Below are 111,208 nucleotides of genomic sequence, written 5' to 3'. Positions count from 1 at the left end.
GTCACGCCGCCAGCGTAGACATGACCACCCCGGGATAGTGCTGTGACCGCGCAGGTTCGCGGGGTTGCGGTCAGGCTGCGGCCTTGAGAGGGCGTCCGCCCCAGCGGATGCCTTTCTCGCTTCGGATCCGGGCGCGTTCCTTGCGCTCGGCGGCCAGGACGTCGCGGTGACGGGCGTTGGCGTTGCGCCACCGCAGGTAGGCGTGCAGGGCTCGCGTCTGCACGGTGTGGTTGGGGTGGTTGGAGTTGGCGATGGTGAACTGCCTCAGCGGCCCGAAGTGCGCCTCGATCGGATTGGCCCACGAGGCGTAGGTCGGGGTGAAGCACAACTCGACCTTGTTCTTCGCCGCCCAGCGGCGGATGTCGGCGCCCTTGTGGGCGGACAAGTTGTCCAGGATCACGTAGACCGGAGCGCCGTCGGGACGGGCGGCGCGGATCGACTTCAGCGCGGCCAGCGTGTTCCCGGCGCCCTTCTTGCGCCGGTTGACGCCCCACAGGCGGTCGTCGCCGACCGAGTAGCAGCCGTGGAAGTAGCGCACCCCGTGGGTGCGGTGGTAGGTGGCCGGCAGCCGGTCGGGATGCTTCTGCTCGGCCCAGCCCGAGCCGTGGGTGGGGCGGATGCCGAGGGGGCCGAACTCGTCGAAGGCGAAAACCCTGTCCGGGAAGCGGTCCAGCACCTCCTCGATCCGGTCCAGCTTCGCCTCGCGGGCTGGGTCGGGGGATTCCTTCCAGGTCTTGGTGCGCTGGAAGGTGACACCGCGACGGGCCAGCAGGCTGCGTAAGGTTTCGCGGCCGATGCGAATGATCCGGCCGTGGACTTTGCGCAGGTAGGCGACGAGCTTGCGCAGAGACCAGCGGGTGAAGGGCTGGCCCAGCTTGGTGGGGCGGGTGGTGGCCGTCGCCACGACGAAGTCCTCGTCGTCAGGGCTGAGTCTGCGGGGACGGCCTCCCGCCCACTTAGGGTCCAGGCAGACCAGGCCGATCTCGTTGAACCGGTGGATCACATCGCGGACGGTGTCCTCGTCGGCCTGCACCAGCTGGGCGATCACCGGAACACGGTTCCCGCCGGCCGACGCCAGCAGCATCATCGCGCGCCGGTAGCGCACCGAGTTGGTGCTGCCCCGACGCACGATCTGCTGCAGTTTCTGCCCCTCCTGGTCGGCCAGTCTGCGCACACGGACAGGCTCGGCCACCGCACCTCCAGCGGTCGGATCGGACGTCACCGCACATCCAACCGCCACGACCTCCGACCCGGTGAACCTATGTGGCCAGAGCACTAGCCATGGGTGAGCGAGGTCGGCCCTGTGCCGTTGCGGATGTGGTGCCCGTCGCTCACACAGAGCTGCGGCGTGAGGCGACAGCGAGAACCTGGCCCCGGCCCGCGCCCCACCTTTACCTCACCCGGCCACCGTCGTTGAAGCTGTGCTCGGCTGAGATGTAAAGGGGCCTGCGCGGGCGATGAGCAGGGCGACGTCGTCGTGGTTGTCAGGGCGCCGGAGCCCGTCAAGGAGTCGGTCGCAGGTTTCCTCCAAGGCGCAGTCGGGCGCGTCGAGGAGACGGAGGAGGCTGTCGAGGCGTCTGTCGATGGAGTGGTGGCGGGTCTCGACCAGTCCGTCGGTGCAGAGAACCAGCTGGTCGCCGCGGCCGAAGACCACAGTGGTCGTTTCGAACGGGACACCGCCGACTCCGAGTGGGACGCCGCTGGGCAGGTCGAGGAGTCGAGGGTGCTCGCCGCAGCGGACGAGGACGGGCGGCAGGTGCCCGGCGTTGGCGATGCGGCACACGCCGCGGTGGGGATCGTAGACGGCGTACACGCAGGTGGCGATGTACCGCTCCAGCCTGGAGGTGATCGAGTCGAGCTGTTCGAGGATTCGTGCGGGGTCGAGGTTGAGGTCGGCGAAGGCGGCTGTGGCGGTGCGCAGGCGTCCCATGGCGGCGGCGGCATCTATACCGCTGCCCATGACGTCACCCACGACGAGCGCCGTCCGGTCGCCGCCGAGCGGAAGCACGTCGTACCAGTCGCCGCCGATCTCGTAGGCCGCCTGCGCAGGCCGGTACCGGCAGGCGACCTGCAGGCCGGGCAGGTCGGGCGGGGCGGTCGGGAGCAGGCTGCGTTGCAGGGTCTCGGCCGCGTTGCGCACGCTCTGGTGCGCGCGGGCGTTGTCGATGCATACCGCGGCGCGGGAGGCCAGCTCGGCGGCGATGGCGAGGTCGTCCTCGTCGAAGGGCCGCGGATCCCGGGCGCGGGTCAGCCCCACGAAGCCGAGGACAGTGCCTCGGGCGGTGAGGGGGACGGCCATGTAGGAGTGCACCCCGGCACGGGCGAGCAGCAGGGCCGCGTGCTCGTCGCGGGCGATGCGTGACAGGTCGTTCCCGTCGGCGTGGGGGATCAGGATGGGCCGGCCGGTGCGCACGCACCGGGTGGCCAGACGGTCGGCGTCGTAGGCGGCGACCCGGCCGGGCGGATCGGCGGCCTTCACCGCTTCGGTGGGGTAGGCGGCTTTCACCGCGAGGGCGCGGAAGAGCGCGGGGCCGCGGTCGGAGGCGGGACGATGTTCGTCGAGGACGGAGTCGAGCACGTCGACGGCGACCACGTCGGCGAACTCGGGAACGGTGACCTCCGCCAGCTCCCGGGCCGTCTCGTCGACCTCCAGGGTGGTGCCGATGCGGGCGGAGCCGTCGGCGATCAGTGCCAGGCGCCGCCGCGTCTGGCTGGCCTGCATGGCCGACCGGTAACGGTCAGTGACGTCCAGCACCAGTTCGGCCACTCCCAGAACCTGCCCCCGGGTGTCCTCCAACCGGTACACCGAGATCGACCAGGCATGCGGGTGCTCCGGATCAGCCGCGATGCGACCCAGGACAGTGGACTGGTCCACCAGGGAGATCCCGGTCTCCAGGACGTGCCGCATCGCGGCCTCGGGCACCTCGAATCTCGCGTCCCTCATGATCTCGCGGTAGTGACGGCCGAGGTGGTCTTGTGCGGGAATGCCGTGGATGCGCTCGAGAGCGGGGTTGACGGCCACGTACCGAAGCGCGGTGTCGAAAATCGCGATCCCGATGGGGGACTGGGAGATCAGCCGCGTGGAGAATGCGACATCGCGCTCCACCTGGCGCAATCGGAGCGAGTCGGTACCGAGCCCGAGGGCGAAGAAGTCACCGTGGTCGTCCAGCAGCCGCATGTTGCGCAACTCCACCAGCCGCGTGCCGCCATCCTTGCACCGGACAGGAAACGTGCCGCCCCAGCTCTGGCCGGTCTCCATGACCTCGGCGAACTTGTTGATCACCCACTCCCATTGCTCTTCGCGAACGAGCAGCTGTGCGACGTACTGCCCGAGCGCCTCCTCGGCGGAGTAGCCGTACAGCTCTTCGGCCTGTGGACTCCACAGAACGATGCGCCCCTCGGCGTCCAGCAGCACCGCCGCGACACCGAGGAGGTCCATCAGCCCGCTCGGCTGTGAAGGCTCGCCTGCCGGCCGGCGGATATCCGCCCAGCCGTCGTCCGCGGAAGACCATCCGGCTTTGCTCATCGCTGGGCACCCCTTCCGCCGGCCGACGCCACACATAGTCGTCCGCCGGCCTGGGAGCCGCGCCTGTCTGCATCTGCAGGCGCGCTTCGACTTCCATGGTCCCCCTGGACCACCGGACAAACAGACCTGGTCCATCGCACTGTCGCGGGCCACTACCGAGGCCGCCCAGGCCCGGCTTCTGGCGGCCGTGATCGCCGCTCGCGCTGGCAGCCGCCCCGCTGGCCGTCGATCTGTCCTTTGGCCGGTTCCAGCGGCGCGGCATGCACGTGGTCAAGGTGATCGCCCCCACGCTGCGGTACGAAGCCGTGTGCACCCGCCGGTCAGCCGTGGTCACCATATGGCGCTCGGCGCGGCCGAGGGCGACGTGGTGCTCATCATCGACGAGCTGTGGCACCAGAGTGCGCCGGTGCGGCACAAGGAGATCGAGCTGCTGCTCGGCGCCGGGAAGGTCTTCGAGGCCTTCCGCACCGGCCAGCTTGAGGCCGATGGCGAGGTCGCCGTTCTGCACACTCCCGAGGGCCAGCAGCTCACCGAGGCCCTGGTCAACCTGCGCCGCGCCATCGGTGGCGGGGCCTCCGCCCAGCAGGTCACCCAGGAGGAGGCCGCCGTGCAGAGAGCCGACCTGTGGCGTCGGCACCATCCGTACGATGTCAAGCGCGAGGACGCCGAGTACCAGCTTTACCACCTTGTGGCAGAGCTTGTACGCGCCCGCCGGGCAGAGCCCGGCCCCACAGCTGCCCCTCGGAGCGCTCATCTCGTACTCGCAGCTCTACGACCCGGCGTTCCCCCAGCGGTGGCGTACGCGGGTTCTGGCTCACCGACCAGGAGCTTCAGGCGCTGGTCGCCGCCGAACACCGGCAGTACAGCGTCCCCCGGCTCCCGGTGGACCGGCTTGCCCGGCACGTCGCCGCGCGTTGGGGCCTCGCCGATGCGGGCGCCCGGGAGTCCCCGTACAGGGCATCCACCTCGAACCATGACGTCAGGTTGTGCAGCAGCGCCTGGGCGTAGGCCGGCACCCCGTCGGCCGCGACCGCCCGCCAGTCCGGTGACTCGGCCACGGTGAACGGTTCGTAGGACCTGTTCGCGCGGGGCAGCCGGGAGACGGGAGAGCGGCCTGGAGCCCGGTTTCGATGATGTGAGTACAGTCGCCCAAAGGCCTTTCATCGGGATTCGTCAGACCCTCGCATCATCAGCGGGCTACTGTACGCACACGCCGCATTGCTCACGGTCAGATGAGGAGGAATTCTGTGTCATCGCCCTGCGACCCCCAGCACGCTCCCGCCGGCGATGTGGGAGCAGCGCTCATGATGGTCGACTCCCGACTCAAGGCCATCTACGACGACAAGGTCCAGACCGATGCCGAACAACAAGCGCTGACCGAGCAGTTCGCTGCGTCCTTGGGCCCCGGCGGAATCGATGACATGCTGGACGGCGCGTGCACGCTCATCTACATGTTCATGCAGTGGCTGCGGATGGCCTACGAGGACCACGACAAGGACGTCATCGAGTGCGTGGTGCCCAACCTCGTGGCCACGTTGCGCATGATGCCCAAGAGCGTCCGTCCCGAAGCCATCCCCACCATGGCCGGCCTAGTCGTCGCTGCAGGCACCGACCTGAGCCCCAGTCTGTGGCGCAAGCAGTACGGATACTGGACCAAGGACGAGATGAACCCCCTGGAAGCCACCGCCTTCCTGCTCGCGGAACACATCAACCGACTCACCGACGACCGCGACTTCGCCACCCGCCTGATCACCGAAGCCCTGTCCAAGGTGGACGAAGCCTGACGCGCAGCTTCCCCAGGCGATCACGCCCGCGCTGACGCCGCGCCGATGACGGCGGCCATGGACAGAATCAGCCCGGCTCGTTGTGACAGCAGCGTCGGCCTATCACCGACGTTGCTGGAGGCGGTCAACGGATCAGCGTCCACCCGGTCGGCCCGGGCTTGTCACCTTGACCTCAACCTGACTTGAGTTTCTACGGTGCCCTCACCAACGATCTTTGAACAGGGGGCACCACACATGACGACCCAGCACATCTCCGATGCCGAGCTCGCCGCACAGCCTGCCGCGTACTGGACCGGAGTGGCCTACGAGGCCCTCATCGCGTTCACCCGAGCCCAGCAGGCCGGGCTCGGCTTCACTCAGCCCCAGTTCTGGCTGTTGCGCAACCTGTCGAAGAACGACATCTCGCCTGACGGCCACGGCATGACCATTGCCGAACTCCAGCAGGCCATGAGTACCTACCTCAGGCCCGAGGACGACCTGGCGGCCGAGGCGGAGGTCCTACTGGGGCGCGGCTGGCTCACCCGCGACGGCGAGGGACGGCTGTGGATCACCGCGGCCGGCGATGAAGCCCGTGCCAGTCTCAAGCAACACGCCCCGGCAATCCGCGACCGCATCCACCAGGGGATCGCCGACGCCGACTACATCACTGCCTTGAAGGTGCTGCGGCAGATGATCCGGAACACCGGCAGCCCCCTGGCCTAGTGTCCAGGAACGGATCGGGGAGTCGGGCGCGAAGTTCCTCCCGACCGCGCTCTCGTGAGTCTTGAGCGATACCGCGCAGGGTCCGGTCGAACCGACCGAGAACGTCATCGATCCGCAGCTGCCCGACGCGCAGTGAAAGCCAATCCTGTGGCCCGAAGTGGTCGGTTCGGCGCCGTTCCTCCTGCGCTTCGACGAGTGGCTCGGGTGGCAGCAGCCCTTCTTCCCGGAAAACCTCTTCGCGCTACGCACCCAAGTCGACGGCGTCGCGCGCGGCCTGTGGCTCGATGACGACCGCAAGAAGTTCCTCCAGTTCCACGAGGCGGTCCCCGCTACACAACCGATCGAGCGAGGACTGGGAGCCGGAGTTCAGCGCCGCCGACTGGCGACCGTGGAACGAGGCCCTGAGCATGGTGAACCTCGTCGCTGACAAGGACATCGCGGAAACCGCCCATGCCCTCGACGAGCTTGCCGAAGATCCGCTACAACGCTTCTCCGGTCGGCCTGGTCCAGACGACCCGATCTGGACCGCTCTGGATCTTCAAAGCGATGGATAGGCAAGCATCCAGCGCCGGTATACGGAACGGCGTCGGCCCTCTTCGGCGTTCGAGTCCGCGTCTGCCGGGAAGCAGTAGGCGGTTAGTGCCAAGGTCTTGTGGTCAGGGGAGAACGAGCTGCTGAACTGTGTGGGCTGCCCCGCCTTCGCGGCCGCAAGGCAGGCGGCAGGGAGAGGCAACGAGACGCTGGCCAGGGTTCGGCGGGAAGCAGGTGCCCAGAAAATGAGGTGTGAGTCCTGTAGGACGGCGGCGACTCGGCCATCGTCCGCGACTGGCTGGATCGGGCTGCGCCGGGTGCTGATGGTCTTGTCGACGATGATGCTGCCGAGCGTCGGACGGGGCTGCCCGGGAGCGACGGGGGCACTGGGAAGCGGGCTGGTCGTGCGGTAGTCCAAAAGCAGGGCGTGGCTGAACGTGCCGTAGAGGATTCGGCCGTGACCGATCAGGGCGTCGCCCGTGCTGGGGAAGTAGACCTGCCGTTCCATGTGCAACGTGGACGCGTTCCAGATGCTGGCGCAGGTGTCGAATGCGGCGATGAGTTCGGTACCGACAAATGCCAAGTCACGGGCGCCCGAACACTCGTAGGTGCCATCCAGCCACTGCGGGGCGCGACTGCCGCGCAAGCTGTAGACGCCGATGCCGTCGGTTTGTGCGGCGACGAGGTTGCCGGTGGGATCGATGGCGAGCTGATCCGGTGCTATCCCGGCGCCGAGGGGAGAATCGGTCTGGATGCGGCGGCGGATGACGGGGGAGGACGAGTGAGTCGTATCCACAACGGCGAGTTCGCTGCGCGCACTGACGGCAGCGAGCCACCGTCCGGTGGAGTCGAGGGCAAGCTTCACGACTCGCCCGGTCAGGCCGGTGATCCGCCGTGGACCGGCGTGCGCCGACGTGACATAGACGCCACCGGAATCAGTGCCGTAAACCACGATGCCGTTGCCCGCTGCGACCGCGGTGACCGTCTGCCCTGCCACGGCTTCGGGCAATGGGTGCAGACGGGGAACGACCACCTGCTTCGGCGCTCCTTGAAGGTCGGGTTGGCCAACGGAAGCTCCCGGCCACGGACGCACGACGATCAGCGAGATGACAACCCCCGCCGTCACAGCCACGGCCAGTGTGGCGGCGACGGCACGCTTGCTCAGCACTCGCCCGGGGATCCGCTCGGCAGCACCGGCGCCGGGTGTGGCGCGGGCGGAGCGTTGTCGCCAGTTCATGATGTCCCACCCGGCTGGCTCCCCGGCATGCCGCCACCGCCTCCGCCTTTGTGCCAGCCCCCTCCATGGGGATCCAGCACCCAGACGGTCATGCCCGGTGGCCGGGTCACTGTGGTGAAGGGCTTTCCGTCGCCGTCCTCCACGACGACGGTGTGTTTGTGACCGTCCTCGACGAGATCCACGGCCAGTTTCCACTCGGCGGCACCGTGCGTGATCTCGGCCGTTACCAGGAAGGTCTCCAACCCCCCGGCGGCAACCGTGAAGTTCGGCCGACGGCTCTCACCAGCTTCGTTGTAGATGCCGTACGGCTGCGGCTTGTCGAGGTCGATGTTCACCGAATACACCTTGGCTTCCCCCTGCGTGGGGCACTCGGTCTCAACTACGTCGGAAACGGGGTTACGGGAGATCACCTCGGCCCTCATGCCGGTGATCAAAGCTGTCTTGGAACCACTGTTGGTCACCGTCAGCTGCAGTCTCGTCCGTTCCGCGTCCGCTCCTCCGCGGTCCCGCGCCCATTTCCAGAAGCCCGCACAGCCGTTGTCCGGTCTGGTTCCGTCGAACCTCTTGGCGGGAACGAGCTGGACGAGATCTTGTTCGACATCGAGGCGTAGGGGATCTGCCTCCACAGCGACGGAGACTGGCGACCCCTCAGACCACAAGTGGAGCGCTCCCGTGAGCACAGCGGTTGTGCCCGCAGCGCACAGCGTGGTCACGACGGTGGACGCGGCCAGCCCCGGAACCGTGCGCAGCCACCGTCCAAAGCGTCTGCTGACCGTTGCCGGAGTGGCTTCGTCCTCATCGGGTGAAGCCCCCGAGGGCTCATCGGCAGTGGTCTCGTCCCGATCCGATGACGGCGACCCGTCGTCCCCTGCGGATGCTGCCCCATCGGGGTCGGATCTCGTGGCATCGCCCGGGGACCCTGTGCCGCCGTCGTCGTGTTCCGGCCTTGCATCCGGACGGCCATCGCCACCTTGTCCCGCAGCAGCCGGTAATCCCGCCGTCACCTCGTCCACCCCCGAGCTGTCCTTGCAAGCCAGACACATCCAGCGCCAAGCTCCTACCCTTGCTCGCACAACTCATATCAGGAGGACCGACGTGACGCAGGCGAAGTCCTCGCACACTCCGGACGACGGCCAGAGCCCGGGCAGTCAGGACGCCGGGCACGACGGGGAGAGCCCACGACAGCCATCTGCGCACGGCCCTGAGGAACAGCACTTAGCCGAGACGTCCCGCCGACGGTTCCTGCTGCGGCTGACCGGTGCCACTGCCCTCGCCACAGGGCTCGGCTTTGCGGGCTGGAGAATCCTGGACGGCGACTCTCCCTCAGGAGGACCGGCCCCGCACTCCAACCCGCAGGCAACGGCCACCCCTCGGAAGCCCACTACGCAGCCTGCCGAACAGCGATGGACCTTCCCCGCGGGAAATGTCGTGCGTTCGCAACCGACCGTGGCGGGCGACATGGTCTACATCGGCAGCGACGACGGGAACGTGTACGAGGTCGATCGCACCACCGGAAAGCAGCGGTGGAAATTCGCCACCGCCGGAGAGGTGTACACGTCCCCAGCTGTGGCGGGCGGAATGGTCTACGCCGGCAGCTATGACCACAACCTCTACGCGGTGGACGCCAATTCAGGCCGACGTCGCTGGAAATTCACCACGGAAAGTGTTGTGACCGCGTCGCCGGTCGTAGTGGGCGGCGTTGTGTATATCGGCAGCTGGGACCACAATCTCTATGCCGTCGATGCCGCCACCGGCACGCAGCGCTGGAAATTCACGACAGGCAGCGACGTGCGCTCCTCGCCGGCCGTGGCGGGCGGACTCGTCTACGTCGGCAGCTACGACCACAACCTCTACGCCGTCGATGCCGCCACCGGCACACAGCGCTGGAAATTCACCACAGGCCGTGACGTATACGAGCCCACCGTGGCGCACGGAGTCGTCTACGTCGGCAGCTTGGACTACAACCTGTATGCGGTGGACGCCACTTCAGGTGAACAGCGATGGAGACGCACCGTCGCTGGACCTGTTTTTGGGGCGCCGACCGTAACCGACGGCGTGGTCTGCATCGGCAGCGAAGACGGAAACCTGTACGCGTTCGACGCGGCTACGGGAGAACTCCGCTGGAAGTCCGCCATCGGCGGTGCGGTGTTCTGGAAGCCGGCCGTGGCCGACGGCGTGGTCTACGTCGGCGGCGATGACGGGAACCTGCACGCGGTGGATGCCGCCACCGGCAGACATCGCTGGAAACTCGCCCTGGGCAACAGGGTGTCTTCGTCACCGAGCGTCGCCGACGGCGTGGTCTACCTTGGCGCCGAGGACTACAAACTGCACGCCGTTTCCGTGGGCAGCGGACCTTCCCCGGCACTGGGCGTCACGAGCCGCACGAGTACCCCCGCAAGATGCCCTTCGGCTGGCACTGCCGCCCGGCCACGCTCCTGTGGGCTGAAGTAGGTTCGGGGACTGGCTCGGTAGCTCAAGGCCCCGTTTCCAGTCCCCAGTGCCGGTTCACGGTGGTGGCGGGCACGCTCGTGGGGAGTCCGGCGAGGAGCACCGCCAGCCGGCCGACGTTGGGGTTGTCCTCGCCCGCAGCGCGATGGCTGCGAGGTCGTCGGGCCGCACCCCGGCCAGGGCACCGCCGAACCGGCCGAAGGGGGCGCGGCTGGCCGCGTACAGGTAGGCGTCGCTCATGACGCGCCGCCCCCGGTGAGCGGGATCGGTGTGAACATGGGCGGCTCCTCGTCGGGCGTCAGCGCGGTCGGGCCGTAGACCCAGTCGGTGAAGGAGTAGTCGTACGTGTCCCGGGCCCGCATGATCGCATTGCGCCGGAGCCGCTCGGCGCCGTCGAGGTGCCACAGCTCGCCCCAGGCGCGCGCCGTCGTCAGGATGCGGCGGCAGTGCTCCACACGGACCGCCTCGTACGCCACGAGCACGGCGTCCCAGTCGGGCCGGCGGCCCTCGGGGGCGGCCTCGGCGGCCAGGCGGGCGTAGTGCTCGGCGAGGACCCAGCCGTCCTCGATCGCCATGATCGCGCCCTGCGCCATGTACTGGAGCGGCGGGTGTGCGGCGTCGCCGAGCAGGGCGATGCGGCCGTGCACCCATGTCTCGACGGGGTCGCGGTCGAGCATCTGCCACCAGCGGTCGCGCCACATCAGCGGAATGCCCTTGCGCACGGTGTCGCAGGTGGCGTCGAAGGCCGCGTCGAGTTCGTCGGGCGTGCCCCAGTCCTCCTGCCCCGCGAGGGCCTTGGGCGATTCGAAGACGGCGACCTGGTTGAACATCTCGCCGCCGCGCAGCGCGTACTGGACGAAGTGGCAGCGCGGGCCGACGTACACGGTGACGTCGCGTTCCGCGATGCCGTTGTCCCTGACCTGCTCGATCGGGACGGCGGCGCGATAGGCGACGAAGTCGGAGCTGACGATCTCGTCGCCGATCAGCTTGCGGCGGGCCACGGAGTGCAACCCGTCGGCCGCGATCACCAGCGGCGCCTCCTGGGTGGTGCCGTCCTCCAGCCGGACCAGGGCACCGTCGTCCGTCTGCGCGTAGTCGATGACCGTCTGATCGGTCAGCAGTTCGACCCCGGCGCGTCGGCAGGCCCGCAGGAAGATGCCGTGCAGGTCGCTGCGGTGAATGACCATGTACGGGAAGCCGTAGCGCCGTTCGAGGTCGCGCAGGTCCAGGCGGGTCAGCTCCCGGGCGTCGAGGGCGTCCCGCATCACCATGTTCTCCGGGACGACTCCGAGGCTCCTGGCTTCGTCGAGCAGTCCGTACTGGGCGAGGATACGAGTGCAGTTGGGGGCGATCTGCAGGCCCGCTCCCACCTCGCCGAACTCCTTGGCCCGTTCGAGGACACGGACGCGCGCTCCCTGACGGGCCAGGGCGAAGGCGGTGCTGAGGCCGCCGATACCGCCGCCGACCACGAGGACGTCGGGCCGCCCGGCAGGGCTGGATTCAGGATTCATGATCTGTTCCTTCGGTCGCGGGGCGGGCCCTGGTCAGAGCCACGCGTCCAGCGCGGGAAGGGGCGCGCCGTCGGCGGTGAGCGGGCCGGTGTCCCGTCCGGTGAGGTAGGCGGCGATGTCGTGGAGCTCGCCCGTGATCGGGACGGCTTCGCCGTCGCCAGGCAGGTCCCAGGCGGCTCCGACGGCGGTGGCCCGCAGGGTCAATGCCGGGCCGGGCGCCGCAGCGCGCTTGGTGACGACGTCGTCGCAGAGGGCGGTGAGGAAGTCGGCCGGCAGGTCGGCGAAGGTGACGCCGGCCGCCAGGTCGACGGCGTGCACGCACACCTCTCGGGAGCGGAGCCAGGGCACCTCGGTGGCCGGTACGGTCCGGCCCTGCGCGGTGACGACGGGCGTGCGCCACTGCTCTTCGCCGAGCACAGCCATGCCGTTCTCCAGGGCGTCCGCAGTGCGGCGCAGCCATGTGTTCAGATCGGCGGCGGGCAGGACCCGGCCCCGCTCGATCCCGGCGGCTCGGTCCTCGGGGGAGGTGTACATCGGGGTGGCCTCGCCCGTGGCGGCCCAGTGCACCAGACGGGACAACGCCTCGGCGTTGGCGGCGACGTGTGCCGTCACGTGCGCCCTGCTCCAGCCGGGCAGGAGGCTCGGCGCGGCGAAGGCGTCGTCGTCGAGACCGTCGACGGCCCGGATCATCATCTCGGTGCCGATCCGGGCCCAGCGGCCGGCGGCGTCGAAGGTTCGGGACATCAGACGGTCCCCTCCTTCACGACCCGGTTCTCCAGACGGCCGATGCCGTCGATCTCGGCGACGACGGTCTCGCCGCCGAGGAGGTAGCGCTCGGGCCTGCGGGCGTGGCCGACACCGCCGGGGGTGCCGGTGGCGATGATGTCACCGGGGTTGAGGCGGACGACGGTGGAGACGTACTCGACCAGGGCAACCGGGTCGAAGAGCAGGTCGCCGGTGGAGTCGGCCTGCATCACCTCGCCGTCGACGAGCAGGCGCACGTCCAGCGACGGGCGGACCCCGCCCGGCAGCTCGTCGGGCGTGACGACGTACGGGCCGACGGGAGTGGTGGAGTCCCACATCTTGCCCTGGAGCCACTCACGGGTGCGGAACTGCCAGTCCCGGCACGTGATGTCGTTCAGTACGGTGAAACCGGCGATCGCCCGCTCGGCATCCTCGCCACGGGCCCGGCGTACCGGGGCGCCGATGACGACGGCGAGTTCGACCTCCCAGTCGAACGCGTCGGTCTCGTCCGGTCGGACGATGTCGTCGCCGGGGCCGATGAGGGAGTCGGCGAACTTCGCGAAGAGGGTGGGGTGTTGCGGCAGGTCCCGGCCCATCTCCTGGATGTGGTTGCGGTAGTTGAGGCCGACGCACACCACCTTGGAGGGAGTGGGGACGGCAGGGGCGAAGTCGGCGCCCTCGACCGGGTAGATGGTCCCGGTCGTCGGGGTCGCCGTCGCGGCGCGCTCGGCCCAGCCGGGCTCGGCGAGGAGGGCGCCCACGTCCGGGGCGCCGAGGTCGACCAGGACGTCGCCGTCGAGCCGTACGGCCCTCGTTGTCCCGTCGGTGCGAATGGTCGCGAGCTTCATCGGGTGGTTCCTTCCACGTGCGTACGGTCGAGCCGGAGGGCCTCGAAGATCGGGGAGTCGCTGAACCGGAAGAGGTCCAGGGCGCCGGATTCGGAGTCGGTGGAGCCGGCCTCGGACCGGAGGGAGAGCGGCTGCCAGGACGGGACGACGAACAGGTCACCGCGCGTGACCGACCAGCTGGTCCCGCCCACCGTGACGGTGCCGGAGCCGTCGAAGACCTGGTAGACAGAGGAGCCCGTCTCGCGTATTGGGGCGGTCTCGGTGCCGCGAGCGATCCGGTGCATCTCGGCGCGGATGGTGGGCAGCACGTCGCCGCCGGTCATCGGGTCGGTGAAGCGAACGGCGGCGTGCCCGGGCTCCACGGTGCCCCCGTACCCCTCCGCCTCCAGGGCGAGTTGGTCGGTCAGGGCGCGGTCGGTGTGCTCCCAGCGGTAGGCGAGCAGCGGCGAGCCGGGGCCGGTGAAGCCGGCGGACACCGGGCGGAGACCGGGGTGACCCCAGAGCCGCTCGGAGCGCGAACGGTCCGGGGTGATCCGCTCGGCGTCGCTGATCGCGTCCCGGCCGTACTCGAAGAACTGGGTCTCGGTGGCGTACTGGAAGGGGATGTCGAGGCCGTCGATCCAGGCCATCGGCTCGGTGGTGGCGTTGTGGTGCGCGTGCATGTTCCAGCCGGCCTGCGGGAGGAAGTCGCCGCGCCGCATGGCCACCGGGTCACGCCCGACGACCGTCCAGACGCCCTCGCCCTCGACGACGAAGCGGAAGGCGTGCTGGGTGTGCCGGTGCTCGGGGGCGTCCTCGCCGGGCATGAGGTACTGGACGGCCGCCCACAGGGTCGGGGTGGCGAAGGGCCTCCCGCCCAGGGAGGGATTGGCCAGGGCGATGGCCCGCCGCTCGCCGCCGCGTCCGACGGGGACCAGGTCGCCGGCCTGTGCGGCCAGCGCCCGCAGTCGCTCCCAGCGCCACAGGTGCGGCACGGCGCGCGAGCGTGGATGGGCGGGCATGAGGTCGCCGATCTCGGTCCACAGCGGGACGAGCAACTCCTGCTCGAATCCCCGGTACAGCTCCTCGAGCTCTGGCGTGACGACGGGTTGCCCCTCCGCGGAGGCGGCCTGGAGGCGGACCGGAGAGCCCGCGGCGTTGTCGGGTGGGAGAGAGGACTGGTGCATGGGGCCAGCGTGCGGCGCGCTCACTGGAAGAACATGTAGATTCTGGAGAACAGAATCTGGAGCTCGGATCGTGGACAAGCCGCTCAAGACGCCGCCGCCCTACCCCATCACCAGCGTGGACCATGCGCTGCGGGCGGCGACCATCCTGCAGATGGAAGGCGGCGCGACCGTGTCGCAGCTGGCCGAGCGGCTCGGTGTCGCCAGGTCGACCGCCCACCGCGTCCTGGCGATGCTGGTCTACCGGGACTTCGCCGTGCAAGGCGAAGACCGCGTCTACCGGGCGGGGCCTGTGCTCGAACTCGCCGTGCACTCCCAGTCCCTCGTGTCGCGGCTGCGCGCGGCGGCCCTTCCCCATCTGCACCGGGCCGTCGATGTTCTGGACGAGACCACGAACCTGATCGTGCGCACCGGGGACACGGCACGCTTCATCGCCAGCGTGGAGTGCCGGCAGGCGCTGCGGGTCGGGTCCAGGGAGGGCATGGTGTTCCCGGCGCACCGTACGACGGCGGGGCTGCTCCTGCTCGCGGACCTTTCCGACGAGGAGCTGGAGCAGGTATACGCCGCCGAGCGCTACCGGGACCGGCCGGCCGATCGGCCGGATCTCGTCCGGCTGCGCACCGAACTGAGGCGGCTGCGCCGCAACGGGTTCGCCGTGAACAGGGAGCGGTCCGAGCGCGGTCTCGTCGCCGTCGGCGTGCCGGTGCGGGGCGGGGATGGCGCTGCGCTGGCAGGTCTGTCGGTGTCGATGCCCAGCGTGCGCTACAACCCGCACCGGCTCCAGTCCCTGGTGGCAGCGCTCGAGGTCACGGCGCACGCGGTGGAGAGGGACCTGGCCCCGGAGCGGCACTGAGCCACTGTGCCCGGGCGTGGACGCCGATCCCGGGGCGCCACGACTCGCATGGCATAGCACTCGCATCATTGACGTGACGTAAAGCGAGTGTCATTCGCCACGGAATCGCGCTCGAACCGCCTCGCGCTTCCCCTCCCCACCGCGTACGCGGCGCCGAGCCCCGGCCGCCGCGGCTCCCACACCGCCACGCGTGCCGGCATCGCCGAGGCCGTGTCGCCGACCGTCCACCAGGGCGGCCCCCGACGGCCATCGTCGACCGCCTCACTTTCAACGGCACCATCGTCGAAACCGGCACCGATTCCTACCGCCTTGCCAGCACCCGGGCACGAGCTGAGGAGCACGCCAAGGCCGGTTGATCTCTGCCCACCGCCTGCTCCGACAACCAGCCGTCCCGCTGTCGGGGCACGATGATTGTGATCGTGATCGGGATCGGGCGGCTCAACGGAAGGCAGCGGCATTCTCCGAGGCCCATTGCTGAAACGTCCTGGCCGGCGCACCGGTGATCTGGGAAACCGTGTCACGCACCATGAGCAGCTCGTCGTTCACGTCGCCACCCGTCAGGTCGAGCACCGCGTCAGCGGCTTCGTCGCCCAGGAAGATGGCCATCTGACGATGGGCTTCCTGCCGGCCGATCTCGGCGAACGGCACTTTCCGCCCTAGTACTGCCGCGATGGCCCCGACCTGCTGCCGGGCCGTGACCCTCTCCGGACCAGTCAGCGCATACGTCCGCTCTTGGTGGCCGGACTCGGTCAGTGCCCCCCGAGCCACCGATGCGATGTCCGCAGGGTGGATCGTGGGGAGACCGATGTCCGCATAGGGCACACGGACCGTTTCGTGCTCCCGGATCGTTCCCGCCCACCACAGGGCATTCGAGGCGAACTGTGTCGGCCGCAGGATCGTCCACCTCATGCCGCTGTCCTTGAGCAGCTGCTCGACAGTTAGGTTCTCTCCGGCGGGGCCCAGGTGCGGATGGGTCTGGACGGTAATGGACGAGACCAGCACTACGTGTTCCACGCCTGCCCGCTGGGCCGCCTCGATGATCTCGGCGTCCGAACCTATGCGTGACACGAGAAACAGCGATCGGACCCCCTCCAATGCGGACTTCAGCGAGGCTGTGTCAGCGAAGTCACCCGCAACGGCTTCGACCCCTTTGGGGAACGCGGCTCGTTCAATGTCACGGGTGAGCCCCCTCAACGGTCCGGCGCCGAACGCCCGGAGCTCTTGCAAGAGGGCACTTCCTATATTTCCGGTGGCTCCGGTCACGAGGATCATGAGGTCTTCTCCCGTCATGAGGCGGTGATCAACATGCCGTGACGTTAAGACCTCAACCAAACTCCAGGTCAAGAAGGGGCGCCAGGTGTCGCGAGCTGGGCACGTTCATCCGCGTGCTTCGCAGGACACACGGCCGACAACGAACACATGTGTTCGCGACGGCAGTGCCGTCATTACGCCCCGCGCAAGCGTGCTGGGTGGCCTCAGTGAATGCCCTCATCCCCACGGTGGACATGGCGGGCCTGCCCCAGATCGACGCCACCCTGACTCGAGGCGGGAACGCTGGTGGAGGTCTTGACGCTCTGCGCGTCGATCACGCAGGCCGACAGAGCGGCGTTGCGGCCCTCCCGCTGCCGCACCAACTCCCGCAGCAGGCCGTTGAGCTGGGCGAAGATGCCTTCCTTCTGCCACCTGGCGAAGTACCCGCAGACGGTTTCCCAGGGCGGGAAGTCGTGCGGGAGGTAGCGCCACTGGCATCCGGTGCGGTCGACGTACAGGATCGCGTTCATGATCTCGCGCAGGTCGTGTTCCGGTGGCCGGCCGATGCCCAGGGCATGCCGGCGCCGCTCGGCCCGTCAGGCTGTGAGGACCGGCTTGAGCAACTCCCAGGGAGCATCGGACAGATCACTCGGATACGCATGACGATCGGTCATGACCTCGGCGTACTGCCAGAAGGTGTGTGCGCCCAGGTGCACGTTCTGCCCCGCGGAAGCACGGGCCGGAGTCCGGCGTCCTGGGATGAGACAGGCGGAAGCCAACTCCCGCCCCAGGGGCCGTGAACTCTATCATTCGGCTGGATGGGCTAGGAGGGTGTCTCACGTGACAAGTTTCGCGAGCTTCTTGTAGCAGGTCAGGGCGGCGGCCATGGCCAGGCCTCGGCTCTGCCAGTCGTTGCGGACCACGTACGGGATCTTGAGACCACGAGCAGCCCATGGCAGGCTCATACCGCATGATCGATGAATTCGCGAAAGACAACCTGCACGGGAGACTGCGGCGGGACCGCAAGGCGCTGCTCTGGAAACTCGACGGCTTGTCCGAATACGACGCCCGCCGACCTTTGACAGTATCCGGGACCAACCTCCTCGGCCTGGTCAAACACGTGGCCACCGTCGAGGCCAGGTACTTCGGCGAGGTCTTCGACCGCCCTTCCCCGGAACCGCTGCCCCGGTGGCAGGACTACAACGGCAGCGATCTGTGGGCGACCGAGGACGAGACCCGCGATCAGATCATGGGGTTCTACTGGCGCACGTGGGAACACTCGGACGCGACGATCAACGAGCTTCCCCTCGACGCCCCCGGCCACGTGCCGTGGTGGCCGGAGCCTTATCCCAACACGAACCTGTTCGCCATCATGGTCCATGTCCTCGGCGAGTCCATCCGGCATGCCGGGCACGCCGATATCCTGCGCGAGGGCCTCGACGGCCGGACCGGGGTGCGCGCCGAACACGAGAAGCAGATCGACGAGGAAGCCCGTGCAGCCTACTGCGCGAAGATCGAGCAGGCCGCCAGGTCGGCCGCACCAATCAAGGCCTAGAGGTTGTCTCACGTGACTTGATGTTCGTGCGGCATGATGCCGGTCGTGGGTGCTGATCTATCGAAGCGTCTGGTTCCTGATGAACTCCGGGAGCTGGCCGCCCCGTTGCTGCCGTCGTTCGCTGCTCGTCCGCAAGGTGGTGGGACCGCTCCGTGTGACGAGCGGGCCGTGGTCACGGCAGTGGTGTACGCGCTGACCAGCGGCTGTGCCTGGCGGCATCTGCCGCCGACGTTCGGCATGTCGCCCGCCACCGCGCATCGCCGCTTCACGGTATGGACCGAGGCCGGCCTGTGGCGTCGGCTGCACCGGGCGGTGCTGGACGAACTCGGGGCCCGGGGCGAGGTGGACTGGACCTCGGCGATCGTCGACGCGGCCTCCGTTCGCGCCAAAAGGGGGGATCGCTGACCGGGCCGAACCCGGTCGATCGCGGCAAGAAGGGCAGCAAGCTGCACGTGCTGTCCGATGCCCGGGGCATTCCGCTCGCCGTCGCCGTGTCCGGCGCGAACATGCACGACAGCCTCGCCCTCAAGCCGTTCATCCGCGGCATACCCGCCGTCCGGTCCCGCCGGGGACCACGGCGGCGCCGACCCGTCAAACTCCGCACGGACAAGGCGTACTTCTCCGCCGAACACCTGGCCTGGCTGCGCGAGCGCGGGCTCGTCGCGCGCATCGCGCGGCCCGGCATCGAGTCCGGCGAACGCCTCGGTCGGCACCGCTGGAAGATCGAACGGTCGATCGCCTGGCTCTTCGGCTACCGCCGCCTCACCGTCCGATACGAACGAAAGGGCTCGCACTTCTTCGCCTTCCTCGGCCTGGCCGCCGCCCTGACCCGCTACAAGAAGCTCGCGAAACTTGCCACGTGAGACAACCTCGAAGCCAGATTATTCGTCTCGTCCACCACTCACGGCGGGAGGTTGATCCGTCGCTGGTGCGCCTGTGACGCCTCTACGCATGCACTATCCCTCTGGCATATTCGCATTTCACTCATCCGGCTTATATTCAGTAATTCGCCTGCAGCCTTACCGTTGCCAGGTCACACTCCCAACCTCGAAGGAAGAGGACAATGGCAGGCACCCCGGACGCGGTCACCCCTGAATGCCGAGGCGGGAAGGTCGTCATCAGCTACGAAGGGGACCCCCAGACCGAGAAGGACTGGTACGGTCTCTACAATCAGCAGCCCGTCGCCTCCAATTGGAGGACCGGACTGGTCGGATACAAGCCGGGGAACGACCAGTCCGGCGAGTGGCAGTGGGCGAACAAGAGCACCAGTTACGCCACCGGCCAGGTCAGCGGAGAGAACCTTCGCACTGTCTACTGGACCCACAACGGCAACGGATACGAGCCCGTCAGCGACACCCAAGGTACGAGCCTGTACTGCAAGTTGTAGCTGCCTCGGCGATGGGGGCCTTAACTAGCGGCAAGAACGCGCCCCGATGGGAAAATGTACTATCAGGGCGCGTTCTTTCCACCGGCCTGGTAGTACAGCAGTTGCCGTCACTGACACGGCTCCAGCACTAGCTAGGTGTATTACGAGCAGGGCGGCTGCCAGACAACCGGCGAGTGTGAGAACAGCATCATGGGGAATTCCGGCAGTGTCATGGAAAGTTGCCTGGGTGGCTGCATGGGCGTGGCTGTCGTGCTCGGCCTCTTCGGCTTTTCATGAAATCGGTAGCCGACGACCTGGATGACGAGTCATCACCAGGGCCCTCGCCGCGACCTGCCATGACAGTGACCACGAGGGGCGCTTCACCGGACTTGCCAAAGGTAGAGGAGGACGAGGCGGGGGCAGCCGTCAGTGGTCGCCCGTTTCCTTGGCCAGCTGGGTGTGGCGATGGCTGGAGTTGCGGCGGTTGGAGGTCGAGCCCGGTCTCGGCGATGAGGCCCTCGATAAGGCGGGGGCGGTACTGCATCCGTTTCAGCCGCGTCTTCGCCAACGCGGTGAGCTGGTCCAGGCTGTGTCTGGTGAGGTTGGCCAGCGATCTCTTCATGTGCCACCACACGCCCTCGACGGGGTTGAGCTCGGGGGCGTACGGCGGCAACTGGTAGACGGTCAGCCATAATCGGGCGGCGCTGAGCTCGTGCATGGTGCGACTGACGTGCGTGTTCAAGTTGTCCCACACCAGAACGATGGGGCCGCCGAGCTGCTGGTGCGCGGCATCCAGCAGGCGGGCGTAGTCGGTCTCGGTGAAGGCCTTGCGACGGTCCTTGGCGGGACCATGGTCGAGGTGGATGCGGTAGATCAGCCGTGATCTGCGTCCTGCTTTGGTGCAGATCAGCGCCGCCATCGAGACACGTTTGGCGCCTGTGGCGGTGACCCGCACCAACGGGGTGTGGCCCCGGCTGCCCCAGGCATCCAACACCGTTTCCAGAAGGCGGAGTTGTCCCGCGTCGAGCTTGCAGCGAGCACCGCCGGGGCCCTTGGAGGCCAGAGCCTGGCGACCGCCCGAAGCCAACGCCCGCCGCCATCGGCATAACTCATTCCTCCGGCATAGCGCAGCCCACGGCAACCGTCACGACCCGACGTAACCCGCACCGTTAAAGATCTCTAGCTGTTGCGGGACAGGAGGCTGTTGACGCCTGAGCGGGTCTTCACTTCGTCGTAGCAAGTTACTGGAAGATCGCGGTGCGCCCAGACGTTGCCTCCAGATATGAAGATCGGCGAAGCCTCCAGAGTCAGCGGCGTGAGTGCGAGATCGTTGCGGCACTACGAGGATGAGGGCTTGATCGTCCCTGGTCGTTGCAGCAATGGATTCCGCGACTACTGCCAGTCCACTATCGACCGGGTGCTCGTCATCCGCTCGCTGCTGGAGTCCGGGCTGCCCGTGCGGCTGATCAGGGAGGTTCTGCCCCACCTCACTGACGGCCCCGATGCCAGCACGGATGCGGTGTGCGCGGAGTTCCTGCACGAGGTGCAGAGCCATCGCGATCGGCTCGCTGCACGCATCGCCGTTCTCAGCGATCAGCAGGCGGCACTCGACGCCTACCTGAGAGAGGCCCGCCGCTCTGGTCTATAGCCGCCACTTGACCTTGACGTAAGTGTCAGACTCCTACGTTCGGCGCATGGAGATCAACGAGCAGCAGCACACCGCTGAGCAGACGGTACGAGCACTGGTCCAGAGGTCGCACCGGGGACCGAAGGATCTGACCCTCACGACCGATCACCGCCACCCCACCCCAGGGCCCGGCGAGTACCTGATCCGCGTCGGCGCCGCCGGGGTCAACTTCGCGGACGTCATGCAAACCCATGGCACCTACGGAGGAGGCCCGCAGGCGCCCTACGTGGCGGGCTTCGAAGCCGCCGGCGCGATCGTGGGTGTCGGCGCGGGGGTCGAACGCCCACTGCCAGTCGGCATGCACGTCGTCGGAGCCGGCCCGGGCGCCTTCGCGCAGTACATGACGATGCCGGCCGCGGGTGTACTTCCCGTGCCTTCCGGCTGGAGCGACGCCGAAGCCCTCGGCCTGGTGCTGAACTGGACAACCGCATTGGCGGCACTGAAGCCGTTGGGCGAGATCAAGACGGGCGACGTAGTGCTCGTTCATGCCGCGGCCGGAGGCGTGGGGCAGGCCGCCGTCCGACTCGCCCGCCACTACGGTGCGCGCGTGATCGCCACGGCGACATCAGCCAAGCACGACACCGTCAAAGCGCTCGGCGCTGACGAGGTCCTGGACAGCCGACGCCCCGATCTGGCCACGGAGATCACCCGCCTGACGGGCGGTGTCGACCTGGTGCTGGAATCGGTGGGACAGGCCACGTTCGAGGTCAGTCTCTCGGTCACCAAACCCTTCACCGGACGCATCGTCGTGTTCGGCGCCGCTTCCGGCGATGCCAGCCTCAGCACGCACGACCTGGTCTTCACCCATCAGGTCCAAGTCAAGGGCCTGCACATCGGTGCGCTGGCGGCCGCGGCCCCGTCCATCTATCGATCATTGCTCGTCGAGATCGAGGCACTCATCGCCCAGGGCGTGTACCCGCCCGGCACCCCCCAGGTTCACCCCCTGGCCGAGGGGCCAGCGGTGCTGCAGCAACTCGAAGCAGGCCATACCCGAGGCAAGCACGCACTCGATCCCTGGCGATAGGAATGCCTGTGACGCACCGCAATGCCCTACTGTCCCCCGAGGGTCGGCTGATGGCGTTTGTGAGTGAAAGCCGGGCCCGCGCCTCGGACCTTCTTGGCTCAGCCCAGCGCGTCCATCAGGGCGGTGACATAGGCATCCAGCCGCTCCTCCACAGCTCGCGTCGTCATCTCTGCCCTCCCTGCATCCCGCCACGCCTGCGCCACCAACTGCACTTCTTCTGAGCACGCCAGTCCGTCCCGCACCCGCCAGTACAGCCGCTCGCTCGCAACCGCGGCAAGCACCCCGCCGGCCTCCTCATACGCCTCGGCGAACCGCTGACCCCACGCCGGGCCGTGCAGCAGCGCGAGATTGGTGGAGCAGTGCGCCACATCGAGATCCGCCGGACCCCAGGAGGTAGCCGCCCAGTCGACGACGCCGGTGATCCGCGCACCCGCTGACCTGGAGGGCAGCACGTCGAACAGCACGTTGCCGGGTTGGAAGTCCCGGTGCAGGAACCGCCCTTCATAGGGCGGCGCGGGCCCCCGGATCACGTCGATCGCCGCGGCCCACGCCGCCGCGTCGGCACCCTTCGGAACCACGACGGTGTCGGCGGTCGTCAACGCCACATACTCCCGGGGCCGCTCGGCGGGTCGCAACGCGTGGATCGCCACAAGTTGACGGGCCAGCAGAGGAACGCGCGTCTCCAATCCCTCATCGTCGAGGACCGTCCGGCCCGCCAGATGCGTCATCAGGAGCGACGGATACTCGCAATGTGCGGCGGTCGGATCAACCGCGACCAGTCCAGGAGCCGGCACGCCGGTCACCGCCAGCAGGGTCAGGGCGCCAGCCTCCCTGCTCAGCGAGTCCTCGGCGCGCTCCACGTAGAACGGGTCGACGAAGGTCCGCAGCACCAGGTCACGGGTGCCTCCGTCCCGCGTGCCGATGGTCAGCCTCCGCATTTCGGCAGTGATGCCGCCGTGCAGCGCCTCGGTTCTGACGATCCGTTCGCCGACCTCCAGATGCCGGCTCACCCAAGCCAGTGTCAACGGTCGGACGGCCGCCGCCTCATCGTGGTTGGTCACCGTGCCACCTCATCATCCGGAGGCAGCACGCGCAAAAGATTTCAGCGGCATGACCAGCACCTTTCCCTGGACCATCCCGATGCTGGCTGGTCAAGCACTGAGGTGCTGTCAAAACTCGTGAACATCACCCATCCAGGGAATTAGGTGCCTCCCAAACCCATGAACATTCGCTGTCAGGACACCACGGGAGATTCCTACAGCGGCCGGTCAAGCGTTTCGAACGTCTCCAGCGGCACCGGCCCGAGCGGAGCGAGCCGAGCGACAACGCCCTCCACCGCTGTGTCAGGCACGTGGCCGCTCTGACGCAGAAAATAATCCAGGCGGATCCCGTCGCTGCTCTTCATCACGTGGTCCGCGAGCTTCCGTTCGTTAACCACCTTGAACTCAACGACTGCTTTGGGGAGTTCTCTGTTGCGGCCCCGTCGCCTGGGCCGCTCGACCACTGCCAGGTCAACCTTCCGCGTAGTGCGCTCGCCACCACTCCCTTCGGTCTACATGCCCGTCCACTCTCGGCCGACGTCCAGCCGTGTCCCCGCAAGTAGGCGGTGCAGCTGGTAGGCCACCCGGTCCCGGACTGGGTTCTCTACCTGGGAGGTGAGCGCCAGATATGCCAGCTCCCCGTCCTCGAACGACTGACCCGCACTTTGTAAGCAGGAGTCGAGGAGATCCGTCGTGAGCCTCGTCGGCGATTGGACCGTGCCGTCCACACCAGACTGTCGGCCGCGATTGCCGGCGGTCTTCGCGTTGGTCATGGTTGGGAACTTACCCGCCTGGTACGACAATCCGGTCCAGGGAAGAACCCCGCCGCCCACAGGCCAGGAGACCTGTTGTGACATCGAGCTGGTCAGCGAACGCTCGAAGCATCTGAAGTGGGAAGCTCCGGCCATGTATGGGTCCTCGGTGCCGCCAGCCTGTGTGCAATCGCGACCGAATCGGTGGTTGGGCGTACGAGTTCATCTCTCCGTGGCTTCAGGAATCTGTGAACCTGCGCGCTTCCCGTAACCCGGACGGAACTGGCAGCCGGGCCCGGCCGGAAGGTGGTCCGGACCGGCCGTCGGCGTGGCCTGATCATTCAGACCGGAAACCGGCTGTTACGGGTTTGCGGCCAGGCCGTAGAAACGGACTGCCATTTTGCGTTGACCGTTTTCGGATCCAAGGAGCCCACCATGACCCGTTTGCGCACCGCCACCATGGCCCTCGCCGGCGCTGCCGCGATGTTCGCCCTCACCACCGCGCCCGCCCAGGCGGCCCCCGGTGACGTGACGACCACCTGCGCGAGCACGGCCACGCCGGCAGGCTACGTCGACGTCAGCTGGGGTTACAGCCCCAGCTGCGGCACCCAGAACTTCGACCCGAACATCAAGCAGATCAAGCAGCTCACCGGCTTGCCCGTAGGTTCCGTCGTCCAGGCCTGCGGGTCCACGTACTACCCCGCCGGCTGGGTCCAGACCAGTTCGTACTACACGAGCTCCTGCGTCGCCTTCCCGAACTCGGGCTTCAACAACAACGCCTGGACCCTCAAGCGCGTCTCCTGATCGCACCTTCCGATCGCAGCTCCGCCCCGCGACCGAATCGAGCGGGGCGGGCTCACCCAGCCGGATCACCCAGTTCAGTCAGGAAACCGCCGGATCGGGAGAGCCCGCGGTCAGGCGCTGATAGCGCGAGCGCAAGGCTTGCGGGGTGTCTGGAGCACCGCCGATGAAGGTGTGCAAAGCCGGATCCGACAGCACCGCGGCCATCACCTCGGCGTGCTCGTCATGAAGCGGTAGCAGGTCCAGCCGCCTGGTGCTGATGGCCTCAATCACGATGTTCACGCCGCGATCGCCTTGGGCCGTTTGATGAGTCGGCCGTTTTCGAAGCAGGCGGCGCGGACGAGGGCAACGAGGTGGGGCGCGTTCACCACCCGCCATCGGGCCTGAGCGGACTCAACGAGCTCGAAGGCCGTGGCCGGGCAGCGGTCCGGGAGCAGACCTCGCAGGTGACCTGGCAGCACCTGGCGATCACCGGGCTTTCACCTTCGGGCAGGCCGGGTTCTCGCAGTACAAGCGGCGCACGGACAGGTCGATTCGGAGTGGTCGGCCGCCGAGCGTGACATCGGCGAGGTGCCGCACATAGCGGCTGTGGCACCACTCAGTCAGTTGGCCGGATCCCGTACACACCGCTGGAACGTCGGGACCGTGTGCGGGCACGGACCGCCACGACAGCATCGGAAACGTCAACCGAGACAATCAGCACATTGGCCGACTTCGGTAACAGCGTGGCCAGTTCAAGAGAACACAGTCAGAGGTTGCCCGCCAGTAGACCAGCCGACCGCCGTCCCGGGATGATCTACGGCTACGAAAATCTTGCCAGAGCCACGTTCACGTGTACGCCGACACATCGGCAGAAGCGTTCCGTCCACATCACATACGCCTTCATCAACGAGGCCTGTAGGACTTTGGCGAGCGTGGGGGCGAGGGCGAGCAGGGCTCGTCGGCCCGCGCTCAGGCGCCGCCATCGGGTACCGAGAGCGCCGCGGTGCTCCCTCAGACGGGCCGTCAGGAAGCGGAGGACGGAGCTGGACACGTCGACGCCGGACGGGTGGACAAGCACGTGAAGCCTCTGGTGGATTGCCTTCAGGGGCAGATCACCGTCATGGTGAACGGCGAAGCGTGCGCAGCGGCGTGCTGCACCGCCTCATTGGCCTCGTCCAGCGGGAACGAGGTGACGCGCCAGTGGTCCAGTGGCAGCAGCCCGGCCCGGACCAGGGCCGCAAGCCGTCCGGGCGCGTCCCTGGGATACATGTACTGGCCGCGCACGGTGATGCTGTTGCGCATCAGATGCGAGTAGGGCAGCGCCAGGTCGCCCTGCACTCCGCCCATCATCGCGATGCTGCCGCCAGGGCGGACGGCCAGCACCGCGGCACGCACCGGGGCGGTGTCGCTGATCGGCGGCAGCATGTCCAGGACGCGGTCGATCGGCCCGGGTGCCGCAGCCCGCATCGCCGCGGTGTCGTCCTCCTCGCGTCCGGTGAGGACGACAGGTCGCACGCGCGGGCCGAACCGCTCCACCAAGTCGTCCAGCACCGACTTGTTCCGGCCGGGTGCGACCACGCAGCCGGCGCCCATGGCCATGGCCACCGACACCCCGGCGCTGCCGAAGTTGCCGGTGGCGCCGCTTATCAGCACCGTCTCGCCGGGTTGGAGGCCGGCGGCGCGCAGCCCGCCGTAGGGCACGGCCAAGGTGTTGACGGCGGCCCAGGAGGCGGGATCTCCGCCGGGGTGCACGGTTTCATCGCCACCGAGCCGGGTCACGTTCTCCAGCGGAGCAAGCATCCGCTCGGCGAACCCGCCGTGGCGGAAGCGGCTCTGGATGCGCCGGGCACCGTCGCCGGGGGCGATCAGGCCCTGCAGCATGATGTCGGGCGCAACGGCAGCGTCGCGGGAGCGGACCGTGGGATCACAGAGCACCCAGTCGCCGGGAGCCACGCGGGTGGCGTCCGGGCCGACGGCCCGGACCCGGCCGACGGGGCCGGGGCCGGGCGCGATCGGCAGCAGCGACGGGTAGTCGCGGACCCCTTCCAGCACTTCCTTGGTGTAGGGCAGCACGGGAGAGGCAACCACGTCCACGACGATCTCGCCGGTACCCGGCACCCGGCACCCGGCACCCGGCACCCGGCACCCGGCACCCGGCTCGGGGAGGTCCGCGATCCGCAACGGCTCGCCTTGAGGTGCAGCACAGCAGCCTTCATCACCCAACTCCCTTGCTATATGTCAGCGTTCACAGAGCCCTAACCCACCCCCGGTGGCGCTCATACGCCACAGCAGTTGCGTCCCGGTGGCCGGCCCTGCGCTACTTCGCCCTCAACGGCACCGACCATCGCAGCCACGCCGAGCGGAACGCGGCCATCGCCGCCTACGTCCGCCGGCGCAATGCCCGCGCTGAACCGAAGACGAACTTTGCCCCCGACTCACCGATCCGATCATGGACTGACTGCCCGGCCAAGGCCGCCTGACGAGCCAATCGCAGCTGATCGCTTCCCTGTTGTGGCAGTCAGTCCGATCAAGTAGGGTCACCCAACGTGAACACCGGACCGGCGCTACGCCACGCACGGATTGGCCACCCGGTGGAGGGCTGATCGCACGGTGGGTGCAAAGAATGCACCCCCTCAGTTCGGCACGCGGACCTCCCGGCACTCGCGCACCGCGAGTCCGTTTTCCGCGTCGAACAACAACGAGGTCAGCCGAATGACAGCCACGTTCAACCACACCATCATCGCTGCCAAGGACCGCAACGAGTCGGCTCGGTTCTTCCGGGAGTTGTTGGAACTCTCAGAAGCGCCGTCCTGGGGCCCGTTCACCAACATCCAGCTCACCGACGGCGTGCTACTGCAGTTCGCTGAGCCGCCGGTGGAGATCCAGATGCAGCACTACGCGTTCTTGCTCGACGACGAGCTCTTCGATCGCGCGTATCGGCGGCTGTGTGATCGCGACATCGAGCACTGGGCCGACCCGCAGATGCGCCGCCCAGGCGAGATCAACAACGAGCACGGCGGTCGAGGCGTGTACTTCAAAGACCCCGCCGGTCACGCGATTGAGCTGATCACCCGCCCGTATCTGTAGCCGAGGCAGGACCTGGTCGGGTGCCCGAAACAGCACGCCCGACCAGGCGGTCAACTGGCCGAACTCCACCTTTTCCCCAGGGCGTCGCCACCATCCAGGATGAAGTGGTCTCAGTCTGCTGACGAGGAGGCAGCACGTCGATTACCCGGGCCAAGCGGGTCGAGTCATTAGCGCCGCGTGCCCCAGGTCATCCACGCGAACGTCTCCCGGGTCTCGGAGCGGGCGAAGCAGTCGGCCACCGAGGTCGGCCACCGAGGCCAACAGCCCCCCGAACGCGATCCCGTGGGCTTCGTGGTCTGCCGTGGCCGTAGCGGCCGGCTGGTTCTGATGTTGCGTGGAGCGGAGTTGGGGATCAGCGGCAGGAGGGTGATCCCCACAAGAAAGGGATATACCCACAGCGAATCGCCCATGTGGTCACGACGTGGCGCGGCGTGCCGCGCCCGACAGGAAGACAGTGCCGAGCATCACGACCACGCTCACGATCAGGAACGACGGTGACATGCCCGCCGGAGTGCCGTCGTCGGCCCGGATCGCGCCCATGAAGTCGACTGGAGCGATGCCGTTGACCGTGCCGTACCAGAGAGGCGGATAGGCGAACTGAAAGAGTCGGTGTGTCCGGCTGAGCGTGCCGAGGACGAGCGCGAAGGAGGGGATGAAGAGTGCCCCGAGGAACCAGTGGACCAGTCCTTGGGTATCGGAGCCGGTGATCATGCGAATCGCTGGTCCAATGCCGGCTACAACTGTGAGCAGAATGCCTGCTCCCCACTCCGCCGCCATGCGGCTGCGCGCCGAGGGATAAGCACCCAGGATGGCTTCGACCCCGCACTCATGGCGCTGGGTGCCCAGCCGGGACCAGATGAGTACCGGCCAGATCCAGGCCAGCGGGAGCAGGAATCGCGTGACACCGGTCGCGGGTGTGACCAGCTGGGCGACGAGTGTCAGGACGAGGATCCCGGCCCACCACCAGGCGGGGGTGCCCTGGATGAGGATGCGGACCTCTCCGACCAGCAAACGCAGCGCGGGATTGCCGTACCTCACGGAGGCGCTCGGCAGACTCGTGAACCCGGCTGAGCGCTCCTCCACGCGGTCGTCCCGGATGATCATCGAGGGGGTCCCAACTCCATCCGGCAGGGTGCGTGCATCCGTACCCGGCTTCGCCAGGACGCCGCCACGAGCCGGGTCGAACCGCGGGAACCAGAGTGCAGGCAGCGACGCGAGCGCCACCGCGATCATGATCAGCGCGTACCGGCTGAGCAGAAACGCAGGGCTGGGGTCGAAGCCATGCCACTCGAAGGTTTTCAATGGCTTGTCGATCAGCGTCAGCCCCAAGCTGAACTCGCCGGCCTTGTCAGGGTCGATGCCCTGCGCCTGCATGCTCGCGCTCAGCGACTGGACGACCCGGTGCACTCCGATGCCGCCGAGCGGTGCGTTGGGAGATTGGCCGCCGATCGCGATGAACGCCCAGATGAAGAACCACAGTACGTTGCCGAGCCCGGCTCTCAGCAACGGAATCGCCTCGAAGAGAAGCGCCGCAGCCGCGGTGAACGCCATCAGCGGCAAGGAGATAGTCACGAAAGGACTCACCAACTGCACGGGGTTGACCGTCATGGTCTCCCCGCGCGCCAACTGCATGACCACCGCGGTGACCACGAGGACTCCCAGCATGGAAGCCAACACCAGGACACTGCTGAGGAACTTGGCGAGCAGGTAGGCCCACGTTCGCAGTGGCGTCGCGGCCAGGAGCCGGCCCACACCGGTGGCCTCGTCGCGCGAGATCGCGTTGCGCACGACGTAGAACCCGCCCAGTGAGAGCCAGACCGTTCCGGCCAGCGCGACGACCATGCCGATGTACGCGCTGTTGTAGGTGCCCCGGTAAGCACCCAACTGCATGACGACCCAGCCGGATTCCTTGGCAGGTGTGGCGAGATATCCCAGCCCGACCGCGGCGATCAGGATGACGGCGTACGCCGGTCGGCGCACCCGGTCCCAGAAGTCCCCGATGGCGAGCCTGATGAGTGTCTCGAGCATCACTGCCATCCCGTGGGGCCGGCGGGAGCAGCCAGTGGTGCTGACGGGTTCACCACGGGCTGGTTCACGATGGCCAGATAGGCATCCTCGAGATCGGGCTCGACCCGCTCAGCGGTGGCGTACGGCGGTACATGCGTCAGGAGTCGTACGCGGACCCCACTTGAGGTTCGGATCATGCGGCTGACGATCTGGCGCTGCTGGATGACCGAGACGTCCGCGGGATCGACGAGGACCTCCCAGACCCGTCCCTCTACCGCCGCCAGAAGATCCTCGGGCGATCCCCTGCGCAGCAGTCGTCCACCCGCGACTACCACGATGTCTGAGGCCACGGACTCGACGTCGGAGACGATGTGTGTGGAGAGCATGACGACTCGGTCCGCGGCGAGATCGCTCAACAGGTTCCGGAAACGAACCCGTTCCTCGGGGTCGAGGCCGGCGGTCGGCTCGTCCACGATGATGACCTTCGGATCGGCGAGCAGCGCCTGGGCGATACCCACCCGACGCATCATGCCGCCGGAGTACTTGCCGAGGGGTCGTTTGACCGCCTCCGTGAGGTTGACCAGTTCCAGCAGTTCGTCGATGCGAGCACGGGCCGAGCGCGCTGAGAGGCCCTTGGCAGCGGCCAGGTACGAGAGAAACTCCCGCGAGGTGAGGTTGGGGTACACCCCGAAGTCCTGCGGGAGATAGCCGAGAGTGCGGCGCAGCACGTCGGGCTTGGCCACCACGTCGGCGCCATCGAACAGGACCTGACCGCTGGTCGGCCGGGTCACGGTCGAGGCGATGCGCATGAGCGACGACTTGCCGGCTCCGTTCGGGCCGAGCAGGCCGAGCATTCCGGTCTCCAGCCTCATGGTCATGCCGTCCACGGCTCGCTTGCCGCCCCGGTAAACCTTGGTGATGTCGATCAGTTCCAGCATGATGTGTCCCCCTACGCCCCGAAGTCCCGGACGCCGGTCAGCGCCGCCGGGGCGTTCGCCCGGCTTCCCGTCAGCTTCGTGGCGCGGCCGTTGCGCAGGACCTTCACCGACTTCGGCACCGCGACCCGGAAGCGCACATCGCAGTTGGCGAACCGCTCGCAACCGGCCTGCAGGTCCAGCGTGCCGTCCGAGAGCTTCCAACTGGAGTGCGGCTTCGCCCCAGGCCGGACATCGAACCACCGGGTGACTTCGACGTCCTCGCGGTCGCTCGCGACAAGGTCCGTGGGAATGCCGTGGGACCGGACGTTGAGCGTCTTCCCGTCGAACGAGAAGGTCTTCTTGTCGGGTGCCGCATCGTCGGCGTCGGCGCAGCCCGTGACAACAGCCAACGAGGTCACAGCAACGGCAGCCAGGACACTCCTTGACAAACTGCGAGAGAACACACGTACCTCCGGATAGCTCAGTAGACGTCTTCAACATGGCCCCCGTGCCCTGCGGGGCACCCGCCACGACAACCGCGCGGAACGCCAACCCGCAACGGCGGGAACCTCACGAGGCGTGGGCGCGCAGGGACCGGTCCAGCAGGCAGAGGACGGCGAGCGGTGCCATCGCCAGCATCGGGAGCACAGTCGTGCCGAGGGGGCTCATGCCCGCCCCGGGACTGCCGAGCAACTGCCCGACCAGCAGGGACAGCACCATGTTGTTGCCGCTGTGCGCCAGGCTCGCCACCCACACGCTCCCGCTGCGCCGGTAGAGCCACCACAGCAGCACCTCCTGGACCAGGAAGGACGCCGTCCACGCGGCGAGGCCGACGGCTCGGTCGCGGAACTCGATGTAGCCGATGAACGCCAGCGGAAAGTGCCAGAGCGCCCAGATCAGCCCGGTCGCCAGCACCGACGGCACGGTCCGGCCCCCGAACAGCCGGGGCCGCAGATAGCTGGTCCAGCCGAACTCCTCGCCGCAGTACAGAGGGGTGAGCACCGGCACGACCAGCATCAGCGCCGCGATCGCCGCCCAGCCCGGCAGCCCCGACAGCACCTCGCCCAGCGGCGCGAGGTCCGGCTCCCACAGGCCGAGCGCCGCCGCCAGGGCGACCGAGGCCGCGGCGATGCCCAGCGGGCCGAGCCAGGCGATGATCCAGTACGGCCACGCCTCCCGCAGCCGGAGCCTCAGCCCCGCGTCCGCGAACCCTTCCTTCGTGACCCAGCGGCGCACGACGACCGCCACGATCCCCGGACCGAGGGCGTACGGGAGCTGCAGCAGCGGATTCATCGCCGACAGCCCGAGCCCCCGTCGGGCGAACAGCAGCCACAGCCACGTCAGACCGAACGACAGGGCCAGGAACACGACAACGCCCTTGTTCCCGGCGGCCCTTGCCCCGCCCTTCTCCATGCCCCGTGCCCCGGGCACCCCCCCGACCTCTGCCCCGACCCCTTCGAGGCCCGCTCCCTGTGCCATGCGCACGCTCCCCACTTCTCCGGACGACGACACGGAGAAAGCTCCCACCCCCGGCCCGGCCCTCGCATCGCCGCCCGGAGCCAACTCCTGCTCCCCCGGAAGAGGCCCCCCACCTGGCTCTTTCGGGGGACGCGGCGGGCACCGGCCGGGCAGTATGGTCCAGCCATGCGCACCGCGTTGATCCGGAGCCCGCGGCCGTGGCTCCACGCCGTCGCCGGCGCCCTGCTGAGCCTCCCGCCCGCGCTGGCCGCCGCGTTGGCGGCGCCGCCCGGCCGACCGCTGCCGCTGCGGGTCGCCGCGAGCGCGGTGGCGCTGCTCGCCGCCCTCGCCGCCATGGGCTTCCCGCGCGCCGCCCGCACCGGTTCCGTACGCCTGGCGAACACCCTCCTCGGTACCGAACTGCCCGCGCCCGCCCCCGGGACGAGCCGCGACCACCGGCTGCGGACGACGGCGTGGCTGGTGCCGCACATAGTGGTGGGCGTCGCGGTGACCACGGTGACATTCCTCCTGCTGCTGTCCGCCGCGGTGTTCCCCGGGGTGTGGCTGGCCGGCGGCGGTCATGTGTCGACGTTCGGCACGACCGTGCCGGTGGGGGCCGGATGGCGGGGCGCGTGGACCCCGCTGGTGTCTGTCGTGACACTCGCCGCCGCGGCGTACGTCGCCCTGGGCGGCGCAGCCGTGCTACGCCCGCTCGCCCCGGTCCTCCTCGACCACCGGCCCGCCGAACGGCTCGCCGCCGCCGAGGAGGAGCTGAACCGGCTCGCCGGACAGCAGCGGCTGGCACGCGAGTTGCACGACTCGATCGGGCACACCCTGACCGCCTCCACCATCCAGGCCGCCGTCGCGGGCGAGCTGCTGGACCGTGACCCGGAGGCGGCGCGGCGCGCCCTCACCAGCATCGAGGAGACCACGCGCGCCGCGCTGGACGACCTCGACCACGTCCTCGGCCTCCTGCGCGCCGGAGACACGCCCACCGCGCCCCCGCGCACCCTCGCCGACCTCGGCCCGCTCACCGACCGGGTCCGGCAGGCCGGTGCCGGGCTGCGTGTCGAGACTCACGGCGACCTCACCACGGTCCCGGCGACCGTGTCCCGCGAGGCGTACCGGATCGTCCAGGAGGGGCTGACCAACGCGCTGCGCCACGGCGACCCGTCGTCGATCACCCTGCAGGTGACGGCCGGGGAGGACTGGCTGGACGTGGAGCTGCTCAACCTGCCCTCCGGGGTACGCGCGTCGCGCCGCCGGCGGGCCGGTCAGGGCCTCGACGGCATCCGCGAGCGCGTGCGCACCCTGCGCGGCGAGACCTCCGCGGGCCCGTCGTACGACGCCGAGGACGGCCGCGAACGCTGGCGGCTCACCGCCCGGCTCCCGCTACGCTCGGCAGCATGACCGCCCCCGCCGAGCGCCCCGTGACCGTACTCGTCGTCGACGACGAGGAGTTGACCCGGACCGGGCTGCGCACACTGCTCTCCGCCCAGCCCGACATCGAGGTGATCGGTGAGGCCGACGACGGCTCCCAGGTGCTGCCGCTCGTCGAGCGGCTGCGGCCGGACGTCGTGCTGATGGATGTCCGGATGCCCACCGTCGACGGCATCGAGGCGACGCGGCGGCTGCGGGCGGAACTGGCCGACCCACCAAAGGTCTTGGTGATCACCACGTTCGAGAACGACGAGCACGTGTACGACGCGCTGCGCGCCGGCGCGGGCGGCTTCCTCCGCAAACGGGCGCCCGTCCGGCAGATCGCCCAAGCTGTCCGGCTGGTCGCGGAGGGCGACTCGGTACTCTTCCCCGACGCCGTACGCCGCCTGGCCACGGCCCGGCCCGTGCGCCCGGAGGCCGCCGCGCGTACCGCCGCGCTCACTCAGCGAGAGACCGAGATCCTCCGGCTGATGGCGCGTGGCCTGTCCAACCAGGCGATCTCGGCGGAGCTCGTGGTCAGCCAGGAGACCGTGAAGACCCACGTCGGTAACATCCTCGCCAAACTCGGCGCGGACAACCGCACCCAGGCCGTCATCACCGCGTTCCAGGCGGGCCTCGCCGACCCGGGGGCGGCGTAGACCGTGGGAGTCGGGCGTCGAGCCCGAGATGCCCGCCGTCTCCGTTACCCCCGGCGGATGACGTTCTACCTGGAGCGTGCGACGAACCTCGGCGGCACCACCGCCGTCCGCCCGCGCACCGTGGAAGCCTCCTTCGAGGCCGACGCGGCGCCGGTGCGGTACCCACAGCGGTCGCTCGCCACGGTGTGGACGGCGCCGCAGTACATCACGGCCGAGACGGCGCACCTGGAGGAAGAGGAGCGACAGCGGCGCGTCCGAGAGCCCGTCTGGCCGCGCTGCGACGGGAGAAGGGGAAGAAGCGCGAGAAGATCCGCGCCAGGAACCGGGTCACCCGGGCCAAAGCGCTCGCCGAGGCCACCGCCTCCAGTGCCGGCCTGACCCTCGACGACGCAACGTCACCTTGACGAGCCGAAGTCACAGCCCTCACATGGGCGGTGTCGAGGACCACGCGGGTGACGTCGATGAGGCCGACGTCATCAGCGTGGCCGGTAGTAGGCGTCGATGGGGGTGCGTGCCTCGTCGAACAGGGCCGGGCCGTCCTGCGCCACCGTCGGCCAGTCTCCCGATTGCGGGTTGATTTCGACGAGTTGTTCGGTGGAGAGTGCGTAGACGACCCGGCCAATGCCGGAGCGGACAATTCCGCCGCTGCACATGCCGCACGGCTGGCAACTGGTGTACAGGGTGGTGCGGACGGCCGTGGCCGGGGCGAGTTCGCGGGCCGCCCAGCGGGCCAGCTTCAGTTCCGGGTGGGCGCTGATGTCGTTGTCACGGCGCACCGTGTTGTGGGCCTCGGCGAGGATCGCGCCGTCCGGGCCGACCAGCAGGGAACCGTACGGCGCGTCGCCCTGGGCGACGGCTGCTGCCGCGATGCCGATCGCGCGGCGCAGGAGCATCTCGTCGGCGGTGGTGATCATGATGTCGTCCTCCAGTGGGTGGCCACCTCGGTGAGCGCCTGCCAGGCCGTGTGATGCCGGCGGATCTCTTTCGGATCTCCGTGGTAGGGGTCGAGTACAACGGTGTCGGCGCCGAGCAGACGGAGCTGGTCGAGGTCGTCGAGGATCTGCTCGATGGTGCCGACGCCGGCGATCCGCTCGGGGTCGTCGACCGGAGTTTCGGTCAGCCGCAAGGCGATGCGGGGTGCGAACGCCGGCAGCGAATGGTCCGTCAGGACCGTGCGCATCCGCGCCAGGGACAGCCGCAGCGGGTGCCAGGCGTCCCCGAACTTGGCGGCACGTCGGAGCGCCGCCGCACTGTGGCCGCCGACCCAGACGGGGATCGGGGCGGCGCCGTGCTCGGTCTCTGTGCGCCACGCGTCCCGCAGGGCGGCCAGGTACTCGTCGGTCAGCCGGCCGCGGGCGGTGAATGGCACGCCGAGTGCGTCGAACTCCTGGCGGGCCCAGCCGACGCCCACTCCGAGCACGAATCTGCCGCCGCTGAGCTGGTTGAGGTTGGTGGCCATCCTCGCCACCAACAGCGGGTGCCGGTACGGGAGGATGAGCACGGTCGTGCCCAGCCGCACTCCGGTGGTGACGCCGGCCAGCCAGGACAACGTGGTGAACGGCTCGTAGAACGGCTCCGGGTACCGCTCGGCCACATCCGGGGTGACGGCCACATGATCCGACACCATGAGGAGGTCGTAGCCGAGCCCCTCCGTGATCCGCGCCCAGTCGCGCAGCACGCCGGGATCGGTACCAGGCCCGAAGTTCGGGACGTTCACGCCAAGTTGCATGATCCGAGGCTATCTCGGCGATCATGGCGTGCGGAACCGATCCTTCCCGGTGATAGCAGCATTCTTCCGTGGTTCTACCGGTAGAGTCGCGATATGGCCGTGAATCTTGATGAAATCGACTGGGCAATCATCGGGCAGCTGCAGCGGGAGGCCCGCATCTCCCTCAGCGAGCTGGGACGGCGCGTGAAACTCAGCTCCTCGGCCACCACGGAACGGGTCCGGAATCTGGAGTCGCTGGGCGTCATCACCGGCTACCACGCCGTTGTTGACCTGGCCAAGGTCGGTTATCCCGTGCTCGCCCTCGTCCGGCTGAAGTACCCGGGCAACCACCACCAACCGCTGCGCCGGCTGCTCGCCGAGCGACAGGAGATCCTGGAGTGCCTGCGCACCACCGGCGACGACTGCTACACCTTGAAGGTGGCCGCGACTTCCATGGAACACCTGGAGACGCTCATGGACGAGCTGGCCGGTTTCGGCAGCACGACCACCAGCGTCGTCTACAGCCAAACGCTGCCCTGTCGCGGACCCAGCCGCCCCTGACAACAGCCGACCCGCTGCCGCCTTACGGCTCCCCGCCCCACCCGAGCGCGGCGGGATGGATGGTGGCGGGAAGCTATAGGGCGTTTGAACGGTGGGCTGTTGCATGCGGCGTCGCGGCACGGGTTGCGCTGCATTCGCCGGTACTTGTGCGTCGCGCACGAGGCGGCAGACGAGGTTGTCAGTGCCGACGTGGAAAGTGGTCGGCGAAGAGACCGAACGCCAGGGTGACTGCGGTAGCCGTGCCGAGCGCCGGATTCCGGTGGGCGGTGTAGCCCACGACGGCAACCAGGGTGAAGACGAACGCGGTGTGGAGATCGATGCCTTCCAAGGAGCCCCTTCCAACTTGGAGGGCGGCCACGGCCACGAACCGTCAGCTGAGGATCGCGGTCACCCCAGCAAGCGCTCCTTGTGTTCAGCTCGGCGGGCTGGCTGAGAGTCGGCTGAGCCCTGCTGTTCGGGCGTTGGCAAGGAGGGACATTGCGTCGCGCCCTGGATGCCGAGGACGTCGTACAGGTGTTGGCCATGGGCCCATTTCTTCAGCTCCGGGCCGTGGCGCAGGCGGGCCGTCCCGTTGAACTTCTGCGTGTCCTGATCCGACCGGGTTCAGGTACTGCTTGCACTGCGGGATTAGGAGGCGGGCGGCCTTCGTCGTCTCGGGCGGTGACGTCAACGCCAACGTCGCCGGCACCGCCGGCCTGGCGGGACTGCGAAATCCGTCACGGGTCAGGAGATCGCCGCACGCCTGCTCGAAGCCTGTGGCGCCGTGTGGCTTGACCGTGAGGTGTTCCGGGCGGACACGGGCGGGTGGTGCGTCACCCTGGCTACGCCGACCAGCGTGCTGCCCCACGCCCGTACTGGGCGCGGGGAACGCCGCCGAGCTCAGTGAGCAGTCGGTCCTTGTTTCCCGGGGCAAAACCGGCGCGGGGGACCCATCCGCTGGCGGCTCCGGTATGGATCAGTTCCTGGGTGTATGACCAGAGGCCGGCGGAGGTCCTTGATCACGGACTTGCGGGCGAGTACGTCTTCCTCCGTAACGCCTGCAGGCGGTCCATGGCCTTGGCGAATCGCGCCTCGGGGGTGGTTCGTGCCTCGAACTCGTCCCACAGGGCCCGGAAGTGATCACGCTGGTCCTGGGGCAGGAGTGCGATCTGGCGGCGCAGTCTGTGGGCCAGGACTGGGCAGAGGAGGAGACCGTAGAACAGGAGCGATTCATTGATGACCTCCGGTCCTTTGCTCGAGAGACTGGTTTTGCGGAGATACCGCGGTGGGGTTTCCCCTGCTACGGCCGAGGAGGGACAGCGCCAATGGTGCGGCGGTCGTGGCGATGACCGCGGTGGCGCAGAACGCTCGCACGAAGTCCGGGGCTGCCGGGTGCTCTCCGTGCAGCAGGACGAGCAGTGCCAGGCCGACAGAGCCGCCGACGTACTGCGCTGTCGTCACCAGGGCGCTCCCGGTTCCGTTGCTTTCCTCGGGGAGATCGCGGGTGCCCGTGATGAACATGCCGGTGAACGCCATCCCCTGCCCGAGGCCGCTGAGTAGCAGTCCTGGCAGGATGGCCGGCGCGTATCCGCCCCCGGTGCCGACGGCCAGGGCGAGTATCAGAAGTCCGGCCGCGCCGGTGAGGAAGGCTGTGGACAGAAGCCAGCGCAGCGACCGACTGCTGGCCAGTCGGCCGGCCACGGTGTTTCCCACGACGATGGCCCCGGCCAGCGGCAGGAAGGCCATGCCTGCGGCGAGGGCGCTGTAGGCCCGTACATCCTGGAGGTACAACGTGACGAGGTAGAACTCGGCTCCGAAGCTCGCCATGTACAACGCCGCTACCAGACCAGCTACTTGAAGGGTCCGCACGTGCAACAAGGCATGCGGAACCAGCGGCCGGCTCCGCCTCTGGTTGAGCGCAAGCAGTCCTCCGGCCACACCCGCCACCACCACGGCGACAGTGACAACCGACACGGCCGGATGCGCGCGGGAGAGCTCGGTGAAGGCCAGGACGATCGCGACGACTGTGACGCAGGCTGAGAAGGTGGCCGCGGTGGCAAGGGAAGTCCGCTTTCCGGCGGTGCTGAGTCGGACCGCGTTTCCGGCAGCGAGCAGGCAGACCGCAACGATGGGGAGGTTGACCCAGAAGATCCACTGCCAGGAGGCCACTGCGAGGATGCCGCCACCGGCCACGACGCCGAGGGCGAGGCCGACCGCCCCCGTGGTGCCCCACACACTCACGGCCCGGTCTCGTTCAGGGCCGGCCGGGTAAGCGGAGCTCAGCAGTCCCAGCGTCGCCGGCACCAGCAGGGCGGCCGCGACGCCTTGCCCGACGCGCGCTGCGATCAGGGGCGCCGCGGCGCCCGAGAGCGCGGCGCCGACCGAGGAGGCCGCAAAGAGCAGTTGGGCGGTGAGGAACACGCGGCCGGCGCCGACGACGTCGGTCAGCTGACCGCCCAGCAGCAGGAAGCCGGCGAAGAAGATCGCGTACGCACTGACGATCCACTGCAGCGCGACCGCAGAAAAGTGCAGACTTCTCCCGATATCGGGGAGGGCGACATAGATGATGGAGAAGTCGAGTGCCACCAGCAGCTGCGCCCCTGCCAACGCGATCAGTAGACGGGCACCCGGGGTCGGCGCGGGAGAAGCGGGCAAAGTCGGTCAGCCTCCACAGATCATGGGTCACCCCAAAGCGGTAGGCGCGTTCATGCGTTCCCGAACACGTCCCAGAACCGCTCGGTGTCCAGGTGCGTCGCCACCAGGGCGTTGGGATTTCTTCCCCGTGACACCGTAGAGGTCGATCACGGTCGCGCCGCAGGTGAATTCGCCGCGCAGTTCGATCGAGACGGGTGCCTCGGCACAGTCTACGAGGCGGGTCCAGCATGCGAACCGTGTGCTTGTTGTCGCTCAGCGTGGGCGCGAAGTCGAAATGTTCGGCTTCTTCATCTGATCGAACAGCCGTCGGACGATGAGCCCGGGGTTCAGCGTCGTTCCCTTCCTTCTGCACGGGTGGCGGTTTCGAGAAGCACTATGTTGGCGCTGGTGATCCTGGATGAATGAGTCCAAGGGATGCTGTCGCGATCAGTGATCGAAGGCGATCAGGGATCGCTTAATACTCCAGCAGCGGTTCGCTATCTGGCCTGGTCAGAGGCGTCGTCCGGAGTGTAGTCGGCTGATGGTGCGCCAGGGGCGGTCTTGCCGGACCGCCCCTCCGACGAGTGGACTCGTCGCCGGTAGTGGCAGTTGCGGGCGACGTCTTGGCGCCTGCGCCGCCACTGCGACCAGCTGTGGCTGTCTGGGCCGCCGTGACCGCGAGAAGGGCATGGGCGAGCATGGCCAGGGTGATGTGCCGCATCCGGCCGACGTAGCGGCGGACTTCGTACTGGTCCAGGCCACATTCGTACTTCGCGGCCGGGAAGCATTCCTCGATCGCCCACCGCCTCCCAGCGACGACCCGCACCAGCTGGTCGACATCCGTGTGCACCGGGGCATAGCCGAGGTAGTAGGCGATCTCGTCGGGTCTGCTGATGCTGCGGCGGGCCAGCGCCCAGCGTTGATGTGTGGGTCTGTCGCCGTCGGAGTCCTCGATCGCGGGGATCTGGACGGCTCCCCAGTGGTAGACGCGCGGGCCCTTGGCGCCGTCGCCGCACGAGCGTTTCTCCCACGCCTCGTCCGGTGCCTGCGCGAACAGGTGGTCGATGCGGCGGAAGCGCGGCACCTGCTGGGACTTCGGGGCGGCCAGGAGACAGCCGATGGCGGTCTCTTCCAGCAGGCGGCGAAAGCGCCATTCCTGGCGTAGGCGGAATCGGCGGTCACCCAGGCGATCGGTAACGGTGAGGCGAATGCGCGCAGCACATCACTGTGGCCAGCTCTCCCTTGGTGGCGAAGGTCCGCGCATCGGGGTCTTCGCGGCGCGGCAGCGCCGGCGGTCGTTTGTCCAGGACTTGGGCAGATACAGCTCACGGTCCACCAGGGCCCGGCCGCGGACGGTGGCGTAGGCGGCGAAGACGCCGATCTGGCAGTTTTCGGTGCGGCCGGGGATCCGTATTTCAATTAGTGCTCGGTGGACGGGAGTTGGCGAAACACTGAGGGCATGGCTCTGCGTACGGTCGACCGGATGTCCGTGGCGGCTCTCAAAGCCAAGTTCGATCAGCTCCTGCCGATCGCGCTGGTGGCCGCCGCTTCCGGCGCCAGCGCGGCCACCGTCACACGAGGGATCGCCGAGCTGTCCGGCCGTCCCCTGCCGACCGGGCGGATCAGGGCCCCCGGGGCCGGCCGCGAACAGCTGACGGTCACCCACCCGGGCCTGTGGCCCGCGCTGGAGGCCCTGATCGAGCCACACATCCGGGGAGGTCCGGTCTCACCACTGCGCTGGACCACGCTCTCGCTGAGGACCCTGGCCTCGGCGTTGACCGCACAGGGCCACCCGGTCAGCGCGGCGACCGTCGGACGTCTGCTGCACGCCCTGGGATACAGCCTGCAAGGCACCGCGAAGACCTCGGAAGGCACGAGCCATCCGATCGTGACGCCCGATTCGCCCACCTCTCGGCAATCGTGACAGGCCCGGTCGCACCTGGCGGCCGGGCAGGAACCCGATCCGGGTGGGCGGGCAGAACCCGCCCGTGACCATGGCCCGCTCGCTACACCCCCACCGGTCGACGTTTCCGCAGCTCAGGCAGCAAAGGGCCTGTTTCAAAAGCGCGCTTCGAGTGAGCGATCAGTCGGCAGCGAGGATGTCGGAGAGACTCACAGCGGGGCAGCCGAGTATCGCTGTCAGCGCGCGCCGCTGGCGCTCGGTCAAAGAGGCAACGAAGATCGCTGCGTCAGCGTTGGCCTGCTCGCAGGCCTCAGCTACCTCTCGGACCTTTCCGTAGCTCAGCAGAGTCCGCGAGGAATAGGGCAGGCCCATCTTTTGGGCCCCGCCGTCCGAGACGCCCCGTCGCTGCACGATCTGCCCGACGACCTGAGCGCCGCGCGCTGCCAGCTCTGTGGCTGCCGACGCCATGAGCGTTACGAAGTCCTTCTCTTTCGCGGAGAAGTAGCCAACCACCACCACATCAGCCCCCAGGACCGTGAGCCGCGAAGCCTGGCGCCGGGCCGGCCGCGCACGGTGAACCAGGCGCCGATCGCGCCTTCGAGGCTGATGCATGCCTCACAGGCTAGATGCCCGGCGAGCTGCAGCGACACGCGTTTTCTCGCTGGCCGAGGTTAGCGATCAAGATCAGAGCCACTCGTTAATGACGGCGATGGCGACGCTGGCCTCGTAGCGGACGGCCAGCTCGTCGTATCTCGTGGCCACCGCTCGATGGCGCTTGAGGCGGTTGATCCCGCACTCGACTGCCTGGCGCTCGCGGTAGTCGGCCTTGTCGAATTGCGGCGGGAGGCCGCCGCGGGCGCCCAATGCCCTGTCGGCCCCTACCCGGTCCGGTCGGCAGCGTGGCCTGCCGACGCTCACGCGCGGGACTCGGATGCCTTCGAGCACCGGCCGGAACGGGGGACTGTCGTGCCGCTGGCCAGCGGTGACCAGGAAGGAAAGCGGCTTCTGTCCGTGGTCGGCCGCCAGGTGCACCTTCGTCGTCAGCCCGCCGCGCGAGCGCCCGAGCCCGCGGTCGGCAGGCCTTTCGCGCTCAGCTGGCGCTTGGACCAGACCGGAGGCCGCCCTGGCTTGTTGCCCATGGGCAACAGAGGCTCCAGCCTGGTCCATTGCTCGTTCGTCAGATCCGCACGCCCCACGAGTGGATCGTGGCAGACCTTGATCAACTTATGAAACAGGCCCTTACTTTATGACACTCCCCCCGCCAGTGAGAAGGCATCGCCGTAGGTGTTTACCGGATGCGGTGGGTCTTCCAGAAGGAGGTCAGGTCCTTGTCGGTCATGGACTGGGCGGATTTCTTGAAGTCGGCGGTGGTGGAGATGCCGTACCAGTGGTCGCGGGCGTAGCGCTTGAGGAGGCGTGCCATGGTGGCGGTGCCGAGGGTGCGTTCCAGGTCTGCCAGGGCGCAGGGGCCAGCGGTGTAGATGAGGTGGTATGCGCCGGGGTGCTTCGCCCAGTAGGCCATTGAACTGGTGAGCGCGGCGTTCTGGTCGGGCCAGTTGTCGTGGCCCCAGCAGTCGCGGGTGTCCCAGCCGTAGAAGCGGGCGTTGGCGTACTGGGCGAAGCTCTCGTCCAGCCAGGGCGCACGGTATTGGTCATCGCCGACGATGCCGTACCACCACTGGTGGGCCACTTCATGGACGACGGGGCCGCCCTCCTCGGTGGTCCCGAGCAGGACCAGGCCGGGGTATTCCATGCCGCCGCCGAACCGCCGGGTCATCACCAGGTCGAGCTCGCCGTAGGGGTAGCGGCCGTACTCCTTGCTGAACCGGTCGACGGCGGCGGCGCCGTCCCGGCGGGTGATCCGCACGCCGGGGGCGGGCGTGTCGGGTGCCCAGTACGATCTGACCCGCACGCCGCCGGGCGTGGTCTGGGCCGCGGTGCGGAACGGGCCTGCCGCCCACGCGAAGTCCCGTACCCGGTGCGCGACGCTGTGCGTCAGGGTGCGCCCCGGCGTGCCGGGGCTGGTGCGGGTGCGGCCGGTCGCCGGGACCTTGAGGGCCGACGGATGGTCGAGCGTGACTCGGAAGTCGCCGACCAGGGTGTAGAAGCTCTCACCGGTCGACACGTACGGATCGAGGTGCCATCCCGTCGCGTCGTGCACGGCGAGCACGGGCAGCGCGTTGCCGAGGAAACGGAACGCGCCCTCGCGGCCGAAGCGGTTGTTGCGCCCGGGCACGGTGAGGGACACGTCGAAGGAGACGGCCGTGCGCCGGCCGCGCTCGAGTGGCGCGGGCAGGGTGATGCGCAGCGCGGTGCAGTTCACGCTGAGCCGGCCCGCCGTGCCGCCCCGCACCCGGGACACGGTGACGGGGGAGGGGCTGCCGGGAGTGCCGCAGGCGTCCATGCCGTTGCCCCACAGACGCAGGTACACCTCGCGCAGGGGCCGGTCGGAGGCGTTGCGGAACGATACGCGCTGCCGGCCCTTCCAGTGGGTGCCGTCGGCATCGGCGCGCAGGGTCACGTCGTAGCGCAGGTGATCGGGTGTCGCGGCCTGGGCGCTCTTTGCTGCGGCCGTGGGTCCGGGGACGGCGTCGGCGACGCCGACGCCGGACCCGACGAGCAGCGCGAGCAGGACAGCGAGCAGACGGCGGGGGGTTGTTGGTGGCCACGCGGGCAGAGACGGCATGGCAGCCGATCATGTCACAGTGCTTCCGGCATACGCCCCCGTGTGCGGAAAGCGAGCGGGCCGGTTCCGTTTGCCGCGGCCGAGCACGACGACGTGCACGGCAGCTGGGCGATCGGGCCGGGGGCGGGTCTGGGACGGCGTCGTGGGCGTCGTGCGCAGTCGCGCGGCCAAGGACGCGGAAGTTCTCGCGCTCCGGTACGAGAACGCGGTGCTGCGCCGTCAGATCGCCCGGGTCCGCTGTCAGCCGGCCGACCGGATCTGGCTTGCCGCGCTCTCCCGGCTGATCCCGCGCGACCGCTGGCGGCAGATCTTCGCGGTCACCTGATTTTGATCGACGCCATCCACGTGAGGATCCGTGACGGCGCCGTCGCCAACCGGCCCGTCTATGTGGCCCTGGCCGTCACCGCCGAGGGCCGGCGCGAGATCCTCGGCTTGTGAGCCGGGGACGGCGGCGAGGGCGCCAAGCACTGGCTGTACATCCTCACCGAGATCAAGAACCGCGGGGTGAGCGACGTCCTCATGCTCGTCTGCGACGGCCTGAAGGGCTTGCCCGACGGGGTCGAGGCTGTCTGGCCCAAGACGATCGTGCAGACCTGCGTGGTTCACCTGCTGCGGAACTCCTTCCGCTATGCCGCCCGTCAGGACTGGGACAAGATCGCCAAGTTCCTCAAATCCGTCTACACGGAGGTCAGGTGACAGGTAGTCAGCCGATCTCCCGAAGCCACCACGAAGGAAGGCTCATGACGACGTGCAGTCCTCGCTGAACAGCGGTACCTGCGCCACGGCGACGTCCGTGCGGACGTCGTGCGGCTCGGCTCGGTGCCGCCACCGTCCGGCACTGTCTGGGTGGCGTCGACGTCCATTTCCATCACGACCCGGGCTGCACCAGGTGGGCATCTGGCCCCGCCCGGCCGGCAGTGACGCTGGTGCTCACACGGGAGTCGTGGGGGCGTGATCAGCGAGCAGTCCGCTGCGGGGATTGTCGAATACGGCCTTGCGCGGGCCGAACACCCCGTCGGCAGCCCGTCACAGTCCCGGCCCGCTTGCTGAACACGGGCCGCTCCACGGGGATCCCCGACCTGGTCGGCAGACTCTCTTCCGGCGCCCCGAAGCATCACAGTCCCCCAGGGGGACAAGACGTCGGCCATTAAGAAAGGATCTTGCACAGCGGGTTCTCCTTCCCCTTCCGCTTGCGCGTTGCTGACCTGGTTTGCGTGCCTTGGGTGCGGTACGGCAGTCAAGCGAAGCGGTCCCGAGGGAGGCAAGCGTGTGCGACGGGCACGCGCGAGGCGTCGGTTCCCACCCCATGCCCTCCGTACGCGCCCCCCGTGAACCGCGCACACGGGTGCGGCGTCGGCCGGAACGGTGGAGTCCGCAGCGAGTAGGCGTGCCCACCCACCGAGGGCCGGCCGGTCCGCAGGCAGTCGGTGCACCCCAACCGGCATCGGGAGCACCGTCGCGCGTGACTCGCTCGCCGTGTCCGGGCGGGACGGGGATCGCCTTCGAGCGGGTTGGGAGAGCCCTCGGTAGCGTCCTCAAGGCTCCGGGCTACCGAATTTCACAGGCTCACAATCTCGCTCCTTGTGCATGTGACTGCCCGCTTCGTTCCTCTCGACGGCGCTGCGCGAGCCTGGTGTTCTTGGGGCGCGGCCGAAAACCGCTGACCTGATCGCTCATGCAGCGGAACAGGTCAACGCGCCCATCTCGCCCCTGCACCGGTACGCCAGTTCGACGGCACTGCCACCGACGGACTCACCACCGTGCTGCTGCACGCCGGCGCAGGCTCGGTGCACCTGGCATCCCATCGGACGGCGCTCATGGAGGTGCCGTTCGATTCCACACGAATTGCGGAGCATGATGAGTAACCTGATCGAATTTCCCGCCGACATCGCTCAGCACGCGGACCCCTATGGGTTCATGGGCGATCTGAGGGAACTGGCGCCCGTGGTACCCGTGCTGTGGCGCGGTACCCTCCAGACCTGGCTGGTAACGCGTTACGACGACTGCTGTGAAGCCCTCGCCAACCCCGTACTCAGCCACGAGACGCGCTTCGTGCAGACCGAACTGTCGGCACACTTCGGCAGCGATGTTGCCCCGTTTCTCAAACTGGAGAGCAACGATCCGCCGGAACACACACGTCTACGTCGGGCTGTCTCCAAGTTCTTCGCGGCCCGCTGCACCAAGGGCCTAGCACCGGCCGTCGAGCGGATCGTCACCGACCGGATCGACAGCATCGATGAGGATGAGGTCGACCTGATCGGCATCCTGGAGAAGCCACCGTTGTTCGTGCTCGGTGATCTGTTCGGCGTGCCCGTGGAGGACCGCGGAGAGCTGTACGGACTGACAGCGTCCTTCTTCCAGCCCTTCGACGATCCCGAATCAGGACATGCTGCGGCCGGCGCGGCCCGCCGGATGGCCGACTACCTGTCGGAGTTGGCCGATCGCTACCGGCGGGAACCGGCTGACAACCTGTTCAGCACCATGGTGAACGACACCGACGTCATGGCTCGGTTGTCCTCGGGCGAACTCGCCGAAATCTGTACGGAGCTGATAACGGCGGGAATCCATGGCGCGATTTCCATGATCGGGAACGGCGTGCTGGCACTGCTGCGCAATCCTGACCAGATGGCGGTGTTGCGCCGTCGCCCCGAACTGCTTCCGTCCGCGATAGACGAGCTCATCCGCTACGACGGCTCCCTGTTGGAGAAGTACAAGTTCACCAAGGAAGCCGTCGACATCGCCGGCACCAGCATACCGGCCGGACGGGTCGTACTACTGTGCCTCGGAAGCGCCAACCGCGATCCAAGGAAATTCGATCACCCTGACCGGCTGGATGTCGAACGAGGCGAGGTCAGCCATCTTGGATTCGGGTACGGAATCCACCACTGTCTGGGTTACCGGATGGGCAAACTCATCGGTGAAGTCGTATTCCGCACTCTGCTCGACCGCTACTCGGAAATCACACTGCAGGAGTCTTCGCGGCAGCTTCGCCACAGCAGGACCACGCTGCGCCGCCTTGCGGAACTGCCGGTGAGGCTGCAGCGTCGATAATCCGCGGTCGGCGACGAACAGAAAAGCCCCTGGATGAAAGCGTCTTATCGGAGGACGGGGGAGGATCATGGGCCGCAGTGGACTCATGAGTGGTCGACGCAAGGAGATCGACACTGCGGCCACTCTGGTCAGAGACCGCCCGACCTGGCTGTTCTACGGCCAATTCGCGGTTTGGGGATATTTCGGGTACGGATTCGGTCCGGCAGTGCCGATGATCCGCGACGAATTTCACCTCAATCGAGCCGTCGCCGGGTTGCATGGAAGCGCCATGGCAATCGGCACACTCGCCAGCGGTGCCGCGTTGCCATACCTGGTCCGGCGCCTCGGACGGGGGCGTACATTGTGGCTGGCATTCGCCGGCATCGCCGTTTCCGTCATCGTGCTGAGTCTGGCACCCAATCTCGTCGGCACGTTGTCAGGTGCGGCGTTGGCGGCTTTGTCGGGCTCGACCCTGAGCGGGTGTGTCATCGCCTTCCTCGCCGACCACCACGGCAAGGCCGGCCCGGCAGCGATCAGCGAGGCGATGGCGGCGAACGTCGGCATGGGACTGCTCGCGCCGCTCATGCTCGCCGCCGTCGGATGGCGGGCGGGCCTTGGCGTCACCGCCGCACTGGTGGTCGTGGTCGCCGTGCTGGCGAAGGCCGGGGGAGGGGCACGCACCCCTGCGACGCCTGTGACGTCTCAGGGCGCGCGCACTCACGGGAGGCTGCCCAAGCAGTACTGGTTGGCCTGGTCGGTGATCGTCCTGTGCATCAGCACCGAAGTGTGCTTGTCGCTGTGGATGTCCGATGAGTTGCGCGTGCAGACCGGTATGTCGGCAAGCTCTGCGGCAGCCGCTGCGTCAGCGTTGTTCGGCGGGATTCTCGTGGGCCGAGTGATCGGTGGTCGGATGGCCGGCCGGTACGGCCGCAGGCGACTCCTGCTCGCCGTCATGGCCGTAGCCGCTGTGGGCTTCGTGGTTTTCTGGGCCCCGAGCGTTTCCTGGTTGGCGGTGAGCGGGCTGGGAATGACCGGCCTCGGTATCGCACTCCAGTACCCGCTGGCCGTAGACCTGGCGGTTGAGGCTTCGGCCGGCCGTCCCGACCTCGCCGCCGCCCGGACGCAATACGCCTTTGGGCTCTCTTTCGGTATCGCGCCCCTGGCCCTCGGCGCAATCGCCGAAAGAATCGGCATGCATCACGCCTTCCTCCTGGTACCGACGCTCTTGGCGGCGGCAGCGAGCGGCGTAGTGCTACTGGGAACTACGGGCAGGACCACAGCGCTTGGGGCGCAGGGGCATACACGTGAGGCTGACACCGCCGCTTCGGCTTCCCCTCCTTCGTCTCGGCGGCCTTCCGTCATCAGGAAGGCCGCAGGACCTGACGTGGAATCTGATGAAGCCCACTGACAGCGGATCCCGGCAGAAACGCATGAGGCAGCGCAGCGGAGGCGGTCATGAGGGGCCATCGATCACGGCTGGCGCCGCCCACTCCGGCCTCTTCACCCGCCCGCCTCCTCCTCGCCACCGCCACCCGCGCCACCGCCACCCGCGCCGGCTCACATCGGCTGCGGCCCCACCGCAGCCGCCGGCCTCGGCCTCGCCGGACCGCGGGTGACTGCACGTACCGCCGCCGACCGCTCCCGGCGGCCCGTCGCACGGCCTGCACCGTGCCGGCCGCACGGCCCCGACCACCGGCCCGGCCCAGTGTGCACACCGGGCTTCCGGACCCCGGCCGCACCCTTGCGGGTTGTCACGACCGGCAGTCGGACCGACGCCGCGGCCACGTGCGTGGCTCGCACCCACCAACCGCACAACGCCGGTGTACCACGCGCTGTCGGCACGCGCGCGTAATCCGCGCAGGAGTGGCGACCTGATGGCACGCCATCACCACGGCTGACACCCAGCGCTCCTTCTACCGGCGCGGCACTACTGGACCCGCTCACTGCGACCTGTGCCGGCGACCGTACACCAGACTCCGACAGGGCATGACCATGACATTGCGTGAACGAATCCATCTGATCTGGGACTGGAACGGGACGCTGCTCCAGGATCAGCAAGCCAGGCTTGAGGCATGCAACGAATCCCTCGCCGCCGCAGGCCTGCCCGCCATCGACATGGACACCTACCGGCGAACCTACCGCGTTCCCGTACCCGACTTCTACGCCATCCTGATGGGGCGTCGGCTTACCGCAGTGGAATGGCAACTCCTCGACGGCGTGTACCAGGAGAGCTACGCCCGCCATCTGCCGCACTACCGCCGCCTGATGCCCGGCGCACGTCGGGCCCTGCTCAACTGGCAAACCGCAGGCGGCACCCAGAGCCTGCTGAGCCTGCACACCCACGACCTCCTCCTCGCCGAGATCACCGCTCTCGGCGTCGGCAGCTTCTTCCGTTCAGCCGAAGGCCGCCTCGGCCCCACCGGCGGAACCAAGGCATGCGCCATGCGACGGCACCTCCAGCGCCTCGGCGTCGAACCGGCGAACGTCATCGCGATCGGCGACACCCTCGACGACGCGCAAGCCGCTCAATCCTGCGGACTTGCCGGTGTCATCCTGTTCACCGGAGGCTCACAGCATTCCGAGAACCTGAAAGCCGCAGGCGTTCCGCTGGCCGGCACACTGCCCGAGGCTGTCAGCATGGCCCTGGAACTCCGAGCCACCAACAGCGCGAGCGAGCCGCACACCGCGACCTAAGCGTTCGATGAGGTGTCCGCAGCCGGCGCGTGAGTCTGTCAAATGAACTCCGAGACAACCCCACTCAAGTTGACGACGCTGTCGATTGCCTCTCTCGGCTGTCTCTGAGCGCGTCCCATGCCGTCGGCACATCGGCGGGGTCGAGCTCGCTCCAGAATCGGTGAGCCACGATCTTCCCGACGAGTTCGGCTGCCCGCGCCCGCAGCCGGGCGACCTTGGCGGCGTCGTCTGGTGCGGCCAAGCCCTGGGACGAGCGGCGGGGCGAGCGCCACAGGGCGTTTTCCAGGGACCCCCGGGTGTTCCTTGGTTCGACTGGCCCTGGAGGACCGCCGAAGAAGTTCTTCAGGGCGTCGTGGACCTCATCCAGTTCCGTCTGGGTATCGATGAGATCTTGGGGGTATTTGTACGAGATCACCCCTCGAACAGTTGTGCATGGTTGCCGTAGATCAACAGTACGTCCGCCCTCTTGGGTCATCCTTCGTGACCTCTCCTGCTGTCGACCGTCACGGCCACCACATCGATGCAGGCGGCAACCGTGCCTATTGGCAACCCTGCCCCGACGGGGAGCCCTTATGCATCCGTTCGGCTCTGCCCCTTCTCCGCTGGTCGTGTCCTGGTGCGGATGTGGATGTTTTGTGGATCATGTAGAGATGCAAGATCCTTTTGATGTTGCGGAGTCCTTACCTGGACGGAAGATCGGGGCGGCGCCGCCTGGTGACCGGATGTCAGATGAGGAGCGTCGACTCGGCCAGGAGTGCGGCGACCTGGGGGTGGCGCTGATGGGGCCGCAACTGCTCGCGAAGCGTGTGGAGATGGCGGGTGGCGCGGGCAGAGTGGAGGGTGGGGTAGGCGGTGAGGAATGTCCCCCAGTGGGGGAGGGCTTGATCGAGGTGACCGAGACGGAGGTGGGTTTCGGCGAGGTACGCCCGGGTCAGGACTGTGGCGCGATGTTCGGCTGGTGTGCGCAGACGCAGGGAAGTGGCGAGGGCGCGGATGGCGCCTGCGGGGTCGCCGAGGGCTGTGAGGGTCCGGGCGCGCTGGTAGTGCAGGGCACCGGGCGGGTAGGCGGTGAAGGGGCCGGGTGCCGCGTCGGCCCGGGAGAATAAGGATTCTGCCCGAGCCAGGGCGGCCAGGGCGGCATAGCGGTCGTAGTGGGCTTGTACTACCGCGAGATGGGCTTGGGCGTAGGCCTGGACGGCGGGCGCGGCGCGGCGGGCATGGGCAGCGGCCTGCTCGGCAAGGTTGAGAACTGCCGTGCTGTGGTGGCCGAGGTCGTAGGCGTGGGTGGCCATGGCACGCAGGATGATGGCGAATGTTGCGGAATCGCCGGCATCGGCGGCCAGCTGGGCCGCGACCTGGTGGTAGTGCTGCGCGGTGCGGTCGTGCCCGCTGTCGGCGCACATCGTGGCGAGCAGCAGGGTCAGCTGAGCGGCGGCGGACAGCAGATCTCGGTGCAAGGGTTCGCGTACGCGCGTATACAGCAGAGGGATCACGTGGTGAGCCAGCCAGGCGGCCAGCGCAGAGCGCACAGGCTGCCCGCCGTATTTCTCGGCCGCGCTGTGGAACAGGTCGGTCATACCGCGTATGCGCTCGGCTTCGGACGGTCCGAGAGACGGCGTCGCGGGGCTGGCTTCCGGCTGGCGCGGAGGGCGACGAGTGGGCGTGATCTGGTCTGGGAGGGTCAAGGCGGCCAGACTGAAGACGCGGGCGTCGAACGGCATCGGATGGGTGGGGTCGAGTTCGGCACGGGTGAGCCGGGTGAGTTTGTAGACCGGTTCGGCCTGCCAGGAGAGGGCCACAACACCAACGGGGGCGTCGGTGAGACCGGCCTCCTGTGCCGTGATGGGCCTGCCCAACTGGCGGGAGAGACATTCCAGCAGCAGCGCCGGGGCGGGTGGTCTGGGCCGCATGCCCTCCAGCCAGCGCCGCACCGTGGTGTGGTCGTATGACACCGCTAGGCCCTGCTCGCCGGCGACCGCGCGCAGCGCGCGGGCGAGCTGGGTGGGACTCCAGTCGGCTGACCGCAAGAGCGTCTGCAGACGGGTGTTAGGTGTTCGCGGCATATGCCTCACCCCCATGGCGGCAACACCACTGGACCACCACCACACTGGCAGCCATCGCCCCCGCGCGTCTGCCGCGCCGGATCCCTGGGCGCGGTGGTGCTCTAAGGGGGGATACCCCTGGCGCACATGTTGCTAACAGCTCTCGCTTGTTGTGATCTTGCTGCATGCTGTCCGCGTGTCAAGCGAGTTGGTCGAGCGGATGGTGCCGGACGGGTTGTGGGAGCTGATTCAGCGGGTGGTGCCGCTGGCTCCGGTTCGACCGCAGGGTGGCGGTCGCAGACGGGACGGCGACCGGCAGTCCCGGCGGCAATCGTGTTCGTCGCCACGTCAGGCGGTACGTGGAATCAACTTCCGCCGGGCTTTGGCCCGTCGGGCGTGACGCCTCTGACCGGACCGAATCCGACCGACCGTGCCAAAAGCGGATCGAAATCCGCCTCATCGTCGATCGCCGTGGCCTGCCCACGCAGCCCGGCGGGCAGCTGCTGCATGCCGTTGGCGAACGTCGTGTTACGCCCCTGTGACACCGAACGAACCGTTCCAAGATTGCGGCGTGACAGGCTCTGCTTGCGAACAGAGCGGCAGGCTGCCGTGTGGCCCTCACGGCCCCGGGGGAAGGCGGACCGGCTCTGGCGTTGATGGACCGGACCACCTGTCGACGTCCCTGGGGGGAATCACTCATGACCACGCGTACCCGTACCACCGCTGCCGCGATCGCCGTGGCCGCAGCCGTGACCGGCACCGCCCTGCTGGGCACCTCCGGTGCCGCCTCGGCCGCGACCAGCGCCTCGCACGGCACCCTGACCATCAGCAACGGCACCAAGTACGTACTCATCAACGGCCACAAGGTCAACTTCGGGGTACCCGTCCGGGACCTCGCCTGGTCCCCGAGCGGCACCAAGGCCGCCTTCGTCGACGGCTCCGGCAACCTGGACATCGCCAACCCCGACGGCAGCGGCCGTGTCGTCGTCGCCAAGAACCCCGGCGACCAGAACTGGTCCCACCCCACGTGGCAGGTGACCGCGAAGGACACGCAGACCGGCATTCCCGCCAAGGACAACCTCATCTTCGCGGCGCGCGCCAACGGCGTGTCCCGGCTGAAGTACGTCTCCGCCAAGGCCGTCCACGGCACGCCCAAGCTGCTGCCCCTGTCGGCCGAGATCGACTCGCCGGCGCTGCCGCAGACCGGCAACGTCTGGCCGAACGCCGCGGGCCACTACGGCACCTCGGTCTACGCCAACACCACCACCGGCGACGTCTACATCCGTGACGACTACCTCCGCCAGCAGGGCGGCAAGCTGACCAAGGGTTCCCAGCCGGCGCTGTCGCCCAACGAGGACGAGATCGTCTTCGTCCGCTCGGTCGCCGGCCACGACCACCTCTTCGTCGAGAACTTCGACAACGGCACCCACATCAAGGACCTCACCCCGCAGGCCACCACCGACTACACCGAGCCGGCCTGGTCCCCCGACGGCAAGACCCTCGCGGCGCGCACCCCCGCCGGTACGGTGACCCTGCCCTCCAACGGCACGGGCCACCCGACGAAGGTCACGACGACGGTGGGCCTGGCGGCGTACCGGCCCTGACGCCGGCCGGCAGGGTGGGCCGAGCGAGTCCGCGCAGCGCGGTGCACGTCACCGCGGCGTGCGGGCAAGCTCGGCCCGCAGTTCTTCCAGGTGCGCGTCGGCCGTGTCGTGCGGCAGGAACTCGATGACGTCGAGGAACCGGAACAGCACCTGGCTGCTGGTGATGGCGTACTCGTACTCCGCGAACCCCACCACCGCGCCCATGGAGCCCCGGGCGGCACCCCGCACCACATGCGAGGTCAGCTCGTCCGGCCGTTCCGCCGAGAGTCCGCGCCGGGCGTTGGGCCGGGCCAGGTACGGGCACACCATCGAGGCGTACAGCATGCACGCGCGGTGCCCGGGGCCCTCCAGAGTCGGCGCGAGATTGCGATACGGTCGCCCGGCCGCCAGGGCCTCTCCGATCGCCGCGCTCTCCGCGGCCCCCACCACACGCCACACCGGTCCTTGCGGCATGCCCTGGTTGCACACCGAACACAACCGCTTTGCCGCGCACTGGGCGCTGCGCTCGTAATCGGTCAGCGCGAACTGCGGCCCATCCTCCTCCCACGGAGTGATCGCCGGCACCGGATACCCCCGTACGTCCCTTGGCCGCGCCGCAACCCCGGCCGGCATGGGAACACTCTCAAATCGCACACCCCATCCCTATCAGTCACCGCCCGGCAACACCACCACGGGTGCCGCAGTGAGCGGCAGGCCGGGTGGTGGGTTCCCCCTCGCTGTCGAACCTCTTCACGGTGACGGCGACTTGGCTGCCCGGGGGCGGGGGCGGGGGCAGCTCGGTCACCCGGGAGCGGTGGGGCGCCGTGCTGTACGACAGCCGGTACACACCGTCCGTGGAAGAACGAGCCGGACGGTGCGTTGTCCCAGCACCGGCCGGTGCGGCCGAGTGACAGCCGGACGCGACCCCCGCGCCGGCTGAGCCATCGCGGACCGGTGCGCCGGACCTGGTACGCCGAAGCAGTGAACCGCTGCCGCGCTCGCCGGTCCCACGGGCCGGCGGAGGTATCGATGAGTCGCAGTCAGCGACGAGGCGCTGACCGTCCCGGCCGGCGCGGGCAAGGAGTCCCACCGTCGCCTACGAGCCCGAGCCCGGCCTGGAGACCAAGGACTTCGAGCTGTCACCCGGTGGGCTCAGCCCCTCGCAGCGGCGCAAGGCGATCTGCTCGATGGAGCAGTACCTCGCCGACCGGCGCGACCACATGCTCGGATACCAGGTCACCCAGGACATGAACGGCTATCCCACGGACCTGTGCCGGTTCATGGAAAACCACGTCAACAACATCGGCGACCCGTTCCAGAGCGGCGGCTACAAGCCCAACTCCAAGGTCGCGGAACGAGCTGTGCTCGACTACTACGCGGCGCTGTGGAACGCCAAGTGGCCGCACAACTCCCAGGACCCGGAGTCCTACTGGGGCTACATGCTCTCGACGGGCTCCACCGAGGGCAACACTCAAGGCACCCGCGGACAAGGCGAACATGTTCCGGCCGGTGGCGTTCTACTCCGAGGACACCCACTACTCGGAAAGACAGTAGTCGCTGCCATTCATAAGATTTTCTGGTCTTTCGGGTCGGACTGTGCTTGGCCTTCCGTATAGTCCCGGAGTGCGTTGGACGGGCACCGGGGGGCATGCGATGGCATTACGTCAAAAGTGGCCGGGAACGGCCGCGTTGAAATGCAGACATCGGACCGTCACCTGCCTCGGCATACTGATGGGCTGCCTCGCGTGCCTCGCCGCGTGTGGCGGTGGGGGCGGTGTGTCGGCGGCACCGCAGGACACCGGCTCGCCGACGGCGCCACCGGCGAGCGTCATCACCAGCGACACGGCGGCGGCCACCGGGACATCGACGGTCGAGCGGACGACGGCACCGGAGCCGACCGTCACTCACACGGACACCGGCGCCGCCCCTACGCACGTGTCGTCGTCGGGCGTACCGCGTGGCCGGTGGACCGGCACCGCGCATGTCAGCGTGGACTTCGCCGATCCCGGCTGTGCAGCCGATGCACGGTCGTACGACCTTCCGGCGACGCTGATCATCGATGATCCCGTCGGCACCGAGCGCAATGCCTTTCACCTCTCGTGGGCCAGCGACAGCCAGACCGCCGAAGGGGCCTTCGGCGTGACCTCCGCGCTCAGCGGAACCGACACCACCGACGGTCGTGGGGTGGAGATCGAGTACTGGTCGCTGTCGGACGACGGCCACGGCAGCTTCTCCGGGCGGCTCACCGATTCCGCCGCTGCCCAGGGCGCCTCGCTCAACCTGCTCTTCGTGCCCAAGCCGCTGTTCCAGTGCAGCGGTTACACGAACTTTCCCTATGGGATGGCGGTGGGTACGACCTTACGGGGGACCGTGACCGACAGCTCGGCGTCCCTGGTCCTCAACGGTAACTCCCCCGACGGGACCAGGAGCTTCCGTGTCGAATGGTCCTAGCGGAGTGCCGCTCCTGTATGTCTGGGCCGACACGATCGCCGCGGCAGCCGCCCCGGACGAGATCGACTTCGCCGGCCACACCGCCCGGGTGTACGCGCGGGGCGGCCGTGGGCGCCGCACGCTGCTTCGTCAGGCCCCGCCGGTCCCGGCAGGCACCGGGGGAGAACTGGCCGCCGCGGTGCTGCCTGCGCTCTGGGAAGCGCTGGCGGCCTCGTACACGCTACTGAAGGCGTTTTTGGGCTCGTCCGTACTGGCGAACGCCATCTCCGGGTCCGCGCTGCTGCTCGCCCTGCGGGACCGCCCTGACGACGGCACACGCGCGGCCACCGATCCCGGCGGGGAGCCCGACGGCGTTGCCGGCCCGCAACCCGATCACGTTTCCGCGCCCACCCCGGCGCCGGATCGCGTCTCCGGTCCGGCCGGGCCGACCCTGGCGACGGCTGAGATGGACGAGGCTCGCTCCCTCGCCGTTCTGGCCGGTGCCGTGGCGGAGGTCTCGCGTTGTCTGCAGGCCCGCGGTGTGCAGGGACCGCAGGCCGACCGTACGGCCGCCGAAGCCGTCGCCGCCCTGCACACCGGCCGTGACGAGGGAGCCATCACCTTCCTCGCGCTGCTGGCGGGCACACAGTCACCCGACGCCGACGCCGACGCCGACGCCGACGCCGACGCCGACGCCGACGCCGACGCCGACGCCGACGCCGACGCCGACGCCGACGCCGACGCCGACGGCTCGGCAACTGTGCCCCGTGCCTGGAACGCTCTGCGCCGCATGGCCGCCCGGCTGGCACGGTCCCCAGGGCGGTCCGCATGAGACGTCGCGCCGAAGAAGGTGCGGCACCCCCGACGCCGCCGCCCCCATGGCTGTGGCTGCTGCTGGGCAACTACTGCTGGCAGCTGCCCTCCGCAGTGTCCTGGTGGCGCGCGCAGATACGGGACCTGTGGACGGCCCACGGAAACTACAGCGCGGAGATCGTCGCGAGCCCGGGCTTCGCGGCACTGCGGGTGACGACGGTCAGCCAGGTCATGCCCTCGCTCGTGCTCGTCGCCGGTCTGGTCACCGTGGTGATCCCGCACGTCCGGGGCTGGTACACGGAGTGGCGTTACCGCCTCACCGATCCGGCCGTCCTCGACGGCCGCGCGGTGGGCGGCACCGAGCAGGGACTGCCCGCTCTGCTGCATTTCGCGCAGGCCTACGCGCCGGGAACCACCGTCAAGGTCGCGATGTGGGCGAAGAGCCCGCCTGCCCGGGTCTACGCGGCCGGCTGGCGCCGGCGGCGAATCGCCGTCTCGCTGGGGTTCCTCGCGCTGTGGCGGCGCAGCCCAGAGCGGGCCCGTGCGCTGCTGGTCCACGAGGTGGGTCACCTCGACTGCGGCGAGCACCTCATCGCCGGCCTGGGCAGCCCGTTCACCCGGGCGATCCAGGTCTGGCCGCTGGTGTTCCTGGTGTCCGGGATCGCTCCGCTGGTCTGGCTGGGGGTACGGCATGAGCCGACCGCGTCCCTCATGTGGTCCCAGGCCGTCGTCGTCCTCTCGAAGGCGACGGTCGTACTGGTGCCCGTACTGGCGCTGTGGTGCGCGGAGTTGGCGGCCGACCGGCGCGCGGTCGCCGTGAGTGGGCAACGTGCCGTGGCGGAGGCCTTGGAGGAACTGCGTTCAGGCGGACGCACGCGGGGATTCGTCGACGTCGCCCATCCGCCCATGAGACTGCGTCGATGGTGCGTCGGGCGGGCCGACAAGCCTGTGGTGTCCGTACTTCTGACCGTGGCCGGGCCCTTCGCCCTGTTGGCGTACGCCCTCGTGGCGACCTGCCTCGCCGCCGGGGCTCTGGTCCTGTTGGGGCACCCGCCGTCCGCCGCGGTCGCGAGCAGTGTGGAGCTGGCGCACCGGAACCTGCTCACCGCGCCCCTTTGGTCGGGCATCGTCGCCGTGATTCTGGTGTGGCCGGCCCTGGCGGGCCTGTGGCTCCGGCTGTGGCGCGGCCCGGCCGGGACCGCCCTCGCGCACGAGACCGCCCTCGCACCCGAGGCCGGTCCGGGCGCCTCGGCCACGCCCCGGGTGTACGGCATGCGCCCCTGGCCGGTGCGGGCGACCAGCCTGGTGCTGCCCGCCCTTGTCCTGGCCTTTGCCCTGCTGCCCCCCCCCAGCGGCGCCATCGACCGCGATCCGGTCCTCCGGCCGTCCACCAACACCGCATACGGCACTTTGAGTCCATGACATGCCCCGGGCGTTCCAGGCCGGGACGGGGAGATCCGCTGCGCCTACGAGCGCTGCCATTGGGTGACCCTCGTACGTCGCCGTCGTCGCGCGGTGTGCCGCCGCTGAGGCGCGGCAGGCTGCCCGGACCGATCGACGACGCGCTGGGCGAACTCGGCCTGGAACGCCGGGTGGTGGGCACCGTCGGCACCTTCCCCGCCTTGCTGTTCGTGCTGCGCGGTCCACGGGGACCATGCCCCGTCCGGAAAGTCGTCACGCCGACGGGCCGCCACGGCGAGTGCGAGCCGGGTCCCGCCACAGCCGCCGACCCCGGTGAGGGTCGGCAGCCTGCCCCGGCCGAGCTACGTCTGCACCTCGGCTGTCTCGTGTCTGCGGGCCGGGATCCGCGCCGGTGTCACGGCGGAGCGCTTCCCGTAGCTGCTCGTAGGCTGCTGGCGCGTTACGGCGGCACCCGGCGTCGGCCAGGAGCCGCATCAGCGCCAGTGGCCGGGCTTATGCAGAAGGTCCGCGGCGATCGGGACCCGCGGCACGTCGATCGCCTCGGCCTTACCAGTAGCGCGACAACATCGCCCGGGCTTCGTGTGGAGGCCAGTGGACGCCGCACGGCGGGCAGCACCTGGTGCAGGTTGTTGGAGGCGGCCGTCCGGTCGAGGGCCGGCCACAGCGGGTCGAAGAGATGTTCCCGGCGCAGCCGGTGGCCCGGCGTCAGGCACAGCAGCTTCAGCAGGCTTCTGGCCTTGCGTAGCCGTGTCAACGACGGACGACGATGATGCGGTCGTGATCCGCGCTCGCGATTGCGTCGGACGCGGACCGCCCTCGATGCCGCTCGCTGTCGGCAGTGCGGCGCTCACCTGCCGGGCGCCCCCGTGCGCAGGCCGTCCATGACGAGGTCGAGGAGCCGGGTGGCGCGTGGCTGCCAGTCGTCGCGCGGGTCGAGCTGCCAGAGGCCTGCGATGGCGAGGAAGAAGTCGTCCGCGGTGACTCCGGGGCGGATGGTGCCGGCTTCCTCGTTGGCGCGGAGCAGGAGTTCCGCGGCGGAGGTCATGGGCGTGTGGGACGGCTTTGCCGGGCCGCCCGGTGCGCTGGTGGCCTGCCGGATCGCGTCGGCAAGGCCCATCTTGGTCATGGCGAACTCGGAGAGCCGGTCCATCCAGGCACGCAGGGCCCGTTCGGGGGACTGGGTCTGGAGCAGGTGGGCCGCGCTGTCGGCGACCTGCAGCATCTCGTGGCGGTAGATCTCGAGGACGAGTGATTCGCGGTTGGGGAAGTTGCGGTAGAACGTGCCCTGCCCGACACCGGCCTTCTTGGCGATCGAGCTCAGCGGGGCGTCCGCGCAGCGTGACAGCTCGGCGAGTGCCACTTCCAGGATGCGCTCGCGGTTGTGCTGCGCGTCCGAGCGCCGGGGGGAGTCCTTCTGCTGCGGCACTCGTCCTCCTCGAGGGTTCGTGACTGAACCCCGCCCTTGCTAACCGGACAGCTGTCCGTTACGTTTTCAGGTAGCGGACAGCTGTCCGGTTACGTCCACCATAGCTGTGGACGCTGCCCTGCGGCAGTCGTCAGCCGATACCTTTCGGCCCCAGCATCCCCCAGCATTCCGCACCTTCGCTTCGCCCCCGCGGCACAGGCCCGCACAAGGCAGTTTCCCCGCCGCCCGGTACTCCGGCCGCGGGGCCCCTCCCGTCTGTCCTGGAAATGCGAAAGAAGCAGCTCATGGCCTCAACGACGTCGACGTCCAGTGTCATCACCTTGAAGATCAATGGCGAGGAGTACACACTGCCCGTCGATCACCGCACCACCCTGCTCGACGCACTGCGCGAGCGGCTCGATCTGACCGGCACCAAAAAGGGCTGTGACCAGGGACAATGCGGTGCCTGTACCGTCCTGCTGGACGGGCGCCGGGCCGTCGCCTGCCTGCAGCTGGCCGTGGCGGCCGAGGGCCGCGAGATCACCACCATCGAAGGAGTGGCCGACGGGGAGCGGTTGCACCCCGTGCAGCAGGCCTTCCTCGATCTGGACGGTTTCCAGTGCGGCTACTGCACGCCGGGACAGATCTGTTCGGCGATCGGGCTGATCGAGGAACACGCGGCGGGCTGGCCGAGCGCCGTCACCGGCGACATCCGCCCCGAAGTGGGACCGCCACCCCTGACTGCCGAGGAGATCCGGGAACGGATGAGCGGCAATCTGTGCCGCTGCGGCGCGTACGTCTCGATCGTCGAGGCGGTGGCCCGCGCGGCCGAAGTCCGAACGAACGAGGGCCGCATGAGCGCGCAAGCAGGTGCGAAGGAGACTGTGGCATGAGGGAGTTCGGCTATCAGCGGGCGACCGACGTCGCCGGCGCCGTCGTGCTGCACGGTGCCGATCCGGACACGCGCTTCCTCGGCGGCGGCACCAACCTCGTCGACCTGATGAAGACCGGCGTCGAGCGGCCCACCCGGCTCATCGACGTCCGCGAACTCCCGCTGGACGAGATCGAGTCGACGCCGCAGGGCGGCCTGCGCATCGGAGCGACCGTCACCAACGGCGACCTGGCCGCCCACCCCGAGGTCCGGCGCCGCTACCCCGCGCTGGCGCAGGCGGTGCTGGCCGGCGCGTCCGGGCAACTGCGCAACATGGCCACGGTCGGCGGGAACCTGCTGCAGCGCACACGCTGCGGCTACTTCACCGACGTCACCAAGCCGTGCAACAAGCGTGTCCCCGGCAGCGGTTGCCCCGCGATCGAGGGCGAGCACCACAACCACGCGATCCTGGGCACGTCCGACCACTGCGTCGCCGTACACCCCTCGGACATGGCCGTGGCCCTCACCGCCTTCGACGCCGTCGTTCACTTCGAAACGGCGGACGGGACGGGGGAGTTGCCGCTCGCCGATCTCTACCTGCCCGTCGGCGACACCCCGAACCGCGAGACCGCCCTGCCGCCGGGGGCGCTGATCACCGGTATCACGCTGCCGCCCGCGCCCGTTGCCGCCAACTCGCGCTACCGCAAGGTGCGCGAGCGCGCCTCGTACGCCTTCGCCATAGGCTCTCTCGCTGCCGCGCTCGACGTCCGTGACGGCGTCGTCCGCGACGCGCGCCTCGCCCTCGGCGCGGTCGCCTCCCGTCCGTGGCGGGCCATGGCCGCCGAACGTGTCCTGACCGGTGCGCCGGCCACCCCCGAGACCTACGCCGCCGCGGCGGACGCCGAACTGACGGCGGCACGCCCGCTGCCGCACAACGCATACAAGGTGGACCTCATGCGCAACCTTGTGGTGGCCGTCCTGTCCGAACTCGCCGAGGAGGCCGCCCGATGACCACCGTCACCACCGGAACACCCGCACAGGCGCCCTCCGTCGGCACCGCACACACCCGCGTGGAGGGCCGGGACAAGGTCACCGGAGCGGCGCGCTACGCGGGAGAAGTGCCGTTCGCGGGACTCGCGTACGGCTGGTTGGTGCTGTCCACGGTGGCCCGCGGCCGCATCCGTGCCCTCGACACCGACCCTGTCCTCGCCATGCCGGGCGTGCTGGCTGTGTTGGACCACCGCAAGGCCCCACGCGTCGACACCGACTACACCGGCCTGCTGGGCACGCGGCCGGACCCGACCTGCGCGGTCTTCCAGCACGACCGGGTGCCGCACCTGGGCTGGCCGGTGGCGCTGGTCGTGGCCGAGACCTCCGAGCAGGCCCGGGAGGCCGCTGAGGCGCTCGTGGTCCACTACGAGCAGGAGCCCCACGACGTCGACTTCACGGGCGAGCACCCGGATGCCTACCCGGTGGACGGGCACATGCCCGGTGTGACCGAGAAGGGCGACCTCGATGCCGAACTGGCCGCCGCGGCCGTCGTCGTGGACGCCGAGTACACCACGCCAGAAGAGCACCACAACCCGATGGAACCGCATGCGGCGACCGCCCGCTGGGACGACGGCCGCCTCGAGGTGATCGACTCCAACCAGGGCGCCACCTGGGTCGTCGGCGAACTCGCCAACCTCTTCTCGCTCGACCCGGCCTCGGTGCGCGTACGCTCCGAACACGTCGGCGGCGGCTTCGGCAGCAAGGGCGTCCGCGCCCACCAGGTGGCCGCCGTGATGGCCGCGACCGTCCTGCAACGGCCCGTGCGGGTCGTCCTGACCCGCCGACAGATGTTCTCGCTGGCCGGCTACCGCAGCCCCACCACGCAGCGCGTCAGGCTCGGCGCCGACGCCGACGGACGGCTGCGCGCACTCGAGCACCGTGCGTTCAGCCTCACGTCCACCGTGCACGAGTTCGTCGAACCGAGCGCCGGGGTGGCCCGGGTGATGTACGACGCCGACGCCCACCACACCGCCAACCGCGTCGTACGACGCGACGTACCGACCCCGACGTGGATGCGCGCCCCGGGTGAGGCACCGGGGTCCTTCGCGCTGGAAGCGGCGCTCGACGAACTCGCCGAGAAGTGCGGGATCGACCCGATCGAGCTGCGCCTGCGCAACGAACCCGACAAGGGCCCGGTGTCCGGCCTGCCGTTCACCGGCCGCCATCTGGCCGCCTGCTTCCGGGAGGGTGCCCACAGGTTCGGCTGGGCGGACCGGGACCCGCGCCCCGGGCTGCGCCGGGACGGTCGCTGGCTGCTCGGGACCGGCACGGCGGCGGCCTCCTTCCCCGCGGGCGCCGCACCGTCCACCGCGACCGCGACCGCGCACCCGGACGGCACTTTCACCGTCCGGATCTCCGCGGCCGACATCGGCACCGGGGCCCGTACCGCACTCACCCTGGTCGCCGCGGACGCACTTCAAGTGCCCGTGGAGTACGTGCGCGTGCGCATCGGGGACAGCGACTTCGGCCCGGCGATGATCGCCGGCGGCTCCATGGGCACCCGGTCCTGGTCCTGGGCCGTCAGGGCCGCGGCCGGCGAACTCCGCGACAGGCTGACCCTCGGTACCGACATCCCGCCGGAGGGCATCACGGTACGGTCCGACACCACCGCGGCCATCGGCGCCCTCGCCCCTGCCGAACGCCACTCCTTCGGCGCCCAGTTCGCCGAGGTGGCCGTCGACGTCACCACCGGCGAGGTCCGCGTCCGGCGCATGCTCGGCATCTTCGCGGCGGGCCAGATCGTCAATCCGCTCACCGCACGCAACCAGCTCCAGGGCGGCATGATCTGGGGCATTTCCATGGCCCTGCACGAGGAGGCCGTCCGCGACCGCGCCTCGGGTGGCCACGTCGGCGCCGACCTCGCGGGCTACCACGTGGCGACGCACGCCGACGTACCCCGCATCGAGGCCGACTGGATCGAGGACACAGACCCCGACGACCCGGTCGGCATCAAGGGAATCGGCGAGATCGGCATCGTCGGTGCCGCAGCCGCCATCGCCAACGCGGTCTGGCACGCGACCGGCGTACGCCACCGCAGCCTGCCCATCCGACCGGACCGCGTCCTGTCGGCCCCCGCGGAGGCGCCGGATGCTTGACCTGTCCGAGGAGCTGAACCACTGGATCGAGGAGGGCCGGGAGTTCGCCGTCGCCACCGTGGTGGCCGTCGACGGCAGCGCGCCGCGCGGTCCCGGCGCCGCCGTCGCCGTCGACAGCGCGGGCACCGTCATCGGCTCGGTCTCCGGTGGCTGCGTGGAGGGCGCGGTGTACGACCTGTGCCTGCAGGCGCTCGAAACTCGGCAGAGTGTCCTCGAGCGGTTCGGCTACAGCGACGAGGACGCCTTCGCCGTGGGACTGACCTGCGGCGGGACGATCGACGTGCTGATTACACCGGTGGGTTTGCAAGCGCGCGCCCGCGCGGTCCTCGGGCCGGCTCTGTCGGCCGCTGCCCGGGGCGAACCGGCAGCCCTCGCCCGGGTCGCCCGCGGCCCGGCCGAACTCCTCGGCCGCGCTCTGCTGGTCCGGCCCGACGGCACGTACGAGGGCGGCCTCGGCTTCCACCCGGACCTGGACCGGACGGCGGCGGCCGAGGCCCGGGCCCTGCTGGAGGCGGGGCGCACCGGCACGGTGGACCTCTCGGCGGACGGCACGCACTGCCCCGGTGGTCTCACCCTGCTGATCGAGTCGAACGTGGCGCCCCCTCGCATGATCGTCTTCGGCGCGGTCGACTTCGCGTCGGCGCTGGCGCTGGCCGGCAAGTTCCTCGGCTACCACGTGACCGTCTGCGATGCCCGCCCGGTCTTCGCCACGCGGGCCCGCTACCCCGACGCCGACGAGGTCGTGGTCGACTGGCCGCATCGCTACCTGCGGGGCACCGAGACCGACGCCCGTACCGTCCTGTGCGTGCTCACCCACGACGCGAAGTTCGACGTACCTCTGCTGAAGGCGGCCCTCCGCATGCCGGTGGCGTTCGTCGGCGCGATGGGCTCGCGCCGCACCCACGAGGACCGCAATCGGCGTCTGCGGTCGGAGGGCGTGACCGAACGGGAACTGGCCCGGCTGCGCTCGCCGATCGGCCTGGACCTCGGCGCCCGAACGCCCGAGGAGACCGCCCTGTCGATCGTGGCGGAGATCGTCGCGACCAGACGCGGCGGGACGGGCGTCCCCCTGACCGGCTCGAGGACGCCGATCCACCACGACAGCGGCGAACACGAAGGGCCGGCAGCTGCCTGAAGGAGCAGGACATTCAGCAACCGATGCGTCACTGCTCGTAGACAGCTACGGACGGCCCGGCTTGATGCCCTGCGGCAGCAGCGGTTCAAACCGGGCCCGCTTACTGTGGCAGGCGGCGGTCCCGATCCCGCCGCCGATGCTTCACCCCCTTTGAGGTCCGGCGGCGCAGACGCCTGCAATACCCAGACGTGTACAGGCGGGACGCGTGATGCCTCGGGCAGCAGTCCGGCTGGCCTTCCTTCGGGGAGGTTCAGGGCGCAGGCTGTGATGTGTGCCAGTGCCCCGCCGGGAACTTGATCCGTCCGGGTGCGGCCCTGGTGAGAGGAGCACACGTGGCGGCGTCGACGCCAGCGGCAGGCGGTCGGGACCCGGGCACTCAGGAGGCCGGATACGAGCCGGATCCGCACCGGTGGCGGGCCCTGTGGGTCACCCTGGTGGCCGGCTTCATGAGCCTGCTCGACGTGACGATCGTCGCGGTCGCCCTGCCCACCGTCCAGCGCGATCTACACGCTTCCCCCACACAGGTGCAGTGGGTGGTCTCCGGATACGCCCTCACCTTCGCCCTCGCCCTTGTCACCGCCGGCCGCCTCGGCGACGCCATGGACCGTCGCCGTATCTTCCTGTTGGCTCTCAGCCTCTTCGTGATCTTCAGCGCGGCCTGCGGCGCGGCCCCCGACATCACGCTGCTGGTGGTGGCCCGCCTGGCCCAGGGCCTGGCGGCAGGCTTCATGGCGCCCCAGAACTCCGCGCTCATCCAGCAGCTGTTCCGTGGTGCCGAGCGTGGCCGCGCCTTCGGCTTCTTCGGCGCCACCGTCGGCATCTCCTCCGCCGTCGGCCCCCTCACCGGCGGCGCCATCATCGCCCTCGCCTCCGGAGCCCAGGGCTGGCGCTGGATCTTCTACGTCAACGTCCCCATCGGCATCCTCGCCGTCCTCCTCGGCCGCCGCCTGCTGCCCCACACCCGGCGGTCCGGGCGGGGACACATGGACCTGTCCGGCGTCCTGCTCCTCGGGTTCGGCGTGCTCGCGCTCATGTACCCGTTGGTCCAGGCGGCCTCCGGCGGCCTCGGCCACCTGTGGTGGCTGTTCCTCGTCGGCGGCGCAGTCCTCGCCGTCTTCACCCAGTGGCAGCGGCACCTCGCCGCTCGCGGCGTCCAGCCGCTGCTCGACCCGCGTCTGTTCACCACCGTTCGCGGATATGCCGTCGGAGTCGGCGTCGGCACGCTGTACTTCATCGGCTTCAGCGGCCTCTGGCTGGTCTTCGCCCTCTTCTACCAGCACGGTCTCGGCTTCTCCCCGCTCCGCTCCGGCCTCGCCGTGACCCCTTTCGCCCTCGGCTCGGCGGGCGCAGCCGTGGTTTCCGGCCGGCTGGTGGACAGGCTCGGCCGCCTGCTCACCGTGTGCGGCCTCACGGGCGTGATCGTCGGTTTGGGTGTCACCGCGCTGCTGCTCTGCTTCGCGCCCCTCCACGTCGTTCCCTGGGCCGCCGCCCCGGTCCTGTTCCTCGGTGGCATCGGTGGAGGCTTTGTGGTGTCGCCCAACATCACCATGACCCTGCGTGACGTGCCCGTACGCATGGCGGGCGCGGCGGGTGGCGCCCTGCAGACCGGCCAGCGGCTCGGCGCCGCGGTGGGTACCGCCGCCCTCCCCGGCCTCTTCTACCTGGTGCTCGGTAAGGGCGACGACTACCGCGGCGCAGTCGTCACTGCGCTGGGCGCCGCCCTCGTCGGCATGGCGGCGTCCCTGGCCCTCGCGACGTTCGACTGGAGGCGCGACCGGCGGATACGCCGACCGCACCGGAAGTGTCCGGACGAGGTCGCCAACCAGCCGGTGCACGCCCGGCAGACCTGACCCATCCTCCCGCGCCCGATCACCGTCGGCGGGTCCGGCGTGCCAGACCCTCCGGCGGACGGGCGCCGGTGCTGCCGTTTCGCCCCTACAGCGGCGCTACGGACGGCGGTGAGACCAGCCCACCACCGGTACCTGACCTCCGGCTGCTCTTGAGGAGACCGTCTCAAGCATTTGGCCCCCGCGTGGCCCGCCGCCCCGGGACCGGCGGGCCAGCGCCTCAAGGCGCCGACACGGGGTGAACGGAACCTACGCTGCCGCCGGCCAAAACGGAAGACCCTTTTCTCATTGACCCTCAACCTGCACAGACGCACCCTGAATCCCACGCACCAAAGGGAGCACAGGATGAGCCGAGCCACCGACACACACCGCATCGTCGAGTACTGGACGGACAAGGGCACCCACGTGATCTTTCCAGTCGAAAGGAACGAAGAAGTCGACCGCATGAGCGACACGCAGCTGATCTCGAAGTACGGGAACCCCGAAGACGGGGCAGCCGCGCGCATCGTCCGGTAGGCCACTCCAACGCCGGCCACAAGGGCACACGAGTGGCCTGCTGTTCTGGCGCGCACATGCCGAACTCGGCTTGTGTGCCGACATTTCTTCGTCCAGTCAGCCTCGATCTCCGAGTGCATGGTGGTCCAGCCCCGTAGTCGCCACATGGTGGCCACCTCCGAACAGGCTGTCGCGGCGACCGGGTGCACCACGCCACCACGGACATCGACTACCTGGTGCCGCACCAGACGAACGTCCGGATCACCGACTTCGTCGCCCGCCGGCTCGGCCTCATCGACAGCAGCCAACTGCACAACGTCGAATCCGTCGGCACCACCGGCGCCGCCGCCATCCCGCTCCTGCTCGCGCAGGACGCCGCCGCGGGGTACCCGAAACGCGGCCAGTGCCCGGTGCTGCCGCATTCGGTGCTGGACTGACCTGTGGCGCCGCGCCGACAGGCTGGACATCAGGCCTGTGTCGGTGGCTGTGCTACTGCCGCAGAGCCCAAGTTCGGCTTGATGTGGTCGAGTTAAGCCATGCCGACTCTTGTCGACCCTCCGCAGCTGCATAAGATCACGTCAGTCATCTTTCCGCGGTAGGAGGCCGAACGTTCGTGAGGGATCAGCGTGTTGTGGTCGTGACCGGGGGAGGAACCGGCATCGGCGCGGCAACTGCTCGGCTGTTGCGAGGGGCTGGGCACGAAGTTGTAGTCTCCGGGCGGCGACCGGATCCGCTGCACCGCATCGCCGCGGAGACCGGCGCCCTGGCCTGCCCTGCTGACACCACGGACCCGGAAGCGGTCCATCGCCTCGTTGAAACAACGGTTGCGCGATTCGGTCGGCTCGATGGTTTGGTCGTCAACGCGGGAGTGGGGCGCAGCGGGGGCGTCGGGGAACTGAGCGACGAGGACTGGGAGTTGGTAATGAGTACCAATCTCACCGGACCCTTCCTGGTGATGCGAGCGGCATTGCCGCATCTGCTCCAGGTCCGAGGATCCGTCGTCGCGGTCGCTTCGGTCTCTGCCCTGCGCAACGGGGTGGGTAATGCCGCTTACGCCACGTCCAAGGCGGCGCTGCTTCAGCTGTGCCGGTCGCTGGCCGTGGACTATGGGCCGCGTGGCCTGCGGGCCAACACGGTGTGCCCCAGCTGGGTGCGCACAGAGATGGCGGACCGCCGTATGGCCCGATTCGCTGAGGACGCCGGGTTGGTCTCCGAAGGCGTCGAGGCTGCATACGATGAGGCCACCCGGCTGCTGCCAGCACGTCGCCCCGGTGACCCGCGCGAGGTTGCCGAAGCCATCGCCTGGTTGCTGTCGCCGGCAGCGTCCTTCGTCAATGGTGCTGCTCTGACAGTGGACGGCGGCGTGACCGCGCTGGATCCCGGGACCATTCCTTTTGAATTCAGCGTCACCCCGCGTGACGCGGCCAGTTGATCTTGATGCCGGAATGCGAGTCGGCACCTGGACCGACGCAGGTGCTGGTCCGAGTCAGGGCGACCAGTGTCAACCCGGTGGAATTGTTCGTCCGCTCCGGCGCCCTCCCGTTGCTGGGCGAGCCGCCTTTCGTCCTGGGCCGGGACGTCTCCGGGGTGGCAGAGCAGGTCGATCCGGGTGTGCACCGGTTCAAGTCCGGCGTCGAGGTCTATGGGATGGCGTACTTCCCGGCCGCGGCCGGGGCGAACGCCGAGTACCTGGTTACCCCCGCGCGGTAGTTGGCTCGCAAGCCCGCAGGGATCAGCCACGAGGAGGCCGCGGCGCTGCCGCTGATCGGTCTGACCACCTGGCACGCTACGGCCGCGATCGTGGACGGCCTCGGCCTGGTCCTGGCCGTCGTGGTGACCGCGGCGAGCGTGCAGGACCGCGACGCCGCGGTCCCACTGCTCGAGCGGCTGCGTGCTGGCTGATGCGCGCGCGCCGTCTGGTGCGTGACTACGAGACGCTGCCCGCCATGCATGAGGCCAGGCGCCTTCAGCCGGCCGGCGCCGCGAGCGGGGTGAACACCCCCAACCTCATCTGGAGCGCCCACCCTCGTTCCACCTGGCGTTTCGCCTTCGACCGCAGCCCCTCGACTCTCGCCGGGACCGCCTGAAGACCCAGGACCACGGGCAGCTGCTGGCACCGCATGCCCTCCCGGCCCGCTTCCGACTCCAGCACGCACACGATCCGCTGACAGTCGGGAGGCAGGGCCGACGCTGTCGTACCTTCGGTCCGTCGTGGCACCAGCGATTCCGCCACCGCGCCTGCCACCGGCTCCGCGAACGCGGAAGGCGGCTCGGCCAGCACCTCGGCCACTGTCACCCGGGCATCGGCCGGCCGCGCCAGCCTGCTCTCCGCCTCGACGAGCGCCGCCCGCACCCGCTCGGCCTCCTCCCGCAACCACGCAATCTCTTCCCGGACCTTCTTCTCCCGGGACTCCAGCAGACCGAGCACCGACGGCACCAGCCACCTCCACGAGCGAGACGAACGGACGAACCGCGCCCATCTCTCCCTCCATCAACCGGAGTTCATGCCCACCCAACCCGAACCAAACGATCACGTTCGGAAGGCTCACGCCTCGGTCGCAGGACCCCGGTACCCCGAGCTCCTGTCCAAGGACTCAGTCCGGCCATCAACTAAACAAATCCTTGACTACTCAAGCTGCACGGTGTGAGCCTGGCCGACTTCACGATGCTGCTGCGTCTGGAGCAGGCGCCCGGCGGCCGGATGCGCCGGGTGGACCTGGCCGAGGCGCTGGGTCTGACCGCCTCCGGGGTGACCCGGGGGCTGGCGCCGCTGGAGCGCATCGGGCTGGTGACGCGCGAGACGGACGCCCGTGACGGCCGGGTGGCCTACGCGGCACTGACCGACACCGGCCGCGCACGCCTGACGGACATGCTCACCACGGCCGTGCAGATCGCCGTCGAGATCTTCGCCGCGCCCCCGTGGAACAAGGAGGACATCGGCCAGCTGTCCGCGCTGCTGACCCGCCTCGGCGGCACCGGCCTGCCCGGCCACACCCCCGCCCCATAACCCCCGGCACGCCTCCCGACGGATGCCTCATCCGCACCTTGGAGCACCCACATGAATCCAACCCCCGCCCCCGCACCGCCCCTCGCCCCAGCCGCCACCACGGCCCACGCCCCGACAGCCATCCGCACGGAGAGCCTGCGCAAGGTCTATCCGCGTGCGCAGGGCGGCCTTGTCGCCGTAGACGGCCTGGACCTGACGGTCCACCAGGGTGAGTTCTTCGGCCTGCTCGGCACCAACGGCGCCGGCAAGTCCACCACCATCGGCATGCTCACCACCCTGGTCGCGCCCAGCGCCGGAAAGGCATGGGTCGCCGGGCGCGAGGTGAGTACCGATCCGGTCGGCGTCAAGTCCCGCATCGGTGTGGTCTCCCAGGCCAACACCCTGGACCGCGCGCTCACCGTCGCGGACAACCTGGCCTTCCGTGGCCGCTACTTCGGCATGCCCGCCCCAGCCGCCCGCCGTCGCGCGCTCGAACTGCTGGAGCAGTTCGGCCTCGCCGACAAGGCCGGCGCCAAAGCCCACCAGCTCTCCGGCGGCCAGGCCCGCCGCGTCATGATCGGCCGGGCCCTGATGCACCTGCCGGAGGTGCTCTTCCTCGACGAACCCACCGCGGGCGTCGACCCCCAGGCACGCGACGACCTCTGGCGGATCATCACAAGCCTGCACGAGACCGGCCAGACCGTGGTGCTCACCACCCACTACCTCGACGAGGCCGAGGTCCTGTGCCAGCGCCTGGCCGTCATCGACCACGGGCACCTGCTCGCCTGCGACACCCCCGAGGCGATCAAGGCGTCCAGCGGAGCGCAGACGGTCATCACTGTCCACTACGACGCCGATGCCACCCCGGCCACCGACGCCCTCCACAGCATCCCCGGCGGCCCCCACGACGTGACCGTCGACGGCCCGACCGTACGGGTCCGCACCACACATCCCGACGGCGTCCTGGGCCACCTGCTGCGAATCGGCGGCGCGGTCGGCCTCACCGTCCGCGATGCCACCACCACACCCCCAGCCTGCAGACCGCCTTCCTCACCCTGACCGGACGCGATTACACGCCATGAGCACCGCGAACCCCAGCGCCACCACCCCCCGCCCGCTGACGTCCCGCCGGGCCGCCTGGCACGCCTACCTCGCGCTGACCGGTCGCGACCTCCACGTCCTGGGCCGCAACCTGCCCGCACTGCTCATCCAGGTCGGCCTCCAGCCGCTGCTGTTCACCTTCGCCTTCGCCTACGTCATGCCCAGCATCGGCAGCGGACTGGGCGGTGCGACCTCGTTCTCCACGATCCTGCTGCCCGGCCTGATCGCCAGCACCCTCACGCTGCAGAGCATCATGTCCGTCACCGGGCCGCTGGCCGCCGAACTCGGCCCCGGCCGCGAGATCACCGACCGCGCCCTGGCGCCCCTGCCCGTCTGGGCCCTGGGCCTGCAGAAGATCACCTCGTCCGCGATCTTCGGCCTCGTCTCGACCCTCGTTGTCGTCCCGATCGTCTGGCTCGTCCACGCCCCCGGCAACGCGCCCCGAGCCCACATCGACAACTGGCCCCTGCTGCTGACCACACTGGTACTCAGCGCGCTGCTCGCCTCCACACTCGGGCTGCTGCTCGGAACCGCGGTCGACGCTTCCGCCTTCGGGGCGCTGCTCGGCCTGCTCCTGGCCGCCACCATGCTGGGCTGCGTCTACTACCCGTGGACCGCTCTGCGCCCGATCCGCTGGGTCCAGGTCCTGACCCTCGCCAACCCGCTCGTCTACATGAGCGAGGGCCTACGCGCCAACCTCACGCCCTCCACCGGCCACATGCCCACCTGGGCCTACCTCACCGCCCTCACCGTCGGCACCGCCGCTCTGGGTTACCTCGCCCTGCGCCGCTTCACTCGACGGGTGCAGACCTGACAACGCACCTGCTGCAGTAGATACGGGATTTACTGCAGCAGGGTCTCCGCCGTGATCAACGAGACCTGCGGCGGAGTGCTCCGACCGCCGGGGCGAGGTGTACGCATTTACTGCGGCAGCGCGCGGGAGGGCGGGGCGGGCATGGCGATCGAACCAGCGACCGAACTCGGGAGCGGGGGCGCGCTCCGGCTGCCGCGCGCCCGGGTCGTGCCCCTGTCCGCCGCTCCGGCGTCGTACACCGCGGCGGTCGAGCGATACCTCACCGGTGCGAGCATCGCGAAGTCCGCCGCGCGGATCTACCGGATCTCGCTGACGACATGGGGATGGATACTCGGCGGCGAACCCGCGCCGACCTGCCCGGCCCGCCGCAGCGCGATGCCGCCCGTCTTCCCCGTCGCCGCGACCGACGAGCCGACGTTGCCGGAGGTGCTGGCCGAACTGGCGGCGACGCGAGCGGACGAGATGGACGCCGACACCAGTCCGGCGTCGTCGGCCGCTTCGTAGCGGTGATCTCAGTCATGGTTTCTCCTTGCCCAAGGGCTGTCCCGTAACTGATCTTTGGCATGAGGGTGGTTGGCCAGGACTGGATCCTGGGGACCACCGGTGGGCTCCGCCGCCAGGTACGGCAGAGTCCCCCTGGTATGGTGCGCCGATGTCAGAGATCAAGAAGTTCCAAGTCACCTTTGACTGCGCAGAACCTGAGCGCCTCGCTCGTTTCTGGTGCGAGGTGTTGGGGTACGTCGTGCCGCCGCCTCCGGAGGGGTTTGCCACTTGGGACGATTTCAAGCGCTCGCAGCCACCTGAGCAGCGGGATTCATGGTTCGCCTGCATAGATCCCTCAGGTGTGGGCCCGCGACTGTACTTCCAGCGCGTCCCCGAAGGGAAGGCCGCCAAGAACCGGCTGCATCTTGATGTGCGGGTCGGCACCGGGCTCGTGGGTGAAGAGCGCCTCGCCGCACTTGAGGCCGAATGCGCACGATTGGTCCCGCTCGGCGCGGTACACGTGCGAACGCTGTATGACGGCAATGATTCGTGCATCCCGATGCTGGACATCGAGGGTAACGAGTTCTGTATCGACTGAGCATTCTCCGATTCGGAGAGACGGGGAGCCGCCTCCCTCGGACCTCTCTGGTCTCGTATGGGGCGGGACTTATCCCGTGAGGGCGAGGTTGGAGGTGTTGTGCTCCTCCTTCCAAGCTGGCAGTTCGGTCTGGCCGCGTTCACGGCGGTGCGGGATGAGCAGGCCGGTGCCCCGGTAGCCGCCGTCCGCGATGACCGTGGCCCGGCCGACGGCGGCCTTCGCACCGGAAAGTTCCCACGCCTTGCAATCGTTGCGATTGCCCGTGACCGGCCGGCCGACGGCGACGACGAATCGAGTGTGCCGTCGACGATTAGCACGGTGTCCTTACGGAACCGCTGACGGGGCTGAAACGCGAGCGACGGTCCGAGGTGGCCGATGATGCGGTTGGCGGCCGACTTCGACACCCAGAACAGCGGCGCGAGCTGTCGCAGCGTCAGGTTCGTACGCCGGTAGGCCGCTACGAGCAGGATCCGGTCCGCCATAGTCAGGCTCCATGGTCGGCCCTTGCGTTCTGCGTTCGTACCTTCGCTCCGCATCGCAGTGACCAGCTTGCCGAACTGCCGCGGGCTCAGCCCGGTAATCGGGGCTATCCAGAATGGCTCCGACGCCGATATCGTCGGCGTCGGCCGCGGCCAGGACGGCGGCGAGGATCCTTTCCCACGTGGCGTCGACGGCCCACCTGATCAGGCGTTTATGAGCGGTCTGGAAGGAACCGAGCTCGGCGGGCAGGTCCCGCCAAGGCGAGCAGGTGCGGTACTTCCACGCAATGGCTTCGAGCGTGCGGCGATGGTCAGCCCACCGTCGGCCGCGGACCGGATCGGCCGGCATCAGCGGCGCGATCCGGTCCCACACCTCATCAGTGATCACTAACCGGACAGACACATCCGATCAACCGGCCAACCCGTCAAAGAGACACGTGCCAGGCGGCCCGACTTCGGGGCTTTGGAGGATTGGTTCACTTGTTGAGGCCGGTGAGGGCGGTCTCGGCGTGGTGGGGCCAGGTATGGGGGTGGGCGACGGGGATGGCGACCCAGTCCTTGAAGGGGCGGTGTTTGCCGGAGGGGTCGAACAGTTCCGCGCCGGGCAGGGTGAGGGCTTCAGTGTGGGTGGAGGTGCCGTCGCCGAGCCGGAAGGCGAGCAAGTCGCCCTTGAGACAGGCGAAGGCCTTGCCGTGGGCCTTGAGAGCGCGCTTGCCGAACATCGCTCCGGCGGTTGCGCCGCGAGGGGCGAGGTCGGTGGCGATCTCGTCGAATAGGTCGTCGGGGGTCATGTGGCGGGTCCTTGCGCTGGTGGGGCGAGTTGGCGGGGTCCTGCAGTCGGGACCACAAGTCGGACTGTAGCCAGGAGGGCTGCGGATACGCACCGGTCGAGGACCAGCACTTCAGAGAGCTGATTGCCCAGCTCCTACTCACGGTGACCGCTTTGATGCTTCCGTAGTCCTGATTGCGCACCGAGCACGGGCGCAGTGAATGCGTATCAGGCGCGGATTCACGAGTTTCCCCAGGAACCATTGCGCATCAACTCGCGGACCCTGCACCGGCAACCGGTCCAGCAGCGTCGAGTTCGACAGAATCACGCCGCACGGGTGCATCGCGATCCCCCGCGGCAGCGCGTCCAACCCCTCGGCGAGCTCCCACAGCGGTCCGAATGAGGCTGCGCTGGTCCATGGCCCGCTGGTCGAGGTCGAGGCCGCGGGTGACCATGCCGGCCTCGCACCGCTGCCGCAGCAGCCGCATCGCCCCACCCGGCCCCGGATCCGCACCGACCACGGACGGTTCGGGGAAGTGCGGGGTCCCCAGCCCGAGATCGCGGACGGGCTCGACCGTGCAGGCGTCCGCGACGGCGAAGGTGTCGGCGATCAGCCGCTCGGCCGGTCGAGGGTGCCCCGGGCGATCTTGACCGGCATGCCGAACGGATCGGTGTGCGTGCGGGCGGCGATCTCGCGGACCATCGCCCCGCGCTGAGCCGGGCCGAGGGCAGGGTCGGCCGTCTCACGGATCAACTGATGGCGAAACAAGGCGACCTGGTGGGCCCGCTTGGCCCGCTGGCGTTCCTCCTCATCGACCAAAGCCATACCGATGAAGGCTGCCCTTGGCGCGTCACTGGGGGACGGCCAACAGCATCAAGGCGTTGTCGACGGCCACCAAGTCGCGCTCAGGAACGTCGACCTGCGGTGGTATCGGACGTTCTTCGGGCGAGCTATGGGCTTCTATCGGCGGCCTCCCTTCACCGTCCTTCAAGTTACGTGGCCCGACGCGGGAGGCCGCTTTCACTGGGAAGGACAGGCTGAGCAGAGGCACCGGGAATCGCAGCCTCAACTATGGCTGCCACCAAAGGAGCACCCCGTCGCAATCTGGACTTCCGAACTCTGACGCAGATGCTGGGCAGTGACCGCGGAGGCCGCTGAAGCAGAATCATCTTGCGGAGTAGTTCGAATCCGGCTCGTCCATAGAGCTGCTCTTTGATCGTTTTGCTGCGTCGCAGCGGACGTGTTCGGTGGCGGTGTCCAGTTCGGGGCAGCGGGCCAACTTCGCGACCTGAGGCACAGGTCAGACCACATCATCAAGGAGTTCGAAGCCCTCCGGGAACCCTCCCAGGAGGCACGCCGCGAGGGGTCGGACTCCGCTTCCGCCATCGTCCCGAGCAGGTCGATCAATTCGCTCCGCTGGTCGCTCGACAGCTTGCTGACCAGGTGGGCGACACCCTCCAGGACCTTGACGGCGTCGTCCGGATCCATCTGCTCGTCTTCACTGCCCTCGATGAACCACAGGACGTCGACCAAGGCCTCGGCCAGGGCATGGGTCAGAGACGAGTACACGGGCGTCAAGGCGGACTCCCAGCAGGTCACAGCAGCAGAGTGCGGCCATCCCACCACACACCACTGACATCACACCCAGTCAGCCCTCCACGAAAAGTGAGTCAGAACCCCAGATTCGACAGCGTCCGGCGTTGCCCCGTGCAGCCCTAGCTGTTCTGTCACGGCAGGCGTCGACACCTGCACCGTCTCGAAGCGCCGAAGTAGTAGGCCGTCGTGCGGAGGAGTTTGACGCCCCGTTTCGGGTCAGTCTGCGATCGCCCGCACCGCTCGGTTCGCACAGGCGAGGGACTGAGGCTCACGCCTCGTCGCTCGCGCGCCGCGCCCGGAACGCCGCTGCCTTGACCCGGTTCTGGCACGCCGTCGAGCAGAACTGGCGGCCGGCGTTGCGGGACGTGTCCACATAGACCCGGTCGCAGCGCGGGGCTGCGCAGACCCCGAGGCGGCCGGCGTAGTCGCCGCCGAGGGCCATGGCGAGGCCGGTGGCGCAGCCGGCGCTCCAACCGACGGCATAGGAGTCGTCGGCGCCGTGGAAGTGGACCTGCCATGGCTCCCCGGGAGCCCGGTCGAGCTGGGGGCGGGCGCCGGTCTCGCGCAGCAGCGCGTTGAGGGCGGGAGCCGCGTCGTCGAGCCGGTCAGCGGCCACGGCCTCGAACACGGTACGCAGGGCGCGGGCGGTGTCGGCCAGCCGGTCGGCCTCGCCGAGTCCCAGGTCCGCCCCGGCGGAGAGTGCCGCGCGGACCGCGCCGACGCGTTCGGAGCCCTCGGGGGCGAGGTAGCGACGGCCGCGCGCCTCACCGTCGGTCAGCGCGTTGACGAGCGCGACCGAAGCATCGAGCAGGGTACGCATGTGACTGTCGAACAACACTTGACCAGTTACCTTTCGCCTGCCTACGGTGTCCGTCACTGACAATAGATGATTGACCAGTGACGGGATGTGTTGTGCTGCGCTCCGAACCTCTGCCACGCACCGTCCGCCTGCTGCTGCTCGCCCGGGTCGTCAACCGGCTCGGAGCCTTCTCACTGCCCTTCCTCACCGCGCTGGTCTGCGCCGACCGCGGCACGAGCCTGACCACCGCCGGGCTGGTCAGCGCCGCCTTCGGGTTAGCGACAATTCCCTCACGGCTGGCGGGGGGAACACTCGCCGACCGGATCGGCCGGCGCACGACCATCGTGCTCGGGCTCTGCGGATGCGCCGTGGCACAGCTGGCGATCGCGGCCTCCGCGTCGCTCACCTGGGCGGTCACCGCGGCGGTGCTGCTCGGGCTGGCCTTCGAGCTCTACGAACCGCCGAGCCAGGCGATCATCGGCGAGTCGGTGCCGGAGCGGCAACGGGTGCGCGCGTTCAGCCTGTTCAGCGCCGCGCTTGCGGCGGGCGGCATGGGCGCCGGGCTGCTTGCCGCCCTGCTCGGGCGTTGGGACCTGCGCTGGCTCTTCGTCACCGACGCCGCGACGTGCCTGGCCTGCGCGCTGCTGATCAGGCTCGCCCTTCCCCACGACCGTCCGGCACCGCCCGGAGCGGACCAGGACGGCACCGCCGTGCAACCGCTGCGGGACCGAGCCCTGCTGAGCGTCCTGGCCACCGGAACCGCCTACGCCCTGATCAATCAGCAGACCGTGATGACCCTGCCGCTCGCGCTCGCGCGGCAGGGCCTGCCCGCCGCCGACGCCGGACTGTTGTTCACCGCCACCGCGGCCACCACCGTGCTCGCCCAGCCGCTGGTCCGGCTGCCCTGGGCGACCCGGCTCACGACGCCCGCCGCGCTCGCCCTCGCCCATCTCCTCCTGGCTGCGGGGCTGAGCGGCTACGCCCTCGCCCGCACCCTGCCGGCGCTGCTCGCCGCGGCTGCCGTGTGGAGTCTGGGCGACCTGCTGGTCATGGGCCGCGTCTACGCGCTCGTCACCGGCCTCGCACCGCCTGGCGGAAGCGGCCGTTACCTGGCCGTCTTCGGTACCAGCTGGGGCGTTGCCGCGACGCTTGCCCCCATCCTCGGCACCCAGCTGCTCGCCCGCGCGGGGACGACCACGTTGTGGTCCACGATGGCCGCGCTCTGCCTGCTGCTCGCCGCGCTGCACCTCCGAGTGACACCGGAGTCGCCCGGTCTCCAGGATGTCGCGGAGACGGTTCGCCGTCGGGTCCCGGGCGCTGCGTAGGGGTGGTCCGCCCGGCTCGCGGACCGGTGCTGTCGCTCCTCATGAACATCGAACACCGGTGGGCTTGAGTGCCTCCCGAACCGATGAACCGTCTTGGTGATCCGTTGCGACGCAGATGACCCCACTTCATCCGATGGCCGGTGGGAGAACCGACGAAAGGCGACGCGTTGCGCCGATGAATCTCGGCGACAGGAAGGGCGTGGGCGAGATTACGCCGCAGGACGTCCCGGCCGTTCGAAGCGTGACGGCTTGCCGCCGAGTGACGACCAGGTGGACATTCCGTCCAACGGGCGATCGGAGCGGGCCTGCGCGCCCGGTCCTGGAAGACGGCATCCCGCAGGACTGCTCACCTCCCCGACCAAAGTAAGCCTTATGGCACTTGATCACGTCGCTTATTTCACTTATGGAAGGATTTTCGGTGGTGAGCAGGATGCCACTCGGAGTCAATGTGAGGAGCGGGGCGATGAAGACGATCGGGCTGATCGGCGGGATGAGCTGGGAGTCGACAGCGGAGTACTACCGGTTCTTGAACGAGTTCACGCGCGACCGGCTTGGCGGGCTCCATTCAGCCAGATGCGTGATCTATTCGGTGGATTTCGCGGAGATTGAGAAGTTGCAGGTCCAGGGACGCTGGGCGGATGCTGGCGAGATCCTGGCTGCGGCTGCTCAGTCTCTGGAGGCAGCCGGCGCTGACATGGTGCTCATCTGTACCAACACCATGCACAAGGTCGCCGACGTTGTCGGGGCGGCGGTGTCCATTCCTCTGCTGCACCTGGCCGACGCCACCGCAGACGCCGTACGGGCATCGGGCGTTCGCCGGGTCGGACTGCTGGGCACGGCGTTCACCATGGAGCAGGACTTCTATCGAGGCCGCCTCGAAGCGGCCGGGCTCGACGTCCGCATCCCGGATACCGCCGGGCGCGCGCTAGTGCACCAAGTGATCTATGAGGAGCTCTGCCTCGGAATTGTGCGGGACGAATCGCGCACCGCTTATCAGAAGGTCATCAAGGACCTCGTTGCCGATGGCGCGGAAGGCATCATCCTGGGCTGCACTGAAATCGAGCTTCTCATCGGTCGTGGGGACAGCCCCGTTCCGGTCTTCCCCACCGCACGACTTCACGCCGAGGCAGCCGTAGACGCAGCGCTGCCGGGCGCCCAGAACGACACCCCCACGACTCCCGCATCCCGCTGACTGGAGTGTGGCCTCAATTTCTGCCCGGAGCTGCGCACCACACGCCCCGCAGCAGGAGCCATCCAGTTGTCGAGCGGCCGACGTTCTGCTGTGCCAGCCTTGTGATCTTCCGTTGGAGTTCGTCGATGTCAGCGGGGGCTCCGAGCCCTGACTCCTGCCATGCCTGAGCTCCCAGCGTCTGCGACAGCCGTTTCTCCAGGTGCTGGATGCGGGCGGCCAGTGGGGTGTTGCGGGCCTGTGCGTTGGCGAGGTCGGTCTGGAGCGAGGCCCGGCTGACCGGCGATCTGCCGGCCGGGTCCTGTGTTACCGAGACACTGATCGGGGTGCCGTTCTTCGCGGCGTTCCTGACCGCTGTGGCCACCCGCTGGCGGTGGCGCTCGGTGTCGGCCTGGCGGCCGTCGCGCATGGTGGGGATCATGGCAGCCTCCAGGGCCTGACATCGGGAAGTGGCTGGCCGACGCGGGGCATGCCCAGCATCACCACGCGGCTGCGGCGGACCACGGCGACGGCTTCCTCGATGCGGGCCCAGTCGTCGGCCTCGAACGCCGACATGAGCAGCTCGCGGCTGCGGAGCAGATCAGGGAGGTAGCGCTCCGGGTCGGGAAGGCAGGAGACGTCGGTGCGGAAGTGGGCGCAGCCGACGCAGCGGAAGCGAAGCGGGCAACTTCGCCCGCTGGCTGCGACGTTGTGCGGCTCCAGACAGATGCCACAGGCCGTGGCGACTTCTCCGATGGCCCGCCGTACGTGTTCGGAGTCCAGCATCGCCTGTGCTTTGCGCCAGACGCGGTTGCCTCGACGGTCGAACTGCAGGGCGGTGACAGTGGGCTCGGGTATTGGAACTGTCTGAATACCCCCAGCCCGGGGCCCATGTACCGCCCCGGACCCCGGTGTTAGTCGCCGTGCGTGGACGGCCAGGAATCGGTCAGACCTGTTCGAAGTGGAACGCCTTGATGAAGCAGTCGCGGGGCTGAGCGACGGCGAAGAGGATGCACTCCACGAGCGACTGCGCGGTGAGGGCGTCCTTGGCCTCGCGCGGTGTGGTCTCCCATTGCTCGGAGAGCGGGTCAGGGTTGTCGAGGTCGGGCGGGTAGAGGGAGATCACCCGGACCCCCTGGGGCCGCAGCCGCTTGGATGTCGGATGCGGATTGGAGGTCTGGTCCTTCGAGGTAGCGGGAGCCGTTGTTGATCAGCACGTCAATGCGGTCGGTGTGACGGGCGACGGCGGCAGCGAAGTCGCGGATCGAGGCCGGGTCGGTCAGGTCGCAGGCGAAGGCGTGGACCTGCTGGTGCCCTCGGCCGCGAATCTCGTCGCGGACACGTTCAGCGGCGGCGTGTGTGCGGAGAGGAAGACCTCGGCGCCGAGGTCCGCGAGGCGGATGGCCAAAGTGCGTCCGAAATCGCGGCCGGCGGCGGTAATGACCACGCGGTGATCGTCGAATCTCATGTCGGTACTCCTGGTTCCTGGACCGGAGGTTGTGGTGAAGTGCGGCGACTGACTTCGGCTGCGTAGGCGGCCCAGTCTCCAGCGGCGGCTCGCTGCCAGTTGACGGCGACGGCGACGGCGACGGCGGCGGTGATGTCGATGCCGAGGGTGCGGGCGTGGACCGCGTCGTACGAGTTCCCGACCGACCCCATGGACGCCTCAATTCCCGCCCATATCAAGCGGGTTGTGAGCTTGATGGACGTGTACTGGCAGCCGTGGTCGGCATGATGGATCAGCTGTCCGGGCCGGGAGAACGCGTCGTGGATCGCGGACAGCCACAGCGGGCCCTCGCTGGTGGGGATCACGGTCAGATCGGTGACCCACAGCCGGTTCGGCGCGGGCGCGGTGAAGCACAAGCCCGAGCCGCAGAGAGGGAGCCTCCACGCTTCCGGGGGATTGCCGGCACCCACACGGTCACGAACCTGCGCCCGGGTCTTCACCGGAGGCGGGCGCGGAGTGGAACCATTGGGAGAACCCGTTCTTGCCGTCTTCCCACCAGCCGTACTTGAACTCTTCGAAGGCGCCGAGCGCGAGATCGAGGACGGGTACGGCGTTCCCGACGAACACCAGTTGGTCCGCGTAGGACATCTTGCCGCTGGAGTCCAGCACCATCGAGAGGTTGACCGCCGACGTCACTCCGCCGACGGACAGTGTCGCTTGCGGCACCCACCCGATGGGAATGCAGATCAGTGCGCCACTACGGCCGAGCAGCACACCGCCGACGTTGCCGCCGGTGATGTCGAAGACCGCCTCGAACTTCCCGCTCGCGCCCTGGATGTTGCCGGTGTTGACGAACTCGGTGATTCCGTTCCCGTTGAATCCGCTGACGCCGCTGCTCGAGATGCTGTTGGCCTCACTGGCGAAGTCGAAGCCGGTGGACGCCGCGTTGTCGAAGTAGTTCAGGGACTTCGCCGACCACAGACCGGCTTCGGCGGTCTCCGACGGGTCGAATTTCTGCAGGGTGCCGATCATGAGGTAGTTGTCCGGCGGAGTGCTGCCGAATCCGACCAGCACGGCTTTGACTCCGAAGCCGAGCAGCGCTCCGGTCGCCGCGCCCCACGCCGCTCCCTTCCACATGGCCCGGAAGAAGCCCCCGGCGGTCCCCTTGCCGCCCGCGAATCCCATCGCCGCCCCGGTGCCGGCGCCGGCGATCGCGCCCTGCACGGCGCCGCTTGCGACATAGCTGAGCGTTGTGGCCGTGCCCGCGCTGTTGAAGATCCCGCCCGCCGCGGCGCCTGCCGCACCGCCGGCCAAGGCGCCGATGCCGCCGAGGAGCCCGCCGACCAGTACGCCCGCGCCGACCGAGCCTCCCGCACGGGCCGCCGCGATGCCGCCGACAACGGCCCCTCCGGCGATGCCGATAGCGGTCGTCGCCATCATGCCGGCACTGACGTTGATGGCCACGCCGAGGACGCACAGCGTCGCGCCTCCCGTGAACACTGCTCCCACGATCAGCGTCGCGACGACCAGGCCGACGCCGACGATCGCCATTACGTCCCAGAAGCCGCACCCGCTCGGGTCGACGAACGCCACCGGGTTGTCGTGCGCGTAGACATACGGGTTCCAGGCGTCGATGCCGAACACACCGGGGACGATCGGATCAGGGCTGATGAAACGGCCCAGGCGCGGGTCGTACCAGCGGCGTCCGAGACAGACCAGCCCGGCACCGGTCGCGGCTGTGCCGGCGCCCGGTGCCGTGTCCTGCCGCAGAGTGCCGTACGGCCCGAACGAGAGCCGTCGCAGCTCGCTGCCGTCGGCGCCGGTGAACAGCGTCGGTGTGCCGGTCAGATCCGGGTGGACGAATACTTGCTTCCCGCCGCAGACCGCTGCCACCCGCATATCGCCGAAGGGCAGCCACAGCACGAAATCGTCGCCCTGCTTCTCCAGATGGGGCGTGACCGAGACCGCCTCCAGTGCGCCGTCCCGGTAGGTGACCGCCTTCTGGCCGCGGAAGTCGTAGTCGTAGTCCAGGCGGGCGCCTTCTGCCGTCACGAGCGTGCGCAGGTTGTCGAAACCGTCGAAGGTCAGCGTCCCGTACGGCGCCGAGGTCAGGCGCCCTGCGGCGTCGTGGCCATAGCTGTCCGCGCCGGCCGAGACGAGCGTGGCGCCGCCCCCCGGCGCGTAGTGCAGTTCGCCTACCCCGTCCACATTGATGACGTTGCCCGAGTCGGAGTAGGCGTAGCCGAACCGCTCACCGCTGCCGTATGCCGCGTGCGTGAGCCGGTTCAACCCGTCGTAGGTGTAGGTGACGGTCTCCTCGGATCGCGGGCCGGTGACACCGGCGAGGTTGCCCCGCTCGTCGAAGGTGAATGTCTCGTCGCGCAGTACCGTGCCGTCGCCGGCGAGTACCCGCTGGTTGGTCATGCGCCCGGTGACCGGGTCGAACGCGGCGAGGTTCTCGGTGCCGTTGGCGAACACCATGCGGGTGATGCGTGCGGCCGTGTCCCGCTCGACGGAGGTCACCAGCCCCGGGCAGGAAGCGATGAGCCCGCGCGCGTCATAGGCGAAGCGCAACAGCCGTCGGCCCGCGCCAGGCGCCGTCTCGGGCAGCGTGACCGTGACCGGCCGGCCGAGGCGGTCGTAGTCCGTGGTCGTGACGAACGGCGTCCCGCCCAGCGCGGTCACGGCGCGCACCGACTCCACCGGGCGGGCCACCGGGTCGTAGGCGAAGGTGATCGTGCCGAGCCGGTCGGCGACCTGGTACAGCCGGCCGATCCGGTTCCGCGCTCCGTCGGTCGGCAGCGGGGAACCGCTGTCCAGATAGGAGTACCTGATCTCGGGTGTGGCGGCTCTCTCCTCGCGCACCTCGGTCACCCGGCCGAGCGGGTCCAGGGTGGTGAGGACGGTCTGACCGGTCGGCAGTGTTCGGCGGACCTGGTTTCCGGCCGCGTCGACCACCGAGACGACGCGGCCGGTGTCCGCCGACATACGGAGCAGCGGGCGGCCGAGCAGGTCGTAGGTCACGGTGGTGACCGCTCCGTCGGGGGTCGTCGCGGAAGCGATCCGGTTGGCGTGGTCGTAGGTGTAGACGGCTCGGACCCATCGGGTCCCGTCGTTGCGGCCGACGGACAGGGTGCGGCCCAGCGCGTCGTGTTCCTGGATCTCCATGGGGCGCGGCGGGCCGCCCGGGGCGGTCCTGGAGATCGTCACACCGCCCGGCGCGTATGCGCGCTCGACGACCTCGACGCCGGGCACCACCTGCCGGACGAGCCGCCCCAGCGCGTCGTAACGCATGCTGACGCGCTGTACACCGTCGCTGGGCGGCACGTACACGGGCGCGTCGACGTAGAAGGGCACCGCCGTCTCGGCAAGGTATCCCTGGCTGCTGTACCGGCGGAATTCGGTGACGAGGTAGGACCGGTCCGTGCCGCCCTCCCCGGGCACGATCGCGGCGATGCGGCGCCCTGCGGCGTCGCTGAACTCGTAGGTGGAATGCGTTGAGGGCATGCCGGCGGCGATCCGGCGGGCGACGGCGAGCCGTACCGGTGCGGCGGCGGTGTCGTAGGTGTAGCTCGTGGTCGGCAGCGCCGAGGTGTCGCCCGGTTGGATGGTGGCGCTCACTCGGCCCAGCGCGTCGAACTCGTCCCGGGTGGTGTGGCCGTTCGGGTCGGTGACGGCGGCGACCTGGCCGGTGCGCCGGTCGACCTCGGCGGTGAACGTGTTGCCCATCGGGTCGGTCGCGCTCCGGGGGTATTGACCCGTAGGGTCGCTCTCCAGCCGCGTGTCGTGGCCGAGCGGAGTGCGAGTGACCAGTATGGTCCCGGCCCCTGAGGCGGAGCGGGCATGGCTGCGCCGGGTCACCCACCAGCCCGGCTCCCCGGGCAGGCGGTGGTAGCCGAGCGACTCCCAGTCCGGCTGGTCCGGGCCGTACACGGCGGCCGCGATCTCGTCGGTGAGGGCGAGGTCCTCGATTCGGGTCACGGCGCCCGCGTCGACGAGCCCTTCGGGCAGGCCGATGTGGTCGGGGCCGTCGTAGTAGGTGACGGTTGTGCCGAGCAGCACGCCGTCCGCATCCCGCTGGGTGACGCGGGCGGGTACGGCAAGGAGGTTCACCCCGCCGTCGGCGAAGGTCACCTCCGTCGTCACGTCCTGGTCGGCGGTGGGTTGTCCGGGCCGGTAGGCACGGTTGCGCTGCCGGCGCACATTGCCGGCGGTGTCGACGTCGAGGTAGTCCACTTCACGGACGGCGAAGGGCGCGGCGCCGCGGTCCCAGGTCTCCTCGACGGTCCGCCGCTCGAAGGGGACGACGATGTGGGCGCCACGGGGCGCCGTCACGACATGGGCGTCGTAGCTGTGCCTGACGACGTGGTACGGGCGGTCCGCCTGCGGGGAGCCGTCCAGTCCGTAGGTGGTCGTGGACAGCACGCGGCGACGCAGCGCTCCGAGGCGCAGCCGCTCGTCGGTGGAGAGCGGGCGCTGCGGGTCGGCGGGGTCGAGACCGACGTGGAACGTCGTCACGACCCGCGTGGAGGGGGCGGTCTCGTCCCCGATGGTGTCGGCGGTCACCTCGCTGAAGCCCAGGAACGCCCGGGCGTCCGGGTCGAATCGGGCCTCCCGGTAGTGGTACTCGGTCGCGGAGGTGACACCGGTCGCCGCGTCGGTCCGCTCGACACGCCCGACGCAGGGGACGGCGACCGGATGGAAGGTCCGCCATGGCTGTTCGGCGGCGGCGTCCTCGCGGGCGTAGGAGGTGGACGAGCGGTACTTCACGGTGGTGGTGAGCCCGAGCCCGTTGTCGATCCCGGTCAGCAGGTGCGGCTTGACCCCGCCGGTGAGGTCGAGGAACACATACGGGCCGGGAAGGCCGGTGCGGGTGGACGGCGCGGTCCACAGCACGCCTGCGGTGCCGGTGCCGGTCATGTCGGCGAGCCGTACCCCGCCGGGCGGCAGCGCGGGCGTCCCTTCGATCACCACGGGGTCGCTCAGGCGGTCGGCTCCGGTGGTGAACCACACAGTGACCCGGCCCGGACCGACGTGTACGAGGTCGGCGCAGCCGTCGCCGTCCACGTCGGTGAGGTAGAGGTCGGCGGGGTCGTAGCGCGGCGGGAGCGCGGGGGCGGGGGTCATGCGCACGGCGTCGGCCCAGCGGCCGTTGCCCAGTGCGGGCCAGTACGTGACGCCGCCGCCGTCCACGCGGACCAGGTCCACCAGTCCGTCGCCCGTCATGTCGGCCAGCGCGACGTGCGGGTCGCGCAGGTCCACCGGCGGTGCCTGATGTTCCGGGAGTACGCGCGGCTGCGCCGACCAGCCGTCGCCGTCGCGTAGGTGGAGGGCGAACGTGCGGCCGAGGCTTGTCATCAGGTCCGCGACACCATCCCCGTCGAGGTCGACGAGCCGGCTGTCACGGCGGGCGAGGGCGGCGGCCGGTGAGCGCCGCCACTGCACGGGCTGGCCGAAGCCGCCGCCCGGCGTGAGCGGGTAGTAGCCGGGCAACGGACGGTCGGCGACGACCAGGTCGGCGGTGCCGTTGCCGTTCATGTCGGCGAACGCGACCGCCGCGCGGTCGAGCCGGTACGGTGCGGGCATCCTCGTCAGTGTGCGGGCCTCGCCCCAGGTGCAGTCGCCCTTGTTGGGCCACAGGCGCGGCAGACCGCCGCCGAGGTCGAGGAGGTCGGGCAGGCCGTCGCCGTCCCAGTCGACGAGCTCGACCCTGCGCGAGGCGAGGTTCGGCGGCACCGCTCCGGTGAAGCGCTTCAGCGTGGCGGTACCACGGGTCGCGTAACGGAACGTCAGCGGCCGGCCCTCCAGGGTGCCGCCGTCCTCGGAGTGTCCGACGGTGGTGACAGTCGCCAGGTGGGAGCGGCCTTGTCCGTCCGCGTCGTCGTAGGTGAACCGCCATGACCGCACGAGCGGCTGAGGGATGTCGTCGACGGTCAGGTCCACCGTGCTCGCGCGGCGATTCGTGGCGACCAGGAAGCCGTACCTCCCGTCCAGCAGCCGGTCCTCGCGGTCTTCATAGGTGAAGGTGAGGGTGTAGGAGCCCCAGCGGACCGTCCGCAGGTAGCGCTGCGGGCCGTCCGGCTCCCAGGTGAAGGCGACGGTGTTGCCGAAGGCGTCGGTGAGCGATTCCAGCAGCCAGGCGCCGACACGTTCGGTTCCGTCCGAGGTGTCCGCGATGCGCGCGGCCGGGTCGAACCCGAGACGGTGGACGCGGTCGCTGGTGTCGGTGACCGTCCAGCCCTCACCCTGACGCTCGATCAGCCAGTGAACAGTGTCGACCAGCGGACGGTACCGGTCACCGCTGAGGGCGACGAGGTTCTCCACCCCGGGGATCGCGAACTCGTCGTTCTCGGTGTACTCGGGGAGGCGCCCTTCGGTCCGCCGTGTCACGGCGAGCAGGCCCAGACCCCAGCCCATCCCGAACACCCCGTCGCCGCCGCCGCTGTGATACCGCAGCGCCAGTTCCGGTCGGACTCCTCCCGGACCGGCCGGCAGTTCGAAGGGAACGCTGAAGCCCGCCGTGCCCGTATTGAGGTCGATGTCGATGGTCGTGCCGAGGCCCTGGACAGCGCCCCCGCCCTTGGGCAGGGAGATCACCTGCTCGTCGACGCCGCTCGTGCGCTCCATGCCGCCCCCTCAGCCGCGCGGGGTGAAGGAGTAGCCGAGGACGAGGGCGAGGTTGGTGATCCCGCTCAGGTCCAGTCGGCCGTCCCGGACGAGTGCGGGATTGTCGCCGGCGTCCACGCCGAGTTGGTAGGTGCCCAGGGCGCTCCCGGTCGCCAGTGGTGTCCAGGGGCTGCCGGTGGTTGCCGAGCTGGCCGATCCCTGGGTGTCCGTGGTCGCCTTCAGGGCCGCGGCCGGTGTGGCCGGCGTCGCGAGCGACACGGTGATGCCGCCGGGCGACGCGGGCGCCGAGGTGCCGACGACCACGCCCACGCTGGTGAGCGTCGGCGCTGTCTCGTTCGTGCGGAAGTCCGCGGCGGCCAGCGTCAGCTGCAACGTTCCGGTCTCCCGGAATCGGAAGAAGAGGTCGGGATACAGCCAGCGCAGCGGTATCCCGCGCTGCCGTTCGGCCACGCCGGGGAGGCCGCGCAGCCCGCTCAGCACGCGCGAGGCCAGATCCGGATCGAAGCGGGCGTCGTAGGTGAAGGTCAACCGCACGTCCAGCAGTGCGCCGAAGTCGATGTCGTTGACCTCTCGGGGAATGTCCAGCCGCCATGACGACAGGACGCCGGCGCCGGCGAAGATGCCGCCCATCCGTTGGTCCGGCGGCGCGGTGAGGTTGTCGGAACGTGCTGAGAAGTCCGACAGCACCAGTGTCTCCCGCGGCTGGACGCGGTGTTTCAGCCCGCTGCTCGCAGGGTCGTCCCACAGCGCGGCCGGGGTGCGGTAGGAGGAGATCCCGCTGTTGGTCAGCGTTCCGGACAGCCCGGTGACCGGTACGACTCCGACCACCTCGGCCTCCACCGAACGGATCCGGCCTGCGTACGTGCCCGGGTAGGCGCTGTCGAAGTCGTCGGCGCGGGTCTCGAAGCTCATGGAGCCCGTCCTGCGGAACTCCGTTTCGAACAGCCAGCCGTACCGTTCTGCCAGCGAGATCGTCTGCTTGACCGGCTGCGGTTTGCCGCGCGTGGCCGTGACCAGGTCGTAGGTGAAGCTCTGGATGTCGGCCATCAGAGCGTCCGCTCCGAGCAGGCCCTTCACCTCGTCAGCTGTGTAGCCGGCCTTGATCAGGGCCAGTTGCTGGTCGGTCTCGAAGTTGTAGGCGCTCTGCATCAGCTTGGCGATCTTCAAAGCCATGCCCAGGTAGCGCTGGTAGAGACGCATCATCTCCTGGCCCATGGCGTGCCACACGTCGGGGGTGAACGTCTGCGCGTCAAAGGCTTCGACAGTGGCGGCCGCTTGCGCCGCCCGTAGTTCGGCGACCGCGTTCGCGGCCTGCGCGGCGGTGACCCGGGCGTCGGCCGCGGCCAGTTCGGCCTTCGCCTGTGCGGCGGCCGCCTCCATCTCGGCCTGTGTGCGGCGCATCGAGTCGACCTCGTACTGCCGGTTCAGGCGTGAGGCAGTGAGCTGCTCGGATGCGGCCAACGTGCCGCGGCTGCCGGTCAGGCTGTAGGAGCCGGACAGCATCTGGTCGGCGTAGGCGTTGAGCGTCTCCGAGTCGCCGTCGTCGCCGCCGCTGAGCTGGGACTGCAACGCCTGGTGCACGATCGCGTCCGCGGACACGGCGGCGTACTCGTCGGCGTTCGCCTTGGCGTCGGCGGCCCGGGTGTCCGCCAGGTCCGCTCCGGCCTGGTAAGCGTCGCGCTCGGCCGCGGCGGCAGCGACCTGCGCCGCGGCCGCCGAGGACTCGGCCTGCGCCTGGGCGACCCGCTGGGACAGCTCCATTCGGGTCAGTTGACCCTGGTCGGCCCGGTCCCAGAAGCTGATCACGTCCCGCTCGGCGGAGATCGCGAGTTGTGCGAAGCCGACCGCCACCTGCTGAAGGTAGTCGAAGGTCCAGATCGGCACGGTCGGGTGCCAGTGGCCCCAGAAGTCCAGACCGGCTCCGATCTGGACCAGGCGTTGGTGTACTTCGAACACGAGGGCGGCGAGGACCGGGTCGACACCAAGGCTGGTGATCTTCGAGGTGTCGGCCATCACGGCGTCCAGCACGCTGATGAGCTTCCAGGCCATGTCGGCGGGCCCGGCCAGCGACGCCGTCACGAACAGCGGGCTGTCCGCGGGCGCGGTGCCGTCGAGGGTCAGCACTCGCTCATAGACGGGTAGGGCTGAGGCCGCGTCGTCGTCGCGGTACAGCTGGTTGCCCCAGTCCAGGTAGAGGGTCGCGAGCCGCAGCCAGACATATGGCGCCTCGATCGCGGTGTTCAGATACGGGTAGGAACTCGCGGTCAGATACAGCTGCTCGGCCCGCTCCCAGTCCTGCAGCGCGTGGTAGCACTCGGCCAGAGCGAGCGGGATCACGTAGAAGTACAGGTGGGGCAGGGAAATGCTGAAATCGCTGGGCACCTGCGGGTGCGAGACGAGGTCGGTCAAGACCTCCATGGAGACCCGCCGCGCATAGACGGCCTCGGACACCTGGTCGATCGGGGGCGCATCGCCCGCCTGCCAGCCCACGACCCACTGATTGTCCTGCTCATCGAGGACCAGCGCGAGATTGCGGTCAACGGTCGCGGCAGGCGGCAGCGTGACAGGCGGCGGTGGTGCGGCCTCAGCGGTGGCGACCAGTTCGCCGAGCGCCTCGGTGATGCTGTCGGCGCCGCTGTCGGCGGGGACGCTCCCGGCCGAGTGGATTCCCACATCCTGGGGCAACTGGTCCGCCAGGAGGAGCCGGGTGACCTCGGGGCTGGTCTGCTCCGCGCGTCGCAGGTGGAACGCCGCCGCTGCCTCGTTGCCCAGCCCCCGCATGGTCCGGTACATCGTCACATCGGCGGCGGCCTGCAGGCCGGGGCCAGAAAACTGCGCTGAGGTCAGCCCCGCGGCCGAAAGCCGACTGGTCTGCGACAGCAGTTCGGGGTCGACGGTCACCCGCGGCTGGATCCCCGACCGCGGACCGGATACCGGCAGCACATTGGCCCACTCAACGGCGGCGGACAACAGCGGTGGCAGCAGGTCGGGGTGACGCGGCAGCAGGTCGATCTCCCGCAGCACCCCCAGATGCACCCCCACGTCCAGGTGGCCGTAGATGAGCGCCTGCGCGGTCCGGTATCCGTCGATCGCCTCCTGGTACCGGCGGGAGGTGTAGGCGTTGTTGGCCGCCAGCATCGCCGCCTCGACCGACCGCAGGTAGGCCGATTCCGCGGTACCGGCAGCTCCGTCCGCGGTGAAAACGCTGACGAAGTGCCGTAGCGAGTAGGAAATGAGTTCACGCGTCACGCTCGCCCCCTCGAGGTGGGCCGACAGCGTGGCCCACACTTGGACGTTCACGAACTGCTGGTTGATGGTAAATGTCCCGCGCCCCTGTTCGGGTCTTCTTGGTGCAAGTCCCATCCTGGTGATCGGTCCGGGAGGCAGCGCAAGGAGATCGCCGAGCTTGAGATGGAGCTTCCCCGTCAGGATGTCAAGCCGAGGCGGTGACAGGGGGTGGTGTGTGATAGAACTCTCCGTCACGGATCATGGCCCATAGGACGTTGATGCGACGACGGGCGAGGGCCAGGATGGCCTGCTTGTGTCCCTTTCCCTCGCTTCGTTTGCGGTCGTAGTACGTCTTCGAAGGCGTCCATGTCGCCACCGTTCGCGGCGACGAACTCAGCGCCGAGCTTGGGCCCCACCCCGGCAGGCTGCTGATCACCTGGTGGCTCAAGCCGGTGTTCCAGGAAGCGGCGACGCCACTTGGAGACCATGTCCCGTGAGAGCCGGCCGAGGCGCGACTACCTCGCCGAGCTGCTCGGCATGCGCTGGGACACCTTGGGGGGAAGCAGTTCGTCGCTCGCCGCGCCCGGTGGCGGCGATGCCTGACGCGCCTCTGCGTGGCCCAGCGGTTCCCGCACCGCCGGGCCACGCGCTGTCAGGCGAGGCCGATCTGCTGGTAGAAGGTCAGGTTGTCCCAGAAGAGGAACTCCTCGTCCATCACTCCGTCCTTGTTCCAGATGCCGACCGTGGCCATGTTGACGGAGAACTTCTTGCCCGTCGGCTGGATGAAGCCGCCCTTGCCGTCCGGCATGGGACGTGTGAAGGTGCCCTGCATGACGCCGGTCACCGAGGTCAGGTTGTCCTTGGCGATGCGGATCGGGTGCTCGGTGATGCGCGTGTCCGGTGCCCAGACGAACTGGCCCTTCATGTCGGCGATGTGCCGGTCGATGCCGTCCGTGTAGTGGCCGTCGGGCCAGTGGACGCGGATGTTCTGTGCGTGGCTCTCAGCGATCCGGTCCCACTGCTGGTGGGAGTAGACGACGAAGTCCAGCTCGTCGAAGACCTCCAGGTTCTTGCGCTCCGCATGGGTCAGGGTGGTCGGCCAGAGGGACTCGGTCTGCGGGGTGGAGGCCGGGTCGCCGAGCATTTCCCGGTTGTCCGTGGCCGCGGCTGCCAGGTCGGTTCCGCTGGTTACCGCGGTGATGGCGAGGGCGCCCAGGGCAGCGGCGCCTCCGCCTCGGAGGACGTTGCGGCGGTTGATCATATCGATTCCTTGTCTACAAGATCACGCTGGGGAGAGAGGGAGAGAGGGAGAGGCTTAGAAGGCGTGGGGGCCGAAGCGGCCCCAGGCGACGACTGCGGCGAGGGCCAGGAGGACCAGGTTGACGCCGATCATCTGGTTCTCCTTGCGGCGGGCGTGGACGACCGCGGCGCCGACCATGGTGGCCGCCAGGCCCAGGGCGGCCCAGGGCACCAGGCCCGGTGCGATGTTCACCGCGGCGGGCAGTACAAGGCCGACGGCGCCGAGGGCCTCGGCCGCGCCGATCGCCTTGATCGCGCCGGAGGGGAAGTCTTTGGCCCAGGCCATGCCTGAGGCGGCCAGCTTCTCGCGTGGCTGGCTGAGCTTCATCAGCCCGGCCATCAGGAACAGGAGCGCGAGGACGCTGGCAGTGATCCACAAAGCGGTGTTCATCAGGGAATTCCTCATACGGTGACTTGAACCTTCAAGTTGAAGTTAACCCGACACGCTTGAAGCGTCAAGTGAAGCTGTTAGATTTGACTTGAAGGATCAAGCTAGGATGAGGTCATGGATACGCATGAACCCCGCTGGCTGAACGCCGAGGAGAGGCAGACCTGGCTCTCCCTGACCGCCATGGTGATCAACCTGTCGAACGCGCTGGACACCCAGCTGCAGCGCGACGCCGACATCAGCCACTTCGAGTACCAGGTCCTCGCCACACTGTCCGAGGCCGCCGAACGCACCATGCGCATGAGTGACCTGGCGATCCTCACCAACGGCTCGCTCTCCCGCCTGTCCCACGTGGTCAAGCGCCTGGAGAAGCAAGGCTGGGTGCGCCGCACCCCCGATCCGGACAACGGCCGCTACACCCTGGCCATCCTCACCGAAACGGGCTGGGAAAAAGTCGTCGCCACCGCCCCGGGCCATGTCGACGAGGTCCGCCGCCTCGTCTTCGACCCGCTCACCCAGGCCCAGCAGCGCACCCTGCGCACCATCGGCCACCGCGTCAACCAGGCCATCGACCCCACCGACACCCACCTGGACTGACGATGCGCCTCACCCATCACTCCGGCCCGCCCCGCAGAAGGCTCACCGTGTCCTCGATACTCCATCCCACCGTGCCCGCCGGCGCCTACGACGACTTCCTGCCCGACGCCCTACGCCGGGCCCGCGCACAGCGCGACTGGACCCGCGCCGACGGTCCCCTGCCCGCCCTCTACCTCAGCCACGGCGCCCCGCCACTGCTCGACGACGGCCCCTGGATGCGCCAGCTCCTGGACTGGGCCCAAAGCCTGCCCAAACCCAGGGCCGTCCTGATCGTCTCCGCCCACTGGGAGCACGCGCCGCTGTCCCTGTCGGCGCCCGCCGCCCACACGCCGCTGGTCTACGACTTCGCCGGATTCCACCCCCGATACCACCAGCTGCGCTACGACACCCCCGACGCGAGCGCGCTGGCCCGACGGGTGGCGGCGATGATGCCGCACGACGAGCCCGTCCACCAGCACCCGAGCCGCGGCCTGGACCACGGCGCCTGGCTCCCGCTGATGGCCATGTTCCCGCTCGCAGACATCCCCGTACTCCAGCTGTCCATGCCCACCCACGACCCCGCCCGACTGCTGGAACTCGGCACCCGCCTGGCCCCCCTGCGCGAGGAAGGAACCCTCGTCATCGGCTCCGGGTTCATGACCCACGGCATCCACGCGATCACCCCCGACATGCTCCACAAGGGCACCGTCCCCTCCTGGTCCTCCGACTTCGACACCTGGGCCGCCGACGCCCTGGCCCGCGGCGACGTCGACGAACTCGCCGCCTGGCGCGACCGCGCGCCCGGCATGCCCCACGCCCACCCCACCCCCGACCACTACACCCCGCTGTTCATCACCCTCGGCGCCGGCGGCGAGCCCGAACGACCCGTGAGGACCGTCATCGACGGCTACGTCCTCGGCTTCGCCAAACGCTCCTTCCAGACCGCCTAATACGCCAGCGGGACTTCGCTGTCTGACCTGCGGGTTTTGAGCGTGTTGCCGAGCAGTGGGACCTGGAACTGGACGATCTCTTCGTGAACATCGGCCATCGCTTCGGCCGGGTGGAACTACGCCGCCGCTTGAGCTACTGAAGTATCGCGGGCGTAAGGGTGATGGCCTTCTCGGGAACCCGTCGTGTGCCTCGCCTGACCGGCCTGCCTGGAGGACGACCAAGGTCACGTCACGAGAGCCAAACTCCTCAAACGCATGGGCTTCGGCCGCGCGCACCTCCCACTCCTCCGTAAACGCATCCTTCACAGCCCATGACCGCGCATCGGTCAGCATGCGGGCCCGCTGACGTCGCCGGGCCGTGCGTGCCGCCGGGTGTAGACCTACTGGGGCTCTGGACGGTTGCTGCTCCACGTCGGCTGCATCACCGCCCGAGGTCCGTTACGTTGGTAAAGCACCTGGCCAGAGGGGGGTAACAAGCCGCAATCCACCGAGGACGTTCCATGACCGGCTTGATCGTCGTCTTGCTGTTGGTGGTCGTGGCCACAGCCGTGGCGAGCGGTGCCCGGCGCTGGAGCCTGCCCGCCCCCTCGCTCCTTGTGGTGGTGGGTCTGGTCGTGGGGCTGATGCCCTGGGTTCCCGAGGTGCGCCTGCCGCCTCACGTGATCAACGTGCTGGTGCTGCCACCGCTGCTCTACGCCTCGGCCGGGGAAATCTCCGTCCGCGACCTGCGCACCGTGTGGCGGCCTGTGACCGGCCTGGTCTTCGGCCTGGTCCTCGCCTCGGCCATCACCGTCGGGTACGTGGCCCGCGCGATCACCCCGCTCACGGCCGCGACCGCGTTCATCCTCGGCTCTGTCCTGGCCAGCACCGACCCCGTGGCCGTGACCGCGCTCGGCCGGCGCCTGTCTCTCCCACCGCGCGTGCAGGCCATGGTGCAGGCAGAAAGCCTGTTCAACGATGCCACCTCACTGGTCCTGTACAAGGTCGCCGTGGCCACCGCGGTGTCCGGCAGCGCCATCAGCGTGCCCGGGACCGTAGAAGAGTTTCTGATCCTTGCAGGCGGAGGGGCCCTCATCGGGGCGGCGGTCGCCGCAGTGGTGACCCTGATCCACAGGCGGACCGATGACCCCATGCTGGAGACCGTCATCGCGTTGGTCGCTCCATACGCCTCCTACGTCATCGCGGAGCAATCGCACACCTCCGGCGTGACCGCCGTCATTGTGGCCGGGGTCGTCCTCGGCAGCACCGGCCACAAGCTCAGCAACGCCCCCGTCCGCCTCCAGGTCCACGCCGTCTACGACACCTTGACGTTTCTGCTGGAGAGCGTCGTCTTCGCCCTGATCGGCCTCGAGCTCCCTTGGGCGGTCCGTCATCTCGCGCGCGACGAGCACGGCTGGCCGCTGTGGGTGCCGGTGATCGCCTTCACTCTGCTGGCGATCCGCCTGCTGTGGATCTTCCCGCTGTCCGCCCTGATCCACCACCGGCACATGGAAGGCGACAACCGCCTCTCCTGGCGCGTTCCGGCCGTCCTGTCCTGGGCGGGCACCCGAGGTGTCATGCCGCTGGCAGCCGCGCTCTCCATCCCCCTGGTCACCCACACAGGGGCGCCGCTGCCGCACCGGGCGCTCGTTCTCACACTCACCACCGGGACCGTCGCGCTCACTCTCATCTTCCAGGGTTTCACCCTGGCCCCTGTCGTCCGCCGCTCCGGCATCGCTCTGGAACCGGAGCACACCGCCCGCGAGGAGGCCCGGACCCGCCGACACATTGCCAACGCCGCTCTCGACGAGCTCAAACTGCTGGGCGATCTAGATCAGCTCGCTGATCTGGGTACCGCCGCCGAGGCCGCCTTGATACAGGCCCGTCGTCATCTGGAAGCGCGCATCCACCAGGTTGAGGACGCCCACTACAGCGACCCGGACGCCCGTCCTGCCGACGCCTACCGCGAGATACGCCGGACACTCATCGCCATCGAGGTGGCCGAGCTCCAGCGCCTCTACGAAGCGAACAAGATCAGCAACGCCACCCGGCGCCGGATCCAACACGAACTCGACCTCGAAGAAGCCAGCCTCCGCCCCCGCGACTGACTGCCGGCTTCGGTAACCCCACTGACTTGAGTTCAGTTGTCCAGGTGGAGCCGCCCTTACGCCACCACACTCGTATCGTCAGCCGTCAACTCGCCCCTCGGACAGGGGATGGGCCCGCCCGCGTGGACACCGAGGCTGGGCCGCTGCCGGCGAGGCCGTTGCGCAGGGCCGTGCGCGTGCCGTATCCGACGCCGAAGACCCGGCTGCCGGGGCACGCCCCGCCGACCGTCTTGAGCCGAAGCGCGTTGGTTGTCACATAGGCAGGCTCGTTGTCACCTGCGGGCAGAGCGGGTGCGCTCCGTATCAGGTGATCATCAGGTGATCCCCGAGCGGATCTCCTCTCCGTGGAGCGGCGGAGCGCCGATGCGGCGGCCTCGCACCCGCTGGCTGAACGTGCGCCCGCCGCGGATCCTGCTTCGGTTTAGCGGCGTTCGCGGGGGACCCGCCCCGGGGACGGGCGGTTCACGGGGGCGGGGTGTAGCCGCGGGTGCGGACGAGGTCGTGGGTGAGTTCGGTGAAGGCGCGGGTGGCGGCGCTGCGGTAGGCGCCCTCGCGGTGCAGGAGGGTGACGGTGCGGGACGGTAGGGGCGGGTCGAGGGGGACGGGGGTGAGGTGGGGGTGGTCGTGGGTGATGGCGTCGGGCAGGACGGTGGCCAGCGGGGTGCGCTGGACGATTTCGGTGAGGGCCTGGATGGAGTTGGCTTCGACCGTGATGCGGGGGGCAGTCCGGTGGCGGGCGAAGTAGGCGTCGATGTGGTTGCGGGTGGCGAAGTCGCCGCTGAGCAAGGCGAGTTGCTCGCTGTTGAGGGTGCGGACCGGTAGGGGGTCCGGCATCGCCTGGGCGCGCGGGGTGCCGGTGACGAGGCTGAGGGTCTCGGTGAACAGGGCGGCGGCGGTGACGCCGGGCAGGTGGGGGCCGGCGAAGGCGATGCCGAGGTCGAGGTCGTCGGCGAGTAGGGCTGCTTCGATGCGGTCCTGGGTCATCTCCGCCAGGGTGAGGCTGATGCCGGGGTGGCGGCTGTGGAGCTCGGCGGTGAGCGGGCCTACGAGGTAGGCGGTGAAGGTGGGGGTGACGCCCAGGCGCAGGTGGCCACGGGAGAGGTCCTGGACGTCGTGGACAGCTCGTTCGGCGGCGGCCAGGTCGCGCAGTGCGCGCCGGGCGTGGTCGGTGTAGACGGCACCGGCGTCGGTGAGCCGCACGGTCCGGCCGGTGCGGTCCAGCAGCTGCACGCCGAGGGTCCGCTCCAGCTGCTTGATCTGCTGGGAGAGCGTGGGCTGCGAGATGTGCAGTTCCTCGGCGGCCCGGGTGAAGTTGCCGTGTTCGGCCACGGCGAGCAGATAGCGCAGGTGACGCAGTTCGAGAACAGCCATGGGATCAACTATAGATGCGGACGATAGCTTTCATGGATAACAGCTCTTGGACACTATAGATACAGGTCATGCATGGTGGATCTCACCAGCCCGCAGGGGCGGATCACCACCCGAAGGGAGTGACCATGCAGGACCTCACTCAGGGCGTCACCCGTTTCCAGAGGGACGTCTTCCCGGCCAAGGCGGAGCTCTTCGCCCATCTGGCCACGCATCACACGCCGCACACGCTCTTCATCAGCTGCTCCGACGCCCGCGTCGTCCCCGAGCTGATCACCGGCACCGAGCCGGGTGACCTGTTCGTCATCCGTACCGCCGGCAACCTGGTGCCCGTCTACAGCCCCGAAGCCGACGGGGTGGCGGCGAGCGTCGAGTACGCCGTCGCGGCACTGGGTGTGAAGGACATCGTCGTCTGCGGCCACTCGGCATGCGGCGCGATGACCGCACTTGCCGAGGGCCACGACCTCGGCGGTGCCCCGGCGGTCGCCGCCTGGCTGCGGCACGCGGACGCCACCCAGGCCAGCGCCACTGCCGCCGGTGGCGTTCCCGCCCTGGTGCGGCGGAACGTGCTCGTCCAGCTGGCGAACCTGGCCACCCATCCCTCGGTCGCCCGCGCCCTGGCGGAGGGGAAGGCCGCCCTGCACGGCTGGGTCTACGACATCCCCACCGGTCGCGTCGAGAACCTGACCGCCGCAGGCCCCGCGCTCGCGGCCTGACCCTCCCGGCTTCGGTTTCCCGCCCGCGACAGCCTGCCGGGAACCCCGCATCCACTCCCACCCACTCGCCACTCCACCCCCACCCCCTGCTCATGAAGTGGCCCACCTGAGAAAAGGACGTACCGATCATGGTGCACGCACAGTTCGACCCGACCGCTCGCGAGGCCTTGGCCGCCGCCGCCGTGGAGGCCAAGACCCGTAAGAACCTCTCCTGGAAGCAGATCGCCGACGCCTCCGGCCTGTCGGTGGCCTTCACCACCGCCGCCGTCCTCGGCCAGCACCCCCTGCCGGAGGACTCCGCCAAGGCCGTTGCCGAATTGCTGGGCCTGGACGAGGACGCGGCGATGCTGCTGCAGACCATCCCGGTCCGTGGCTCGATGCCGAACCGGATCCCGACCGACCCGACCATGTACCGCTTCTACGAGATGCTCCAGGTCTACGGCACGACCCTCAAGGCCCTGGTCCACGAGGAGTTCGGTGACGGCATCATCTCCGCGATCAACTTCAAGCTCGACGTGAAGAAGGTCGCCGACCCCGAGGGCGGCGAGCGCGCCGTCATCACCCTGGACGGCAAGTACCTGCCGACCAAGCCCTTCTGACGATCCGGCACCGAGACGGCGTCACAGAAGGGCGGCAACGGGGCGGGCCGGAAGCAGCCTTCCGGCCCGGCCCGCCCCCGTTCCCCGAGCCCCGCAGCCGCCTGCCGGCGTCCTTGCCTCGCTAACCCCCGAAGGACCTCCATGGACTTCGTCCAGCGCACCATCGACATCGCCCGCCAGCACGTCGCCGAGGGCGGCCGACCCTTCGCGACCGTCATCGTCAAGGACGGCGAGATCCTCGCCGAGAGCCCCAACAAGGTCGCCCAGAGCGGCGACCCCACCGCCCACGCGGAAATCCTCGCCATCCGCGATGCCTGCACCAAGCTGGGCACCGAGCATCTGACCGGCACCACCATCTACGTCCTCGCCCACCCCTGCCCGATGTGCCTGGGCTCGCTGTACTACTGCTCGCCGGACGAGGTCGTCTTCCTCACCACCCGCGACGCCTACGAGCCCCACTACGTCGACGACCGCAAGTACTTCGAACTCGCCACCTTCTACGACGAGATCGCCAAGCCCTGGCAGGAGCGCCGGATGCCGATGCGCTACGAGGCGCGCGAGGACGCCGTCGAGGTGTACCGGTTCTGGCAGGAGCGCAACGGCGGCGAGCACCGCGTGGCGGGTGCCCCCACCGCCGCATGACCCAGGTGATCGAGAAGGCGGCCTGGGTCCGGGCCTTGACCCCGAATCCTGGACATGGGTTATGCGGTTGATGACGGCGTGGGTGTTGTAGCGGTGCAGCCAGCGGAACGCGTCGAGACAGGCCTCGCGCTCGTTGGGCCAGCTGTTCCGGCCCTGGAGCGATTCGCGTTTGAACGTTGCGTCGAAGGACTCGGCGAGCGCGTCGGTGACGAGGTCGGTTCGCATGTGATCCGCGATCGCCCATCCGGTCAGGCGGCGAACACGAGGGGGCTTGACCCCAAAATACTAAGCGCGCATACTACTTGCATGATGACTCTCGGAACCGCCCAGATCTCCGCCGCCGCCGCCCCCGCCGCCTTCTTCGCCCACTGGGCCGACACGGCCACCTGGCCCGAGTGGAGCGCCGACACCGATTGGGTCCGCCTCGACGGGCCGTTCGCACAGGGGACCACTGGGGTGCTCAAGCCGAAGGGCGGCCCCAAGACCAAGTTCGTCATCACCGTGCTGACCGAGCGCGAGTTCACCGACGTGTCGCAGCTACCCGGCGCCAAGCTGACCTTCCGCCACCAGGTGGACGTCGACGAGACCGGCGCGACGGTCGTCCGGGTGACCGCGAGTATGACCGGCCCGATGGCGTGGATGTGGAACAAGATCCTCGGCAAGGGGATCGCCACCACCGTCCCGCGCGACCTCAACGGGCTCAAGGCCGCCGTCGAGGCGAAGGCCGAGGTCGCGGCGTGAAGTACTGGCTCGGAGTCGTCTGCCGCGAGCACGTCCAACGCGGCAGGCGGCTGGGCATCGCCCAGCTCGGACATGGCAAGAGGCCCCCACTTGCGCGACTGAGCGCCGGGGACTGGCTGATCTACTACTCGCCGCGCGCCCGCCTGCGCGACGGCGACCCGCTCCGGGCGTTCACGGCACTTGCCGAGGTCGCCGACGAGACGATCTGGCAGGCCGACGAAGGCGACTTCAAGCCCTGGCGGCGCCGCATGCACTACCACGCCACCACCGACACGCCGATTGCCGACCTGCGCCATTCCCTGGACCTCACGGCCGACCCGAACTGGGGCTACCAGCTGCGCCGTGGTCTGATCGAGCTGAGCGAGGGCGACTTCACCCTCATCCGAGCGGCCATGAGCGGTAGGGCGATGTCGACCGGGTCGACGATGTCCACCGTGCCCCAGGAAGGACTCTTCGCCTATGACCGGACGTGAACTGGCCACATCCTTCGACGACGCCGAGGAGAGCCCGGGATTGCTGCTCTGGCAGATCACCAATCGCTGGCAGGCCGCCCAGCGGGCGGTTCTCAAGCCGTACGGCCTCACCCACGTCCAGTTCGTCCTGCTGGCCGCCCTCACCTGGCTCGGCAGCGACGGCCCCATCACGCAGAAGCAGTTGGCCGACCACACAGCGACCGACCCGATGATGACCTCGCAGGTGCTGCGCACCCTGGAGGCGGGCGGCCTGGTCGAACGTCTCCCTCACCCGACCGACAGGCGCGCCCGGGCCCTCCAGGTGACCCCGGCGGGCCGCGACCTGGCCAACCGGACGGTCGGCGTGGTGGAGGAGTGCGACCGCCGCTTTTTCGATCCGTTGGGCGAACTCGCCACGCCGTTCACCCGCTCGCTCCAGCGCCTCAAGGCCGGCGGCGACGCGGCGCGCTGACCCGCGTCAGCTACGCACCAGCCACCTTCTGGCATGGATCTGGGGCTTGACGCAAGGCCGGGTAGTTAGCGTATTTCCGCTGGTGGCAAGAGGGCTGAGCGAGTTCTCGGGCTGCTGTAGGTGGCGGGGCCGGTCTTGGTGATGAGTCCGTTTACGGCCCATCTGTCGAGCTGTCGGTACATCGTGCTGAGGGTGATGTCGCCGAGGTGGCGGGCGAGGTCGCGAGTGTGCCACTGGCGGTCGGGTTCTGCGTGAAGGAGGTCCAGGACGCGCTGTCTGCGCCGGTCGGCGGCCGGTGTGTGCCGATCGTCGTGCGAGACGGTGGGCAGGTCGGGATCGGGTTCGAGGATGGTGACGTCGAGGTCGGTGACCAGGCGGCTTGTGTCGGGGCGGCCGTCGTCTTGGCGTTCGGCGTACCGGGAGACCGATGACCTGACTTTTCGGGTGCTGATGCGGGGGCGCCGGTGCGGGAGGAGCCCGGCCAGGACCCGGTTGCCGATGACGCCGGTGGTGCGGGTGCCCAGGGCGCCGGGCTTGATGACGTCGGCGGCCTGGACCACGAGGTCGCGGGCGGTCTGGATGGCTATGGTGAAGCCGCAGCGGTCCGGGTCGGTGCCCGGCCGGGACTCGGCAGCCTCCACCATCACGGTCCGAAGTGCCTGGTAGAGGGCGAGCAGGGCCCACATCTCCTGCTCGACCCCGACCGGGTCGCCTGAACGCAGGACCCGACCGTCTGTGATCGTGTGACGCAGAGCAAAGTACGCCGACTCGTGCTCCCACCGCTGGTGGTAAAGGGCAACGAGGGTCGGGGCGGGGTAACGACGAGCATCGGTCAGCGTCGTGACCAGCCGGTAGGAGTTGGTGAACGAGCAGTCGTCATAGGTCACGGTGATCTGCGCTTCCACGACGCGTACCGGGACGGTGCCGATGACCGAGAGGTAGGAGCCATCGGTGAGTCGGCTCAGGACCGGGGTGCGTCGGTTGACGCGCAGCCGGCCCAGGAACCTGGCTCCGGTGTCGTGCACGGCGGCGAGGAAGGCGTTGGCGTCGAAGCCCTTGTCCCACTGGACCAGCATGCCGGGGCTCAGGTGGTGCAGGAGCCTGCGAGCGTAGGAGGTCTCCCCGTCGCTGGGAGTGCCGAACACAGCGCCGATCAGGGCACGGGTGCCGGTCTCCACCAGGGTCATCAGTTCCAGCATCGGATACCCGCCACGGCTGCCGGGTCCGAACCACTCCACGTTGCGCTCGGTATCGGGGAGCTTGATCGAGCTGCAGCCGTCGAAGGAGACGATCCGGAATGGCCCGAACCGCACTCCGGGAGTCACCGGCTGGGCGAGCGGGCCGGCCAGGGTCTCGAACACGCGCTTCATCGGTTCTGCACCGAGCCGTCTGCGCAGGTCACGTAAGGCTTTCGCAGTTGGCTCCGCGACCTCGATCCCGACGCCCGTAAGGGCTGCGGTCAGCTTGTGCCAGACCAGCCGGTAGCCGACCTCCGGGAACAGGCACATCGCGAGAAGGAAGTAGACCCCGACCCGCGAGGGCAGATCCCGTAACCGGCGCTGCACGCAACGGGTTTCATCCAGAACGGCATCGACGAGGTCGAACGGTATGACCTGCGTCAACTCGCCCAGATGACCGGGCGCGAACCGGCCCTCGGCCACGGTGAACTCACGGGTGACCCTCGCCAGAGCGGGTGGCAAGGCACAATGACGCGTGGGCAACGGGGCTCCTCAACGGTCGGAAGTCTTGGCGGACTGCCTGACCAACGCGGCCCCGTTGCCCGCGTTCCTACCCGACACCGAACTCCCTTGCCACCAGCGGAAATACGCTAACTACCCGGCCTTGGGGCACGGCCCGATGCATGGAATGCGGGGTGGTTCTCGTTTTGGTGTCCGGGGTGGTGGATGTGGTGGGGGTGGTTGGTCGGTGGTTGAGAATCGGCTGGTCGGCGAGGTGGGGACGCCAATTGGGTCGGGCTCCCTTTCTTGATCGGTCGTTTGGGGTGTGTGTGCCCGTCCTGGTGGGGGAGTGTGGGGTGGGTTCGGTCGGTGCTGCGGTGGATGCCGGGGTGTTGCGGCCGGTGGTGGTACGGCGGTTGCTGGCGCTGCAGGACCGGGGAGAGTTGACGGCTGGTCATCGGCGGGTGGCTGCCGGGGTGCTGGGGGGTGTGGGAGCGGGCGGTGCGCTGGTGGCTTGTGGCAGCGGGGAGGGCCGCTTGGGGCGGGCCGGGCGGCGGCGGTTCACTCTCACGTGCAGCAGCGCGCCGTGCGCGGTCGAGACCGCCGGTCGGTTGTCACGGTGTGCGGTCCGGCGCTGGTGGAATGGGCCCGCCCTTGTAGGGCGTGAAGCCGCGGGGTTCGTATGCGGTGCTGTGTGCAGTGATCGTGTGGAGGTGTCGCTTCCGTCTGGGCGAGTGTGTGCTGTATCCGTTGTTGATCACGGATGGGGCCTTTGAACGAGGCTTCGAAATATGGGGGGAATCGAGTGAAGAAGTGCATCGGCGCAGTGCTGGCCGCCGCGTTCGCCGTCACCGCGCTCGTCGCCGCGGGCACGGCCGTCACGGGTGCTCAGACCAGCGTCCAGGCCGGCAACGTCTCTAACCGTCCGTAGCCAAGGACGCGCAGGCGCCGGTACAGGTGCACAGCGGCGGCCCGGACCACCACCGCTCGGGCCGCCACGTGCACCTTCTACGCCCATCGGATGCCGATGGTGGAGAACGGGTCCGATGCAGGCTTGGGTGACAGGTTGACCTGCCCCACGGTTTGGGTTCCAGCTGCGGTGGCTAACTGGCGGCGGGGATGGTGTCTTGTTCGGAGAGTAGTTCGTACAAGTGCTTCGCCCGCCTCCTGCTCACCCGCCCCGGGAACCTGCGCGACAAGGACACCACACTACTGCGGGAACTCACCGAAGCCTGCCCCGAGATGGCTGAACTCGCCCGCGTCACCGGCGAGTTCGGGCGTTGTGGCCGGGCATCAAGGGGCGCCGTCGTGCGCCTCCGCTGCGAGTGCGACGCGCCGCAGCAGGTCGGAAAGGGCGCGGCGTTCGTCTTGGGTGAGGGCGCCGAGCAGCCGATATTCCTCGTGGCCGATCACGTCCATCGCACCCAGCCAGGTTGCGCGGCCGGGTTCGGTCAGTTCGACGTCGACGCGACGTCGGTCTGCCTTGGACGGTGTACGGCGCACGAAGCCGCGGCGCTCCAGGGCGTCGAGTCGGCCAGTAACCGAAGCTGGTGCGAGGTCGAGGTCGGCGGCGAGCTCGGACGGGGTCGCCCAGCCCGCGCGGGCGGCGAGCTTGTGCAGGGTGTCGAACTCGTGCCGTTCCAGTTCACAGTTGACCAGCGACCGCTCGCGGACCTTGCTCAGGTGCGAGGTGATCTTCTGCATGCGGGTCACCGCGCCCTCGATGTCCGGATCGAGATCGGGCAGCACCGTCTTCCAGCGGGTGATGTGCTCGTCCGTCCAGTCCTGCCCCGTGGGCGCGATCCGCTCCATGACTCCAGGATACGGCGTGACGCTTCAGCCTCTTATATTTCGACAGCTGATATTTCGTTGACGAAAATTCGATGCCGAAATACATTCAGCCGCATGCCACACCGACTGCTGCGCAACCGTCCTTTCCAGCTGCTCTTCCTGGGTCGATCGCTGTCCCTCGTCGGCGACGCCGTCGTGCCTGCCGCGCTCTCCCTCGCCGTGCTGCGGGCCACCGGCTCCACATCCGCCCTCGCACTCGTCCTCGGTTGCGCGATGGTCCCGCGACTTCTGCTTCTCCCCCTTGGCGGAGTCGTCGCCGACCGGTTCAATGCCCGGACCGTGGCGCTCACGACCGACCTCGTACGCGGTGCCGCACAACTCTGCATCGGCTTCCAACTCCTCGACCGTGCACCGGTGTTGTGGCAGATCGCGTTCGCCGCGGCGGTCGGCGGGGCTGCTTCCGCGTTCGCCATGCCGACCCTGCCGCGGCTGATCACCGGCACGGTGCCGGACAAGGACCGGCAAGCCGCCAACTCCGCGCTCGGCGTGGTCAGAAGCGCCACCGGCCTCGGCGGCCCGGCCCTTGCCGGCGCGCTCATCCTCGCCGCGGGACCCGGCTGGGCGTTCATCCTGGACGCCATTTCCTTCGCGGCCAGTGCATCCCTGCTCGCCGTAATCCGCATCGCGCACGTCCCAGTCGGGCACCGCCCCCTCCGCACCGACCTCGTGGAAGGCTGGCAGGAGGTCCGCAGCCGTGACTGGTACTGGACAAGCCTGATCGCGCACGCCGTCTGGAACGGCGCCGCGGCCGTGCTGACGACGCTCGGACCCGCATTGGCCGTACGGCAGTTGGGCGGTGAGCAGACCTGGGTGGAGATCCTCCAAGCCGGCGCAGTCGGACTTCTGCTCGGCTCCCTCCTAGCCGGACGCGCCCGCCCCCGCCGCCCGATCCTCGTGGCCAACCTGGGCCTCGCGACGTATGCCCTGCCCCTCGCCCTCTTCGCAGCCGGCGCCCCAGCCTTCGCCGTTATCGCCGCCTACGGCCTCGCCCTCGCCGGCCTCGGTTTCCTCAACCCTGTCTGGGAGACCTCCGTCCAGGCTGCCATCCCGCCCGGCGTGCTGGCCCGCGTCACTTCGTACGACTGGCTCCTGTCCCTGGGCGCCATGCCCCTCGGCTACGTTCTCGCCCCGCTCGCGGCGAGCGCGTGGGGCCCGCAGGCTCCGCTGTGGGCCGCAGCGGCCGCGGTGGGCGTGGCCTGCGCCGGAACCGCAGGCGTACCGGGCGTCCGCCGCTTCACGGCCACGGACAACGTGGCCAACCCCCTCACACCGGCGACCACATCCAGTGGCCATCACAGGGACGAGCACTCGGCCGAAGCGCGCACATCAACCGGTCACAGCACTAGCTAATAGGACTCCGTTAGGTCTTCCTGTCGGGCCTGTTGCAGAGCATGTCGGGCGCGTGGATGCACTTGATGTCAACCGTGTCCGGGCGAAGTTGGCCTTGTTCGTCGCCGATGTGTTCTCCTCGGTGCCGCGCAAGGACCAGCGGGCCAAGGGCGACTGTTATCTGCGGGGCCTGATGCTGGACGGCCGCCGCAGGTCCATCCAGGCCATGGCCTCGCGGCAGTCCCCGTGGGACCCGGAGCCGGTGCAGCGGCGGATCTGCGAACGCATGCTGCCGTTGATCGCGCCGAGGGCCTGGGTGATCGACGATGTGTCGGTGCCCAAGGACGGCCGGATGTCCGTCGCCGTGGCCCCGCAGTACTGCGGGGCACTGGGCAAGCGGGCGAACTGCCAGGTCGCCGTCAGTATCCATGCCGCGACCGACACCGCTTCCCGCCCACTGCAGTGGCGCCCTTTCCTGTCCAAAGAGCGGGCCTCGGACACCGATCGCCGGACCATCACCCGCGTCCCGGCCCAGGTCACACACCGCGAGAAATGGCGGCTCGCGTTAGGCATGCTCGACACCCTGGACGCCTGGGGCATGAGGCCACCGGTCGTGGCGGCCGACGCCGCCTACGGCACCAACGCACACCTACGGGCGGCACTGGCCGACCGCCACCTCGCCTACATGCTGGGCATCCGGGCCGACGTGATCGCCCACCCGTTCGACGCGTCACCTCAGGCCCCGGACCGCAACGGGGCCCCGTGCGTGTCCGCCCGGCTCAAGAACCGCCTCGCCGCCATCGAACGGGACACCCAAGTGGCCTGACCAGCAACAACAGCGCAGCCTGTCACCGGATGACAGAAATCTCCCGAAGCGGCTGCTGCCAGTCACCCAGCTCCGCAGCGAGAACCCGGCGGGCCACCCGCCGGGCCCGACTCCACCCCTCATTGACGCACAACGCGTCCGTCGTCCACCGACCAGCGTGCTCAGCACCGCTCATCTTGCTGAGAACGGCGTCGATCTCCCGCAAGTCAGGCAGGACACCGCGATCGAATTGCCCCTCCTCCACCAGGACCTCAGCCATGCCAAAAGCGTGATCGAAGTCCAGGGCGATCTCATCCGTCACCACGTCGTGCCTGGCCAGCCAGGCAACCTGGGTTTGGGCATCAGCTGCCAGCACTGTCAGCGACTCAATCAACAAGCGCCGACGGAACGAGGGATCAGGACTCTCCACAGCACGATCGTTGCACGAGTCCACCTACCCGAGCCCACGGACGAACACCAGGCTGAGCACCTCCATCTGCACTTTCGCAAGTACGCCGGCACGTGGTCCAGACACCTGGATCGGGGAAGGCGACCAGGAGCTGGACGGGCCCGACGACTACGCGCGATCACCGGCCTGGCCGTGCGGGGCGGACCAGACGGTGAGCAGGCGCAGGGCGTGGTCGGAGGGGCTGTCGGGTTCTGCGGTGTAGAGGTAGAGGGCCTGGTCTGGGTCGTCGGGGAGGGTGAGTGACTCGTAGGCGAGGGTGAGCTCGCCGACGAGGGGGTGGCGGTAGAGCTTGGTGCCGTGGGTGTACTGCAGGACGTCGTGGTCGGCCCACCACTGGCGGAAGTCCTCGTCCCGCACGGACAGCTCGCCGACCAGTTCGGCGAGGCGCGGGTCGTGCGGGTGGCGGCCCGCGTACAGGCGCAGGGCGGCCACGGAGCCGCGGGCGGCGGTGTCCCAGTCGGCGAGGAGGTCGTGGGCGGTGGGGTCGAGGAAGATGAAGCGGGCGAGGTTGCGGTCGCGGTGGGGCAGGGTGTCGAAGTCGGTGTACAGGGCCTTGGCGAGGGGGTTGGCGGCGAGGACGTCCAAGCGGTGCCCGAGGATCATCGCCGGGGTGTCGGTCAGGGCGTCCAGCACCCGCAGCAGTCCGGACCGTACCCGCTGCGGCGGCGCCGCGCGGCGGCGGCCGGAGTCCGGCCTGGGTTTGGCCAGGTCGAACAGGTGGGCGCGCTCGGCGGAGTCGAGCCGGAGTGCGCGGGCGACGGCGTCGAGTACGGCGGTGGAGGCGTTCGGGGTGCGGCCGCGTTCCAGGCGGACGTAGTAGTCGACGCTGACCCCGGCCAGCTGGGCGACCTCCTCGCGGCGCAGGCCGGGTACCCGGCGTCGGCCGGCGTGCGGACCCAGGCCCGCCTCGTCGGGTCGGATCCGTGCCCTGCGGGAGCGCAGGAAGTCCCGCAGTTCCAGGTTGGGTCCGCGCTCCGCTGACGTGCTCATTCCTTCAGGCTAGGGCAGTGGGCGGGGCTTCGGGACACGCCAGAGGGGGTCTGTCGGACCCCCGGTGAAACCGGCCTCCGGTGGCGGCACGAGCGGGGCCCGGCGCGGTGATCTCCTGGAATGCGACACCACACCCTGCTTCGAGAGGTATCCCATGGCCAAGCCCCTGATCGTCATCACCGGCGCCAGCTCCGGCATCGGCGCCGCCACCGCCCGCCTGTTCTCCGCGCAGGGACACCCGCTGCTGCTGCTCGCCCGCAGGCTCGAACGGCTGGACGAGCTCGCCCTGCCGCACACGCTGTGCCGCAAGGTCGACGTCACCGACCGCCACGCCGTCGAGGAGGCCGTGCGCGAGGCGGAGGAGCGGTTCGGCCCGGCCGACGCGATCATCAACAACGCCGGGGTCATGCTGCTGGGCCGCATCGCCGACCAGCCGGTCGACGAGTGGGACCGGATGATCGACCTCAACGTCAAGGGCGTGCTGTACGGCACCCGCGCGGTGCTGCCCGGCATGCTCGCCCGCGGCACCGGTACGGTCATCAACGTCAGCTCCGTCGCGGGCCGCAAGACCTTCCCCAACCACGCCGCCTACGTCGCTACCAAGTTCGCCGTGCACGCCCTGTCGGAGAACCTGCGCGAAGAGGTCGCCGCGAGCGGCGTCCGGGTGGTGACCATCGCCCCCGGTGCGGTGGAGACCGAACTGCTCTCGCACACCAGCGACGAGAAGATCAAGAGCGACTATCAGGCGTGGAAGGAGTCCGCGGGCGGTGCTCTGGATCCGCAGATCGTGGCCGAGGCCATTGCCTACGCCTACCGGCAGCCGCAGAACGTCACCATCCGCGAGATCGTCCTGGCCGCCACCGGCCAGGAGGCCTGACCCAGGCCAAACCGGACCGCCGGGGACGGGTGTGCTGCCCGTCTCAGCGCCGACCGCTGTACCGGCGGTCCGAGGCCGGATCCCTGCGCTGCCGCCGCCCGGGGCCGTGCGGCTCAGCTGGTCCTTGTGGCCACGTCGCGGTGGGCGAGGGCCTCTTCGGCGGTCACCGGCGTGAACGGTTCCAGGACGGTGACCTGGAAGCTCTTCAGGCGCAAGTAGCGCTCGCCGGTATCAGTGAGAGTCCAGTCGTGGCGGGTGCGAGCTGGGCGGCGAGCCATTCCTCGACGTCGGACTGGTATGCAGACTCGAAGTGCTCCCATTCGTCGTCGTTACTGACTTCGGTTCGTCAGGGTGATCTTTCCTGAAGTCCCTGATGAGCCTGGAGTGGTGGCCGTATCCCGTGGTGTGTGAGGTATGCGGATGGGGGCGGGATGACCGCTGCGGGACGTCGGCGCCGGGAGACGGTGCGGATTCAGGCGGCCGAGCTGTTCGAGCAGGAGGTCAAGCCACCGGAGGTGGCACGGCGGCTGCGGGTGAGCCGGAAGTCGTCCTACCAGTGGCACCGGATTTGGCGGGACGGCGGTGTGCATGCTCTGTCCTCCCGCGGCCCGAGTGGTTCGCGGTGCTCGGGTGCCACGAGGCTGATGCACCGGCTCGGCTTCAGCCCGCAGGTGCCGGCGCGGCGGGTGGCCGAGCGCGACGAGCAGGCCGTGACCGCGTGGAAGGAGGCGACCTGGGCCGAGGTAAAAGAGCCCGGGCGGCGTGCGGAGGCTACGTCTGCTTTGAGCACGAGGCAGGCTTCACGCGACGGCCGCCCAAAGGACGCACCTGGAGCCGGCGGGGCCGTACCCCGCAGGTGACGGTGAGCGGCAGGCGCTCGGGGCGGCTGTCGGTGGCCGTACTGATCGCCATGCGGCCCGGCTCCCGCACCCGGCTGTGCCACCGCCTGCGCATCCACCCCGCTGGCAAAGGCAAGCGCCGCAGCATGGGCGAACGCGACTTCATCGCACTGGTCGACGGCACCCACCAGCTCCTCAAGGCACCGATTGTGCTGGTCTGGGACCGGCTCAACAACCATGTCTCCCACGTCATGCGTGAGTTGATCGCCGAGCGTGAATGGCTGATGGTGTTCCTGCTGCCCGCGTACTCGCCGGACCTGAACCCGGTCGAGGGTGTGTGGGCTCACGTCAGACGCAGCCTGGCCAAACTCGCAGTGGTCGCCCTCGACCGGCTCGAAGCTCTCGTACGCAACCGGCTCAAACGCCTCCAGTACCGGCCCGACACCCTCGACGGCTTCATAGTCGGCACCGGCCTGCCCCTCGACGAGTTGGTTTCACGTTGACGAGCCAAAGTCGGTAGCTCTCTCAGCCGGCTTTGTAGGCATCGTGGTGGGCGAGTGCTTCCTGGGCTGTGGCCGGGGTGAACGGGTCGAGGATGGTGACGGCGAAGCGCCGCAGGCGCAGGTAGCGTTCGCCGGTTTCGGCGAGGGTCCAGTGGTGGCGGGTACGCGCGGTCATGGGCTGGCCTTCGCGCGTGATGCCCTCCCAGGCGAATTCGACCGAGAGATCGTGGGTGTCGCCTGCTCCGGGGGTGGTGGTGAGGTTGGCGAGGTGGTGGGTGCTGATGTCGACCAGGCCGGCGGTGTCCGTGTACCAGGCGGCGATCTGGTCGAAGGTGTGCAGGACGCGGCCGTCGGTGAGTGTCATGGTGACGTCGGCATCAAGCAGTTCGCGCAGCGGCTCGGCGTCGTCGCCGGGCTGCTCCAGGAGCGAGAGCCAGTAGTGAACGAAGGCAAGCACCCGGTTCTCGGCGTAGGCAGCGACGAACGGCGTCTGCTGGTAGGTGAGGAGGTGCTCGCCCATGGTGCTGATCCGGGGCAGGCGCTCGCTGGGGTCTTGGAAGAGTTCGAGGTCGTAGCGCAGGTGTGCGGCGCCGGTCATGGCCGGGCCGACGGTTTCGAAGTCGTGGGTGACCACCGCCCGCGCGGTGTCCGCACCGGTGTGCTCGATGGCGAGGGTGCGCAGGTGATGGGCGTTGTTCTGTCCGGCGGGGAGGGCGGAGACGCTGTCGAGGTAAGCCTGGCGGCCATGGACGCTGGGCATGTTGCTCTCGGGCGGGCGGTGCATGGTGAAGTCGTCGGTGACGAGTTCACCCTGGAGGTCGAGGTTCATTCGCGGGGCCTCGTAGCCGCAGTACCAGCGGTGCACCACGGTCAGGACCCGGTGCTCATAGGAGCTCGCGGCAAGGGTGGCGCGCAGGCGGTCGAGGTCGGTGGTGGTGTTCTCGGACATGGGCGGTCCTCTTCTGTGGCGGTGGTGGGGTGGGGAGGGCGTTGGATCAGTGGACCCAGCCGCCGGTGAGGGCGAGGACGGCGGAGCCGTCACCATCCGTGAGCTTCACGGCGGTGAAAGCGCGTGCGGCGTCCGAGGTCTGCACCCGGAAGGCGGGCCGCTCGGCAGCGAGCAGCTCGACCATCTGTGCCGCCACGTCCTGCGGCGCCTGCGCGCCGGCGAAGGCGCTGCGGGTGCAGTCCAGATAGGCGGACAGGGCCGGCGCGTACGGCCCGGCCTGTTCCAGTGCGTTGTCGGCGAGGCGCACGTTGCTGACGAACTCGCTGGCCACCGCACCCGGCTCGACCACGCTGACGTACACGCCGACCGTGGCCACGACCGGCGCGAGGGACTCCATGAAGCCCTCGACCGCGAACTTGGCGGCGCAGTACGCCTCGTTGAAGGGCTGGCCGATCACTCCGCCGACGCTG

At 69.0% G+C, this 111,208-nt stretch carries 106 protein-coding genes and 19 pseudogenes (1 of these 125 cut by a window edge); 61 read left to right on the top strand and 64 right to left on the bottom strand.

What is annotated here, in order from left to right; genetic code table 11:
* The 3 genes from ACWD35_RS23790 to ACWD35_RS23780 all read right to left on the bottom strand — a co-directional run.
* A protein-coding gene (locus tag ACWD35_RS23790; RefSeq protein WP_451353290.1) for an AAA family ATPase crosses the window boundary here: on the bottom strand, positions 1–5 show its beginning. Its footprint begins 535 nt before the window's first position; 5 of the gene's 540 nt are visible here — the first part of the coding sequence; the start codon lies at positions 3–5; its stop codon lies beyond the left edge, outside the window.
* 65 nt (positions 6–70) lie between these two features.
* Positions 71–1,192, bottom strand: coding sequence for an IS630 family transposase (locus ACWD35_RS23785; RefSeq protein WP_451353289.1), 1,122 nt, complete (start codon positions 1,190–1,192; stop codon positions 71–73).
* A gap of 204 nt (positions 1,193–1,396) precedes the next feature.
* Positions 1,397–3,526, bottom strand: a complete 2,130-nt coding sequence (locus tag ACWD35_RS23780) for a SpoIIE family protein phosphatase (RefSeq protein WP_451353288.1) — start codon at positions 3,524–3,526, stop codon at positions 1,397–1,399.
* Positions 3,527–3,863: 337 nt separating this feature from the next.
* Between ACWD35_RS23780 and ACWD35_RS23775 the strand changes: the two are divergent.
* A pseudogene (locus ACWD35_RS23775) lies at positions 3,864–4,121 on the top strand (TfuA-like protein); the annotation flags it as partial.
* A gap of 235 nt (positions 4,122–4,356) precedes the next feature.
* Here the strand turns inward: ACWD35_RS23775 and ACWD35_RS23770 are convergent.
* Complete coding sequence (locus ACWD35_RS23770) at positions 4,357–4,584, bottom strand: hypothetical protein (protein ID WP_451353380.1); 228 nt, start codon at positions 4,582–4,584, stop codon at positions 4,357–4,359.
* 189 nt (positions 4,585–4,773) lie between these two features.
* Between ACWD35_RS23770 and ACWD35_RS23765 the strand changes: the two genes are divergently transcribed.
* From ACWD35_RS23765 to ACWD35_RS23755, 3 genes are all read left to right on the top strand, one after another.
* A complete protein-coding gene (locus tag ACWD35_RS23765; RefSeq protein WP_451353287.1) occupies positions 4,774–5,310 on the top strand; it encodes a hypothetical protein in 537 nt (178 codons plus the stop codon).
* 234 nt (positions 5,311–5,544) lie between these two features.
* A complete protein-coding gene (locus tag ACWD35_RS23760; RefSeq protein ID WP_451353286.1) occupies positions 5,545–6,012 on the top strand; it encodes a MarR family transcriptional regulator in 468 nt (155 codons plus the stop codon).
* A gap of 157 nt (positions 6,013–6,169) precedes the next feature.
* Entirely contained in the window at positions 6,170–6,439 is a 270-nt protein-coding gene (locus ACWD35_RS23755) for a hypothetical protein (protein ID WP_451353285.1), read from the top strand.
* Positions 6,440–6,550: 111 nt separating this feature from the next.
* Here ACWD35_RS23755 and ACWD35_RS23750 read toward each other — a convergent pair whose 3' ends face one another.
* Complete coding sequence (locus ACWD35_RS23750) at positions 6,551–7,780, bottom strand: hypothetical protein (RefSeq protein WP_451353284.1); 1,230 nt, start codon at positions 7,778–7,780, stop codon at positions 6,551–6,553.
* A complete protein-coding gene (locus ACWD35_RS23745; protein ID WP_451353379.1) occupies positions 7,777–8,493 on the bottom strand; it encodes a hypothetical protein in 717 nt (238 codons plus the stop codon). The genes ACWD35_RS23750 and ACWD35_RS23745 overlap by 4 nt, the downstream gene beginning before the upstream one ends.
* Between ACWD35_RS23745 and ACWD35_RS23740 the strand changes: the two genes are divergently transcribed.
* Positions 8,453–10,231, top strand: a complete 1,779-nt coding sequence (locus ACWD35_RS23740) for a beta-alanine-activating enzyme beta-propeller domain-containing protein (protein WP_451353283.1) — start codon at positions 8,453–8,455, stop codon at positions 10,229–10,231. The genes ACWD35_RS23745 and ACWD35_RS23740 overlap by 41 nt on opposite strands.
* Before the next feature lie 40 nt (positions 10,232–10,271).
* Here ACWD35_RS23740 and ACWD35_RS23735 read toward each other — a convergent pair.
* The 5 genes and pseudogenes from ACWD35_RS23735 to ACWD35_RS23715 all read right to left on the bottom strand — a co-directional run.
* A pseudogene (locus ACWD35_RS23735) lies at positions 10,272–10,468 on the bottom strand (3-oxoadipyl-CoA thiolase); the annotation flags it as partial.
* A complete protein-coding gene (locus ACWD35_RS23730) occupies positions 10,465–11,739 on the bottom strand; it encodes an FAD-dependent oxidoreductase (protein ID WP_451353282.1) in 1,275 nt (424 codons plus the stop codon). The gene ACWD35_RS23730 and the pseudogene ACWD35_RS23735, both read right to left, overlap by 4 nt.
* 33 nt (positions 11,740–11,772) lie before the next feature.
* Positions 11,773–12,483, bottom strand: a complete 711-nt coding sequence (locus ACWD35_RS23725; RefSeq protein ID WP_451353281.1) for a maleylpyruvate isomerase family mycothiol-dependent enzyme — start codon at positions 12,481–12,483, stop codon at positions 11,773–11,775.
* A complete protein-coding gene (locus tag ACWD35_RS23720; RefSeq protein WP_451353280.1) occupies positions 12,483–13,331 on the bottom strand; it encodes a fumarylacetoacetate hydrolase family protein in 849 nt (282 codons plus the stop codon). The genes ACWD35_RS23725 and ACWD35_RS23720 overlap by 1 nt, the downstream gene beginning before the upstream one ends.
* A complete protein-coding gene (locus ACWD35_RS23715) occupies positions 13,328–14,497 on the bottom strand; it encodes a cupin domain-containing protein (protein WP_451353279.1) in 1,170 nt (389 codons plus the stop codon). Before ACWD35_RS23715 ends, ACWD35_RS23720 begins: the two co-directional genes overlap by 4 nt.
* Before the next feature lie 70 nt (positions 14,498–14,567).
* Between ACWD35_RS23715 and ACWD35_RS23710 the strand changes: the two genes are divergently transcribed.
* Positions 14,568–15,347, top strand: coding sequence for an IclR family transcriptional regulator (locus ACWD35_RS23710; protein WP_451353278.1), 780 nt, complete (start codon positions 14,568–14,570; stop codon positions 15,345–15,347).
* A gap of 245 nt (positions 15,348–15,592) precedes the next feature.
* Positions 15,593–15,703: pseudogene (locus ACWD35_RS23705) on the top strand (IS21-like element helper ATPase IstB); the annotation flags it as partial.
* An 82-nt stretch (positions 15,704–15,785) separates the two neighbouring features.
* Here ACWD35_RS23705 and ACWD35_RS23700 read toward each other — a convergent pair.
* The 3 genes and pseudogenes from ACWD35_RS23700 to ACWD35_RS23690 form a co-directional block, all read right to left on the bottom strand.
* Positions 15,786–16,619, bottom strand: a complete 834-nt coding sequence (locus ACWD35_RS23700) for an NAD(P)H-binding protein (protein ID WP_451353277.1) — start codon at positions 16,617–16,619, stop codon at positions 15,786–15,788.
* A 242-nt stretch (positions 16,620–16,861) separates the two neighbouring features.
* Positions 16,862–17,272: pseudogene (locus ACWD35_RS23695) on the bottom strand (transposase); the annotation flags it as partial.
* A 162-nt stretch (positions 17,273–17,434) separates the two neighbouring features.
* Positions 17,435–17,563, bottom strand: a complete 129-nt coding sequence (locus tag ACWD35_RS23690) for a hypothetical protein (protein ID WP_451353276.1) — start codon at positions 17,561–17,563, stop codon at positions 17,435–17,437.
* A 5-nt stretch (positions 17,564–17,568) separates the two neighbouring features.
* Here ACWD35_RS23690 and ACWD35_RS23685 point away from each other — a divergent pair, with 5 nt between their 5' ends.
* From ACWD35_RS23685 to ACWD35_RS23675, 3 genes are all read left to right on the top strand, one after another.
* Positions 17,569–18,153 carry a DinB family protein gene (locus ACWD35_RS23685; RefSeq protein ID WP_451353275.1) on the top strand — a complete coding sequence of 195 codons (585 nt, stop codon included), beginning with the start codon at positions 17,569–17,571 and terminating at the stop codon, positions 18,151–18,153.
* A gap of 45 nt (positions 18,154–18,198) precedes the next feature.
* A protein-coding gene (locus ACWD35_RS23680; RefSeq protein WP_451353274.1) for an IS5 family transposase occupies positions 18,199–19,016 on the top strand; the annotation gives its coding sequence in 2 pieces (ribosomal slippage) (positions 18,199–18,541 and positions 18,541–19,016; 819 coding nt in all).
* Between the two features lie 200 nt (positions 19,017–19,216).
* Positions 19,217–19,540 carry a hypothetical protein gene (locus ACWD35_RS23675; protein ID WP_451353273.1) on the top strand — a complete coding sequence of 108 codons (324 nt, stop codon included), beginning with the start codon at positions 19,217–19,219 and terminating at the stop codon, positions 19,538–19,540.
* A gap of 457 nt (positions 19,541–19,997) precedes the next feature.
* Here the strand turns inward: ACWD35_RS23675 and ACWD35_RS23670 are convergent.
* Positions 19,998–20,621, bottom strand: a pseudogene (locus ACWD35_RS23670) (transposase); the annotation flags it as partial.
* A 180-nt stretch (positions 20,622–20,801) separates the two neighbouring features.
* On the opposite strand from ACWD35_RS23670, the gene ACWD35_RS23665 reads away from it, so the two are divergent.
* Positions 20,802–21,167, top strand: a complete 366-nt coding sequence (locus tag ACWD35_RS23665; protein WP_451353272.1) for a MerR family transcriptional regulator — start codon at positions 20,802–20,804, stop codon at positions 21,165–21,167.
* 46 nt (positions 21,168–21,213) lie between these two features.
* The gene (locus ACWD35_RS23660; RefSeq protein WP_451353271.1) at positions 21,214–22,230 is read left to right on the top strand and encodes an NADPH:quinone oxidoreductase family protein; all 1,017 of its coding nucleotides are present in this window, start codon (positions 21,214–21,216) and stop codon (positions 22,228–22,230) included.
* Positions 22,231–22,328: 98 nt separating this feature from the next.
* On the opposite strand, the gene ACWD35_RS23655 is transcribed toward ACWD35_RS23660, so the two are convergent.
* From ACWD35_RS23655 to ACWD35_RS23645, 3 genes are all read right to left on the bottom strand, one after another.
* Positions 22,329–23,291, bottom strand: a complete 963-nt coding sequence (locus tag ACWD35_RS23655; RefSeq protein ID WP_451353270.1) for a phosphotransferase family protein — start codon at positions 23,289–23,291, stop codon at positions 22,329–22,331.
* A gap of 194 nt (positions 23,292–23,485) precedes the next feature.
* A complete protein-coding gene (locus ACWD35_RS23650) occupies positions 23,486–23,734 on the bottom strand; it encodes a hypothetical protein (RefSeq protein WP_451353269.1) in 249 nt (82 codons plus the stop codon).
* A 48-nt stretch (positions 23,735–23,782) separates the two neighbouring features.
* Positions 23,783–24,043: a hypothetical protein gene (locus ACWD35_RS23645; RefSeq protein WP_451353268.1), complete on the bottom strand. Its 261-nt coding sequence runs from the start codon at positions 24,041–24,043 to the stop codon at positions 23,783–23,785.
* 414 nt (positions 24,044–24,457) lie between these two features.
* Between ACWD35_RS23645 and ACWD35_RS23640 the strand changes: the two genes are divergently transcribed.
* Positions 24,458–24,826: a hypothetical protein gene (locus ACWD35_RS23640; RefSeq protein ID WP_451353267.1), complete on the top strand. Its 369-nt coding sequence runs from the start codon at positions 24,458–24,460 to the stop codon at positions 24,824–24,826.
* 81 nt (positions 24,827–24,907) lie between these two features.
* On the opposite strand, the pseudogene ACWD35_RS23635 reads toward ACWD35_RS23640, so the two are convergent.
* The 4 genes and pseudogenes from ACWD35_RS23635 to ACWD35_RS23620 form a co-directional block, all read right to left on the bottom strand.
* A pseudogene (locus ACWD35_RS23635) lies at positions 24,908–25,105 on the bottom strand (GNAT family N-acetyltransferase); the annotation flags it as partial.
* Positions 25,102–25,239 (bottom strand): annotated as a pseudogene (locus ACWD35_RS23630) (IS256 family transposase); the annotation flags it as partial. The pseudogenes ACWD35_RS23635 and ACWD35_RS23630, both read right to left, overlap by 4 nt.
* 408 nt (positions 25,240–25,647) lie before the next feature.
* Positions 25,648–25,883 (bottom strand): annotated as a pseudogene (locus tag ACWD35_RS23625) (IS5/IS1182 family transposase); the annotation flags it as partial.
* Between the two features lie 23 nt (positions 25,884–25,906).
* Positions 25,907–26,986 (bottom strand): zinc-binding dehydrogenase, encoded by a 1,080-nt coding sequence (locus ACWD35_RS23620; protein ID WP_451353266.1) that lies wholly within the window; start codon positions 26,984–26,986, stop codon positions 25,907–25,909.
* A 531-nt stretch (positions 26,987–27,517) separates the two neighbouring features.
* On the opposite strand from ACWD35_RS23620, the gene ACWD35_RS23615 reads away from it, so the two are divergent.
* Positions 27,518–27,892 carry a VOC family protein gene (locus ACWD35_RS23615; protein ID WP_031487478.1) on the top strand — a complete coding sequence of 125 codons (375 nt, stop codon included), beginning with the start codon at positions 27,518–27,520 and terminating at the stop codon, positions 27,890–27,892.
* 414 nt (positions 27,893–28,306) lie between these two features.
* Here ACWD35_RS23615 and ACWD35_RS23610 read toward each other — a convergent pair whose 3' ends face one another.
* The 4 genes from ACWD35_RS23610 to ACWD35_RS23595 all read right to left on the bottom strand — a co-directional run bounded on the left by ACWD35_RS23610 (position 28,307) and on the right by ACWD35_RS23595 (position 32,295).
* On the bottom strand, positions 28,307–29,920 hold the full coding sequence (locus ACWD35_RS23610) for a hypothetical protein (protein WP_451353265.1): 1,614 nt from the start codon (positions 29,918–29,920) through the stop codon (positions 28,307–28,309).
* On the bottom strand, positions 29,920–30,837 hold the full coding sequence (locus ACWD35_RS23605; protein WP_451353264.1) for an ABC transporter ATP-binding protein: 918 nt from the start codon (positions 30,835–30,837) through the stop codon (positions 29,920–29,922). Before ACWD35_RS23605 ends, ACWD35_RS23610 begins: the two co-directional genes overlap by 1 nt.
* 11 nt (positions 30,838–30,848) lie before the next feature.
* The gene (locus ACWD35_RS23600) at positions 30,849–31,235 is read right to left on the bottom strand and encodes a hypothetical protein (protein WP_451353263.1); all 387 of its coding nucleotides are present in this window, start codon (positions 31,233–31,235) and stop codon (positions 30,849–30,851) included.
* Positions 31,236–31,386: 151 nt separating this feature from the next.
* Positions 31,387–32,295: a CPBP family intramembrane glutamic endopeptidase gene (locus ACWD35_RS23595; protein ID WP_451353262.1), complete on the bottom strand. Its 909-nt coding sequence runs from the start codon at positions 32,293–32,295 to the stop codon at positions 31,387–31,389.
* A 165-nt stretch (positions 32,296–32,460) separates the two neighbouring features.
* Between ACWD35_RS23595 and ACWD35_RS23590 the strand changes: the two genes are divergently transcribed.
* Both ACWD35_RS23590 and ACWD35_RS23585 read left to right on the top strand, forming a co-directional pair.
* Positions 32,461–33,684, top strand: a complete 1,224-nt coding sequence (locus ACWD35_RS23590) for a sensor histidine kinase (protein WP_451353261.1) — start codon at positions 32,461–32,463, stop codon at positions 33,682–33,684.
* Positions 33,681–34,352, top strand: a complete 672-nt coding sequence (locus ACWD35_RS23585) for a response regulator (RefSeq protein ID WP_451353260.1) — start codon at positions 33,681–33,683, stop codon at positions 34,350–34,352. Before ACWD35_RS23590 ends, ACWD35_RS23585 begins: the two co-directional genes overlap by 4 nt.
* Positions 34,353–34,828: 476 nt before the next feature.
* Here ACWD35_RS23585 and ACWD35_RS23580 read toward each other — a convergent pair whose 3' ends face one another.
* Together ACWD35_RS23580 and ACWD35_RS23575 are read right to left on the bottom strand one after the other, a co-directional pair.
* Positions 34,829–35,266, bottom strand: a complete 438-nt coding sequence (locus ACWD35_RS23580) for a nucleoside deaminase (protein WP_451353259.1) — start codon at positions 35,264–35,266, stop codon at positions 34,829–34,831.
* Entirely contained in the window at positions 35,263–36,081 is an 819-nt protein-coding gene (locus ACWD35_RS23575) for a TIGR03619 family F420-dependent LLM class oxidoreductase (protein WP_451353258.1), read from the bottom strand. The genes ACWD35_RS23580 and ACWD35_RS23575 overlap by 4 nt, the downstream gene beginning before the upstream one ends.
* Positions 36,082–36,174: 93 nt before the next feature.
* On the opposite strand from ACWD35_RS23575, the gene ACWD35_RS23570 reads away from it, so the two are divergent.
* On the top strand, positions 36,175–36,621 hold the full coding sequence (locus tag ACWD35_RS23570) for an Lrp/AsnC family transcriptional regulator (RefSeq protein ID WP_451353257.1): 447 nt from the start codon (positions 36,175–36,177) through the stop codon (positions 36,619–36,621).
* 178 nt (positions 36,622–36,799) lie between these two features.
* Here ACWD35_RS23570 and ACWD35_RS23565 read toward each other — a convergent pair whose 3' ends face one another.
* The 5 genes and pseudogenes from ACWD35_RS23565 to ACWD35_RS23545 form a co-directional block, all read right to left on the bottom strand.
* Positions 36,800–36,949: a hypothetical protein gene (locus ACWD35_RS23565; RefSeq protein ID WP_451353256.1), complete on the bottom strand. Its 150-nt coding sequence runs from the start codon at positions 36,947–36,949 to the stop codon at positions 36,800–36,802.
* A 59-nt stretch (positions 36,950–37,008) separates the two neighbouring features.
* A pseudogene (locus ACWD35_RS23560) lies at positions 37,009–37,381 on the bottom strand (restriction endonuclease); the annotation flags it as partial.
* Positions 37,382–37,619: 238 nt separating this feature from the next.
* Positions 37,620–37,769, bottom strand: coding sequence for an HD domain-containing protein (locus tag ACWD35_RS23555; protein WP_451353373.1), 150 nt, complete (start codon positions 37,767–37,769; stop codon positions 37,620–37,622).
* Positions 37,770–37,830: 61 nt separating this feature from the next.
* Positions 37,831–39,207 carry an MFS transporter gene (locus ACWD35_RS23550; RefSeq protein WP_451353255.1) on the bottom strand — a complete coding sequence of 459 codons (1,377 nt, stop codon included), beginning with the start codon at positions 39,205–39,207 and terminating at the stop codon, positions 37,831–37,833.
* Between the two features lie 502 nt (positions 39,208–39,709).
* Positions 39,710–40,636 (bottom strand): annotated as a pseudogene (locus tag ACWD35_RS23545) (IS701 family transposase); the annotation flags it as partial.
* A 57-nt stretch (positions 40,637–40,693) separates the two neighbouring features.
* Between ACWD35_RS23545 and ACWD35_RS23540 the strand changes: the two are divergent.
* A pseudogene (locus ACWD35_RS23540) lies at positions 40,694–41,204 on the top strand (ISAzo13-like element transposase-related protein); the annotation flags it as partial.
* Positions 41,205–41,317: 113 nt separating this feature from the next.
* Here the strand turns inward: ACWD35_RS23540 and ACWD35_RS23535 are convergent.
* From ACWD35_RS23535 to ACWD35_RS23525, 3 genes are all read right to left on the bottom strand, one after another.
* A complete protein-coding gene (locus ACWD35_RS23535; protein ID WP_451353254.1) occupies positions 41,318–41,650 on the bottom strand; it encodes an HflX-like GTP-binding protein in 333 nt (110 codons plus the stop codon).
* A 171-nt stretch (positions 41,651–41,821) separates the two neighbouring features.
* Positions 41,822–42,304, bottom strand: a complete 483-nt coding sequence (locus tag ACWD35_RS23530; RefSeq protein ID WP_451353253.1) for a hypothetical protein — start codon at positions 42,302–42,304, stop codon at positions 41,822–41,824.
* Positions 42,305–42,425: 121 nt separating this feature from the next.
* On the bottom strand, positions 42,426–43,823 hold the full coding sequence (locus ACWD35_RS23525; protein WP_451353252.1) for a M1 family metallopeptidase: 1,398 nt from the start codon (positions 43,821–43,823) through the stop codon (positions 42,426–42,428).
* Positions 43,824–43,974: 151 nt separating this feature from the next.
* Between ACWD35_RS23525 and ACWD35_RS23520 the strand changes: the two genes are divergently transcribed.
* The 5 genes and pseudogenes from ACWD35_RS23520 (at position 43,975) to ACWD35_RS23500 (ending at position 49,547) form a co-directional block, all read left to right on the top strand.
* Positions 43,975–44,148 (top strand): hypothetical protein, encoded by a 174-nt coding sequence (locus ACWD35_RS23520; RefSeq protein ID WP_451353378.1) that lies wholly within the window; start codon positions 43,975–43,977, stop codon positions 44,146–44,148.
* A pseudogene (locus tag ACWD35_RS23515) lies at positions 44,148–44,507 on the top strand (transposase); the annotation flags it as partial. The gene ACWD35_RS23520 and the pseudogene ACWD35_RS23515, both read left to right, overlap by 1 nt.
* 1,173 nt (positions 44,508–45,680) lie before the next feature.
* On the top strand, positions 45,681–46,874 hold the full coding sequence (locus ACWD35_RS23510; RefSeq protein WP_451353251.1) for a cytochrome P450: 1,194 nt from the start codon (positions 45,681–45,683) through the stop codon (positions 46,872–46,874).
* Positions 46,875–46,959: 85 nt separating this feature from the next.
* Positions 46,960–48,261: an MFS transporter gene (locus ACWD35_RS23505; RefSeq protein ID WP_451353250.1), complete on the top strand. Its 1,302-nt coding sequence runs from the start codon at positions 46,960–46,962 to the stop codon at positions 48,259–48,261.
* Between the two features lie 578 nt (positions 48,262–48,839).
* The gene (locus tag ACWD35_RS23500) at positions 48,840–49,547 is read left to right on the top strand and encodes an HAD family hydrolase (protein ID WP_451353249.1); all 708 of its coding nucleotides are present in this window, start codon (positions 48,840–48,842) and stop codon (positions 49,545–49,547) included.
* Positions 49,548–49,611: 64 nt separating this feature from the next.
* Here the strand turns inward: ACWD35_RS23500 and ACWD35_RS23495 are convergent, their stop codons facing one another.
* A complete protein-coding gene (locus tag ACWD35_RS23495; RefSeq protein WP_451353248.1) occupies positions 49,612–49,962 on the bottom strand; it encodes a hypothetical protein in 351 nt (116 codons plus the stop codon).
* 310 nt (positions 49,963–50,272) lie between these two features.
* Positions 50,273–51,610 carry a hypothetical protein gene (locus ACWD35_RS23490; RefSeq protein WP_451353247.1) on the bottom strand — a complete coding sequence of 446 codons (1,338 nt, stop codon included), beginning with the start codon at positions 51,608–51,610 and terminating at the stop codon, positions 50,273–50,275.
* 175 nt (positions 51,611–51,785) lie between these two features.
* Here ACWD35_RS23490 and ACWD35_RS23485 point away from each other — a divergent pair.
* Both ACWD35_RS23485 and ACWD35_RS23480 read left to right on the top strand, forming a co-directional pair.
* A pseudogene (locus ACWD35_RS23485) lies at positions 51,786–52,128 on the top strand (transposase); the annotation flags it as partial.
* 159 nt (positions 52,129–52,287) lie between these two features.
* On the top strand, positions 52,288–53,193 hold the full coding sequence (locus tag ACWD35_RS23480) for a TolB family protein (RefSeq protein WP_451353246.1): 906 nt from the start codon (positions 52,288–52,290) through the stop codon (positions 53,191–53,193).
* A gap of 48 nt (positions 53,194–53,241) precedes the next feature.
* Here ACWD35_RS23480 and ACWD35_RS23475 read toward each other — a convergent pair whose 3' ends face one another.
* Positions 53,242–53,805, bottom strand: coding sequence for a hypothetical protein (locus ACWD35_RS23475; protein WP_451353245.1), 564 nt, complete (start codon positions 53,803–53,805; stop codon positions 53,242–53,244).
* Between the two features lie 554 nt (positions 53,806–54,359).
* Here ACWD35_RS23475 and ACWD35_RS23470 point away from each other — a divergent pair.
* The 4 genes from ACWD35_RS23470 (at position 54,360) to ACWD35_RS23455 (ending at position 57,837) form a co-directional block, all read left to right on the top strand.
* Entirely contained in the window at positions 54,360–54,788 is a 429-nt protein-coding gene (locus ACWD35_RS23470) for a hypothetical protein (protein WP_451353244.1), read from the top strand.
* Positions 54,789–54,948: 160 nt separating this feature from the next.
* On the top strand, positions 54,949–55,623 hold the full coding sequence (locus tag ACWD35_RS23465; RefSeq protein ID WP_451353243.1) for a hypothetical protein: 675 nt from the start codon (positions 54,949–54,951) through the stop codon (positions 55,621–55,623).
* Positions 55,607–56,434 carry a hypothetical protein gene (locus ACWD35_RS23460; protein WP_451353242.1) on the top strand — a complete coding sequence of 276 codons (828 nt, stop codon included), beginning with the start codon at positions 55,607–55,609 and terminating at the stop codon, positions 56,432–56,434. Before ACWD35_RS23465 ends, ACWD35_RS23460 begins: the two co-directional genes overlap by 17 nt.
* The gene (locus ACWD35_RS23455; protein WP_451353241.1) at positions 56,431–57,837 is read left to right on the top strand and encodes a hypothetical protein; all 1,407 of its coding nucleotides are present in this window, start codon (positions 56,431–56,433) and stop codon (positions 57,835–57,837) included. The genes ACWD35_RS23460 and ACWD35_RS23455 overlap by 4 nt, the downstream gene beginning before the upstream one ends.
* Before the next feature lie 252 nt (positions 57,838–58,089).
* Here the strand turns inward: ACWD35_RS23455 and ACWD35_RS23450 are convergent, their stop codons facing one another.
* Complete coding sequence (locus ACWD35_RS23450) at positions 58,090–58,311, bottom strand: hypothetical protein (protein ID WP_451353240.1); 222 nt, start codon at positions 58,309–58,311, stop codon at positions 58,090–58,092.
* 373 nt (positions 58,312–58,684) lie between these two features.
* Positions 58,685–59,263 (bottom strand): TetR/AcrR family transcriptional regulator, encoded by a 579-nt coding sequence (locus ACWD35_RS23445; RefSeq protein ID WP_451353239.1) that lies wholly within the window; start codon positions 59,261–59,263, stop codon positions 58,685–58,687.
* Between the two features lie 284 nt (positions 59,264–59,547).
* Here ACWD35_RS23445 and ACWD35_RS23440 point away from each other — a divergent pair, with 284 nt between their 5' ends.
* The 10 genes from ACWD35_RS23440 to ACWD35_RS23395 all read left to right on the top strand — a co-directional run bounded on the left by ACWD35_RS23440 (position 59,548) and on the right by ACWD35_RS23395 (position 68,638).
* The gene (locus ACWD35_RS23440) at positions 59,548–60,135 is read left to right on the top strand and encodes a (2Fe-2S)-binding protein (protein WP_451353238.1); all 588 of its coding nucleotides are present in this window, start codon (positions 59,548–59,550) and stop codon (positions 60,133–60,135) included.
* Positions 60,132–61,124: an FAD binding domain-containing protein gene (locus tag ACWD35_RS23435; protein ID WP_451353237.1), complete on the top strand. Its 993-nt coding sequence runs from the start codon at positions 60,132–60,134 to the stop codon at positions 61,122–61,124. Before ACWD35_RS23440 ends, ACWD35_RS23435 begins: the two co-directional genes overlap by 4 nt.
* Positions 61,121–63,259, top strand: a complete 2,139-nt coding sequence (locus tag ACWD35_RS23430) for a xanthine dehydrogenase family protein molybdopterin-binding subunit (RefSeq protein ID WP_451353236.1) — start codon at positions 61,121–61,123, stop codon at positions 63,257–63,259. Before ACWD35_RS23435 ends, ACWD35_RS23430 begins: the two co-directional genes overlap by 4 nt.
* Positions 63,252–64,394 carry an XdhC family protein gene (locus tag ACWD35_RS23425; RefSeq protein WP_451353235.1) on the top strand — a complete coding sequence of 381 codons (1,143 nt, stop codon included), beginning with the start codon at positions 63,252–63,254 and terminating at the stop codon, positions 64,392–64,394. Before ACWD35_RS23430 ends, ACWD35_RS23425 begins: the two co-directional genes overlap by 8 nt.
* 332 nt (positions 64,395–64,726) lie before the next feature.
* Entirely contained in the window at positions 64,727–66,244 is a 1,518-nt protein-coding gene (locus ACWD35_RS23420; protein ID WP_451353234.1) for an MFS transporter, read from the top strand.
* A gap of 342 nt (positions 66,245–66,586) precedes the next feature.
* Entirely contained in the window at positions 66,587–66,757 is a 171-nt protein-coding gene (locus ACWD35_RS23415; RefSeq protein WP_451353233.1) for a hypothetical protein, read from the top strand.
* 182 nt (positions 66,758–66,939) lie between these two features.
* The gene (locus ACWD35_RS23410) at positions 66,940–67,173 is read left to right on the top strand and encodes a 3-oxoacyl-[acyl-carrier-protein] synthase III C-terminal domain-containing protein (protein ID WP_451353232.1); all 234 of its coding nucleotides are present in this window, start codon (positions 66,940–66,942) and stop codon (positions 67,171–67,173) included.
* A 176-nt stretch (positions 67,174–67,349) separates the two neighbouring features.
* Positions 67,350–68,168, top strand: a complete 819-nt coding sequence (locus ACWD35_RS23405) for an SDR family NAD(P)-dependent oxidoreductase (RefSeq protein WP_451353231.1) — start codon at positions 67,350–67,352, stop codon at positions 68,166–68,168.
* A gap of 5 nt (positions 68,169–68,173) precedes the next feature.
* A complete protein-coding gene (locus ACWD35_RS23400) occupies positions 68,174–68,446 on the top strand; it encodes an alcohol dehydrogenase catalytic domain-containing protein (protein ID WP_451353230.1) in 273 nt (90 codons plus the stop codon).
* Complete coding sequence (locus tag ACWD35_RS23395; RefSeq protein ID WP_451353229.1) at positions 68,447–68,638, top strand: hypothetical protein; 192 nt, start codon at positions 68,447–68,449, stop codon at positions 68,636–68,638.
* 64 nt (positions 68,639–68,702) lie between these two features.
* Here ACWD35_RS23395 and ACWD35_RS23390 read toward each other — a convergent pair whose 3' ends face one another.
* On the bottom strand, positions 68,703–69,173 hold the full coding sequence (locus tag ACWD35_RS23390) for a hypothetical protein (RefSeq protein ID WP_451353228.1): 471 nt from the start codon (positions 69,171–69,173) through the stop codon (positions 68,703–68,705).
* Positions 69,174–69,380: 207 nt separating this feature from the next.
* On the opposite strand from ACWD35_RS23390, the gene ACWD35_RS23385 reads away from it, so the two are divergent.
* From ACWD35_RS23385 to ACWD35_RS23365, 5 genes are all read left to right on the top strand, one after another.
* The gene (locus tag ACWD35_RS23385) at positions 69,381–69,743 is read left to right on the top strand and encodes a MarR family winged helix-turn-helix transcriptional regulator (RefSeq protein ID WP_451353227.1); all 363 of its coding nucleotides are present in this window, start codon (positions 69,381–69,383) and stop codon (positions 69,741–69,743) included.
* A 51-nt stretch (positions 69,744–69,794) separates the two neighbouring features.
* The gene (locus ACWD35_RS23380; protein WP_451353226.1) at positions 69,795–70,781 is read left to right on the top strand and encodes an ABC transporter ATP-binding protein; all 987 of its coding nucleotides are present in this window, start codon (positions 69,795–69,797) and stop codon (positions 70,779–70,781) included.
* A gap of 19 nt (positions 70,782–70,800) precedes the next feature.
* Positions 70,801–71,637, top strand: a complete 837-nt coding sequence (locus ACWD35_RS23375) for an ABC transporter permease (RefSeq protein WP_451353225.1) — start codon at positions 70,801–70,803, stop codon at positions 71,635–71,637.
* 141 nt (positions 71,638–71,778) lie between these two features.
* Entirely contained in the window at positions 71,779–72,141 is a 363-nt protein-coding gene (locus tag ACWD35_RS23370) for a hypothetical protein (protein ID WP_451353224.1), read from the top strand.
* A gap of 148 nt (positions 72,142–72,289) precedes the next feature.
* Complete coding sequence (locus ACWD35_RS23365) at positions 72,290–72,718, top strand: VOC family protein (RefSeq protein ID WP_451353223.1); 429 nt, start codon at positions 72,290–72,292, stop codon at positions 72,716–72,718.
* 87 nt (positions 72,719–72,805) lie between these two features.
* On the opposite strand, the pseudogene ACWD35_RS23360 reads toward ACWD35_RS23365, so the two are convergent.
* The 5 genes and pseudogenes from ACWD35_RS23360 to ACWD35_RS23340 all read right to left on the bottom strand — a co-directional run.
* Positions 72,806–73,332 (bottom strand): annotated as a pseudogene (locus ACWD35_RS23360) (transposase family protein); the annotation flags it as partial.
* Positions 73,253–73,600 (bottom strand): annotated as a pseudogene (locus tag ACWD35_RS23355) (transposase); the annotation flags it as partial. The pseudogenes ACWD35_RS23355 and ACWD35_RS23360, both read right to left, overlap by 80 nt.
* Before the next feature lie 73 nt (positions 73,601–73,673).
* Positions 73,674–73,988: a hypothetical protein gene (locus ACWD35_RS23350; RefSeq protein WP_451353222.1), complete on the bottom strand. Its 315-nt coding sequence runs from the start codon at positions 73,986–73,988 to the stop codon at positions 73,674–73,676.
* Between the two features lie 261 nt (positions 73,989–74,249).
* A pseudogene (locus tag ACWD35_RS23345) lies at positions 74,250–74,583 on the bottom strand (hypothetical protein); the annotation flags it as partial.
* Positions 74,577–74,792, bottom strand: coding sequence for a hypothetical protein (locus ACWD35_RS23340; RefSeq protein WP_451353221.1), 216 nt, complete (start codon positions 74,790–74,792; stop codon positions 74,577–74,579). The gene ACWD35_RS23340 and the pseudogene ACWD35_RS23345, both read right to left, overlap by 7 nt.
* A gap of 4 nt (positions 74,793–74,796) precedes the next feature.
* Between ACWD35_RS23340 and ACWD35_RS23335 the strand changes: the two genes are divergently transcribed.
* Entirely contained in the window at positions 74,797–75,090 is a 294-nt protein-coding gene (locus ACWD35_RS23335; RefSeq protein WP_451353220.1) for a DUF4262 domain-containing protein, read from the top strand.
* Positions 75,091–75,831: 741 nt separating this feature from the next.
* Here the strand turns inward: ACWD35_RS23335 and ACWD35_RS23330 are convergent.
* The gene (locus tag ACWD35_RS23330) at positions 75,832–76,383 is read right to left on the bottom strand and encodes a CGNR zinc finger domain-containing protein (RefSeq protein ID WP_451353219.1); all 552 of its coding nucleotides are present in this window, start codon (positions 76,381–76,383) and stop codon (positions 75,832–75,834) included.
* A 77-nt stretch (positions 76,384–76,460) separates the two neighbouring features.
* Here ACWD35_RS23330 and ACWD35_RS23325 point away from each other — a divergent pair, with 77 nt between their 5' ends.
* The gene (locus tag ACWD35_RS23325; RefSeq protein WP_451353218.1) at positions 76,461–77,687 is read left to right on the top strand and encodes an MFS transporter; all 1,227 of its coding nucleotides are present in this window, start codon (positions 76,461–76,463) and stop codon (positions 77,685–77,687) included.
* A gap of 463 nt (positions 77,688–78,150) precedes the next feature.
* Complete coding sequence (locus tag ACWD35_RS23320) at positions 78,151–78,879, top strand: aspartate/glutamate racemase family protein (protein ID WP_451353217.1); 729 nt, start codon at positions 78,151–78,153, stop codon at positions 78,877–78,879.
* Between the two features lie 13 nt (positions 78,880–78,892).
* Here ACWD35_RS23320 and ACWD35_RS23315 read toward each other — a convergent pair whose 3' ends face one another.
* The 9 genes and pseudogenes from ACWD35_RS23315 to ACWD35_RS23275 all read right to left on the bottom strand — a co-directional run bounded on the left by ACWD35_RS23315 (position 78,893) and on the right by ACWD35_RS23275 (position 91,847).
* Positions 78,893–79,297, bottom strand: a complete 405-nt coding sequence (locus ACWD35_RS23315; protein WP_451353216.1) for a hypothetical protein — start codon at positions 79,295–79,297, stop codon at positions 78,893–78,895.
* Positions 79,294–79,641, bottom strand: a complete 348-nt coding sequence (locus ACWD35_RS23310; protein ID WP_451353215.1) for a hypothetical protein — start codon at positions 79,639–79,641, stop codon at positions 79,294–79,296. The genes ACWD35_RS23315 and ACWD35_RS23310 overlap by 4 nt, the downstream gene beginning before the upstream one ends.
* Positions 79,642–79,801: 160 nt before the next feature.
* Positions 79,802–80,323, bottom strand: a pseudogene (locus tag ACWD35_RS23305) (SDR family oxidoreductase).
* Complete coding sequence (locus tag ACWD35_RS23300; protein ID WP_451353214.1) at positions 80,320–80,718, bottom strand: hypothetical protein; 399 nt, start codon at positions 80,716–80,718, stop codon at positions 80,320–80,322. Before ACWD35_RS23300 ends, ACWD35_RS23305 begins: the two are co-directional and overlap by 4 nt.
* Positions 80,719–80,776: 58 nt before the next feature.
* Positions 80,777–86,929 carry a toxin TcdB middle/N-terminal domain-containing protein gene (locus tag ACWD35_RS23295; RefSeq protein ID WP_451353213.1) on the bottom strand — a complete coding sequence of 2,051 codons (6,153 nt, stop codon included), beginning with the start codon at positions 86,927–86,929 and terminating at the stop codon, positions 80,777–80,779.
* 9 nt (positions 86,930–86,938) lie between these two features.
* Positions 86,939–90,229: a Tc toxin subunit A-related protein gene (locus ACWD35_RS23290; protein ID WP_451353212.1), complete on the bottom strand. Its 3,291-nt coding sequence runs from the start codon at positions 90,227–90,229 to the stop codon at positions 86,939–86,941.
* A gap of 133 nt (positions 90,230–90,362) precedes the next feature.
* A pseudogene (locus tag ACWD35_RS23285) lies at positions 90,363–90,515 on the bottom strand (IS110 family transposase); the annotation flags it as partial.
* A gap of 294 nt (positions 90,516–90,809) precedes the next feature.
* Positions 90,810–91,418, bottom strand: coding sequence for an ester cyclase (locus tag ACWD35_RS23280; protein ID WP_451353211.1), 609 nt, complete (start codon positions 91,416–91,418; stop codon positions 90,810–90,812).
* Between the two features lie 54 nt (positions 91,419–91,472).
* A complete protein-coding gene (locus tag ACWD35_RS23275) occupies positions 91,473–91,847 on the bottom strand; it encodes a DoxX family protein (protein WP_451353210.1) in 375 nt (124 codons plus the stop codon).
* A 114-nt stretch (positions 91,848–91,961) separates the two neighbouring features.
* Between ACWD35_RS23275 and ACWD35_RS23270 the strand changes: the two genes are divergently transcribed.
* From ACWD35_RS23270 to ACWD35_RS23260, 3 genes are all read left to right on the top strand, one after another.
* The gene (locus ACWD35_RS23270) at positions 91,962–92,441 is read left to right on the top strand and encodes a MarR family winged helix-turn-helix transcriptional regulator (RefSeq protein ID WP_451353209.1); all 480 of its coding nucleotides are present in this window, start codon (positions 91,962–91,964) and stop codon (positions 92,439–92,441) included.
* 47 nt (positions 92,442–92,488) lie between these two features.
* A complete protein-coding gene (locus ACWD35_RS23265; protein WP_451353208.1) occupies positions 92,489–93,370 on the top strand; it encodes a dioxygenase family protein in 882 nt (293 codons plus the stop codon).
* A gap of 500 nt (positions 93,371–93,870) precedes the next feature.
* Positions 93,871–95,457 carry a Na+/H+ antiporter gene (locus ACWD35_RS23260; protein ID WP_451353207.1) on the top strand — a complete coding sequence of 529 codons (1,587 nt, stop codon included), beginning with the start codon at positions 93,871–93,873 and terminating at the stop codon, positions 95,455–95,457.
* 462 nt (positions 95,458–95,919) lie between these two features.
* On the opposite strand, the gene cynR is transcribed toward ACWD35_RS23260, so the two are convergent.
* Positions 95,920–96,828, bottom strand: coding sequence for a transcriptional regulator CynR (cynR, locus tag ACWD35_RS23255; protein WP_451353206.1), 909 nt, complete (start codon positions 96,826–96,828; stop codon positions 95,920–95,922).
* A 125-nt stretch (positions 96,829–96,953) separates the two neighbouring features.
* Between cynR and ACWD35_RS23250 the strand changes: the two genes are divergently transcribed.
* From ACWD35_RS23250 to ACWD35_RS23225, 6 genes are all read left to right on the top strand, one after another.
* A complete protein-coding gene (locus tag ACWD35_RS23250; RefSeq protein ID WP_451353205.1) occupies positions 96,954–97,541 on the top strand; it encodes a carbonic anhydrase in 588 nt (195 codons plus the stop codon).
* Between the two features lie 128 nt (positions 97,542–97,669).
* Positions 97,670–98,140: a cyanase gene (gene cynS, locus ACWD35_RS23245; RefSeq protein ID WP_451353204.1), complete on the top strand. Its 471-nt coding sequence runs from the start codon at positions 97,670–97,672 to the stop codon at positions 98,138–98,140.
* A gap of 141 nt (positions 98,141–98,281) precedes the next feature.
* The gene (locus ACWD35_RS23240) at positions 98,282–98,782 is read left to right on the top strand and encodes a nucleoside deaminase (protein WP_451353203.1); all 501 of its coding nucleotides are present in this window, start codon (positions 98,282–98,284) and stop codon (positions 98,780–98,782) included.
* 306 nt (positions 98,783–99,088) lie between these two features.
* Complete coding sequence (locus ACWD35_RS23235; RefSeq protein WP_451353202.1) at positions 99,089–99,523, top strand: SRPBCC family protein; 435 nt, start codon at positions 99,089–99,091, stop codon at positions 99,521–99,523.
* Positions 99,520–99,996 carry an EVE domain-containing protein gene (locus ACWD35_RS23230; RefSeq protein ID WP_451353201.1) on the top strand — a complete coding sequence of 159 codons (477 nt, stop codon included), beginning with the start codon at positions 99,520–99,522 and terminating at the stop codon, positions 99,994–99,996. The genes ACWD35_RS23235 and ACWD35_RS23230 overlap by 4 nt, the downstream gene beginning before the upstream one ends.
* Positions 99,983–100,447 (top strand): MarR family winged helix-turn-helix transcriptional regulator, encoded by a 465-nt coding sequence (locus ACWD35_RS23225; RefSeq protein ID WP_451353200.1) that lies wholly within the window; start codon positions 99,983–99,985, stop codon positions 100,445–100,447. Before ACWD35_RS23230 ends, ACWD35_RS23225 begins: the two co-directional genes overlap by 14 nt.
* A gap of 65 nt (positions 100,448–100,512) precedes the next feature.
* On the opposite strand, the gene ACWD35_RS23220 is transcribed toward ACWD35_RS23225, so the two are convergent.
* Positions 100,513–102,147, bottom strand: a complete 1,635-nt coding sequence (locus tag ACWD35_RS23220) for an IS4 family transposase (protein ID WP_451353199.1) — start codon at positions 102,145–102,147, stop codon at positions 100,513–100,515.
* A gap of 784 nt (positions 102,148–102,931) precedes the next feature.
* Between ACWD35_RS23220 and ACWD35_RS23215 the strand changes: the two genes are divergently transcribed.
* On the top strand, positions 102,932–103,057 hold the full coding sequence (locus tag ACWD35_RS23215) for a hypothetical protein (protein WP_451353198.1): 126 nt from the start codon (positions 102,932–102,934) through the stop codon (positions 103,055–103,057).
* A 362-nt stretch (positions 103,058–103,419) separates the two neighbouring features.
* Here ACWD35_RS23215 and ACWD35_RS23210 read toward each other — a convergent pair whose 3' ends face one another.
* On the bottom strand, positions 103,420–103,938 hold the full coding sequence (locus ACWD35_RS23210; protein WP_451353197.1) for a MarR family winged helix-turn-helix transcriptional regulator: 519 nt from the start codon (positions 103,936–103,938) through the stop codon (positions 103,420–103,422).
* A 93-nt stretch (positions 103,939–104,031) separates the two neighbouring features.
* On the opposite strand from ACWD35_RS23210, the gene ACWD35_RS23205 reads away from it, so the two are divergent.
* Positions 104,032–105,327, top strand: coding sequence for an MFS transporter (locus ACWD35_RS23205; RefSeq protein WP_451353196.1), 1,296 nt, complete (start codon positions 104,032–104,034; stop codon positions 105,325–105,327).
* Between the two features lie 52 nt (positions 105,328–105,379).
* Complete coding sequence (locus ACWD35_RS23200) at positions 105,380–106,132, top strand: IS701 family transposase (protein ID WP_451353195.1); 753 nt, start codon at positions 105,380–105,382, stop codon at positions 106,130–106,132.
* 22 nt (positions 106,133–106,154) lie between these two features.
* Here the strand turns inward: ACWD35_RS23200 and ACWD35_RS23195 are convergent, their stop codons facing one another.
* Positions 106,155–106,508, bottom strand: coding sequence for a hypothetical protein (locus tag ACWD35_RS23195; RefSeq protein ID WP_451353194.1), 354 nt, complete (start codon positions 106,506–106,508; stop codon positions 106,155–106,157).
* A 180-nt stretch (positions 106,509–106,688) separates the two neighbouring features.
* The gene (locus ACWD35_RS23190; protein WP_451353193.1) at positions 106,689–107,570 is read right to left on the bottom strand and encodes a helix-turn-helix domain-containing protein; all 882 of its coding nucleotides are present in this window, start codon (positions 107,568–107,570) and stop codon (positions 106,689–106,691) included.
* A gap of 154 nt (positions 107,571–107,724) precedes the next feature.
* On the opposite strand from ACWD35_RS23190, the gene ACWD35_RS23185 reads away from it, so the two are divergent.
* Together ACWD35_RS23185 and ACWD35_RS23180 are read left to right on the top strand one after the other, a co-directional pair.
* Entirely contained in the window at positions 107,725–108,447 is a 723-nt protein-coding gene (locus ACWD35_RS23185) for an SDR family oxidoreductase (protein WP_451353192.1), read from the top strand.
* 407 nt (positions 108,448–108,854) lie between these two features.
* Positions 108,855–109,789, top strand: a pseudogene (locus ACWD35_RS23180) (IS630 family transposase).
* Positions 109,790–109,811: 22 nt separating this feature from the next.
* Here ACWD35_RS23180 and ACWD35_RS23175 read toward each other — a convergent pair.
* Together ACWD35_RS23175 and ACWD35_RS23170 are read right to left on the bottom strand one after the other, a co-directional pair.
* Positions 109,812–110,738 (bottom strand): hypothetical protein, encoded by a 927-nt coding sequence (locus ACWD35_RS23175; RefSeq protein WP_451353191.1) that lies wholly within the window; start codon positions 110,736–110,738, stop codon positions 109,812–109,814.
* Between the two features lie 46 nt (positions 110,739–110,784).
* Positions 110,785–111,208, bottom strand: a 424-nt coding sequence (locus ACWD35_RS23170) for an SDR family NAD(P)-dependent oxidoreductase (RefSeq protein ID WP_451353190.1), incomplete at its 5' end; no start/stop codon positions are given.

Source organism: Streptomyces sp. NPDC002671 (assembly GCF_053592475.1).
Note: the sequence above shows the minus strand (reverse complement) of the source record. Positions and strands in the feature narration are given on the sequence as shown.

Coding starts and splice junctions, on each gene's coding strand:
- ACWD35_RS23275 (WP_451353210.1), bottom strand. CDS start 91,847: ATGAACACCGCTTTGTGGATCACTGCCAGCGTCCTCGCGCTCCTGTTC.
- ACWD35_RS23260 (WP_451353207.1), top strand. CDS start 93,871: ATGACCGGCTTGATCGTCGTCTTGCTGTTGGTGGTCGTGGCCACAGCC.
- ACWD35_RS23590 (WP_451353261.1), top strand. CDS start 32,461: ATGCGCACCGCGTTGATCCGGAGCCCGCGGCCGTGGCTCCACGCCGTC.
- ACWD35_RS23480 (WP_451353246.1), top strand. CDS start 52,288: ATGACCACGCGTACCCGTACCACCGCTGCCGCGATCGCCGTGGCCGCA.
- ACWD35_RS23320 (WP_451353217.1), top strand. CDS start 78,151: ATGAAGACGATCGGGCTGATCGGCGGGATGAGCTGGGAGTCGACAGCG.
- ACWD35_RS23475 (WP_451353245.1), bottom strand. CDS start 53,805: ATGCCGGCCGGGGTTGCGGCGCGGCCAAGGGACGTACGGGGGTATCCG.
- ACWD35_RS23580 (WP_451353259.1), bottom strand. CDS start 35,266: ATGATCACCACCGCCGACGAGATGCTCCTGCGCCGCGCGATCGGCATC.
- ACWD35_RS23415 (WP_451353233.1), top strand. CDS start 66,587: ATGAGCCGAGCCACCGACACACACCGCATCGTCGAGTACTGGACGGAC.
- ACWD35_RS23375 (WP_451353225.1), top strand. CDS start 70,801: ATGAGCACCGCGAACCCCAGCGCCACCACCCCCCGCCCGCTGACGTCC.
- ACWD35_RS23470 (WP_451353244.1), top strand. CDS start 54,360: ATGGAGCAGTACCTCGCCGACCGGCGCGACCACATGCTCGGATACCAG.
- ACWD35_RS23370 (WP_451353224.1), top strand. CDS start 71,779: ATGGCGATCGAACCAGCGACCGAACTCGGGAGCGGGGGCGCGCTCCGG.
- ACWD35_RS23365 (WP_451353223.1), top strand. CDS start 72,290: ATGTCAGAGATCAAGAAGTTCCAAGTCACCTTTGACTGCGCAGAACCT.
- ACWD35_RS23500 (WP_451353249.1), top strand. CDS start 48,840: ATGACCATGACATTGCGTGAACGAATCCATCTGATCTGGGACTGGAAC.
- ACWD35_RS23400 (WP_451353230.1), top strand. CDS start 68,174: ATGCCGGAATGCGAGTCGGCACCTGGACCGACGCAGGTGCTGGTCCGA.
- ACWD35_RS23585 (WP_451353260.1), top strand. CDS start 33,681: ATGACCGCCCCCGCCGAGCGCCCCGTGACCGTACTCGTCGTCGACGAC.
- ACWD35_RS23450 (WP_451353240.1), bottom strand. CDS start 58,311: ATGCGGCTCCTGGCCGACGCCGGGTGCCGCCGTAACGCGCCAGCAGCC.
- ACWD35_RS23335 (WP_451353220.1), top strand. CDS start 74,797: ATGAAGGCTGCCCTTGGCGCGTCACTGGGGGACGGCCAACAGCATCAA.
- ACWD35_RS23490 (WP_451353247.1), bottom strand. CDS start 51,610: ATGCCGCGAACACCTAACACCCGTCTGCAGACGCTCTTGCGGTCAGCC.
- ACWD35_RS23430 (WP_451353236.1), top strand. CDS start 61,121: ATGACCACCGTCACCACCGGAACACCCGCACAGGCGCCCTCCGTCGGC.
- ACWD35_RS23675 (WP_451353273.1), top strand. CDS start 19,217: ATGGCAGGCACCCCGGACGCGGTCACCCCTGAATGCCGAGGCGGGAAG.
- ACWD35_RS23280 (WP_451353211.1), bottom strand. CDS start 91,418: ATGATCAACCGCCGCAACGTCCTCCGAGGCGGAGGCGCCGCTGCCCTG.
- ACWD35_RS23780 (WP_451353288.1), bottom strand. CDS start 3,526: ATGAGCAAAGCCGGATGGTCTTCCGCGGACGACGGCTGGGCGGATATC.
- ACWD35_RS23640 (WP_451353267.1), top strand. CDS start 24,458: ATGACCCGTTTGCGCACCGCCACCATGGCCCTCGCCGGCGCTGCCGCG.
- ACWD35_RS23250 (WP_451353205.1), top strand. CDS start 96,954: ATGCAGGACCTCACTCAGGGCGTCACCCGTTTCCAGAGGGACGTCTTC.
- ACWD35_RS23380 (WP_451353226.1), top strand. CDS start 69,795: ATGAATCCAACCCCCGCCCCCGCACCGCCCCTCGCCCCAGCCGCCACC.
- ACWD35_RS23725 (WP_451353281.1), bottom strand. CDS start 12,483: ATGTCCCGAACCTTCGACGCCGCCGGCCGCTGGGCCCGGATCGGCACC.
- ACWD35_RS23615 (WP_031487478.1), top strand. CDS start 27,518: ATGACAGCCACGTTCAACCACACCATCATCGCTGCCAAGGACCGCAAC.
- ACWD35_RS23690 (WP_451353276.1), bottom strand. CDS start 17,563: ATGAGCCTGCCATGGGCTGCTCGTGGTCTCAAGATCCCGTACGTGGTC.
- cynS (WP_451353204.1), top strand. CDS start 97,670: ATGGTGCACGCACAGTTCGACCCGACCGCTCGCGAGGCCTTGGCCGCC.
- ACWD35_RS23235 (WP_451353202.1), top strand. CDS start 99,089: ATGATGACTCTCGGAACCGCCCAGATCTCCGCCGCCGCCGCCCCCGCC.
- ACWD35_RS23510 (WP_451353251.1), top strand. CDS start 45,681: ATGAGTAACCTGATCGAATTTCCCGCCGACATCGCTCAGCACGCGGAC.
- ACWD35_RS23660 (WP_451353271.1), top strand. CDS start 21,214: ATGGAGATCAACGAGCAGCAGCACACCGCTGAGCAGACGGTACGAGCA.
- ACWD35_RS23185 (WP_451353192.1), top strand. CDS start 107,725: ATGGCCAAGCCCCTGATCGTCATCACCGGCGCCAGCTCCGGCATCGGC.
- ACWD35_RS23645 (WP_451353268.1), bottom strand. CDS start 24,043: ATGACCAACGCGAAGACCGCCGGCAATCGCGGCCGACAGTCTGGTGTG.
- ACWD35_RS23595 (WP_451353262.1), bottom strand. CDS start 32,295: ATGGCACAGGGAGCGGGCCTCGAAGGGGTCGGGGCAGAGGTCGGGGGG.
- ACWD35_RS23720 (WP_451353280.1), bottom strand. CDS start 13,331: ATGAAGCTCGCGACCATTCGCACCGACGGGACAACGAGGGCCGTACGG.
- ACWD35_RS23310 (WP_451353215.1), bottom strand. CDS start 79,641: ATGCTGGACTCCGAACACGTACGGCGGGCCATCGGAGAAGTCGCCACG.
- ACWD35_RS23205 (WP_451353196.1), top strand. CDS start 104,032: ATGCCACACCGACTGCTGCGCAACCGTCCTTTCCAGCTGCTCTTCCTG.
- ACWD35_RS23340 (WP_451353221.1), bottom strand. CDS start 74,792: ATGGCTTTGGTCGATGAGGAGGAACGCCAGCGGGCCAAGCGGGCCCAC.
- ACWD35_RS23605 (WP_451353264.1), bottom strand. CDS start 30,837: ATGCTGGAACTGATCGACATCACCAAGGTTTACCGGGGCGGCAAGCGA.
- ACWD35_RS23225 (WP_451353200.1), top strand. CDS start 99,983: ATGACCGGACGTGAACTGGCCACATCCTTCGACGACGCCGAGGAGAGC.
- ACWD35_RS23295 (WP_451353213.1), bottom strand. CDS start 86,929: ATGGAGCGCACGAGCGGCGTCGACGAGCAGGTGATCTCCCTGCCCAAG.
- ACWD35_RS23575 (WP_451353258.1), bottom strand. CDS start 36,081: ATGCAACTTGGCGTGAACGTCCCGAACTTCGGGCCTGGTACCGATCCC.
- ACWD35_RS23760 (WP_451353286.1), top strand. CDS start 5,545: ATGACGACCCAGCACATCTCCGATGCCGAGCTCGCCGCACAGCCTGCC.
- ACWD35_RS23435 (WP_451353237.1), top strand. CDS start 60,132: ATGAGGGAGTTCGGCTATCAGCGGGCGACCGACGTCGCCGGCGCCGTC.
- ACWD35_RS23190 (WP_451353193.1), bottom strand. CDS start 107,570: ATGAGCACGTCAGCGGAGCGCGGACCCAACCTGGAACTGCGGGACTTC.
- ACWD35_RS23685 (WP_451353275.1), top strand. CDS start 17,569: ATGATCGATGAATTCGCGAAAGACAACCTGCACGGGAGACTGCGGCGG.
- ACWD35_RS23570 (WP_451353257.1), top strand. CDS start 36,175: ATGGCCGTGAATCTTGATGAAATCGACTGGGCAATCATCGGGCAGCTG.
- ACWD35_RS23610 (WP_451353265.1), bottom strand. CDS start 29,920: ATGCTCGAGACACTCATCAGGCTCGCCATCGGGGACTTCTGGGACCGG.
- ACWD35_RS23315 (WP_451353216.1), bottom strand. CDS start 79,297: ATGATCCCCACCATGCGCGACGGCCGCCAGGCCGACACCGAGCGCCAC.
- ACWD35_RS23330 (WP_451353219.1), bottom strand. CDS start 76,383: ATGCGTACCCTGCTCGATGCTTCGGTCGCGCTCGTCAACGCGCTGACC.
- ACWD35_RS23700 (WP_451353277.1), bottom strand. CDS start 16,619: ATGATCCTCGTGACCGGAGCCACCGGAAATATAGGAAGTGCCCTCTTG.
- ACWD35_RS23730 (WP_451353282.1), bottom strand. CDS start 11,739: ATGAATCCTGAATCCAGCCCTGCCGGGCGGCCCGACGTCCTCGTGGTC.
- ACWD35_RS23350 (WP_451353222.1), bottom strand. CDS start 73,988: ATGACCCCCGACGACCTATTCGACGAGATCGCCACCGACCTCGCCCCT.
- ACWD35_RS23425 (WP_451353235.1), top strand. CDS start 63,252: ATGCTTGACCTGTCCGAGGAGCTGAACCACTGGATCGAGGAGGGCCGG.
- ACWD35_RS23525 (WP_451353252.1), bottom strand. CDS start 43,823: ATGCCGTCTCTGCCCGCGTGGCCACCAACAACCCCCCGCCGTCTGCTC.
- ACWD35_RS23240 (WP_451353203.1), top strand. CDS start 98,282: ATGGACTTCGTCCAGCGCACCATCGACATCGCCCGCCAGCACGTCGCC.
- ACWD35_RS23750 (WP_451353284.1), bottom strand. CDS start 7,780: ATGAACTGGCGACAACGCTCCGCCCGCGCCACACCCGGCGCCGGTGCT.
- ACWD35_RS23270 (WP_451353209.1), top strand. CDS start 91,962: ATGGATACGCATGAACCCCGCTGGCTGAACGCCGAGGAGAGGCAGACC.
- ACWD35_RS23530 (WP_451353253.1), bottom strand. CDS start 42,304: ATGGACCAGGCTGGAGCCTCTGTTGCCCATGGGCAACAAGCCAGGGCG.
- ACWD35_RS23440 (WP_451353238.1), top strand. CDS start 59,548: ATGGCCTCAACGACGTCGACGTCCAGTGTCATCACCTTGAAGATCAAT.
- cynR (WP_451353206.1), bottom strand. CDS start 96,828: ATGGCTGTTCTCGAACTGCGTCACCTGCGCTATCTGCTCGCCGTGGCC.
- ACWD35_RS23455 (WP_451353241.1), top strand. CDS start 56,431: ATGAGACGTCGCGCCGAAGAAGGTGCGGCACCCCCGACGCCGCCGCCC.
- ACWD35_RS23210 (WP_451353197.1), bottom strand. CDS start 103,938: ATGGAGCGGATCGCGCCCACGGGGCAGGACTGGACGGACGAGCACATC.
- ACWD35_RS23505 (WP_451353250.1), top strand. CDS start 46,960: ATGAGTGGTCGACGCAAGGAGATCGACACTGCGGCCACTCTGGTCAGA.
- ACWD35_RS23175 (WP_451353191.1), bottom strand. CDS start 110,738: ATGTCCGAGAACACCACCACCGACCTCGACCGCCTGCGCGCCACCCTT.
- ACWD35_RS23715 (WP_451353279.1), bottom strand. CDS start 14,497: ATGCACCAGTCCTCTCTCCCACCCGACAACGCCGCGGGCTCTCCGGTC.
- ACWD35_RS23665 (WP_451353272.1), top strand. CDS start 20,802: ATGAAGATCGGCGAAGCCTCCAGAGTCAGCGGCGTGAGTGCGAGATCG.